The sequence below is a fragment of the Amycolatopsis sp. WQ 127309 genome (assembly GCF_023023025.1).
Classification (GTDB): Bacteria; Actinomycetota; Actinomycetes; order Mycobacteriales; family Pseudonocardiaceae; genus Amycolatopsis.
Genome location: NZ_CP095481.1, coordinates 3664002 through 3776443, shown reverse-complemented (window position 1 = coordinate 3776443; position 112442 = coordinate 3664002). Strand labels below are relative to the sequence as shown.

Below are 112442 nucleotides of genomic sequence, written 5' to 3'. Positions count from 1 at the left end.
GCGCACAGCCAGAGCCCGAGCTTCCGCTCGGCCTTCTTGCCCTCGGACAGGGCGGGTTTGCCCTTCTTGTGGGACGTCGCTCCTTCGGCGACGGTGGCCCCGGCGGTGTCGGCCGGGGTCGAATCTTGCACGGTCACGGGATCACTCCCTTCGACTGGAGCGCGTCACTGAGCTGCTGGCGCAGCTTGTCCGCGGTGGCCTGCGGATCGATTTCGGCCGGTGGCGAAAGGATCTTCGACATCACCGTCGACGCGTTCTGGTAGGCCGGGGTCAGCGGCCGGACCGCGGCGTCCTTCAGTGCGTCGAGGATCGAGTCGCGCATCGGGTACTTGATCGCCATGTTCGGGTTGTCGTCGCCCGCCGGCTTCGACGGGTCGAGCGGCGTGTCGTTGTGGTACACCGATTCGATGGTCGGCGGGACGCCGTCGTTGATCGCCGAGAACTTCTGGTTCTCCGGGCTCCGCAGGCACAACGCGGCTTCGTACGCCTCGGGCTTGTGCTGTGACAGCGAACTGACAGCGAGGTCGTACCCGCCGATCGTGGTCTTGGCCGGCGTGCCGGCCTCGGCCTGCGGGTAGACGGCCCACTTGAAGTGCGAGACGTCCGACGCCTTGTCCTTCGCGTAGGAGGCGTAGACGAACGGCCAGTTCAGCTCGAACGCGGCGTCACCGCGCTGGAACGTCTGCCGGACGTCGTCCTCCTTCGAGTTGGTCAGCGACGCGTCGGTGATCCCCGAATCGGTGATCTTCTTCAGCAGGGCGAGCGCTTTCACGGCGCCGTCGTCCATCACCACGGACTTGCCGTCGTCGGACAGGATGTGCCCGCCCATCGACGCGACCAGGGTGTTGTAGAAGACGACGAGGCCTTCGTACTGCGCGCCGGTGAAGACGATGCTGTACGGCTTGCCCTGCTGCTTGAGCTCCTGCGACTTCTGGATCGCCTCGTCCCACGTCTTGGGCGGGGTCGGGGTGATCCGGTCGTCGTACCAGAGCAGCTGGATGTTCGTGTTCTTCGGGGCCGCGTAGAGCTTCCCGTTGTAGGTCGCGGTGTCGAGCGGTCCCTGCAGGACGCCCTCGGAGGCCGCGGCCTTGTTCTGGTCCTTCCATTCATCGACCCAGCCGGCTTCGGCGAACTCCGAAACCCAGGTCACGTCGAGCCCCAGTACGTCCATCGCGGTGTCGCCCGCCGCCAGCCGCCGCGCCATCTGGAGCCGCTGGTCGTCCGAGCCGCGCTGGAGTTTGTTGTAGACGATCTCGTAGCGGCCGTTCGCCGCCTTGTTGCAGTTGTCCACGACCTTCTGGAAACTGTCCTCGGGTGCGTAGTAGACGTTGATCTTCGTGCCACCGCCCGAGCCGCAGCCGGCCACGAGACCGGTCAGCAATGCCCCTGCCCCCAGCAGGGCGGTGGTGCGGCCGGGCGATCGCCCCCGTTTGCCCGCGCCGATCCTCTTCCCCATCAGGCCTCCTCACCCGCGTGCACGCCGGTTACCGCGGTGCCCGGTGGGCACCGCGACGCGATGAGGCGAAACCGCGCCAGCACCCCGACGTGCTAGTGCTCGGGCCGCCACGCTGGTGGGCGGGGCCGCCCGACTGGTGTCGGACAACTTATGCCGGGCGATCACACCCCGCAAGCAGTATCGGTAACGATTCAGGCCAGTGCATGCCGAACTGTGATTATCGCCTGATATTGGCGGGAAACCGTCACGACGGCGGTTTCAGCGCCAGCTTCGCCAGCAGTTCCCGCGCCCGCTCGGCCGACCGCGGCTGGCACAGGACGTCGTACCGGCCCGCGACGAGCTGGCTCGCCGACGAGAAGTCCCGGCGCCCGCGCGACATGCTGTACCCGATCGCGGCGAACGCCAGCCCGGACAGCACGCCCAGCACCAGGCCGGTGAGCAGCTGCAGCGCGAACCCCTGGTTGACGAACAGCCCGAGCAGCAGGCCGGCGAAGAGGCCGAACCAGGCGCCGGACACCGCGCCGGTGGCGAGGACGCGCCCCCACGAAAGCTTCCCGATGACCCGCTCGACCAGCATCAGGTCGACGCCGACGATGGTGACGTCGCCGACCGCGAACTCGTTCTCCGCGAGGAAGTCGACCGCCTGCTGGGCCTCGCCGTAGGTCGCGTACGACCCGATCGGCCAGCCGGTCGGCGGCGTCGGCAGCCGCGGCAGGTTGCCGGGCGCCCGGCCCCCGCCAAAGGGACTACTCACCATCATCACCTGCGCAGTCGTGGGTCCTGGGCGTCCATCTTGTCAAGAACACCCGGACCGTGCGAGCCGCTTACCCCGAAAGGCCGGACGCGCCACCATGTCGACAAGTCGCTTTGCACTTTCCCCAGGAAAGATACGTCCGAGGGCCCTTCGGACGCATCTTTCCTAGGGAAAGTGACGCCCTCGGGACCTTCGGGCGCACTTTCCTGGAGAAAGTGGCGGGTCAGGAGCGGGACTTGTATTCGCGCAGCAGGCCGCGGCTGATGATGGTCTTCTGGATCTCGCTCGTGCCCTCGCCGATCAGCAGGAACGGGGCCTCGCGCATGAGCCGCTCGATCTCGTACTCCTTCGAGTAGCCGTAACCGCCGTGGATGCGGAACGAGTCCTGCGTGACCTCCGCGCAGTACTCCGACGCGATCAGCTTGGCCATGCCCGCCTCGACGTCGTTGCGCTCGCCCGAGTCCTTCAAGCGGGCCGCGTTCACCATCATCAAGTGAGCCGCCTCGACCTTGGTCGCCATCTCGGCCAGCTTGAACGCCACGGCCTGGTGCTCGGCGATCGCCTTGCCGAACGTCTTGCGCTGCTGGGCGTACTCCACCGCCAATTCGAACGCGCGGATCGCGATGCCGCACGCCCGCGCCGCGACGTTCACGCGGCCGACCTCGACACCGTCCATCATGTACGCGAAGCCCTTACCCGGCGCCTCGCCGAGCACCATGTCCGCGCCGATCTTGTAGCCGTCGAACACCGCTTCGGTGGTGTCGACGCCCTTGTAGCCCATCTTGTCGATCTTGCCGGGGATGGTCAGGCCCGGTGCCACCTCGCCGAAGCCCTCGGGCTTCTCGACGAGGAACGCCGTCAGGTTCTGGTGGGGCTTCTCGGCGCCCTCGTCGGTCTTGACGAGCAGCGCGATCAGGTTGGACGAGCCGCCGTTCGTCAGCCACATCTTGGCGCCGTCGACGACGTAGCCGTCGTCGGTCTTCTTGGCGCGCGTCTTGATCGCGGCGACGTCGGAGCCGAGGTCCGGCTCGGACATCGAGAACGAGCCCCGGACCTCGCCGGTCGCCATCCGCGGCAGGAAGTGCCGCTTCTGCGCCTCGGTGCCGTGGCGGGTGATCATGTGCGCCACGATGAAGTGCGTGTTGATCACGCCGGACACGCTCATCCAGCCCCGCGCGATCTCCTCGACGACGAGCGCGTAGGTCAGCAGCGACTCGCCGAGCCCGCCGTACTCCTCCGGGATGGTGATCCCGAACAGGCCCATCTCCTTCATGCCCTCGACGATGTCGGCCGGGTAGGTGTCGGAGTGCTCGAGCTCCTGCGCGTGCGGGATGACCTCCTTGTCCACGAACTGGCGGACGGTCGCGAGGATCTCCGACTGCACGTCGGACAGGCCGGCGGTCTGGGCGAGACGGGCCATCACGGCTCCCTTTCCGGTTACGACGCCGCTCCCGGCGCTGGGTTACCGGTGAGTATGACCCGAAACGGGCGACCCTGCTATGAGGGCGCTCACGCCCGGGCCCCTCAGCACCGTAAAGTGCGACCGGAAGGGGAGGAACCATGACTTATCCGCAGGATCCGAACGACCCGTACGGGCAGCAGCAGCCGCCGTCGGGTGGTTTCCAGCAGCCCCAGTCGGGCGGTTACCAGCAGCCGGGCTACGGCCAGCAGTACCCGCCGGGCGGCTACCAGCAGCCCGGCTACCCGCAGTACCCCGGCGGCATGGGGATGCAGCCGAAGGAAGGCTCCGGGCTCGCCGTCGGCGCGCTGATCTGCTCGATCGCCGGCATCTTCCTGTGCTTCCTGATCAGCGTCGCGGGCATCATCATGGGCCACATCGCCTACAACAAGGCCAAGGCCGGTCAGGCGGAAGGCCAGGGCCTGGCGATGGCGGCGTTCATCGTCGGCTACGCCGCGATCGCGCTCAACATCCTGGGGTTCCTCCTCTTCTTCGGGGTCGGCGCCGCGAACGGCCTCTTCCGCTGACCGGCTAAGTTGAGGTCCTGCACGCACCGAGGGGGCCCGCGATGACCGACCCGTCCGGCGACAAGGACCACCCGTCCACGTCGTACGACCCGCCGTCGACCACCGAATCGTCGTCGTACGACCCGGGGTCCTACGAACCGCCCGCGACCGCGGACCCGACGTTCGACAGCACGGTCCCGGACAGCACCATCGCCGACAGCACCGTTTCGGACAGCACCGCCACGGATCACACCGTCGCGAGCGGTACGGCCGCCGGCACGACGGTCGCCGGTGCCACGGCGCCGCCGCCGTACCCGGCCGCCGGGAGCCTGCCGCCGGGGGCGTTCGAGACGCCCGCGGCGCACATCCCCGGCACGCCGTACGCGGCCCCGGGCTACCCGCAGCAGACGTACGCGCAGCCGTACCCGCCGGCGTACGGCGCGCCCTACGCGCCGCCGGCGCCGTACGCGCAGCCGTACCCGGGCGCCCCGCGCACCCAGGACAACGCGCTCGCCATCGGCGCGCTGGTCTGCTCGATCCTCGGCTTCTGCTCCGGCATCACCGCGCTGCCCGGGCTGATCATGGGCCACATCGCGCTGAGCCGCACCAACCGCGGCGAAGGCGGCGGCCGCGGGGTCGCCACGGCCGCCGTGATCATCGGCTACGTCGTCGTCGCGCTGTGGGTCGGCTTCTTCACGACGTTCATCATCCTGGGCGTGAACGGCCAGTTCGACAGCTAGTCGGACGTCGGCAGCGCCGCGTCGCCGGGGGTGCGCGGCGCCGGGGCCGCGTGCCCGTTCGCCTCCGGTTTCGCTTCCACCGCATCGGGTTCCGGCGCGGCCTCGGGAATCGCCGGCGCGACGGGCGCCGGCGGGGCCGCGGGTGCCGCGGCCTGCTTCGGGGTGTGCGCGTCGAGGAAGCGCAGCAGCTCCACCGGGAACGGCAGGATCAGCGTCGAGTTCTTCTCCGACGACACCTGGACCACCGTCTCCAGCAGCCGCAGCTGCATCGCCGACGGCGTGTCGGCCATCGTCGCCGCGGCCTGCGCGAGCTTGTGCGACGCCTGCAGCTCACCGTCGGCCGAGATGACGCGCGCCCGGCGTTCCCGCTCCGCCTCGGCCTGCCGGGACATCGAGCGCTTCATCGCCTCCGGCAGCGCGACGTCCTTGATCTCGACCTTGTCGATGTGGATGCCCCAGTCGAGCGCCGGGCTGTCGATCATCAGCTCCAGGCCCTCGTTGAGGTGCTCGCGGTTCGACAGCAGGTCGTCGAGCTCGCTCTTGCCGATGATCGAGCGCAGCGACGTCTGCGCGACCTGCCCGACGGCGGCGCGGTAGTCCTGCACGTTGACCGCGGCGACGACCGGGTCGATCACCTTGAAGTAGACGACGGCGTCGACCCGGACGGTGACGTTGTCGCGGGTGATGCCGTCCTGCGCCGGGACCGGCATCGTGATGATCTGCATGTTGACCTTCTGCATCCGGTCCACGAACGGGACCAGCAGTTTCAGGCCGGGTTCCTGCACCCGGGACCGCACCCGGCCGAACCGGAAGACGAGCCCACGTTCGTACTGCTTGACCACGCGCACGCCGGCCGCGAGCCAAGCTCCGCCCAGTACGACGACGGCGCTGACGATCTCCACCACCATGGCTGCTCCCGGGGTTGCGATTTCCCCTGAAAACCCAGCGTACGCCCGTGGCCACCAGGGCGAAACGCGCTGGACGCGGCGACCAGACTGAGGTCGTGACCGACCTTCGCGTGCCTCCGGTCTTCGCCGCCCGCGCACCCCGCGTGCTCGGTCCCGAAGCCGTCCCCTGGCTGGCCGCCCTGCCTGCTCTCGCCACCGCGTACGCCCGCGAGTGGGGCCTGACGTTCGAGGGCGAGGCGATGCACGGCTACGTCGGCGTCGTCCAGCCCGCCCGCCGGGCCGACGGCACGCCGGTGGTGCTGAAACTGGGCTGGCGCAACGACGAGTCCACCGACGAGCCGGTCGCACTGTCCACATGGGCCGGCCGGGGTGCGGTGCTGCTGCTGGACTCCGCACCGGACGACGGCGTCCTGCTGCTGGAGCGGCTCGACGCCGGGCGCACCCTCGATCACCTCCCGCTGCGCGAAGCCGTCCCGATCCTGGGCGGGCTGGCGCGGCGGCTGGCCGTGCCCGCGCCGCCGGAGCTGACCCGGAGCGTCCGCGCCGAGGCCGCGGGGCTGGTCGAGGAACTCCCCCGGCACTGGGCCGAGCTGGGCGAGCCGTTCGACCGGCGGCTCGTCGACGACGCCGTCGCGATCTGCCGCGAGCTGGGCCCGTCCGCGGGCGACCTGCTGGTGAACGAGGACCTGCACTTCCAGAACGTGCTCGCCGGGCAGCGCGAGCCGTGGCTGGTCATCGACCCCAAGCCGCTGTCCGGCGACCTCGAGTACGGCGTGATCCCGTTGTTCTGGAACCGGTTCACCGAGTCCACACTAGACGAACGGCTGGACCTGATCGTCGCCTCCCAGGAGCTGGACGCCGGGAAGGCACGCGCCTGGACGCTGGTGCGGGCCGTGCAGAACTGGCTCTGGCGGGTCGAGGAGTCCGCCGAACACGGCGTGGACAGCGACGACCCGGCCTTCGTCACAGTGCCGGAAATCGCAGCCTGGGCGACCAGCCGATAGGGTCGGCGGCATGGCGGCGGTCAACAGGGTTTTCGCAGCTCAGCTGTCGGGTTTGCCGGTGTTCGGCCCGGACGGCGAATCCATCGGCCGGGTCCGCGACCTCGTCGCCGGGTTGCGTCTCGACACGCAGCCGCCGCGGATCCTCGGCGTGGTCGTCGAGCTGACCACCCGGCGGCGGGTCTTCGTGCCGATGCTGCGGGTCACCGCGATCGAGCCGACCGCCGTCACGCTCGCCACCGGCTCGGTCAACATGCGCCAGTTCAACCAGCGGCCCAACGAGGTCCTGGTCCTCGGCCAGCTGCTGGACGCGCACGCGTCGCTGGCCGGCTCGGACACCCGCGTCACCGTCGTCGACGCCGGGATGGAGCCGACCCGCACCCGCGACTGGGTGCTGGCCAAGCTCGCCATCCGGGAGCGGCGGGTCGGGCTGGGCCGCCGCCGCTCGGCGATGCAGGTGCTGCCGTGGGCGGAGGTGGCCGGGCTCAGCCTGACCGACATCACCGGCCAGCAGCAGGGCGCCGGGCAGCTGCTCATGCTGTTCGACACCATGCGCTCGGTCGACGTCGCCGCGACGATCCGCGACCTGCCGCTCAAGCGCCGGCACGAGGTCGCCGACGCGATGGACGACGAGCGCCTCGCCGACGTCCTCGAAGAGCTGCCCGACGACGACCAGAAAGAGCTGCTGTCCTACCTCGCCGAGGAGCGCGCGGCCGACATCCTCGAGGCGATGAGCCCGGACGACGCCGCCGACCTGCTGGCCGAGCTGGCCCCGGCCGAGCAGAGCCGGCTGCTGGAGCTGATGGAGCCGGAGGAGTCGGCGCCGGTCAGGCGGCTGCTGGCCTACTCCTCCGACACCGCGGGCGGCCTGATGACCCCCGAGCCGGTGGTCCTCACGCCGGACACGACGATCGCCGAGGCGCTGGCGCACATCCGCAACGCCGAGCTGCCGCCGGCGCTGGCCAGCATGGTGTTCGTCTGCCGGCCGCCGACCGCGACGCCGACCGGGCGCTTCGTCGGCGTCGTCCACTTCCAGCGGCTGCTGCGCGAACCGCCGGCGGAGCTGGTGGCCAGCGCCGTCGACACCGGGCTGGCCGCCCTGCGGCCCAACGCGACGCTGCCCGAGGTCACCCGCTACTTCGCGGCCTACAACCTGACCTGCGGACCGGTCGTCGACTCCGAGGACCACCTCATCGGCGCGGTGACCGTCGACGACGTCCTCGACCACCTGCTGCCCGAGGACTGGCGCGAGACCGGCCTGCACGACACGACCGGCGAGACCGGCGAACAACTGGAGGCCGAACGTGCCTGAGCTGACGTCCGGACGGCGGCTGGACCAGCCCCGCAGCCAGAACCGGTTCAAGCTGAACATCGACCCGGACACCTTCGGCAGGCTCACCGAGCGCGTCGCCCGGTTCCTCGGCACCGGCAAGTACCTGTTCTGGCAGACGCTGCTGGTGATCATCTGGATCGCGATGAACCTCACCGCCGTGTCGCTGCAGTGGGACCCGTACCCGTTCATCCTGCTCAACCTGGCCTTTTCGACCCAGGCGGCGTACGCGGCGCCACTGATCCTGCTCGCGCAGAACCGGCAGGACGACCGCGACCGCGTCTCGCTGGAGGAGGACCGGAACCGGGCCCTGCAGACCAAGGCCGACACCGAGTACCTGGCCCGGGAGCTGGCGGCGCTGCGGCTCGCGGTCGGCGAGGTGGCGACCCGGGACTACCTGCGCGGCGAGCTGGACCGGCTGCGGGAGGACCTCGACGTCCAGCCCAGGAAGGCCAAACCGAACCGCGCTCCTACCGGGTCGTAACATCGACGGGGTGACCAGCACTCAGCAGCTCCCCAGCGTCGATGACGTCCGCAGCGCGCTGAAGAGCGTGCAAGATCCCGAGATCCACAAACCGATCACGGACCTGGGGATGGTGAAGGACGTCGTCGTCGGCGAAGACGGCGTCGTCACCGTCGGGATCTACCTGACGGTGGCTGGCTGCCCGCTGAAAGCGACCCTGACCAAGGACACGCAGGACGCCGTCTCGAAGCTCCCCGGCGTCGCCGACGTCCGGGTCGAGCTGGACGTCATGAACGACGAGCAGCGCACCGAGCTGCGGAAGTCGCTGCGCGGCGAGGCCACCGAGCCGGTGATCCCGTTCGCCCAGCCGGGCTCGATGACGCGGGTGTACTGCATCGCCTCGGGCAAGGGCGGCGTCGGCAAGTCGTCGGTCACCGTGAACCTGGCCGCGGCGATGGCCCAGCGCGGGCTCTCGGTCGGCGTCGTCGACGCGGACATCTACGGCCACTCGATCCCCCGCATGCTGGGCACCCGCGAGAAGCCGACCAAGGTCGACACGATGATCATGCCGCCGCAGGCGCACGGCGTGAAGGTGATCTCGATCGGCATGTTCACCCCGGGCAACACCCCGGTGGTGTGGCGCGGCCCGATGCTGCACCGCGCGCTGCAGCAGTTCCTGGCCGACGTCTTCTGGGGCGACCTCGACATCCTGCTGCTGGACCTGCCGCCGGGCACCGGCGACATCGCGATCTCGGTGGCCCAGCTGATCCCGAACGCGGAGATCCTGGTCGTCACCACCCCGCAGCAGGCGGCGGCCGAGGTGGCCGAGCGCGCGGGCGCGATCGCGCTGCAGACGCGTCAGCGCGTCGCGGGCGTCATCGAGAACATGTCGTGGCTGGAGCAGGCCGACGGGTCCCGCCTGGAGGTCTTCGGCTCGGGCGGCGGCCAGACGGTGGCGGACTCGCTGACGAAGTCGATCGGCTCGGAGGTCCCGCTGCTGGGCCAGGTGCCGCTGGACCCGCGCCTGGTCGAGCAGGGCGACTCGGGCACACCGCTGGTGCTGTCCGCGCCCGACGCGCCGGCGTCCGTGGTGCTGAAGGAAGCGGCGAAGAAGCTGACGGTCCGGGCGCGCGGGCTGGCCGGGATGATGCTGAACGTGACGCCCGCGGGCCGCTGACCCCTTAAGTCCGTGAATGCCACATCGAGGGACCTGAAGTCCCTCGATGTGGCATTCACGGACTTTCGGTGAGCTACGTGGCGTCCGGGTCGATCGGCGGACGCTCGCCGGGCTTCAGCGGCTCCGGCTGGGGCTTCGTCTGCGCGGCGGTGTAGCCGTTCGTGCCGTTGGTCCCGTTGCCGCCGTTGGTGATGCCCTTGAGGCCGAGCGGGTCGCTGTCACCGTCGAACAGGTGCTGCGTCACCACCCGCTTGGGGTCGAAGTTGCGCAGCCCGCGCAGGTCTTCCAGCGGCTTGCGCAGCTGGTCGAACTCCGGGCCCATCTCCTCGCGGAGCTGCTCTTTCGCCCCGGTCGCGAAGTCGCGGACCTTCTTCACGCTCTTCGCCATCCAGGACGCCGCCTCGGGCAGCCGTTCCGGGCCGAGGATGAAAAGACCGGCGATGATGAGGACGAGGATTTCCCCCCATCCGACACTGTCGAACACCGTCAACCTCCGCTCGGAACCTACTGGCTCAGGGTACTCGCCACCGGCCCCGCTCAAGCAGGCCGAACGTCCGAACTCAATCCGAAGCCAGAGTTACGTCCACGACGAAGCTGGCACCGTCACGTGCCAGCGACACCGGGACCACCTCGCCGACGTCGTGCGCGCGCACCGCGACCGTCAGTTCCGCGGAGTCGCGGACCAAGCGGGTGCCGATCTTGGTGATCACGTCGCCCTCCTTGATGCCCGCGTTCGCGGCCGGGCCGCCGGGGGCGACGTTCTTGACCTGCGCGCCCATCGTGGACGAGCCGGCGACCGTCGAGGACGCGTTGATGCCGATGTCGGCGTGCTGGACCTTGCCGTCCTTGATCAGCGCCTTCGCGATCTTGATCGCGTAGTCGCTCGGGATGGCGAAGCCGATGCCGATGCTGCCGCCGTCCGCGCTGGACGAGCGGATCGACGAGTTGATGCCGACCAGCGCGCCGGTGGCGTCGACGAGGGCACCGCCGGAGTTGCCGTGGTTGATCGCGGCGTCGGTCTGGATGGCTTCGTAGGTGACCGGCGCGGCGCCGTTGTCGCCGCCGGCGGTGATCGGCCGGTTCAGCGCGCTGACGATGCCCGCCGTGACCGAGTTCTGCAGCGCCAGCGGCGAGCCGATGGCCATCACGGTGTCGCCGACCTGCAGGTCCGAGGACTTGCCGATCTGCAGCACTGTCGGGTTGGTGACGTTGACCTTCACCACCGCGAGGTCGGTCTTCGGGTCGGTGCCGACGAGCTTGGCGTCGGTGCGGGTGCCGTCGATGAAGATCGCGGTGATCTTGACGCTCGGATCCGCGGCGGCGGAGCTGATCACGTGGTCGTTGGTGAGGATGTAGCCCTGCGGGTCGATCATCACGCCGGAGCCCTGTTCGCCGGACTCGGCGCCGGGCTTGAACACCTCGAGCGAGACGACGGCCGGGGAGACGCGCTTGGCGATCTCGGCGACCGAGCCGGCCGGGCGTTCCTTGGCGGCCTCGGCTTCGGAGATCGTCGCGGAGCCGGTGAGCTCGGTGCCGGTGTCGGCGGCCCACCAGCCGACGAGCCCGCCGACGGCCCCGACGAGCAGCGCGACGACCCCGAGCAGGATCAGCGCCTTCGGCTGCACCCGGCGGCCGAACAGCACCTCGGGCAGGCTGAGCAACGCCCCGGGCGGACGTCGAGCGGGCTTTTCCTCGTCTTCGGCGGGCATCGCGGGCCCGGCGAGCACGGCCCCGGCGCCCGGATCGCGCCACGGATCACCCGTCCCGGTCCACAACGGCGGCTCGGCCTGCGACGCATCCCCGACAGCCTCCCGCGGCCGTTCCAGCAGAACGCCTTCGGCCCCGGGCGGCCGGCTGAACGCCTCGGCCAGCGACTCGGGAGCGGGCGGCGTCAGCTTGACGCCGTTGGCCTGCTGAGGGGTGTAGAGCTTGTCGAACGCCCCGTCGACCCCTTGCGGGCGGCCGAACACCGCGGCCTGCCCCGGATCGACGGCCGGCCGCGCCAGCGGGCGCGGCCCCAGCCGGTCGGCATCACGCGCGCCGGGCTGCTCGGGATTCACGTTCGGCTCGGTCATCATTCCCCGGTGCTGAAGATCAGGTGGCTGGGCGTGACGATACCCAAGCCCGGTGCGCCGAGTCTGCCGGTACGGCGGTGAAATGGCTGTTTCTTGGCCGAGTCGTCGGGTGAAGCGGCCGGTTGACCAGGTGGAGCACGCCGGGTTCTGCGGGCGCGGTTTCCCAGGCGGAGCAAGCCGAGTTGCCCATGCGAGGCAGGTCGGTTCCCAGGCGGAGCCCCCGCGCCAAGCGGGACGGTTCCCCCAGGCCGAGCCAGCCGAGTTCAGTCAGAACCGGGCGATTTCCAGGCAAAAGGCCGGTTGCCCACAGGCAGAACCGCAATGTGGACAAATCGCCGTCGCCCCTCGCGAATGGTCATTTCCGTCGGAGGTCGCCGATAGACTGGACTCGGGGCAGCCCCCCAGGGACGGGCGGGGGGCGCTTTCGATCGGCAGGCCCGGCCCCGAGCAGTTCTGCGGCCGCCGGGACCTGGTCTGATCGGGCCGCGCACTGGGCTACGCCAGGAGTCTGCGTACCGGGCCGCGGATGAGCCAAACGCACGGAAAGGCCACCTCGAGATCGAGGTGGCCTTCAGAACGAAACGTGCGCGGATCCGGTCAGCGAACGCCGACCGGCACCGCGATCGGCGAGCTCACCGGGGTGGACGTCACCGAGGGGGCCGGCTCCAGGCGCGGGGCCTGGGGCACCGCCATCTGGGCCGGGAGCAGGTTCGCGTTCTGCGGGACCTGGCCGCCCGTGTCCGGGGTGCCGTCACCGCTGTCCGCCGTGGTTCCCACCAGGGCCAGCGCGCTCAGCACCAACCCCGACACGACCACGCCCGCGCCCTGCGCCGCGCGGCGCTTGAAGCGGCCGCCGCCCAGGACGTTCGGGGACTGGCCGAGCGGGGCCGACGAGCCGAGCGGTGCCACGCCGCCCAGGACACCCGAGTCGCGCAGGCCGGCGACCCGGTCGGGCCGCTGGACCGCGACGAGCTGGCCGTCGGCGGTGATCGCCAGGTTGTCGGGGCTGCTGGGCAGGTCCGTGTGCTCCGGGATGGACCGGAGGCTCGCCAGGAACCCGGCCGACATCGACGGCGCGCCCGCGCCGCGGATCGCGGCGCAGGCCTGTCGCTGGGCCTGGACGTCACCGGCGCAGGAAGCGCAGCGCGTGATGTGCGACGCCGCGCGGTCACGCGCGCCGTGCGAGAGCTCGCCGTCCACGAACGCGACCACGGCGTCCGGCAGCAGGTGCGACTCGGGGAGTCCCCAGCCTCGCGGTGCGGTCATACCGACACCTTCGCAGACTCCGGGGCGTGACTGCGCCGGCGCTCCAGCGAAGCGCGCAGCGCCTGCCGGCCGCGGTGGATCCGGCTGCGGACGGTCCCCAGCTTGACGTTGAGCGTGGCGCCGATCTCCTCGTACGAGAGGCCTTCGACGTCACACAGCACCACGGCGGCCCGGAACTCCGGCGGCAGCTCGTCGAGCGCGGCCTGCAGGTCCGGGTCCAGGTGGGTGTCGGTGTAGACCTGCTCGGGGCTCGGGTCGTCGCCCACGATGCGGTCGGTGTCCTCCGGCAGGCCTTCCATGCGCACCCGCGAACGGCGGCGGGCCATGTCCAGGAACAGGTTGGTGGTGATCCGGTGCAGCCAGCCCTCGAACGTGCCGGGCTTGTAGGACGCCAGCGACCGGAAGACCCGGATGAAGGTCTCCTGGGTGAGGTCCTCGGCGTCGTGGGTGTTGCCGGTCAGGCGGTAGGCGAGCCGGTAGACCCGGTCACCGTGCTCGCGGACGACCTCGTCCCACGACGGTGGCGTCCAGGCCGCCTCGTCGAGGGACACGGGCTGAGCCGCGTCGACGGCCGTATCGGCGTTCTGCATCGCGGGAGCAGGCACCTCCATCTGTGTTTCTCCTGTCTGCTCCACCCAACGCGGGCCACGGGCACGGTGTTCCCGTGCGTCTGGATTCGAGTCTGTCGGCGTTCCTTATGGTTCTAGTGAGACTGGACTGAGAACAGGCTGAGAAGTTCTTCCGGGGTGCTTACCAGGGAGCCTGCGCGGATTTATCGACAACCAACGCTAACCTCCGTGCGTGAACACGCCCACCCCTGCGGCCGCACCGGCCGACTCCGGGTTCGTCGACGGGTACCTGCCCGACGACGAGGTGCTGTCTTCGGCGCGCGCACGGGCCGAGGACCTGGGCTGCAGCCCGCTGAGCGCGGGCGCGGGCGCGACCCTGCGGTTCCTGGCCGCCACGCTGCGCGCGAAGGCCGTCGTCGAGGTCGGCACGGGCGCCGGCGTGAGCGGGCTGAGCCTGCTGCGCGGGATGGCCCCGGAGGGCATCCTGACGTCGATCGACCTCGAGCCGGAGTACCAGCGGGCCGCACGCGCGACGTTCCGCGAGGCCGGCTACGCACCGGGCCGGACCCGCTTGATCGTCGGGCGCGCACTGGACGTCCTGCAGCGGCTGACGCCGGGCGGCTACGACCTGGTGTTCGTCGACTCGGCGCACATCGAGTACCCGGGGTGCTACGAGCTGGGCGTATCGCTGCTGCGCCGCGGCGGGATCATCGCGTTCCACAACGTCCTGGCGGGCGGCCGGGTGATCGACCCGTCCCGCCGTGACCCGGAGACACTGGCCCTGCGCGAGGTGGCACGGGCGTTTCGCGAGGACGAACGCCTGGTCCCAGCCCTGTTGCCGGTGGGCGGCGGTCTGCTGGTGGCCGCGGCGATCTGAGCTCAGCTCGGGACCAGCTCGCGGTGCGCGGTGCGGACCCGGGTTCCGGCGGCCACCGCGGCCGCCGCCAGCAGGAGCCAGATCGTCACCAGCGCGATCAGCCGGCCCCAGCCCGCGTGGCCGTAGACGTTCGCGCCCGCCGCGCCGCCGATGCTGCTGCCCAGGTAGTACGTCGCCGTGTACATGCCGCCCACCTGGCCTCGCGCGTCCTCGGGGGCGTCGGCCGCCGCCCAGCCGTTGGCGACCGCGTGCGCGGCGAAGAACGCGCAGGTCAGCACCAGGAAACCGGCGATGACCAGCGGCAGCGAGTCCGGCAGGGTCAGCGCCGCCCCGGCGGCCATCAGCAGCAGCGAGCCGATCACCGCGCGACGACGGCCGACGCGCGCCACCAGCCGTCCGGCCGCCGCCGAGGACACCGAACCCGTCGCGTAGGCGAGGAACACCAGCGACGCGATCGCCGGCGAAAGGTTCAGCGGGTCGCCGGTCAGCCGGAACCCGGCCGCGTTGTAGAGCGCGACGAACGAGCCCATCGCGAGCAGCGCCACGGCGTACTGCGCCAGCAGCACCGGGCGGCGCACCGCCGTCAGCAGGCCCGCCGCGACCGCCTTGAGCTGCACCTTCCCGCGAGCCGTGCCGGGCGGCAGCGTCACGACGGTGATCGCGGCGCACACCGCGCCGATGCCCGCGACGACGTAGAGCGCGCCGCGCCAGCCGAGCGGCCCGGCGGAGAAGCCCGCCGACAGCCGGCCGAGCATGCCGCCGACCGTGTTGCCCGCGATCATCGCGCCGACGGCGGCGGCGACGCCCGCGCGGCCGAGCCGTTCGGCCAGGTAGGCGGCCGCGACCCCGGGGAACCCGGCGATCGCGATGCCCTGCAGCGCGCGCAGCACGAGCAGCGCCGGATACGTCGGCATCAGCGGCAGCAGCAGCCCGAACACGACCGACGCGATCACCGAAGTCACGATCACCGGCCGCCGCCCGACCACCTCGGACAGCGCGGCGATCGGCAGGACCGCGATGGCCAGCGCGCCGGTCGCGACGCTCACCGCGAGCGCCGCGCCGCCGGGATCGAGGTGGTACTGCGCGGCGAGCTGCGGGAGCACCGGCTGCGGCGCGTAGAGCAGGGCGAAGGAAGAGATCCCGGCCGCGGCGACGGCGGTCTTGACTCGGCGGGTGGTGGTCACCAGCCGAAAGTAAGCAGGGCTAACCAATACGTCCAATACGCAGTTGGTCCATAATCCATGTGATGACGTATGACTCGCTGTCCGCGCAGGTCGCACCGCACCTGCGGCTCCTCGTCGCGCTGCGGGCTACGGGGAACGTCACACGCGCGGCCGAACTGCTGGGCGTCCCGCAGCCGACGGTGAGCCGCCGGATCGCGGCACTGGCCGACGCGCTGGGCGCGCCCCTGACCGTCCCGGACGGCCGCGGCATCCGGCTCACCCGCGCGGCGGAACTGCTGGCCGAAGCGGCCGAGCGGGCCCTCGCCGCGGTCGACACCGGCGTCCGGCTGGCGCGCGAGGAGGTGGCGCCGGAGTCCGGGCACGTGGTGCTCGGGTTCCTGCACCTGCTGGGGCGGACGCTGGTGCCGACGCTGCTGCGCGGCTACCGGGCGCGGTACCCGGGAGTGCGGTTCACGCTGGTCCAGGGCTCGCGGCAGGACATGCTCGACCGGCTCGCGGGTGGCGAGCTGGACCTCGCGCTGCTCGCGCCGTTGCCGTCGGAGGCGCCTTCGCTGGTCTCGGCGGGGCTGGCCGAGGAGGAGATCCTGCTGTCGGTCCCGACGGGCCACCGGCTCGCGGACCGGCGGCAGGTGCGGGTGGCCGAGCTGGCCGAGGAGGAGTTCGTGCTGCTGGAGCCGGGTTACGGCGTCCGCACGCTGACGGACGAACTCTGCGCGGCGGCGGGCTTCACGCCCCGCATCGCGTTCGAGGGCCAGGAGTCCGACACGGTCCGCGGCCTGGTCGCGGCCGGTCTCGGCGTGGCGCTGCTGCCCCGGTTCGGCCCGGGCACGCCGGCGGGAGTGGCGGAAGTACCGCTGAACCCACCGGCGTCACGCACGATCGGCCTGGTGTGGCGCGCGGGCGAGCCGACAACACCGGCGGTGACGGTCTTCCGCGACCACGTGCTGACGACGGCGGGGCGCAAATAATCCGGCCGCCGCCGAGAAACTCCCCCACCCTTCCCTGGGGGGCGTCCCCGGGTCCAGTCTATCGGCGGCCCCCGACGAAGCCCGGCGAAAACGGTCGTGAGCAGCGAGTTGTCCACAATCCAGCCGGGCTGTGGACAACCTGGGCGGCGCGACGGCGGCGACAGTGCGGCACCAGCGCGGACAGCCCGACAACCGCACGGACAGCACGTGCCGCCGCCACATGGCCGGCGAACTCAGCCCAGTGAAGCGGCCAGCTCCACCAGGGTCCGGGCCGCGAAGCCCGTCGCGCCCGGGACCACCTCGTTGTAGTTCTTCTCCGACCTCGCCGGGCCCGCGATGTCCAGGTGGGCCCACGGCAGGCCCTCGGTGAACTCGCGCAGGAACAGCGCCGCCGTGATGCTGCCCGGGCCGCCCGGGGTCTGGCGGACGTCGCCGAACTCGCCTCGGACGTTCTCCGCGTAGTCCTCCACCAGCGGCATGCGCCACCACGCCTCGCCGACCCGCGCACCCGCCGCGACGACCGATGACGCCAGCGCGTCGTCCGTGGCGAACAGGCCGCCGGTGCGCAGGCCGAGTGACACCTTCATCGCGCCGGTGAGCGTCGCCGCGTCGACGACGACGTCCGGGGCGTACCGCTTGATGCCGTACGCCAGCGCGTCGGCCAGGACCATCCGGCCCTCGGCGTCGGTGTTGCCGACCTCGGTCGTCTTGCCGCCGTAGTGGCGGACGATGTCGCCCGGCCGGTACGCCGACCCCGACACGTGGTTCTCGGCCGCCGGCACCAGCGCGGTGACCCGCACCGGGAGCCCGAGCGCGGCGATCGCGCGGGTCGCGGCGATCACGGCCGCGCCGCCCGCCATGTCCGTGCGCATCAAGTGCATGCCGTCGGCCGGCTTGATCGACAGGCCGCCGGTGTCGAACGTGATGCCCTTGCCCACCAGCAGCAGGTGCTTGACCGCACCGGAAGCACCGGACGGCTTGTAGGACAGCTCGATCAGCCGCGGCGGCCGCGCGGAACCGCCGCCGACGGCCAGCACGCCGCCGAAGCCCTGCTCCGCGAGCCACTGCTCGTCGCGGATCGTCGCCTCGACGCGCGGGCCGGCCACCTTCGCCGCGGTGTCCGCGAGCCAGGCCGGGGACTTGACGTTCGAGGGGGTGTTCGCGAGGTCGCGGGTCAGCGCCGTCGCGGCGGCCAGCGCCGTCGCGCGCTCGACGAGCTCGGTGTGGCTCGCCACCGCGCGGTCGTGCGTCACCAGCCGCACCGTCCGCACGGCCGGCTTCGGGTCCTCTGTGGACACCTTGAAGCGGTAGCCGCCGAGCAGCAGCCCCAGCGCCAGCTCCGTGACGTGCTCGCCGGACGCCTCCTCGGGCAGCACGAGCTGCACCGCGCGGAACGCCTTCCCGCCGTGCTCGACGTCGCCGGCCAGCCCCGCGTTCACCGCGCGGACCAGCGCCGCACCGGTCTTGCGGTACTGCTTCGGCTCGCCGTCGCCGAGCCCCGCGACCCAGCGGGGGCCGTCGCCGGGGACCGTCTGCACGTCGCCCGCTTTGCCGGTGATCCGGACGCCGCCGACCTCGACCGGCTCGGCCTCGACGTCGTCGGCCGGCGCGGTCACGAGCCGGACGGTCGGGGTGCCGCGGCGAAGGTCGCCCGCGACCTCGATGTCGAGGAGACTAGTCGGAACGGGGGGTAGCGGATTACGCACAGTGAGCAACCTTCGGGCGCAGAGGAACCGCGACCCCGGCCTCCGAAGGGAGACCGGGGTGCGACGGAAGGACGGTTCTGGGGGGCCGGTTCAGCCGGTGACCTCCTGCAAAGCGGCGCCGAGGTCTTTCGCTTCCTCCGCGGAGAGTTCGACGACGAGTCGCCCGCCACCCTCGAGCGGTACGCGCATCACGAGGCCCCGCCCCTCCTTAGTCACTTCGAGGGGACCATCTCCGGTCCGGGGCTTCATGGCCGCCATAGCGTGCTCCCTCCGTCTCAACCGGCGCGCCCGGGTCGCGCTCGCGTGAAAGCCAGCCGGGTCTTACCGTCCATTGTCCCCTATCAGCGCCTCGGCGCATCAGCGGACCGATCTTTTGCTGCCGTATCGGTGCTGGTATGCGGCCCGCGAGGGGTGTGAGAGTCTCGGACGACCGATGTTTCAGCGCAAGGAGAAGACGTGACCACATCCGACGTCCTGCTGATCGCCGACGCCGACGGGGTGCGCACCCTCACCCTCAACCGGCCGCAGGCGTACAACTCGCTGACCGTCGAGCTGAAGGAAGCACTGCTCGCGGCCCTGCGCGGGGCGTCCGGCGACGAGAGCGTCCGGGCCGTCGTGCTGACCGGTTCGGGCAAGGCGTTCTGCGCCGGCCAGGATTTGAAGGAGCACGTCGGGTTGCTGCAAGCGGGTGACCCCGCCCCGCTACACACGGTGAAGGAGCACTACAACCCGATCGTCAAGGCGATCGTGGCCATGGCGAAGCCCGTCATCGCGGCGGTCAACGGCACCGCCGCCGGGGCCGGCGCGGCCTTCGCCTACGCCAGTGACCTGCGGATCGCCGCCGAGTCGTCGTCGTTCCTGATGGCCTTCGCGAACGTCGGGCTGGGCCCGGATTCGGGCGCGTCGTGGACGTTGCAGCGGCTGGTCGGCTACGGCCGCGCCGCCGAGCTGATGCTGCTGGCCCGCACCGTCGACGCCGCCGAGGCGCAGCGGCTCGGCCTGGTCGGCGAGGTCGTGCCGGACGACGAGCTGGCGGCGCGCGCCCAGCAGGTCGCGGCGAAGCTCGCGACCGGGCCGACCGTGGCGTACGCGAAGATCAAGAGCGTGCTCAACCTCGCCGCGCAGTCGACGTTCGACGAGGCGCTCGACGCCGAGGACGCCGCCCAGACCGCGCTGGGCGCGACCGCCGACCACGCCGAAGCCGTCGAGGCCTTCGTCGGCAAGCGCAAGCCGGCCTTCCAGGGCAAGTAAGCGCCGGGCTGCTTCCGGGTCAACCGGCCCGGAAGCAGCCTTGGATGTGGTCGTCGACCATGCCGGTGGCCTGCATCAGCGCGTAGCACGTCGTCGGGCCGAGGAACGCGAAGCCGCGCTTCTTCAGCTCTTTCGCCATCGCCTTCGACTCGTCCGTGATGGCCGGGACGTCGGCCATCGTCTTCGGCCGCTGGTGCGAAGAGGGTGCGAACGACCACAGCAGGTCGTCCAGCGGGACGTCCAGGTCGGCGATCGCCCGGGCGTTGTTGATCGCCGCCAGGATCTTCGCGCGGTTCCGCACGATCCCCGCGTCCTGCATCAGCCGCTCGATGTCGGCGTCGCCGAACTTCGCCACCTTCACCGGCTTGAACTGCTTGAACGCCTTGCGGAAGTTCTCGCGCTTGCGCAGGATCGTGATCCACGACAGCCCGGACTGGAACGCCTCGAGGCACAGGCGCTCGTACAGCTCGTCCTGGCCGTGGAGCGGCGTGCCCCACTCCTTGTCGTGGTAGTCGATGTAGTCCGGGGTCGAGTTGCCCCAGCTGCACCGCGGGACGCCGTCGGTGCCGATCAGTTCAGTCATCCGAGCCCCCGAACCCGCCCACCGAATAGTCCTCCGCGAACTTCGCGAACCGCCGCAGCGACTGGCGCACCCCCAGCGCGAACGCCGGCCGCACGACCGGCCAGCCGAGCCGGCCCAGCGGCCCGAACGGCAACCGCAGGTGCTCGGCCCAGACGAACGTCGAGCGCTGCGCGCCCTTCGGCACCACCTGGAACACGCCGGTGCCCTGCACGACGCTGCCGAAGTGCCGCACCGAGCACCGCACCGGCGGCTCCCAGGTGGTGATCTCCATCTTGTCGGTGAAGCCGATCCCGGCGACGCCGGTGAACGCGGCCAGTCGCGAGCCGACGCTGCGGCCGTTGCCTTCGGTCACCTCGACGTCGGTGCCCAGCATCCACTCGCCCTGGCGCGTCCAGTCCGTGAGCGCGAGCCAGGTCGTCCCGGCCGGCGCGCGGACGTCGACGGACAGCACGAGGTCCGTCACTGGGCGCTCTCCGGTGCGGTCTCCCGCTCGGCTTCGCGCTCCGGTTGAAGCTCGGGTTGACGCTGCTCCAGCTCGGCGACCCGGGTGCGCAGCTCGTCGATCTCGACGCCGAGGCGGCGCAGCACCCAGTCCACTTCGGACATCTTGTAGCCGCGCAGCACCAGCTGGAAGCGCACGTCCTCCAGGTCTTCGCCGGTGATGTCCTCGGCGGGCAGCCGCGTGGGCGAGCTGCCCGGCGGCAGCGGGGCCAGCTCCTCACCCCGGCCGAACACGACGGCGGCCAGGAGGAACACCACGGCGGCCACCAGCAGCATGACTACGAGGTAGATCAGCGCGGTCGTCACGCGACGATCGTGGCATACCCGCCCCAGGAACGTCTCGCGAGCACGACGAGCCGCAGGGAAAGAAGCACCCAGGCGACCATCAGCACGGCACACGGGACGCTCAGGAACAACCTCGACGCGTCGACGACGCCGGTCGAGCCGATCAGCAGGCCGACCGAGGCGAGGTTGACGCCGACGGCCACCGCGAGCAGGACACCGCAGAACCGGGCCAGCCGGACGGCGTCGAGGCGGCGGCTGAGCCAGCGGGTGCCGAGCAGCGCGAGCAGGCCGATGACCGGCACGACGAACACCGCGCCGTGGGTGAGGTGCGCGACGACGCGGTACCACTCCGGCGTCGACGTCGGCAGGTTCGTCCAGGCGCCGTAGGTGAGGATCCGGGCGTAGTCCCAGGACGCCTGCATCAGCGGCACGCCGATGACGAGCTTCCACAGCGTGCGGACGCCGCTGAGCATGCCGAGCTCGGCCTGGTAGTCGCGGGCGACGACGGCCGCCGGGCCGAAGTCGGCGACGGCGCGGCGCTCGGCGTCCTCGTCGCCGCGGCCGCCGGCGCGGTAGGCGTCGGCGGCGTCGTGCAGGCCGTCGCGCGCCTCGTCCAGCAGGTCGGCCTTGAACTTGCCGCAGCCGTGCAGCCGCCGGTCGAGGTCGGCCAGGTACTCGTCGATCATGCGCCCAGCACTCCCCCGATGACGGCCGTGAACTGCCGCCATTCCGTGCGTTCGGCGGCCAGGGCCTGCTGGCCGGCGCGGGTGAGCCGGTAGGTGCGGCGCTTGCGGCCGGAGACGACGTCCCACTCGCTGGCCAGCCAGCCGGCCCGCTCGAGCCGGCGCAGCGCCGGGTAGACCGTGCCGGTCGGCAGGTCGAGCGCGCCGTCGCTGCGCAGCTGCAGGGCCTCGATGATCGCGTAGCCGTGCAGCTTCCGGCCGTCGAGGACCGCCAGCAGCAACGCGTCGAGGTGCCCGCGCAGGGAGTCCGCCTTCATGGGTACGCAGTCTACACGTCGACTGGCTACATGTAGGCAGACTATGTGTAGCCTGGCTACATGAACGCACTCCCGGTCGCGAGACTCCAGTTCGCGACGACGACCTCGTTCCACTTCTTGTTCGTGCTGCTCACCCTGGGTTTGGTCACGCTGGTGGCCGTGATGCAGACGCGCTCGGCACTCGGCGGCAAGCCCGAACTCGAGCGGATGACGCGCTTCTGGGGCCGGCTGTACGTGATCAACTACGCGCTGGGGATCGTCACCGGGATCGTGATGGAGTTCCAGTTCGGGCTGACCTGGACCGGTCTTTCCGCCTTCGCCGGCGACGTCTTCGGCGCCCCGCTGGCCATCGAGACGCTCGTCGCGTTCTTCCTCGAGTCCACGTTCCTCGGGTTGTGGATCTTCGGCTTCGGGCGCATGGGCAAGTGGCTGCACCTCACGCTGATCTGGCTGGTCACGCTCACGGCGTACGCGTCGGCGCTGTTCATCATGCTGGCCAACTCGTTCCTGCAGGACCCGGTCGGCAGCCACGTCGAGCACGGCACCCTGCGCCTCGACGACTTCGGCGCGCTGTTCACCAACCCGGCGCTGGCCGCGTCGCTGCCACACGTGGTCGCCGCCGCGATCCTGACCGGCGGGTTCTTCGTGGCCGGCGTCAGCGCGTACCACTTCCTCAAGCGCACCACCGAGATCGAGTTCTTCCGCCGCTCGATGCGGATCGGCGTCGTCGCGGCGCTGATCGGCGCGATCCTGGTGGTCAACCAGGGTTTCGCGCAGTTCGGCGAGCTCGCGATGTACCAGCCCGACAAGCTCAAGTACGGCGGCGTCGGGCTGCCACTGGGCCTGATGATCATGCTCGGGTTCGTCATGCTGCTGTGCGCGCTGCTCGGCACGGCGCTGCTCTTCCGCGACTGGATCACCAAGGCCCGGTTCCTGCACCGCCTGATGGTCGCGGCCATCCCGCTGCCGTTCGCCGCCGCGATCCTCGGCTGGCTGGTGCGCGAGATCGGCCGTCAGCCGTGGCTGGTCTGGGGGAAGCTGCGCACCGCCGACGCGCTCGCGGACGTCCCGGCCGGCCAGATCCTGTTCTCGTTCATCGCTTTCTCACTGCTGTTCGCCGCGCTCGCCGTGGCCGATTGGGTGCTGCTGGCGCGCGTGGCCAAGCGCGGCCCGGAGCCGGTCGAGCGCGACGTCGCCGAACTGCCCGTCCTGAGCGGAGTCTGACCGGTGGTGACCTTCTGGTGGGGTGTACTGGGCCTGCTGACCTGCGGCTACTTCGCGCTCGCGGGGTACGACTACGGCGTCGGGATGCTGCTGCCCGCGTTCGACGCCGGCGAGCGAAGACGGCGGCAGACGCTCGGTGCGCTCGGGCCGTTCTTCCTGGCCAACGAGGTGTGGCTGGTGGCTGCGGTGGGCGTGCTGTTCGGCGCGTTCCCGCACCTGGAGGGCAAGGTGTTCGCCGGGGCGTACGTCCTGGTCGTGACGCTGCTGCTCGGCCTGGTGACGTTCACGGCGTCGATGCAGCTGCGCAGCCGCCGCCCCGGCGCGCCGCGCGGCGCGTGGACCGCGGGCATCGTCGGCGGCGCGCTGGTGACGGCGGTGTCGTGGGGCCTGTTCCTCGGCAACCTGGTGGCCGGGCTGCCGCTGACCGCCGACGGCTCGCCGTCCGGTGACGTCTTCGCGCTCTTCAACCCCTACGCCGTGCTGTGGGGGCTGGGGTTCGTCGCGCTGTTCTGCTTGCAGGGCGCGGTGTTCCTGGCGGTGCGCGCGCCGGCCGAGCTGACCGGGCGCGCGGTGCGGCTGGCGCGCGCGTTCCTTCCGCCGGCCATGGGCTTCCTCGTCGTCGCGACCGGATGGGGTTCGGTTGTCCTGCACGGGGTGACGGCGGCGGGCATCGGCGTGGTCGTGCTGGCGTTCCTCGCGCTGGGCTCGGTGTGGCTGGGTCTCGCGCTCAAGCGCCACCGGGTGGCGCTGCTCGGGGCGATGACGCTCGCGGCGTGTCCCGCGCTGCTGGTCGGCACGCTGCGGTTCCCCGCGATCCTGGTGGCGGACTCGGGTTACGCGCTCACGACGGATCAGGCGGCGACGTCGTCCGGCACGTTCGCGGTGCTGATGTGGTTCGCACCGCCTGCGGTGCTGGTGCTGCTCGTCGTGCAGTGGCTGACCTGGCGCGCGCACCGCGCCCCCGTCGACCAGCGTTCGCTGCTGCACTTCTAGGAGGACGTCGTGCCCGCACTGCCCGGCCTCCGGCGGTACCTGGTTCTGCTGACCTCGCTCGGCGTGCTCTCGGCGTTCGCGGTGTTGCTCCAGGCCGAAGGTCTCGCCACGCTGCTCACAGGCGGCGGTCTCTCGTTCAGCTTGGCTCTGGCGATCGCTTTACGCATAACGCTTTCACTGGTCGGCGATGTCCTCAGTGGACGATTTGCGTCCTCGGTCAAGGCGGGCCTGCGGCGTCGGCTGCTCGGCTCGTCGTCCGACCGGGCGGGTGTCGTCGCGACGCAGGTGACACGCGGTGTCGACGCCACCGACAGCTACCTGACGGGGTATCTGCCGACGCTCGTCGTGTCGGTGGTGGTGCCGGTCGCGGTGATCGTCCGGCTGTTCACGACGGACCTGACGTCGGCGCTGATCGTGACGGCGACCCTGCCGCTGATCCCGGTGTTCGCGATCCTGGTCGGCAAGCACACGTCGGCGCACACGCAGTGGGACCTGCTCAAGAAGCTGGGCGGGCACTTCCTCGACGTCGTCCGCGGGCTCGGGACGCTGAAGGTGTTCGGGCGGGCGGAGGCGCAGGCGCGCACGGTCCGCGCGATGGCGGACGCGCACGCGGACGCGACGCTGAAGACGTTGCGGGTGGCGTTCCTGTCGGCGCTGGTGCTGGAGCTGGTCGCGACGCTGTCGGTGGCGCTGGTCGCGGTCCCGATCGGCTTCCGGCTCCTGGACGGCGGCCTGGACGCGCGAACGGCGCTGTTGATCCTGATCCTGGCCCCGGAGGCGTACCTGCCGCTGCGAGCGGCGGGCGCGAAGTTCCACGCGGCGGCGGAGGGGTTGACGGCGTTGCGGGAAGCGCTTGCGGTGCCGGTGGTTTCGCTTCGTTCCGGGACCGTGGTTCGACGCCGGGGTGCGCCTTCGCTGGTCTTCGAGCGGGTGACCGTCCGTTTTGGCGACGTTGCCGCACTGTCCGATGTGGACCTGTCGGTGCCCGCCGGGTCGCGGCTGGCACTGGTCGGGCCGAGCGGATCCGGGAAGAGCACGTTGCTGGCGGTGCTGCTGGGGTTCGTCGCGCCGACATCGGGCCGGGTCCTGGCGGACGGGGTGGACGTGCGCGCGCTGGATCCTTCCGACTGGCTGGCGGACATCGCGTGGGTCCCGCAGCGGCCGACGTTGTTCCGGGGTTCGCTGGCTTCGAATATCGGACTGGGCCTCGCTGAGCCCGACGTCGCGGGCGCGGCCCGCGCGGCGGCGCTGGACCAGGTGGCGGCGGGGTTGCCGGGTGGGTACTCGGCTCAGGTGGGCGAGGGCCTGTCGGCCGGTCAGCGGCAGCGAGTGGGGCTGGCCCGGGCCCTGGCCCGGACGACGGCGGGGCTGGTACTGCTGGACGAGCCGACGGCCCGCCTGGACTCCCGCACGGAGGCGACGGTGCTGTCGGCGACCCGCCGGCTGCTGCCATCACGGACGGCGGTGCTGGTCGCGCACCGGCCGGCGATGGTCACGCTGGCGGACCGGGTGGTCGAGCTGCGCGACGGCCGGGTGGCCGCGGAGGTGGCGGCGTGAGGTTGTGCCTTGCGGTTGGTCCGCGCTGCGTTGCTGGGGCCGGAGCCAGAGCTGGGGCTGGGGCTGGGGCTGGGGCTGGGGCTGGGGCTGGAGCCGGGGCCGAGGCCGCTGCTCCTGCGCTGATGGCCGCCGCTGCCCTTCCGTTCACGGCGCACGCCGACCGCACCGAGGCCCCGAACGTCGCGGTGATCGGCTCCACCCCGCCGCTGGGGTGGGTCCGCGCCGCCGTCTTGTCAAGTTCGGTATCCACAGGCAAGCAGTTGTCCACAGATTTCCGCGCACCCCGTTTTCGCAGGCCAGGGGCGGTACGCTGGGATCGGGGACGCCCCCCTGGGAGTGGTGGGGGCTGCTCTGGGAGTGGTGGGGGCCGCTTGGGGCCGGGCGGCAGTCGTCGGCGGCGGGTGTGCCGCTGGGCCACGGCGGTCTCGCGGTGATCCGCTGCGACCTTCGCCCACGACCTCACTTCTCACCCCGGGGAATCACTTCATGAACAGCGCGAACGATCCCGCCGGAGCGGGACTGTGGGCCGTGTCCACAAAGGACCTCCTCCGCCTCACCCGCGCCGCGCTGCTCGCCGCTGGAGCCGAGCTGGCCGCGCTCGCTCTCATGGCCACCGCCGCCTGGTTGCTGCTTCGCGCCGCCGAACGGCCGCCTCTTGCCGCGCTCACCTTGGCCGTGACCGCTGTGCGGGCTCTTGCTCTTCTGCGTGGTGGCCTGCGGTACGCCGAACGGCTTGCCGGGCATGACGTCGTCCTGCGGTGGCTCGGCTCGTTGCGCACCCGCGTCTACCAAGCCCTCGTGCCCGGGTCGCGGTATTCCGGTGGGGACCTCCTCACCCGGCTCGTGTCCGATGTGGACGCTCTGCAGGACGCCGTCCTGCGGTGGTTGCTGCCCGCTGTTGTCGCCGGGGTCGTCGGGGTCACCGCTGTCGGGGTGGTGGCGACGGCCTCCGTGGGTGCCGCGGGGGCGTTGGCCACGGGGCTCGTCGTCGCCGGTGGGGTGCTGCCTTGGCTGGTCATCCGGGTCACGGCGGCGCGAGCGGTCGAAAACGCGCCGAAACGGGCGGAACTCGCCGAACGTGCCGTCGAGCTCGTCACCGGGTACCGGGAGCTGGTCGCCGCCGGGGCGCTCGAAGAGAAACGCGCAGCCGCGCACGACGTTGTCGAGCAGCTCAGGGAACCGGTCGTCAAGACCGCTCTGCTCGGCGCCGCGGGGATCCTCGTCCAGCTCGTCACCACCATCGCCGTCTGCCTTCTCTGCGACGCCTCCGTTCCGTGGACCGCCGCTCTCACCCTCGGCGCCATGACGACGTTCGAGGTCGTCCTCCCGCTGATCACCGCCGCTCGCCGGGTTCCGGAGATCCGTGCGTCGGCGGCTCGGGTGACGGCCGTGCTCGCCACGCCGCCGGTCAGCCCGGGCACCCGCACCGTCCACGAAGGACACTTCAGGCTGGAACGCGCCGGCCTCCGTTATCCGGGACGCGCGCCCGCGCTGCTGGACGTCGACCTCGACCTCGCGCCCGGCCGCCGCGTCGGGATCCTCGGGCCCAGCGGGGCCGGGAAGACCACCCTCCTGCGCCTGCTCCTCGGCCTCGAAACCCCGACCTCCGGGCGCGTCACCCTCGACGGCCACCCGCTCGCCGAGTACGCCGACCTGGCGAAAGCCGTCTCCGGGGCGCTCGCCGACGCGCACGTCTTCCACACCACCGTCCGCGAGAACCTCCTGCTCGCTAAGCCGGACGCGACCGACGACGAGCTGCGCGAAGCCTGCGAAACCGCCGGCTTCGACCTGGCCCTCGACCGCGACACCGGCCCGGACGGCGACGCGCTCTCCGGCGGTCAGCGGCAACGGCTGATCCTGGCCCGCGCGGTGCTGGCGGCGCCCCGGGTCCTGGTGCTCGACGAGCCGGTCGACGGCCTCGACCCCGCGCACGGCGACGCCGTCCTCAAGCGCGTCCTCGAGCGCGTCCTCGAGCGCACGCGGGGCAGCGTCGTCCTCGTGACGCACCGGCCCGAGCACCTCGACGGCTTCGACCAGGTCCTCACCCTCGAGGACGGCCGTGACCGAACCGACGGCGAGCGCCGGTAGCACAACGGAAACCGTCCGGTCACCCTTCGCGGTCAAGATGTCCTCACGCGCCGCTCGAACCGACTCACGAGTAGCGACCGTGCCATGCTGGAGGCACCGCATCCGAGGAGGAGGACCACTTGATCGCGCAGCTTGTCCGCTTCGTGCTGGGCCCGCTGGCCAGGGCGCTCTACCGGCCGGAGGTGCGTGGCGTGGAGAACGTGCCCGCCACCGGCCCGGTGCTCCTGGCGGCCAACCACCGGGCCGCGCTCGACACCGGCGTGATCACCTTCGCGACGCCGCGGCAGGTCAAGTTCCTCGGCAAGGCCGAGTACTTCGTCGGCAAGACGATCAAGGGCCGGCTGATGGCCGGGTTCCTCGGCGGCCTCGGGTACGTCCCGGTCGAGCGCGGCAACGCCCAGGCCGGCCTCGCCGCGCTCGAAGCGGCGCGCAAGGTGCTCGACGCGGGTGGCGTCTTCGCGATCTACCCCGAGGGCACGCGCTCGCTCGACGGCCGGCTGCACCGCGGCCACACCGGCGTCGGGGCGCTGGCCCTGGCGACGGGCGCGAAGGTGGTGCCGGTCGCGCTGACCGGCACCGAGAACCTCCAGCCCGAGGGCGCGCGTGTCCCCCGCCTGGCCAAGATCGGCATCACGTTCGGCAAACCCCTCGACTTTTCGCGCTACGAAGGCCAGGACTACGCGCCGGCGATCCGCCGCTCGGTCACCGACGAGGTGATGTACGCGATCCTCGAGCTGTCCGGCCAGGAGTACGTGGACACCTACCACAAGCGGCCCAGCGAAGGCGCCGCCTGAGTCACCAGGGCACCGGGCCCTCGTCGTCGACGAAGGTGCCCGTCGGGCCGTCCTTCGGGATCGTCGCCATCCGGACCGCCGACTCCGCGCCCTGCGCCGCCGTCCGGGGGCCCGAGTGGCGGTTCAGGTCCGTCGCGCAGTGGCCGGGGCAGACGGCGTTGACCAGGATCCCGTCGGCTCGCAGGTCCCTGGCGTACTGCAGCGTCAACGACGTCAGCGCGGTCTTCGACGGCGTGTACCCCGCCGAGATCGGCAGTTCGCTGCCCGGGTCGGCGTTGCGGGCCAGTGACGCGCCGCTGCTGGAGACGTTGACGATGCGCGGTGCGGCCGACCGGCGCAGCAGCGGCAGCAGGGCGTTCGTCACGCTGACGACGCCGAAGAGGTTCGTCTCGAAGATCGCGCGCAGGACGTCGAGGTCGGCGGTGCTGGGGCGCTGGCTCGCCAGGTCGGAGCCCGGCGGCACGGCGACGGCCGCGTTGTTGACCAGGACGTCGAGCCGGCCGTAGCGGGCGTCGATGGCGGACGCGGCCGCGGCGACCGAAGCGGGGTCGGTCACGTCGAGCACGACCGACGAGCCGCCGATCTCCGCGGCCGCCTGCTCACCGGCGGAGGCGCTGCGGGCGCCGACGACGACGGTGTGGCCGAGGGCGGCGAGCCGGCCGGCGATCTCGCGGCCGATGCCCTTGTTCGCGCCGGTGACCAGAGTGATTTCGTTCATGACCCCAGCACACCAGCGCGCGGCCGCTTCGAGCCAACACCGGATCCGCATCGGCCGATACCCTGCGGGTATGCAGCAACCGGAAACGCGGGAGCTCGCCTACTTCGTGGCCGTCGCCGAGGAACGGCACTTCGGCCGTGCGGCCCAGCGGCTGGGCATGGCGCAGCCGCCGCTGTCGCGCGCCATCCAGCAGCTCGAACGGCGGCTGGGCGTGCCGCTGCTGGAACGCACCAGCCGCGGGGTGACGCTGACCGCCGCCGGCGCGGTTTTCCTTGTGGAGAGCCACAAAGCGCTCGACGCCGTCACCGCCGCGGTGCGCCGGGCGCAGCGGGCGGGCGAGGCCGTCCCGAAGCTGCTCGTGGCGACGAAACCCGACGGTGACGCCGGTCTGCTCGAGCGGATCCTGCCCCGGTACCGGCAGGACCCGGACGCCGTCGAGGTCGAGGTGGTCGTCTGCGGGATCGGCGAGCAGACGCCGATGCTGCGCGACGGGCGCGTCGACCTCGCGTTCGTGCACCCGGCGCACGACGACCTCGCCGGGTTCGACACCGAGCTGCTGCTGACCCAGGACCAGGTGGCGGTCCTGCACCGCGACCACCGGCTGGCCGGGCGCAGCGCCCTGGTGCTCGCCGACCTCGACGGCGAGCCGCTGCCCCGCTGGCCGGGGACGGACAAGAAGACGAGCGGCCCCGAGGTGCGGGACTCCGGGCAGCTGATGGCGTTGATCGCGCTGGGTCAGGCCGTCGCCGTGCTCCCGGCGTCGGTCCGGCGGCACGCCTGGGCGGACGTCGTGTGCGTGCCGGTGCTCGACGCGCCGCAGAGCTCGATCATGCTGGCCTGGCCCGACCGGACGCGGTCGCGGGCGGTGGCCGCGTTCGTCCGGGCGAGCACCGAAGCCGTGAGCGCTCAGATCCCGGGCGGTCCCGCGGCCCACTTCGGCGGAGCCGGCGGCTCGTAGGTCGCGAACTTGTCGAGCAGCACGGCCGGGTCCGGGTCGGTCAGCAGCAGCTGCCGGTAGTCCGCCTTGACGAACCCTTCCGTCACCATGTGGTCGGCGAAGGTCAGCAGCGGGGCGTAGTAGCCGTCGACGTCGACCAGGCCGATCGGCTTGCCGTGCAGGCCGAGCTGGGCCCACGTCCAGACCTCGAACAGCTCCTCCAGCGTCCCGGCGCCGCCGGGCAGGGCGAGGAAGCCGTCCGACAGGGCCGCCATCTTGGCCTTGCGCTCGTGCATGTCCTTCACGACGTGCAGCTCGCTCAGCCCGGCGTGCGAGATCTCGACGCTCGAGAGCGCCTCCGGGATCACGCCGATCACCTCGCCGCCCGCGGCGAGCGCGGCGTCGGCGACCACGCCCATGGTGCCGACGCTCGCACCGCCGTAGACCAGGCCGATGCCGCGCTGGGCCAGCAGCTTGCCGAGCGCCGCCGCCTGCTCGGCGTAGCGCGGCGAGAAGCCCATCGACGACCCGCAGAAGACACAGATCCGGCTCATCAGTGGGTGTCCTCCCAGGCCTGGTAGGAGTTCTGCACCACGCTGACGGCGTCGTCGATGTCGTCGGTGACGTGCAGCAGGTTCAGGTCGTGCGCGCTGACCTTGCCCTCGGCCTGCACGGTCTTGGCGATCCAGTCGTAGAGCCCGCCCCAGTACTCGCTGCCGAACAGCACGACCGGGAACTTCGTGACCTTCTTCGTCTGCACCAGCGTCAGCGCCTCGAACAGCTCGTCGAGCGTGCCGAAGCCGCCGGGCAGGCAGATGAAGGCCTGCGAATACTTGATGAACATCGTCTTGCGGGCGAAGAAGTAGCGGAAGTTGACGCCGAGGTCGACCCACGGGTTCAGGCCCTGCTCGAACGGCAGCTCGATGCCGAGCCCCACGGAGAAGCCGCCGGCCTCGGCCGCGCCGCGGTTGACGGCCTCCATCGCGCCCGGGCCGCCGCCGGTCATCACGGCGAACCCGGCGTTGGCCAGCGCCGCGCCGATCTTGCGGCCGAGCTCGTACTCCGGGTGGTCGCGCTTGGTGCGTGCCGAGCCGAACACCGTGACCGCGCGCGGGACCTCGGCGAGCGCGCCGAAACCCTCGACGAACTCGGCCTGGATCCGCAGCACGCGCCACGGGTCGGTGTGCACCCAGTCGCTGGGCCCGCGCGAGTCGAGCAGCCGCTGGTCGGTCGTGCTGCCCTGGTCACGGCGGTCGCCGCGCAGGACCACGGGGCCCTTCTGGCGCTCGACCGGACGCTCGGGGTACTGGCCGTCGGGGAATTCAGACTGTTCGCTCACTACGTCATGCTACGACCTGCCCACCACTTCTTTCGGGGGTCCGGGGGCGGAGCCCGCCGGCGTGGGGGTGTGGGGGTTCGCCCCCACGAGTCACAGCGAGAATGCGAGCAGCGCCGTGGAGGTGAAGTCGATGGCCGGCTCGTTACTGGGCCATGAACTCAAGTCGTCGGCGTAGCGGGATCCCTGACCGTCGAACGATTCATCCGGACGGGTGCATTCCTTCGCGCCCGCCGGGAACGGCAGATCCGCGAAATTGGCCGCGCCGTTGGGTCCATTCACGACCGCGCCGTACAGCACCTTCGAAGGTCCGGCGAGGTTCGCGGCCTGGTGGTGCGGGCACTGCGGGAACGCGCTGCCGACGCCGACCACGAGCGACACGCCCCAGGCGTTGGCCCCGAGGGTGAAGTCCCGCTGACGCGCGCCGAACGCGGCGTAGCGGGGGTCGCCGGTGACGCGCTGGTAGAGCCGGGCGGTCGCGGCGAAGCCGAAGCTCTTGCTGGCGGCGTCGAAGTCGGTGACGTCGACGGCCGTCCGGAATGGACTCTTCGCGGCGCTTGCCACACCGGCGTCGAGCTGACGGCGCAGGTCGGCCGCCAGTTCGCGGACGCCGAGCGCGGCGCCGGGGACGCCGGTGCGCAGCAGCCCGGCGAGGTCGGCGTGGGCGAGCGCGCTGGTGTCGTAGAGGTTCAACGTGCTCTTGTCGGCACTCGCGATGTAGGTCTTGGCCCACTTCGCGGCGTCACGGGCCCAGCCGGTCGCGCGCGGGTCGTGCAACGCTCGCGCCGCCAGTGCGAGCTGCGTCGCGCCCAGCTCCAGGTCGTCCTCCCAGGACGACTCCGGGTAGTAGGCGTGCGGGAAGGCCGTCACCAGCTCGCCGACGTCCGCCGTCTTGGCCTGCGCGAACACCGCGGCGGCCTCGCTCAGGTAGTGCCGGGCCAGGCGCGGGTCGCGGTGGGCCTGGACCTGCGCGCCGAGCGCGAACGCGGCGGCGACGCGGCCGGCGAGGTTCGGGCTGAGCGGGGCGCCGGCGCGCGCGGCGGGGAACACCGGGCGGTACTTGACGAAGTAGGCGGGGTCGCCGGGCTTGACGTCGAGGGCGTCGTCGTCCTGCGGGTTGCGCCAGACGTCGTGGTCGCCGAGGAAGCCGAACTCCTCGCTGCCGGTGCCGATGCCGACCTGGGCGTAGAGCGTCTTGGTCTTGCCGTCCCACATCTTGTCGAGCCAGTCGAGGCCGAAGCGGACCTCCTTCGCCAGCACGGGGTCGGGGTCGTCGCGCAGCACGGAACCCAGCTCGGCCAGCGAGTACGCCGTGTTGGACGTGAACTTCACGAAGTCGCCGGCGTCGACCCAGCCGCCTTCGACGTCGACCCGGCCACCCAGCGGCGTCAGCGGTTCGACGATTTCGTCGCCGCCCTCGCCGGCGAACTTCGGCTCGGCGTAGACGGCGCCCCGGCGGTCGGCCAGGTGCGCGGGCTTGCGGTCGAGGCGTCCCGGGATGACGTCGTGGCCGTCGCGCTGGGCCTGGAAGAACGCGGTGGTGGCGCCGACGAGCGGGCGGAAGAGGCGACGCGCGGTGTCGATCCGGAACGGCGGCGACGTCGCGCCCGCAGCCTTGACCCGGTACGTGCCCGGGCGGTCCACAGTGGACAAGTCAAGGTCGAAAACGGTTTTGTAGCGGTCGTTCCACACACCGAGACTGGACCCGGTGCGACCCTGGCGGACCGTGCGGCCGTGGTCGTCGACGACCGTGAACGTCCCTTGCGCGCCGCCGAGCAGGTACGCGTGCTTCGCCTCGCCGAGCGCGTAACCGACCTGGTCGACACGCACCTCCGCGGGCGTCGCGGCCTCGGCCGGGGTGGCGGCGAGCGGGGCCGCGAGCGCGACCACCGTCGCGAGGGGCAGCAGGCGCATGGTCGGCCTCCACTTAGTTAGGAAAGTTTCCTATCTAGACGCTAGCCTGAGCCGACGGCGGGCGTCAATATGTCCGTTTCCGCGCTATCCACGCCGATGACCTACCGTGGGACGATGACCAGGGCCCCCGCCGAACCGCTCGGCACGCGGATCCGGCGGCTGCGTGCCGACCGCGGCTGGACGCAGCGCGAGCTGGCCGAGCCCGGGTACGACCGGGGTTTCCTGGCGAAGGTCGAGACCGGCAGCCGGCCGCCGTCGGAGGAGATGCTGGCCTACCTCGCGCGGCGGCTCGGCCTGACCGTCGACGAGCTGCGGTTCGGGCGCCCCCCGGGCGTCGCCGCGGACTTGCGGGACGCGCTGGACGAGGGCTACCGGGACCTGGAGCAGGGCCGCGTCGCTGCCGCGGAGACGCGCTTCGCGTCGGTCGGCCGGCAGGCCGCGGGCTACCACCTCGCCGACGTCGAGTGCTACGCGCGGTTCTGCCAGGCCGAGGTGAAGTGGCAGCTGTTCGACGTCGAGGGCGCGCAGGCGGCGCTGGAGCACGCCGAGGAGCTGGCGGCCGCGGCGCCGCCGTGGCTACGGGCGATGATCGTGCACCGCTGGTCCGGCTGCCGCTACCTGACCGGCGACGCCGGCGCGGCGATCGCCCGCGTCGAGGAGGCGCTCGGCGTTCTGGCCGGCGACCCGGACGCCGAGTTGTGCCTGCTCAGCGCGTTGATCCACCCGCTGATGGAGATGGGTGGCCTGCACCGGGCACGCCAGGCCGCGGTGGCGGGCCGCCGGCTGATCCGGTCGGCCACGCGGCCGGACTTCGTGGCGCGGTTCCACCGGCAGGCGTCCCAGGTGTGGCAGGCGATCGGCGAGGCCGACCGGGCGGAGCAGGACCTGATCGAGGCGTCACGCCTGTTCGCGTCGGTCGGCTTCGACCGCGACGCGGCCCGCTGCCGCTGGGCCCGCGGCTACCTGCTGCGCCGCCTGGGCCGGCTGGCGGAGGCACGCGCGGAGCTGACGGCGGCCCGCGACCAGCTCGCGGCGATCGGCTCGGAGGAGGGCGTCGCGGGCGCGACGATCGAGCTGGCCGAGGTCCGGCTGCGCCAGGGCGCGCTCGCCGAGGCGTCGTCGCTGGTCGATGCGGTGCTGCCGCTGCTCACCCAGGACGTCGAGACGCTCGGCGAGGCGACGGGCCTGCTGGGCCAGATCGCCCAGGCCCAGGGCGACCTGCCCGCCGCCACCCGTCTCCTCCGCGAAGCACTGGAAATCCAGACCCGGGCATCCCTGCACGCGGCGGCGGTTTCGACGTCCCTGCGGCTCGGAGACGTCCTACGACAACGTGGTCATCTCGACGAAGCCATCGCGGCCTACCACCGCGGCCTCGACTCCGCCGAAGTCACCGACACCCCGGCCTAACCGACCCTCCAGAAGCAACTTCCGCCCCTGATCACGCGAGTTACGACTCCCGTCACGCGAGTCCCGTGCCCGATCACGCGGATGACGGCCCCGGTCACACAGCCCTCCCGAGTCCGGTCTACCGGCTTGGCGTGCTCCAGCACGGGTCTCACGTGATCAGAGCCGTAACTCGCGTGATCGGGGACGGAACTCGCGTGATTGGGGACGGAACTCGCGTGATCGGGGGTCGATACGGCGAGTGGTGTGGACCAATCGGGGTGGCGGTCCGGGAATCCGGGCGGAAACGCAAGTTCCTACGAAAGTAAGTGAATTGGTTCAGACCAGTCGGTGATACCGGGCGTTGCCTGGGGATATGTCCGGGACGGCGTGATCTTTCCCGGAGAGCGCTGGGCCGTTCGGCCCATTGACCGGCAGGCCCGTGGAACCTTTACTCGGATGCGTCCGGCGCCATAACACCAGTTATTCCGGCGGACACATCGCGACCCGGCCGGGCGCACGGTCTCCCCGAGTCCCACCGGAAAGGTTCCCCATGAGATCCCCACGAGGGCTGGCGGCGATCGCCGGCCTGACCCTGACCTTCGCGCTGCCGGCGATCCCGGCCGCCGCGGCACCCGCTCAAGCTCCGGCCCAGAACCCCGAGGCGCTCGCCGCCGTCGCCGCCGACCAGGCCGCGCTCAACGGCGTCGACCAGCTGGCCAAGAGCCCGAGCGAAGCGTTCGTGCGCACCGGCGTCACCCCCGGTGGCGGCGGTCTCTTCTACGCCTCCTACCAGCGCACCTACCACGGCCTGCCGGTCGTCGGCGGGGACGCGGTCGTCGTCGCCGACGGGGCCGGGCGCGTCCGCGCGACCGACGCCGCCAAGACCGCGCCCATCAGCGTGACCACCAAAGCCACCCTCGGCACCGACAAGGCGAGCGGCATCGCCCGGGCCAAGGTGTCCCGGGTGGACTCCACGAGCACCCCGCAGCTGGTCGTGCTCGCCGGGGACGCCCCGAAGCTCGCCTACGAAGTCGTCGTCAGCGGCCACAACGCGGCCACGCCCACCCGCCTCCACGTCTTCGTCGACGCGGCCACCGGCGCGGTCCTCGACTCCCGTGACGACGTCCGCACCCTCGCCGGGCCGGGCAAGGGCGCGACGACGACCACCGCGGCCGTCGCGGGCACCGGCAACTCCTACTACGCCGGCCAGGTCTCGATCGACACGTCCGGCTCCGGCAGCTCCTACTCGATGACCGACCCGGGCCGCCGCGGCATCGCCTGCGGCCGCGAAGGCGGCGCCATCTTCACGAAGAGCACCAACAGCTGGGGCAACGGCTCCGGCACCGACCTCGAAACCGGCTGCGTCGACACGCTCTACAGCGTGCAGTCCGAGTGGAAGATGCTGGGCGACTGGCTCGGCCGCAACGGCATCGACGGGGCCGGCGGCGGCTTCCGCGCGAGCGTCGGCCTCAACGACGTCAACGCCTACTGGGACGGCTCCTCGACGCACTTCGGCCACTCCCAGGACAACCAGCGCCAGGCCACGCCGATGGACGTCGTGGGCCACGAGTTCGGCCACGCGATCTTCCAGACCACGCCGGGCGGTGCCGGTTCGGGCAACGAGAACGGCGGCATGAACGAGTCCACCGGCGACATCTTCGGCGCGCTCACCGAGGCCTACGCCAACAACCCGAAGGACACGCCGGACTTCGTCGTCGGCGAGGGCGTGAACCTCGTCGGCCAGGGCCCGATCCGCTACATGTACAACCCGTCGCTGGTCGGCGACCCGAACTGCTACTCGGCGTCCATCCCCAGCACCGAGGTGCACGCCGCCGCGGGCCCGCAGAACCACTGGTTCTACCTGCTCTCCCAGGGCAGCAACGCCTCCCCGGCGAGCCCGACGTGCAACGGCTCCAGCGTCACCGGTATCGGCATCCAGAAGGCCGGCAAGATCTTCTACAACGCGCTCCTGAAGAAGACGTCCTCCTGGAACCACAAGGCCGCCCGCAAGGCGACCCTCGAAGCCGCGATCGCGCTGTACCCGGGCAGCTGCACGGAGTTCACCGCCACCAAGGCCGCCTGGGACGCCGTCTCCGTCACGGCCGCCAGCGGTGAGCCGACCTGCACCGGCACCCCGCCGGCCGGCAACGACTACTCGCTGACGCTCTCCCCGACGTCGGCGTCCGTCCAACCCGGACAGTCCGCGTCGACCACGGTGACCACCCGGGTCACCGCGGGCAGCGCGCAGACCGTGCAGCTGCAGGCCACCGGCCTGCCGGACGGCGCCAAGGCGACGTTCAGCCCGGCGAGCGTCCAGTCCGGCGCCGCGGCGACGCTGACCATCACCACCGCGGCCACCACCCCGAACGGCACCAGCCAGGTGACGGTCACCGGTGACGGCACCGACGCCGACCACACCGCGCAGTTCTCGCTCACGGTCGGCACCGGCACCCCGCCGACCGGCTGCTCCGGCCTCGCCGAGTGGGACTCCGCGAAGGCGTACGTGCCCAACGACGTCGTGGGCCACAACAGTCACAAGTGGACGTCCACCTGGTACTCGACCGGGGCCGAGCCGGGCGCGCCCGGGTCGTGGGCCGTCTGGAGCGACGCCGGCGCCTGCTGATACCCGCCGCGCGGCGGCGGGTGACTCCCCCGCCGCCGCGCGGCTTCCGGGCATATCCTGTACCAGTGGAAAGGCGAACCGCGTGAGCGTGAGCGGCGAGACCGTCGGCGAGCGCCTGCGTGAACTGCGCACCGAGCGCGGGCTCACCCAGCGGCAGCTCGCCGGACCGCAGTACTCCGCGGCGTACGTCTCGTCGGTCGAGACGGGCGCGCGGACACCGTCGGGTGACGCACTGCGGTTCTTCGCGCAGCAGCTCGGGATCGAGCCCGACGAGCTCCTCGGCGGCAGCTCCCCGCGTGAGCTGCTCGAGCTGGACATCGAGCTCATCGAGACGGCGGAACGGTTCCTGCTCGGTGACGCCCGCCGCGCGACGCCGCGGATGCAGCGGCTCCGGCGGCGCGCCGAACGCCTCGAACGGCCGCGGCAGGAAGGCATCGCGCTGCTGTGGCTGGCCGGCTACTCCCGCGGCGAGACGCGCACGAAGTACGTCGCGGAGGCCGAGACCGCGCTGGCGAGCGAGCCGCCGCCGGTGCGGGCGATGGTGGCGCCGCTGCGCGCGGCCGTGCTCAGCGACTGGGGCGAGGCGCAGTATTCGCTGCACCTGCTGGAAACCTGCCACGCGGAGCTGCTGCGCGACGGCTACCCGCAGCCGTCGATGCTGCTGACGTTGCGGGCCTGCCTGGCCGAGCGGCACCTGCGTCAAGGCGATCTGGAGCGGGCTTCGGAGTACGCCGACGCGGCGCTGCGCCTCACCCGGGGCGGGCCGGCGGTACTGGCCGAGCTGACCCGCAGTCACGTCGAGGTGTGCCGCAGCCACCTGGCCGCGGACCGGTTCGCCGACGCGGCGGCGTCGATCGCCGCGGCCTACGACCTGATGCAGGAGCGGGCGCTGCACCCGGCGATGGCGCACTGCCTGCTGGCGCGCGCCCGGGTCCGCGGCCGGGCGGGTGACGTCGACGGTGCGCTGGCCGACCTCGGCGCGGCGCGGGAGACGGCGTGGCCGGACGACGTCCCGGCGATCACGGTCGAGCTGGCCGGGGAGTACCTGGCCGCGGGCCGGCTGGAGACGGCGGCCGCGTTGCTGGACCAGATCCGCCCGGCCGTCGTGGCGGGCACGGCGCTGGCGGCGGAGCTGCGGCTGCAGCTGGGTTCCCTCGCGCGAGCGCGGGGTGACGAGCGGCGCGCGGCCGAAGACCTGCGGGCGGCGGTCGAGCTGGCCACCGGGCTCGGGGCGCGCGGGGTCCTCGTGCGCGCGTTGCGTCCGCTCAGCGAACTCCTCGGCGAGACCGGCCGTCAGGAAGAAGCGGCCGACGTGCTGCGCGACGGCCTGATCGCGCTGGGCGCGGAAACCGACTGAGCACGATTCCTGAGCAATACTAACGATTCTCGGTGATCGACACCCATCCGGCGTTCGGATGGTGTCCGGGACAATCCCTACGAAAGTCGTTCCGGGGCACCCGCCGGGAAGAATCCCCAGTTGCAGGCGGGTTTGTACGAATTGACCCATGAATCCGGAACGTGCCGTTGGTCCGTTCGGCCCATTGACGCCCCCGGCCCCTGATCCTTTACTCGGATGCGTCCGGACGCATACCTGCAGTTAGGCCCCCGGACACGTTCCCCGTACCCCCTGATCCGGTCGCCCTGTTTCGCGTGCCCGGGCGAACCGTCGTGCCTGCATGGAAGGAAAACCTCGATGACCCATCGTGGGTTCAGAACGGGCTTGGCGGCCGCCGCCGGGCTCGCCATGACGCTCGCTTTGCCGGTGACCCCGGCGAACGCGGCGCAGCAAGCACAACCCGCCGCTCCCGAAGCGGCCGCCGCCCGGGCCGCCGACCAGGCCGCCGCGAGCGGCCTCGACGCCCTCAAGCGCGGCCCGGCCGAGGCGTTCCGGCGCGTCGGCCTGACCGCCGGTGGCGGCGGCCTCTTCTACGGCGCCTACCAGCGGACCTACCAGGGCCTGCGGGTCGTGGGCGGGGACGCGGTGGTCGTGGCCGACGGCGCCGGGCGCGTCCGCGGCACCAGCGCGGCCGAGACCGCGGCGATCACCGTCGGGACCCAGGCCGGGCTCGACGCCGCCAAGGCCGCCGCCACCGCGCGCGCCCAGCTGGCCACTGTGGACAGTGTGAGCACGCCGGAGAAGGTCGTGCTGGCCGGGGCGACGCCGAAGCTGGCCTACGAGGTCGTCGTCGCCGGGCGCACCGCGAGCGCGCCGAGCAACCTGCACGTGTTCGTCGACGCCGCCACCGGCGCGGTCCTCGACAAGCGGGACGACGTCAAGACGTTCTCCTCCGGCGCGAAGAGCCAGGCTCAGCCGGGCACGGTGAACGTCGCCGGCACCGGCAACAGCTACTACGTCGGCAACGTCTCGATCGACACCACGCAGTCCGGCAGCACCTACACGATGCGCGACCCGGGCCGCACCGGCATCAGCTGCGGCCGCGAGGGCGGTTCGGTCTACAGCGGCCCCGACAACGCGTGGGGCAACGGCACCGGCACGGACCTCGAAACCGGCTGCGTCGACGTCCTCTACAGCGTCCAGACCGAGTGGAAGATGCTCAGCGAGTGGCTGGGCCGCAACGGCATCAACGGCAGCGGCACCGGCTACCCGGCGTCCGTCGGCCTCGCCGACGTCAACGCCTACTGGAACGGCTCCTCGACCCACTTCGGGCACTCGCAGGATAACCAGCGCCAGGCCACCTCGATGGACGTCGTCGGCCACGAGTTCGGCCACGGCATCTTCCAGTTCACCCCGGGCGGTGCCGGTTCCGGCAACGAGAACGGCGGGATGAACGAGTCGACCGGTGACATCTTCGGCGCGCTGACCGAGGCCTACGCCAACAACCCGAAGGACGTCCCGGACTACCAGGTCGGCGAAGGCGTCAACCTGGTCGGTCAGGGCCCGATCCGCTACATGTACCAGCCGTCGCTGGTCGGCGACCCGAACTGCTACTCGTCGTCGATCCCGAGCACCGAGGTGCACGCGGCGGCCGGCCCGCAGAACCACTGGTTCTACCTGCTCGCCGAGGGCTCCGCGCCCGGTGGCGGCAAGCCGAACAGCCCGACCTGCAACAGCTCGTCGGTCACCGGGCTCGGCATCCAGAAGGCCGGCAAGATCTTCTACAACGGCCTGCTGAAGAAGACGTCGTCGTGGAACCACAAGGCCGCCCGCAAGGCGACCCTCGAAGCGGCGATCGCGCTCTACCCGGGCAGCTGCACCGAGTACAACACCACCAAGGCCGCGTGGGACGCCGTCTCCGTCACCGCCGCGACCGGTGAGCCGGCCTCGTGCACCGGCGGCGGGCCGGACTTCTCCGTCGCGCTGAACCCGGCTTCGGGTTCCGTGCAGCCGGGCGGTTCGGCCACCACGACCGTCAGCACCGCGATCACCTCCGGCGCGGCGCAGTCGATCACGCTGTCCGCCTCCGGCCTGCCCGCCGGCGCGACGGCGTCGTTCAGCCCGGCCACCGTCCAGTCGGGCGGTTCCTCGACGCTGACCATCGCGACGACGTCGTCGACGCCGACCGGCAGCTTCCCGATCACCATCACCGCGGACGGGGCCAGCACCGACCACACGGCTTCGTTCTCGCTCACCGTCGGTACCACCGGGTCGTGCGCGCCGGTGACCAACGGGACCCGGCTGAACATCCCGGACTACCCGGGTGCCGCGGTCAGCAGCACCAGCACCGTGGCCGGCTGCGCGCGCAACGCGTCGTCGACCACCAAGGTCGAGGTGCACATCACCCACACCTACAGCGGTGACCTGGTGCTCGACCTCGTCGCGCCGGACGGCTCGTCGTACCGGCTGAAGAACTCCAGCTCCTCCTCGACGCCCAACATCAACACGACCTACACCGTCAACGCCTCCTCGGAGGCCGGGAACGGTGCGTGGAAGCTCCAGATCCGCGACGTCGGCCCGGCCGACACCGGTTACCTGTCCTCCTGGACGTTGACCGTCTAGTCCCAAGTCCGTGAAGGACTCCTTACCGGCCTTAAGAGCCGGTAAGGAGTCCTTCACGGCTGTCCCCCTCCCCCACCCAGAAGGAATTCACCGCCATGAAGTGGAAGACGAAGCTCGGCGCCGGGGTCACCGCCCTGGCCGCTGTGTTAGGGGTCGTGACCGCGCCCGCGGCTACAGCTGCACCGGTCACGTCGCTCGCGGCGCCGGACATCTCGCTGGCCAACATCAAGACCCACCTCAACCAGCTGCAGACCATCGCCAACAACAACGGCGGCACGCGCTCCCCGCGCGGCGCCGGGTACGCGGCTTCCGTGACCTACGTGGAAAACCTGCTCAAGAACGCCGGGTACACGACGACCCGGCAGACCTGCACCAGCTGCCTCGGGCAGTCGCAGAACCTGATCGCGGAGTGGCCGCAGGGTGACGCGAGCCAGGTCATCATGCTCGGCGCGCACCTCGACAGCGTCAGCGCCGGGCCCGGCATCAACGACAACGGCTCCGGCAGCGCGTCGATCCTCGAGACCGCGCTGACGCTGGCCCGCACCAACCCGGCGATGGCCAAGCGCGTCCGCTTCGGCTGGTGGGCCGACGAGGAGTCCGGCCTGGTCGGCTCGAAGTACTACGTCAACAACCTGCCCAGCGCCGAGCGCACGAAGATCAAGACCTACCTCAACTTCGACATGATCGGCTCCAAGAACTGGGGCTACTTCGTCTACGACGACGTCGCTTCGGTCAAGGCGATCTTCGACGAGTACTTCTCCTCGATCGGCATCCAGACCGAGGGCGACAGCGAGGGTGACGGGCGGTCCGACCACGCGTCGTTCAAGAGCGCGGGCATCCCGGTCGGCGGCCTGGCCACCGGCGCCGGCGACATCAAGAGCTCGGCGCAGGCCCAGAAGTGGGGCGGCACCGCGGGTGCGGCGTTCGACAACTGCTACCACCGCGCGTGCGACACGACGTCGAACATCCCGGACGCGCCGCTGGAGAAGAACTCCGACGCCATCGGGTACGCGCTGTGGAAGCTGGCCGTCGCCGCGCCGCAGGGCAACGACTTCTCCGTGAGCCTGAACCCGACGGCCGGGACCGTCCAACCCGGACAGTCGCTCCAGGTCGCCGTGAGCACCACGACGACGTCCGGCTCGGCCCAGTCGATCGCGCTGACGGCGTCCGGCCTGCCCGCGGGCGCGACGGCGTCGTTCAGCCCGGCCACCGTGCAGTCGGGCGGCTCCTCGACGCTGACCATCGCGACTTCCGCGTCGACGCCGACCGGGACGTTCCCGATCACCGTGACGGCCGACGGCGCGAGCGCCGACCACACGGCGGCGTTCTCGCTGGGTGTCGGCAGCACGTCGTCGTGCGCGCCGGTCACCAACGGGACCCGGCTGACCATCCCGGACTACCCGGGTGCCGCGGTGAGCAGCACCGCGACCGTCGGCGGCTGCGCGCGCAACGCGTCCGGCACCACCAAGGTCGAGGTGCACATCACCCACACCTACCGCGGTGACCTGGTCATCGATCTGGTCGCTCCGGACGGTTCGTCGTACCGCCTGAAGAGCTCCAGCAGCGACTCGACGGCGAACCTCGACACCACCTACACCGTCAACGCCTCGTCGGAGGCCGCGAACGGCGCGTGGAAGCTGCAGCTGCGTGACGTCGGCCCGGCCGACACCGGTTACCTGTCCTCCTGGACGCTGACCGTCTGACCCTCGGAACGACCGGGGGTGGCACTTTCACGTGAAGTGCCACCCCCGGTAATTTGTCTAGACCACCCGATCGTAGGTAGTCAGCGGTTCCCGGCGGCACCTATCTTGAGCGGACACGCCGCGTTCGCTTCATCGAAGATGGGAGCCGGTATGTCCGGTCGGAGAACCCGCTTTTTCGGAACCCTTCTGGCGGCAGCGCTGGCTGTCCCGCTGCTCGTATCGGCCCCCGCGCAGGGGGCGGTGCAGGCCGACACGTGCGCGGTGAAGTCGCGTCCCGCGGGCAAGGTCCTGCAAGGCTATTGGGAGAACTGGGACGGCGCCGCGAACGGCGTCCACCCCGGACTGGGCTGGGTGCCCATCACCGACAGCCGCATCGCACAGCACGGTTACAACGTCATCAACGCCGCGTTCCCGGTGATCCGCTCCGACGGCACGGTGCTGTGGGAGAACGGGATGGACGCCGGCGTCAAGGTCTCCACGCCCGCCGAGATGTGCGCCGCCAAGGCCGCCGGCTCGACGCTCCTGATGTCCATCGGCGGCGCGGCCGCCGGGATCGACCTCTCGTCGTCCGCCGTGGCCGACAAGTTCGTCGCCACGATCGTGCCGATCCTGAAGGCGTACAACTTCGACGGCATCGACATCGACATCGAGACCGGCCTCACCGGCAGCGGCAACATCAAGACGCTCTCGGCGTCGCAGTCGAACCTGATCCGCATCATCGACGGCGTGCTCGCGCAGATGCCGTCGAACTTCGGGCTGACGATGGCGCCGGAGACCGCTTACGTGACCGGCGGCAGCATCACGTACGGCTCGATCTGGGGCGCGTACCTGCCGATCGTCAAGAAGTACGCGGACAACGGCCGCCTGTGGTGGCTGAACATGCAGTACTACAACGGCTCGATGTACGGCTGCGCCGGCGACTCGTACCAGGCCGGCACGGTCCAGGGCTTCACCGCGCAGACCAACTGCCTCAACCAGGGCCTGGTCGTCCAGGGCACCACGATCAAGGTGCCCTACGACAAGCAGGTCCCGGGCCTGCCCGCGCAGCCGGGCGCGGGCGGCGGCTACATGTCGACGAGCCTGGTTTCCCAGGCGTGGCGCGCGATCCCTTCTCTGAAGGGCTTGATGACGTGGTCCCTGAACTGGGACGGCTCGAAGGCCTGGACGTTCGGCAACAACGTCAAGTCCCTGCAGGGCCGCTGATCCAATGCCGTGAAGGCCTCCTTACCGGCGCTTATGGCCGGGAAGGAGGCCTTCACGGCTTTCAGGAGTCGCCGGCCGGGATGGGGTCGTTGTACTCGCCCGAGGGGCCGGAGTAGGAGCGGCCGTTCGGAAAGGGCCAGGGGTTCGGGACGCAGCCGTGCAGGCCGAGCGTCTGCTGCTCCATCACCGGCGCCGGCTTTCCCGTGCCGGGGCACAGTTCGTGGCCCTGGCCCAGCCGGTGCCCGGTCTCGTGCGTGACCATGTACTGGCGGTACAACGCGAGCGGGGCACCGTAGTTCGGGACGGCGTTGGCCCAGCGGGCGACGTTGAGCACGACGTTGCTGCCGTTGCGGCACGACGTGTAGCCGTCCGCGGTGCCGCCGCAGAGCCGGTCGCGGCTGGCCGGGGTGGCCAGGTAGATCGTGAAGTCGGCGCTGTCGTCCGGGCCGACCTGCTGCAGCCGCCACTCGCCGCCGGCGGTCCAGCCGCGCGGGTCGCCGAGGATCGTCCGGATGTCCTTGGCGAACTCGGCGGGCCCGACGCCGTCGATGTCGGTCTCCAGCGCGATCCGGTACCGCATCAGCCGGCCTTGCGTCCCGGCCACCTGGTCGCTGCCCGGGGTGAACATCCACTGCCCCGACCCGGTCTGCGGGAAGGTGATCAGGACGGTCTGCGCCTGGGGCTGCGGTGGCGGCTGCCGCGCGGGCTGTTCGGCGGGCGGGGGCGGCACGGACGTCGCGTCCGCGATGGCCATGACCACGGGCCCGGCCGCGGGCGCCGCGACGGGCTGGCCTTCACAGGCGGTCACGGCACCGACGACCGCCAGGGCGAGCACGGCGACGGCCGCGGCCCGTCTCGCGGCGGTTTTCGGCATGGGTCCTCCCCAGCAGGCGGTGTCACCAGTGGATACGGCTCGCACCGGGGAAAGGTTGCAAGCTCGCGCGACTGTAGAGCTTCACCGCAGTTCAGGGCCTTCGGGTGTGACGCCCGACACTCAGCCCAGGAACTTGCGCAGCACGTCGGCGACCTGGCGGATCTCCGCCGTGCGGACGTTCTCCTGCTGGGTGTGCGCCAGCGTCGGGTCGCCCGGGCCGAAGTTCACCGCCGGCATGCCCAGAGCCGCGAAGCGGGCGACGTCGGTCCAGCCCAGCTTCGCCGCCGCCTGACCGCCCGCCGCCGCGACCAGCTCGGCCGCCGCCGGAGCGGACAGGCCCGGCAGCGCGCCCGGCGAAACGTCCACAACGGACAGTTCGAAGCCCGCGAACACCTCGCGCAGGTGCTTCTCCGCCGCCGCCGGGTCGCGGTCCGGGGCGAAGCGATGGTTCACCGTCAGGACGGCTTCGTCCGGCACGACGTTCCCGGCGACGCCGCCGCGGATCGCCGTCGCCTGCAGGCCCTCGCGGTAGGTCAGCCCATCGATGTCGACGATCCGCGGCGCGTACTCGGCCAGCCGGCGCAGCGGCTCGGCGAGCGCGTGGATCGCGTTCTCCCCCATCCACGCCCGCGCCGTGTGCGCGCGGGTGCCGGTGAAGTGCAGTTCGACGCGCATGGTGCCCTGGCAGCCGGCCTCGATGACGCCGTTCGACGGCTCGCCGACGATCGCCAGGTCCCCGGCCAGCCACTCCGGCAGCTCGCGCTCGATCCGGCCGAGGCCGTTCTTGACCGCTTCGATCTCTTCGTTGTCGTAGAAGACGAACGTGATGTCGTGCTTCGGCTCCGGGAGCGTCGCGGCGAGGTGCAGGAAGACCGCGTCACCGCTCTTCATGTCGACCGTGCCGAGGCCGTGCAGGGTCTCGTCGTCGCCGCTGCCCTCGCGCCGTGACGGCCGGTTGCCGTTCTCCGGCACGGTGTCCAGGTGCCCGGCGAGCACGACCCGCGAGCCGCGGCCCAGGTGGGTCCGCGCCAGGACGGCGTCACCGTTGCGGACGACTTCGAGGTGCGGCGCCTGCTTCAGCAGCGCGTCCTGCACCAGCGTCGCGAGCTCGGCCTCGCTGCCGGAGACGCTGAACACGTCCACCAGGGCGGCGGTGAGGTCGACGGGGTCGGCGTGCAGGTCGAGGCTCATGACCGGCACGCTACCGGCAGGGCTACCGTGGGTGCGTGGTTAGGTTCCCGGTCGCCGTGGGCGGCGCGTTGCTGGTCCTGCTCCTGTCCGGCTGTGGCAGCGAGGCCGGCCCGACGCCCAAGCAGGGCGGCGAACCCGGGCCGGACGCGCTCCCGACGAAGCTGGACGCGCTGACCGCCGACCAGTGCTACGCCAGCCCGCGGACCCAGCTGCCGAAGGGCTGCGAGAAGTACGTCACGGAGCTCGGCAGCGTCCCCGGCTCGGCCCGCAAGCGCGCCGGCGACAAGGACCCGCAGCTGGTCACCGAGGCGGCCGGGCTCGAACGGGCCGTCGGGGTGTTCCGGAGCACCGGCTGCACCACGGTCGCGGACCCGGGCGGGCCCTGCACGCAGGCGCTGGTCGACATCGCCGCCGCCCTTTCGGGGCTGAAGAAGCAGGTCGACGCCCGGCCCACAGAGGGTTGACCCAGGTCACTCCACTACGGTTGGGGCCGTGAGCGAGCAGACCCCGAACCCCGAAACGACCGGCGCCACCGGCGTCGGGCTGGCCACCGTCGCGACCGACGGGACGGTCCTCGACACCTGGTACCCGCAGCCCAAGCTGACCGAGACCGGCGCGTCCGCCACGTCCAGCACCTCCGGCACCGACGTCTTGAGCGTCGAAGAGGCCACCGAGGTGCTCGGCGAGGCCGCCGCGGCGCTGCTGGGCCCGGACACCGACCGCGGGGTCGAGGTCGTCGCCGTCCGCACCACGATCGGCAAGCTGGCCGACGTGCCGGCCGGCACCCACGACGTCTACCTGCGGCTGCACCTGCTCTCGCACCGGCTGGTGCGCCCGCACGGTCAGAACCTCGACGGCCTGTTCGGCCTGCTGGCGAACGTCGTGTGGACCAACCACGGCCCGTGCCCGGTCGAGGGCTTCGAGGCGACCCGGCTGCGGCTGCGGGCGCGCGGCGCGGTGACCGTCTACAGCGTCGACAAGTTCCCGCGCATGGTCGACTACGTCATGCCCGCGGGCGTCCGGATCGGCGACGCGGACCGCGTCCGCCTCGGCGCCCACCTGGCGAGCGGCACGACCGTGATGCACGAGGGCTTCGTCAACTTCAACGCCGGCACGCTCGGCGCGTCCATGGTCGAGGGCCGGATCTCGGCCGGCGTGGTGGTCGGCGACGGCTCCGACGTCGGCGGCGGCGCGTCGATCATGGGGACGCTGTCGGGCGGCGGCAAGGAGACGATCTCGCTGGGCGAACGCTGCCTGATCGGCGCGAACGGCGGCATCGGCATCTCCCTGGGCGACGACACGGTCGTCGAAGCCGGGCTATACGTCACGGCGGGTACGAAGGTCCTCGTCGACGGCAAGGTCGTCAAGGCCCGCGAGCTCAACGGCGTCTCGAACGCGGTCTTCCGGCGCAACTCCGGCACCGGCGCGGTCGAGGTCGTGGCGCGGGCGGGCTCCGGCGTCGAGCTGAACGCGATGCTGCACGCAAACTGAGCAAAAGCCGTGAAGGCCTCCTTGCCGGCGCTTACAGCCGGTAAGGGGGCCTTCACAGCTTATTGGGTGACGTCGGGTTGTTCACCTACCATTCATCTGGTGACCACCGAATCGTTGCCCCACACCCCGGCCGAGCTGGGACTGCCCGACGTCCCGGTCGAAGCCCGGCCGGCCGATCCGGCGGTCCACCACGTGCGCGCCAAGCTCGACCGGGAGATCCGCGCGCTGCTCGCGCACGAGCCCGGCACGCGCTCCGGCGCCGACCCCGAGGACCTGCACCAGATGCGCGTCGCCCTGCGGCGGATGCGCAGCGTGCTCAAGCTCTCGGGTGAGCTGGTCGGCGACGGCGCCGAGCCGGTGCGGGCCGAGCTGGGCTGGCTCGGCCAGTCGCTCGGCGAGGTGCGCGACCACGACGTCCTGATCGAGCACCTGCGCGAGGTCATCGCCGACTTCGAGGTCCGCGACCAGCCCGCCGGCCGGCAGCTGGTGTCCCGGTTCGTCTCCGAGCGCGCGACGGCGAAGCAGCGGCTCACCCGGGCCCTGTCCAGCGCCCGGTACTCGACGCTGCTGCGCGAGGTCAGCCTGCTGACCCGGGCGACGCCGTCCACTGTGGATGTTCCGCGGCGCGACCTGATCGCCGGGCTGGCCAAGCCGCACCGCAAGCTCGCCAAGGCCGTGCGCGCGCTGCCGGCCGACCCGCCGGACGACGACCTGCACGCCCTGCGCATCCACGGCAAGAAGCTGCGTTACGCCGCCGAGCTGGCCCAGACGTCGGCGAAGAAGAAGCAGGCCAAGCGGATCAAGGCGCTGTTGACGGCCACGAAGGACTTCCAGACGGTGCTGGGCGACCACCAGGACGCGGTGCTCGCGGCCGAGCGCATGCGCACGGTGCTGGACACCGGCGACAGCGCGATCGGCTTCGTGGCCGGTCGCATCGCGGAGCGCGAGCTGACCCGCCGAGCCGAGGCCCGCGCGACGTGGCGAGCCTCCTGGGAAGCCGTCGACGCCGCCGCACAAGCCCTGCACGCCTGACCCGTCACTTTCGCCGGGAAAGATGCGGCTTCAGGCCCCCGAGACGCATCTTTCCTAGGGAAAGTGACGTCTTCGGGCCGGGCGAGCGGTCGGAAAGGGGCGTTTTCGTCAGGAGACCGACCAGACGTACCCGTCCGGCCGCACCAGCACCGTCCGGCCGCCCTCGGCCTCGTACGCCGCGTACGCGTGGCCGCCGTCGTCGACCAGCTCCGTGCCCGTCGCGACGCTCCCCTGCGGAAGGATCCGCAGGCCGGGGCCGTCGCCGAAGGACAGCTCCGTCGCGTGCGGGCCGCGGAACAGCTCGAACAGCCGGACGCGCTTGCCGTTGGCGTCGGTCAGCGGGGCGTCCGGGGCGCGGTCGCCCGGCTGCAGCGCGCCGGTGCCGGCCGGGGACAGCGGGCCGCCGCGGTAGGTGATGTCCAGCTGCTGGGTGTCCTCGCCGCGCTTGTGGGCGTCCTCGTCGCCGTCCTTGTACTTCTGCAGCAGCCCCGTCGAGACGCCCAGCACCCGCGCCGCGACGGTCCGCCGCTCCACCTCGTAGCTGTCGAGCAGCTCCGGTGAGCCGTCGGCGAGCTTCCAGCCCAGGTTGTAGCCGTCCTGGACGCCGGTGTTGAGGCCCTGGCCGCCGGTCGGCGGGTGGACGTGCGCCGCGTCGCCGGCCAGGAAGACCCGGCCGTCGCGGAAGCGCGCCGCGAGCCGGATGTTCGGCCGCCAGACCGTCGACCAGGCCAGGTCGGACAGCACGACGCCGCCGCCGGTCAGCGCGTCGAGCCGGGCCTGGACCGCGGGCAGCGCCGTCTCGACGTCCACGTCGCCGTCGCCGAGCGGCGAGCCGAACTGGAAGTGCGGAGTGCCCGGCAGCGGGCTGAACATCATGCCGCTCATCGGGTTCTCCGGCGTCGCGAACCAGTGGCCGTAGCCGCGGTCGAGGCCTTCGGCCCGGACGTCGCCGAGCAGCATCCGGATCGACTCGTCCGTGCTGCCCTCGAACGCGATCCCCAGCGCCTTGCGCACGAGGCTCTTGCCGCCGTCCGCCCCCACCAGGTAGGCCGCGCGGACCGTCTCGCCCGTGCTCAGCGTGGCCGTGACGCCGTCGGCGTCCTGCTCGAAGCCGGTCAGCGCGGTGGCCAGCTCGACGCGGACGCCGAACTCGGCGAGCCGGTCGCGCAGGATGCCCTCGGTCTGCGACTGGCCGAGGAACCAGCCGGTCGGGTACGGCTTCGCCGGCGTCGGCTCGACCGGGTCGAACATCATCCGCTCGCCGACGACCTCGCCGCCGAGGTGGATCTTCATCGGCACCGGCGCGGCGCCCTGCGCGAGCACGGCGTCGAGCACGCCGAGGTCCTCGAAGACCTCCAGCGTGCGCGGCTGCAGTCCGTCGCCGCGTGAGCCGACGAAGAACGTCTCGGCCTTGTCGATGATCCGCACGGCGACGTCGCGCCGTGCCAGTTCGATGCCCAGCGTCAGCCCGGTCGGCCCCGCCCCCGCGATCAGCACCGTGGTGTCCATGTCGCCCTCCCAGTGAATTGAAATTCAGTGAATCTGGATTCAGAATGACACTGCTAGCGTCCCGCGTCAAGGAGGTGGCGGTGAACCGCAAGGAGAAGGCCGCGGAGACCGAGGCCGCACTGAAGGCGGCGGCCCGGCGCGTGTTCGCGCACAAGGGCTACCTGAACACCAAGATCACCGACATCACGGCGGAGGCCGGGCGCGCGGCGGGGTCGTTCTACAACCACTTCGCCAGCAAGGAAGAGCTGCTCGAGGCGCTCCTGGCCGACATCGCGACCTCAGGCGACGAGAGCGCGCTGGCCGAGGGCCACCTCTCGGACTTCAGCGACCCGGCGGCCGTGCGCTGGCACGTGGCGCAGTACTGGGAGTTCTACAAGGAACACGCGTCGACGATGCGGGCCCTCGGCCAGGCGGCACTGGTGAACGACGCGTTCGCCCGCACCCTCGCCGGCTTCGGCGCCACGCAAGCGGCGGACCTCAACGGCCACCTCGAGCACATCACGGCCGCGGGCATGCGGCTGCCGGCGCGGCTGGACCTCAGCATCGTGATGATGTACCGGCTGGTCGACAGCTTCGCGCAGATGTGGCTGCTCGACCCGGCCCCCACCGGCTGGACCCCGCCGACCGACGAAGAGGCGGTCGAGGCCCTCACCCGGTTCGTCTACCGCGGCTTCACCGGCCGCGACTACTAGGCGCTGAGACGCTCGACAGCCGCGTCGACGCGCTCGTCGGTCGCCGTCAGCGCGACGCGGACGTGCTTGCCGCCCTTGGGGCCGTAGAACGTGCCCGGCGCGACCAGGATGCCGCGGTCGGCGAGCCACGCCACCGTCGCGTGGGCGTCCTCGTCGCGGGTGGCCCAGAGGTACAGACCGGCCTCGGAGTGGTCGACGCGGAAGCCGTTGTCCTGCAACGCCTTCCGCAGTGCCAGCCGGCGGCGGGCGTAGCGTTCGCGTTGTGCGGCCAGGGCCTCGTCGTCGGTCAGGGCGGCGACCATCGCCTCCTGGACCGGGCGCGGCACGATCATGCCCGCGTGCTTGCGGATCTCCAGCAGTTGCGCGATCAGGCGGGGGTCGCCGGTCAGGAACCCGGCGCGGTAGCTGGCCAGGTTCGCCGACTTCGACAGCGAGTGCACCGCGATCAGGCCCTCGGTGCTGCCGCCGGAGACGTCCGGGTGCAGCACCGACAGCGGTTCGGTCTCCCAGCCGAGCGCCAGGTAGCACTCGTCGGACACCACCACGACGTCACGCTCGCGCGCCCACTCGACGACCTTGCGCAGGTGCTCGACGGGCAGCACCTTGCCGGTCGGGTTGGACGGCGAGTTGAGCCAGATCATCGCCGGGCGCTGCGGGCCCAGCGCCGTCAAGCCGTCGGACCGCAGGATCGACGCGCCCGCGAGCAGCGCCCCGACCTCGTAGGTCGGGTAGGCCAGCTCCGGGATGACGACGACGTCACCCTCGCCGAAGCCGAGCAGCCGTGGCAGCCAGGCGACGGCTTCCTTGGACCCGATCGTCGGCAGCACGGCGCCGGCCTCGATGCCGGTGACCCCGTGGCGGCGGCCGAGCGCGGCGATGGCCGCCGCGCGCAGCGCCGGGATGCCGTGGGTCGTCGGGTACCCGGGGATCTCCGAGACCGACGCCAGGGCGTCACGGATGCCGGCCGGGACCGGGTCGACGGGCGTGCCGATCGAGAGGTCGACGACACCGCCGGGATGCGCCTGCGCCGTGGCCTTGACCTCGGCGAGCGAATCCCAGGGGAAGTCGGGCAGCGCGACGCGGCTCATTCGCCCTGGGGCTGAGGGGGCAGCGCCTTGACGAAGGCGGGGTCGTGGGCGGTCTTGCCGACCTTCGACGCGCCGCCGGGCGAGCCCAGCTCGTCGAAGAAGTCGACGTTGGCCTTGGTGTAGTCCGACCAGCCGTCCGGGACGTCGTCCTCGTAGTAGATCGCCTCGACCGGGCAGACCGGTTCGCAGGCGCCGCAGTCGACGCACTCGTCCGGGTGGATGTACAGCATGCGTTCGCCCTCGTAGATGCAGTCCACGGGGCACTCGTCGATACACGCCTTGTCGAGCAAGTCGACGCAGGGCTCGGCGATCACGTAGGTCACTGCGCACTCCTGCTTTTCTCTGCCAACAGCCAGTCGCCGCCGACATTACGCGGCACGGCCACCGGTCGGGATGGTGAGGCAACCCTTAGCCATACTCGGGGTATGGCGGGGATCAACGGTCGCGGCGGCGCTTGGGCGGGACGGCGCGGGCATCGCCGGTGATCACGAACTTGGGCTTGGCGGGCGCACCCTCTTCGTCCTCCTTCGCGCCGACAGCGCGGTTGAAGCCCTCGGAGATGTCGTCGACCAGCTCTTCCTTGTGCCGTTCGTCCTTGCGCTGGACGCCCATCGCACCCGGCCTCCTTCGGAAATCGGTTCGCCGCCTCAGGGACAATCTAGCCGTGAACGGTCCCGAAATGCTTGAGATCCGCTGCAGCCGGGCCTGGCCCCCGCTGGCCGAGGCGCAGCTCGGCGAGTGGGTGCTGCGCTGGGCCGGCGGCTTCACCGGCCGTGCGAACAGTGTCCTGGCCGTCGGGGACGCCGGACGGCCGGTCCGCGAGGCCCTGGACGCGGTGTGTGACTTCGCCCACGATCGGGGGATCCCGCCGATGGCGCAGGTCGTCCGCGACAGCCCGAACGAGCGCGCGATCGTCGCCGAAGGCTGGGTCGAGGCGAAGCGCCACCGCCGTGGCCACGAGGTCGTCGTGCTCACCACGCCGCTGGCCGCCGGACGCAGCTTTCTCAGGGAAAGTGTCAAATCCGGCCCCTCTGACGCATCTTTCCTAGGGAAAGTGACGGGTGAGCCGACCCCGGCCTGGTGGGAGCTGACACTCGGAGCCGGAGAGGACTCTCCGGCCGCGCGAAGCGTCCTGACCGGCGGCAAGGTCGGCTACGGCGTCGCGACGCTCGACGGCGTTACGGCCGGTGTCGTCCGCGGCGCGCTGGTCGACGGCTGGCTGCACGTCGGCCGGCTCGAGGTCGCCCCGGCCTTCCGGCGCCGCGGGCTCGCGTCCGCGCTGATGGGGGCGGTGGGTGCCTGGGGCGTGGAACACGGGGCCGATCGCGCGGTGTTGCAGGTCGCGGAAGGCAACGAGGGCGCGCTCGCGCTCTACGCGGGGCTCGGGTACGCCCCGCACCACCGATACCGCTACTGGGTGCCCGCACCCGGCTCGCGCATCGAGGGAGAGGAAGATTCGACGTCGTGAAGATCGTGGTGATGGTCGGCGGAGTGGGCGGGGCCCGTTTCCTGCTGGGAGTCAAGGCAGCACTGGGCATGGCGCCGGAGGGCGCGAGCGAGTCGCCGCACGAGGTGACGGCGCTGGTCAACACCGGCGACGACGTCTGGATGCACGGTCTGCGGATCTGCCCTGACCTCGACACTTGCATGTACACCCTGGGCGGCGGGATCGACAAGGAACGCGGCTGGGGGCACTCGGGCGAGACCTGGGTGGTCAAGGAGGAGCTGGCGGCCTACGGCGCCGACCCGGACTGGTTCGGGCTCGGCGACAAGGACATCGCCACCCACCTGATCCGGTCCCGGATGCTGCGCGCGGGCTACCCGCTGTCCGCGGTGACCGAGGCCCTGTGCGACCGCTGGCAACCCGGCGTCCGGCTGCTGCCGATGTCGGACGACCGCGTCGAGACGCACGTCGTGATCGACGACCCGGACCAGGCCGGCCAGCAGAAGGCCATCCACTTCCAGGAGTGGTGGGTGCGCTACCGCGCCGAGCCGGAGGCGCACTCGATCGTCGCCGTCGGCACCGACGAGGCCAAGCCCGCGCCGGGCGTGCTCGAGGCCATCGCGGGCGCCGACGCGGTGCTGTTCGCGCCGTCGAACCCGGTGGTGTCGGTCGGCACCACCCTCGGCGTGCCCGGTATCCGGGACGCGCTGCGCAAGACGTCGGCCGGTGTGGTCGGGGTGTCCCCGATCATCGGCGGCAAGGCGCTGCGCGGGATGGCCGACGCGTGCCTGACCGCGATCGGCGTCGAGACGTCGGCCGAGGCGGTGGGCCGGCACTACGGCTCGCGCAAGGACGACGGCGTGCTCGACGGCTGGCTGATCGCCGAAGGCGAGACGGCCGACGTGCCGGGCGTGACCGTCCGCGACGTGCCGCTGCTGATGTCCGATGTGGACGCGACCGCGGCGATGGCCCGTGCCGCTCTCGAACTCGCTGGAGCCCCTGTTGAGTAACACCGCCGACCACGCTTCCCCGAAGCTGGAGATCCTGCCCGTCACCGGGCTGCCCGAGTTCCGCCCGGGCGACGACCTGACCGGCGCGATCGTCACCGCCGCGCCGTGGCTGCGCTCGGGCGACGTCGTGGTCGTGACCAGCAAGATCGTCTCGAAGGCCGAGGGCAGGCTCGTCCGCGTGCCCACCGAGCCCGAGGCCCGCGACGCCGCCCGCCGCAAGCTCGTCGAGCAGGAAGCCGTGCGGATCGTCGCGCGGATCGCCCGCACGGTGATCACCGAGAACCCGCTGGGCATCGTGCAGGCGGCGTCCGGCATCGACGCGTCCAATGTGGCCGGTGACGAGGTCGCGCTGCTGCCCGCCGACCCGGACGCGTCCGCGCTGGCGCTGCGCAACGGGCTGCGCGAACGGCTCGGCGTCGAGGTCGCCGTCGTCGTCACCGACACCATGGGCCGCGCCTGGCGGGTCGGGCAGACCGACAACGCCATCGGCGCGTCCGGGCTGCGCGTGCTGCACGCCTACCGGGGCACGATCGACGGCCAGGGCAACGAGCTGGCCGTCACCGAGGTGGCGATCGCCGACGAGCTCGCGTCGGCCGCGGACCTGGTCAAGGGCAAGCTGGGCGGGACGCCGGTCGCCGTCGTCCGCGGGCTGGACCTCTTCGACGACGGCTCGACCGCGCGGACGCTCATCCGGCCGCTCGAAGAGGACCTCTTCCGGCTGGGCACCAACGAAGCCATCGCGCAGGGCCGCCGGGAAGCCGTGCCGGTCCGGCGGTCGGTGCGGCAGTTCAGCGACGAACCGGTCTCGCCGACGTCGATCCGGCGAGCCGTCGGCTCCGCGCTGACCGCGCCCGCGCCGCACCACACGCACCCGGTGCGGTTCGTCTGGCTCCGCGACGGCGCGAAGCGCAAGGAACTGCTCGACGCGATGCGTGAATCGTGGCAGGCGGACCTCAACGGCGACGAGTTCACCCCGGAGCAGGTCGAGAAGCGGCTCAGCCGCGGCGACATCCTTTACCGGGCCCCGGAAATCGTCATCCCGTTCCTGGTGCCGGACGGCGCGCACACCTACCCCGACGCCCGCCGCAACGACTGCGAGAAGACGATGTTCACCGTCGCCGGCGGGGCCGCGGTGCAGGGCCTGCTGGTCGCGCTCGCCGCCGAAGGCCTCGGCTCGTGCTGGATCGGGTCGACGATCTTCGCCGCGGACATCGTCCGCGACGTCCTCGGCCTGGACGAGCGCTGGCAGCCGCTGGGCTCGGTCGCGATCGGCATCCCGCTGGCCGAGCCGGCCCCGCGGGGAGCGGCCGCGCCGGGTGACGGGCTGCTGGAGCTGTGAGCCTGCACGCCGAAGCCGTCGCGACGCTGGGTTCGTGGACGCCTCCGGACGCGTCCCAGGAGTCGCTGCGCCAGGCGTTCCTCGGCTTTCTCGCGGCGCGGGACGACACGTGCCGCCGGTCGTGCGAGGCCGGGCACCTGACGGCGTCCGCGGTGCTGCTGGACCACACCGGCACGCGGGTGCTGCTCACGCTGCACCCGCGCGTCGGCCGGTGGCTGCAGCTCGGCGGGCACTGCGAACCGTCCGACGCGACGTTGGCCGACGCGGCGCTGCGGGAGGCGACCGAGGAGTCCGGCGTGTCCGGCCTGCGGATCGGGGACGCGCCGGTGCACCTCGACGTCCACCCGATCACCTGCTCGCTCGGGGTGCCGACGCGGCACTTCGACGTCCGGTACGCCGTGCACGCGCCGCCGGGTGCGGAGCCGGTGCGCAGCGACGAGTCCGACGACCTGCGGTGGTGGCCGGTGGACGCGCTCCCGGCCGGCTCCGAGGATCTCGCCGATCTGGTGAAAGCGGCGGTTTCTGTCGGTGCCGGGCACTAGCCTGGAGCCGGGAGAGGGAGGACCACATGGCTACGCAGTTCCCCGAGCGGGTGCACATCCACTCCGGTGGCGGCAGCGGCAGCGGGGTGTTCGGCTACATCGTCGTCGGCCTGCTGATCCTCGCGATCATCGTGTTCGTGATCGTGGTCGCGGTGCGGGTGTCGAAGATGCGGCGGACCGAGGCCATGCGCGCCGGCGGGCAGTTCCCCGCCGCGAACTTCCCGCCGCAGCAGGGTTTCGCGCCGCCGTCGCAGAGCTTCCCGCAACCGGGCGGGTTCGCGACGGCACCGCAGGGACCGCCGCCGTCGCAAGGGTTCCCGCAGCCCGGCGTTCCGCAACCGTCGCAAGGGTTTCCGCAGCAGCAGGCCGGGTTCCCGTCGCCTTCGCAGGGGTTCCCGCAGCAGCCGGGCGTTCCGCAGCAGCAGGCCGGGTTCCCGCAGCCGGGCGGGTTCGCGCCCGCACCGCAAGGGCCACCGCCGTCGCAAGGATTCCCGCAGCAGCCGGGCTTCGCGCCGGTGCCGCCGGGGCCGCCGCCGGCTCAGCAGGGCTACTACCCGCCGCAGCAACCGCCGCCCGGTCCGGGAACGGGGCCGCAGAGCTGGTGAGCCCGATCGTCCCCTTCGACAGCGCGTCGCCGGTGCCGCCGTTCGAGCAGGTGCGCGCCGGGCTCGCGGCGCGGATCAACGACCGCTCGCTGGCCGTCGGCACGAAGCTGCCCACGGTGCGGCAGCTGGCGGTCGACCTCGGCATCGCGCCGAACACCGTCGCGCGGGCCTACCGGGAGCTGGAAGAGGCCGGGCTGATCGAAACCCGCGGCCGCGCGGGCAGTTTCGTCGGCGCGTCCGGCGACCAGACGCGCCGCCGGGCCCAGCAGGCCGCGGCCGAGTACGCGGCGGTCACCCGTAGGCTCGGCCTGGACGCAACCGAGGCGCTGTCGATCGTCCGCGCCGCGCTCGACGAAGGGAGCGGCTGACCCGTGACCGCGCTGATGCTGTTGATCCTGCTGGTGGTGCTCGGGGGCATCGCGGCGGTCGTGATCGTCGTGATCAACGTCTCGAAGCCGAAGCAGCCGCCGTACCCGCCGCAGCAGTTCCCGGGCTATCCCCCGCAGCAACCGGGCTACCCGCCCCAGCAGGGCTACCCGGGCCAGCAGCCGGGCTACCCGCCGCAGCAACCGGGTTACCCGCCCCAGCAGCAGGAATACCCGCAGCAGCAGGGCTACCCCGGCCAGCAGCCGCCGCCGTACCCGCCCCAGCAGGGCGGCTACCCCCCGCAGCAGTAGGACAAGCCGTGAAGGCCTCCTTACCGGCCGTAAGAGCCGGGAAGGAGGCCTTCACGGCTTTCCGGATGTCCTGAAGGGCACCCTCATGGCTCTTACGTCCCTGAGGGTGCCCTTCAGGACATTCCGGGGGTCCTCACATGGCGCGGTATTCGCGTAGTTCGATGCGTGGGCCGAAGCGCGGGCGGCGGTGGCCCGCCGCTTCCAGGTAGCGGACCGCGCGCTGCCGTTGCGGCGCGTACGGCGCCAGCAGCTCGGCCATCCCGTCGTCGTCGAGCTTCGCGCCCAGCAGCGCGTGGCCCACCATCGACGGGATGTTGTAGTCCCCGAAGCTCACCGCGTCCGGGTCGCCCCACGCGCGCTGCGCGATCTCCGCGGCCGTCCAGACGCCGATGCCCGGTACGTGCCGCAGCAGCAGCCGGCCTTCGCGGCCGCGCAGCTCCACCGCCCGTTCCAGGTGGTGCGCGACGCGGGCGGCGTTGAGCAGCGCCGTCCGGCGCTTGATGTCGACGCCCGCGCGGTGCCAGTGCCAGTCGTGCAGCGACCGCAGCGCCACCGGCGTCGGCGGCACGCGCAGGCGGTCCGGGGCCGGCCCGGGCGCCCGCTCGCCGAACCGGCGGCACAGCTCCGCCCACGACCGGATCGCCTCCTTGCCGGTCACCTTCTGCTCCAGCACGGCGAGCACCAGCCAGTCCCACACGAACCCGGTCGCGCCGAGCTGCAGGCCGGGGTTCTCCCGCCGGGCCCGCGCGACGACGTCGTGGTGCGCGACGAACCCGCTGTCGTCGTCGTCCGCGCCGAGCAGCGCCGGGACGCCGCTGAGCAGCCGGTCCGCGCCGTCGCCCCACGCGGCGGCCTCGATCCGGCCGTCACCCAGCTTGCGCAGAGCGAGCGTGCCGGGGCCGTCCGGCGTGTTCGACGCCAGCCAGGTGACGCCGCGCTCGTCGGTGCAGATGTTGAGCGACCCGCGCCCACGCGTCAGCGGACCCAGGACCCGGCCCAGGTCGACCTCGAACGCGGGACGCCAGAACATCGGCTACGCGTCGCTCGAGAAGCGCACGGATCCGTCGGGGAGCACGACGTCGGGCCAGATCCGGGCGCCGTCGAGCAGCTCGCAGCCGGCACCGACGGACGCGCCGTCGCCCACCACCACGCCGCGCAGCACCGCGCCGGCGCCGACGCGCGCACCGTGCCCGAGCACCGAGTTCTCGACGATCGCGCCTTCGGAGACGGCCGCGCCGTCGAACAGGACCGAGCCGTCGATCCGCGCGCCCGAGCCGACGACGGCGGCGACGCCGATGGTCGAACCACCGGACAGCTCGGCGTCCTCGGCCACCGAAGCGCCGTCGAGGACCAGGAACTCACCGGTCCGGCCGGGCAGCGCCGACGTCGGCGCGATGCCCCGGACCAGGTCGGCCGAGCCGCGGACGAACGCTTCGGGCGTGCCGACGTCCAGCCAGTAGGACGCGTCGACGAACCCGTGGATGTGCGCGCCCTGCTCCAGCAGGCCGGGGAACGTCTCGCGCTCCACCGAGACGCGGCGCCCGGTCGGGATCGACTCGATCACCGGGCGGCGGAAGACGTAGCAGCCGGCGTTGATCTGGTCGGTCAGCGGGTTCGGCGTCTTCTCGAGGAACGCCTGCACACGCCCGGTTTCGTCGGTGGGCACCGAGCCGAACCGGCTCGGGTCCGGGACGCGCTGCAGGTGCAGCGTGACGTCGGCGCCGGTGTCGTGGTGCACGCGCAGCTGCTCGCCGAGGTCCGAGCCGGAGATGATGTCGCCGTTGAAGACGATCACGTGGTCGGCGCGCAGCTTGTCGTAGACGTTGCGGATGGCGCCGGCCGTGTCGAGCGGCTCCTCCTCGACGACGTACTCCAGCTCCAGCCCGATCGCCTCGCCGTCGCCGAAGTACTCCTCGAACACCTCCGCCCGGTAGCTCGTCCCCAGCACGACGTGCCTGATCCCGGCCTCACGGATGCGGGAGAACAGGTGGCTCAGGTAGGGCGTCCCGGCTGTCGGGAGCATCGGCTTCGGCGCCGACAGGGTGAGCGGCCGCAGCCGGGTGCCCTTGCCCCCGACCAGCACGACGGCGTCGACAGCGCCGGTTCGGACCTCGGACGTCACGGAAATCTCCTCCTGTATCACGCACCGCTGAGCGACAAGCCGCGGGAAACCCTGACGGAGGTCGCCCGGAGGGCCTACCCTAGACAGGAAACTAGCGGGCCTTTCCCCAGAGGGCCCCGGGTCAGTCGGGAGGCCGAGGGGATGGACCCCCGCGATCGGGCGGACGCCCTGCTCGCACGAGCCCAGGCGCGTGGTGTGTTCGTGGTGACGCCGGACAGCGCCATTTCGCCCATGGACGCCTCGAACACGCAGCAGATACCGCGTGCCGCCATCGACGGCCTCGACAGAAGCCAGGACCCGGACACGACCACGCAGCTGCCGGCGTCGCTGATCGAGGAGAACGACCACCCGCTGGCCGGCAAGCCGCCGACCCGGCGGCTGGAGGCCTCCGGCGCCACGGGCGTCGCCAGCGTCGCGGGCGCGCGGCGCCAGCAGGTGACCACGCCGCTGAGCACGCCGTCGCCGACGACGCCGTTGAAGACCCCGGTCACGACGCCGCTCGCCCGCCGGCCCCAGGCCGAGCCGATCACGAGCCCGCTGAAGGAGCCCGATCCGGAGGACACCGGCCTGGTGCCGACGGTGACGCAGAACAACGGCCGATCCGACCTGTCCCGCCGGCTCGACGGGATCTAGCGGGTCTCGAGCTTCAAGCGGAGCTTGAGGCCGAGCTTCACGGCGGCCAGGACCGGCTTCCAGGCGAGACCCCGGTGGCGGTCGGCGAGGTAGCGGTAGGCGCTGTCGTGGTGGGCTTTCAGCATCTTCTCCGACGCCTGCGACGTCGAGTGCCCGCCTTCGTGCATCACGCTCGCCGACGGCGCGTAGACGTTCTGCCAGCCCGCCTTGGCCAGCCGGTCGCCGAGGTCGACGTCCTCGAAGTACATGAAGTAGCGCGTGTCGAAGCCGCTGACGGAGTCGAACGCCTCCCGGCGCAGCAGCTGGCACGAGCCGGACAGCCAGCCCGCGACGCGCTCGACCGGCGTGCCGGTCTCCTGCCGGTACTGCCTGGTCCAGGGGTTGGCCGGCCAGACCTTGGCGAACGCGGCGTGCCCGATGCCCCGGCCGAACGAGGGCAGCAGCCGCGCCGACGGGTAGACGGTGCCGTCGAGGTCGTGGATCAGCGGCCCGAACGCACCCCCGCGCGGCCACCGCGCGGCGACGTCGAGCAGCGCGTCGAGCGAGCCGGGCTCCCATTCGAGGTCGGGGTTGACGACGACGACCCAGCCGTACCGGTCGTCGAGCTCGGCGACGCCGCGGTTGGCGGCGGTCCCGTAGCCGACGTTCTCCCCGATGTCGAGCAGCTGCACGTTGGCCCGCGGCCGCGTGACCTCCTCGATGGCCCCCTCGACGGAAGCGTTGTCCGCGACGACCACCTTGACGTCGCGCTCGGTGGCCTTCTCGAGGGTGTCGAGGAACCGCTCGATGGTGTCCTCGGAGAAGTAGGTCACGGTCACGACGCCGACGTCATCGCCATAGCGGGAGTCCTCAGTCACCCGGCCATTGTCCACGCGTCACCGAGCGTGAAGCGGGTGCCCCGGGCCAGGAGCAAGGTGAGAGAAGCTAGCGGGCCGGCTCGCGTGATCAGGAGGTCGACACGCGTGCTTGGAGGGTCGGCTCACGAGCCGACGGTCTGGGTACACGCGGTCAGCGGGTGCGGAGGTGGCGGGACCAGGCCTTGGCGTACGCCTCCCGGTGTCGTTCCGCGGTGGTCGCCCACGAGAACTCCTTGGCTCGCTGCTGGGCCGCCGTCGCGAGTTCCGAGCGGCGGCCCGGGTCCGACAGGAGTTCCGAGATCGCCGCCGCGACGTCGCCCGCGCCCACTCCGCAGTACGCCACCGCGTCGCCGCCTACCTCCGGGAGCGACAGCCTGCGCGTCGTCAGGACGCAGGCGCCGCACGCCATCGCCTCCAGCACCGGCAAGCCGAAGCCCTCGCCCAGTGACGGGTACGCGACCAGCGACGACCCGCCCAGGAAGCCCGCCAGCGTGCCGAACGGCAGGTAGCCCGCGCGGATCACGCGCAGGCGGTGCGGGACGGCGTCCAGTGCGCGCTCGACCTGCGTGTCCCAGCCCGGCTGGCCCGCCAGGACCAGCGCCGGGGCGTCAGCCCGCCCGGCTACCGCGCGGGCGAACCCGCGGATCAGCGCCGGGACGTTCTTGCGTGGCTCCAGCGCCCCGAGGAACGCCACGTACGGCGTCCGGCCCAGGCCGACGGCCGTGCGCGCGGCGAGGACCTCCGCCGGGGACGGCGGGTGGAAACGCTCCGTGTCGACGCCGTGGTGGATGACCTCCACCGACGCGTGCCGCACCGGGCTGACGCGGGCCAGCTCCGCGGCCGTCGCCGCCGACGGGACCACGCACAGCGTCGCGCGGCGCAGCGCCGTCGCCGTCCACGCGCGGAAGAAGCGGGCCTTCACCGACGAGTGCAGGACGGCGTCGGTGAAGAACGTCGCGTCGTGCAGCGTGACGACCGAAGCGGCCGACGTCGCCAGCGGCATCGTGTAGTGGGGCGAGTGGACGACGTCCGCGCCGAGGCGGCGCACCAGCCGGGGCAGGGTCGCCTGCTCCCAGGTCAGCCGCGCGGTGCGGGTGGTCGTCGACGGCGACGCGGGCACGATGCGTGACCTCGGCGCCAGCCGGTCGTAGAGCTGCAGGTCCCGCGGCTGGCAGACGACGGCGATGCGAGCCCCGTCCGCGTCCAGCGCGGCGACGAGCGAATCCACGTACCGGCCCACCCCGCCGCGGTCCGCGGGCACCGCGGTCGCGTCGATCAGGACCCGGGGATCATCGCTCACCCCCGTAGGGTACGGCGGCGACGCTGCGTCATGGTGGGGAACTGGCAAACCCGCTAGCTACGCCCGCGGCGGTGGATGGCCCAGACGGCTTCCGCGGCGCGACGCCACGTGAACGACTTCGCGCGGTCACGCCCCGATCGGGTCAGCTCGGCGGCCCGCTCGGGTGAACCGAGGACCTCGCGCAGGGCTTTCGTCAGGGCCGCCGCGTCGCCGCGCGGGACCGTGACGCCCGCGCCGCCCGCCACCTCGACCAGGGCCGGGACGTCCGTGTGCACCACCGGGACGCCGGCCGCCATCGCCTCCAGCAGGCCCAGCCCGAAGCCCTCGGCGAGGCTCGGCACGGCCAGCACGCTCGCCCCGCGCAGCGCGGTCGCCAGCTCGGCGTCCGGCACCTTCCCCAGCACCCGCAGCCGCTCCGGCGGCAACCCCCGCTCCACGGCCAGCGCGACCGGGTCGACGCCGCCCCAGCCCGGCTGCCCGGCGAGCACGAGCACCGTGTCGTCCAGCGCGGCGACGGCGTCGATCAGCACGTCGATGCCCTTGCGCGGCTCGATCGTGCCGACGGCCAGCACGTACCGCGCGGGCAGGTCCAGCGGCGCGTCCCCCGCCGGGACGCGCACGCCGTGCGGGACCACGTGCACCGGGACGTCGACGTCGACCAGCACCGCCAGCTCGTCGGCGACCGCCCGCGTCGGCACGACCAGCCCGGACGCGCGGCGCGCGGCCCGCGCGATCATCGACCGGTGCCAGCTGACGCCACGCGCGGTGAGCGTCTCGGGGTGGGTCCACGGCACGGTGTCGTGCACGGTCACGCTCAGCGTCCGCCCGGCCGGCGTGCGCGGCGGCGCGAACGGCGTCGGCGCGTGCACCGCGTCGCCACCCGGCCACCAGGGGATCCCCAGCTGCCAGACGCCGATCAGCGCCCGCGGCGGAAGCCCCAGCACCCGCGGGCCCTCGACGCCGTCGAGCTCGGCCGCGCCGACGTCGGCGTGCCGCGCGACGACGCTGGACACCGTCCAGCCCGGCGGCGCGGTCCGCGCGAGCGCGGGGAGCAGCTCGGCCGTGTAGCGCCCGGTGCCACCGGGCACGGGCGCGAGGAGCTGCTCGGCGAGCACGACCAGTTCGGGCACGCGGCTATTGTGCGGGACGTGACGCCGAATCCCGCCACCACGGTGGTAGTCGTGACCTGGCGGGGCGCCGGGCACGTCACCGCCTGCCTCGACGCGCTCGCCGCGCAGACGCGTCCACATCGGACGCTCGTGGTGGACAACGCCTCCGACGACGGGACGGCCGCGCTGCTCGCGGCGCACCCGAGCAAGCCGCGAGTGCTGCGTCTCCCCCGCAACACCGGCTACGCGGGCGCGCTCGCCGTCGCCGTGAAGCAGCTCGAGACGCCGTTGGTGGCGTGGCTCAACGACGACGCCGAACCCGAGCCCGGCTGGCTGGAAACCCTCGAAGACACGCTCGGGAAGTCGCCGCTGGCCGCCGCCGCGACGGCGCTGCTCGTGCTGCCCGGCGGCACCGTGCAGTCCGCCGGGGTGCGGCTGACCGCCGACGGCCACGGCGCCGACCTCACCGAGCCCACGGGCGAGGTCTTCGGCTTCTGCGGCGGCGCGGCGCTGCTGCGCGTCGACGCCCTGCGTGCCGTGGGCGGCGTCCCGGCGGGGTTCTTCTGCTATTACGAGGACACCGACACGGCGTGGCGGCTGCGGCTGGCCGGGTGGGACGTCGTCGCGGCGCCGGCCGCCCGGGTCCGGCACGCCCACGGCGTCAGCAGCAAACTCGGCTCGGTGCCGTTCCACCGCTGGAACGAACGCAACCGGCTGCTCATGCTGCTGCGCTGCGCCCCCCGCGGGGTCGCACTGAACCAGGTGGCCCGGTTCGCCGTGTTGACAGCGGTGCTGCCGCTGCGGGGCCGCCCGGCCGCGGCGAACTTCCGGTTCGGCCTGCGCTGCCGGGTCCTGGCCGAGGTCGGCGCGCGGTTGCCGGCGACGCTGCTGGCCCGGCGCCGGATCGGCCGTCGCGCGGCACTGGGCCGAGGCGCGGTCTGGGAGGCATGGGCTGGCCTTTAAGCTGAGGCCAATCCGACGAAGGAGCTGGCTTTGGCGCAGGGGGAACAGCAACCGCTCGTCTCGGTGGTCGTGGTCAACTACCACGGCGCCGACGACACGATCACCTGCCTGCGTGCGCTCGCCGACCACGACTACGCCGACCTCGAGCTGATCTGCGTCGAGAACACCCCGGGCAGCGCCGACGCCGCGCGCATCCGCGAGGCCGTCCCCGGCGCGCGGGTCATCGAGGCCGGGCGCAACACCGGGTTCGCCGGCGGCTGCAACCTCGGGGCGCGCCACGCCAAGGGCACGGTCGTCGCCTTCCTCAACAACGACGCGCGCCCGGCGCCCGGCTGGGTCGCCGCCGCCGTCGCCGAGCTGCGCGCGCAACCGCGCGTCGCCGCCGTGGCCAGCAAGGTCCTCGACTGGGACGGCACCGGCACCGACTTCGTCGACGGCGGCCTGACCTGGTTCGGCATGGGCTACAAGCGCCACGCGGGCAGCCCGCTGGCCGACGTCCCGGCCGCCGAGCACGAGGTCGCGAAGGACGTCCTGTTCGGCACCGGCTCTGCGCTGTTCGTCCGCGCGAGCGTGTTCGCCGAGGTCGGTGGCTTCGACGAGCGGTTCTTCATGTTCTACGAGGACGTCGACCTCGGCTGGCGGCTCAACCTGCGCGGCTGGCGCGTCCGGTACGTGCCGGAGTCGCTGACCTACCACCGCCACCACGGCACGATGGCCTCGGTCGACGCGCCGGAGACCGGCCGCGAGACCTTCCTGCTGGAGCGCAACGCCCTGGCCGCGCTGTACAAGAACCTCTCCGACGAGACCCTGGTCAAGGCGCTGCCGGCGGCCCTCGCGCTGGCCGTCCGCCGGGCCACCGCGCGCGGCGACCTCGACGCGACCCAGCTCGACCTCGAGCAGGGCGTCGGCCCGATCGAGTCCGGCGACGTCGCGATCCCGCGGACGACGCTGGCCGGGATCCTCGCGATCGACCAGTTCGTCGAGCTGCTGCCGTCGCTGGCGGAGTCCCGCGCCGTCGAGCAGGCCGCCCGCGTGCGCACCGACGCGGACCTGCTTCCCTTGCTGCGCAAGGCGTTGGAGCCCGCGTACCCGCTGCCGCGCTACCTCGCCGCGCACGACATCCTCGTCGAGGCGTTCGGCATCGAGAAGGCGTTCGGGCAGCGCCGCAGGATCCTGGTGATCACCGGCGACGCGCTCACCGAGCGGATGGCCGGCCCGGCGATCCGCGCCTGGAACATCGCGCTCGCGCTGTCGGCCGAGCACGACGTCCACCTCGTCACGACGAACCCGCTGGCCACGCCGCCGCCCGCGCCGTTCCGGGTCAGCGCCGGCAAGCGTCACGAGCTGGAAGCGCCGATCGTCTGGGCCGACGTCGTCGTGCTGCAGGGCCACGTGCTCGAACTCGCGCCGTCGCTGAAGAAGCAGCATTCGGGCAAGATCGTCGTCGCCGACCTCTACGACCCGATGCACCTCGAACTGCTGGAGCAGGGCAAGGGCGTCGCCGACGACAAGCGCGCGGCGGACCTGGTCGGCGTCACGAAGGTCCTCGACGCGCAGCTCGAACGCGGCGACTTCTTCCTGTGCGCGTCCGAGCGGCAGCGCCACTTCTGGCTCGGCCACCTGGCCGCGCTCGGCCGCCTCTCACCGCGCCTCTACGACGCCGACCCGACCACGCAGTCGCTGCTCGCGGTCGTCCCCTTCGGACTGTCGCCGGAACCGCCCGCCCGTACCGGGCCGGGCCTCCGCTCGGCGCTGGGCATCGGCGGCACCGACCACGTCGTGATCTGGGCCGGCGGGGTGTACAGCTGGTTCGACCCGCTGACGCTGGTGCGCGCGGTCGACGAGCTGCGCCGCCGCCGCGGTGACGTCCGGCTGGTGTTCCTCGGGATGAAGCACCCGAACCCCGAGGTCGCCGAGATGGACATCGGCGCGCGGACGATCCGGCTGGCGGATTCGCTGGGGCTGACGGACAAGCACGTCTACTTCAACGAGCAGTGGGTGCCCTACCAGGAGCGCCAGAACTGGCTGCTGGACGCGAACTGCGGCGTCACCACGCACTACGAGCACGTCGAGACGACGTTCGCGTTCCGCACCCGGGTGCTCGACTACCTGTGGGCCGGGCTGCCGATCGTCACCACCGACGGCGACTCGTTCGCCGACCTGGTGCGGGCCGAGAAGCTCGGCGTCGTCGTCCCGGCCGAGGACGCCGGAGCGCTGGCCGACGCGCTGGAAAAGTCGTTGTACGACGAGGAGTTCGCCGCCGGCTGCGTCGAGCGGATCGCCGCGGTGGCGCAGCGGTACGCCTGGCCGGAGGCGCTGAAGCCGCTGGTCGAGTTCTGCCGCGATCCGCGCCCGGCGGCCGATCGCCTGCCCGGGTCGGCCGACCTGGTGACGACGCCGGCGGTGCGCGGCCGGGCGATGCTGCGCCGCGACACCGACCTGATCCGCGAGTACCTCGCCGACGGCGGCCCGTCCGAGCTGGCGCGGCGCGTCGGCGGCCGGGTCGTCAAGGTTGCGCGCCAACGGATGCGTCGTGGCTAAACCGCTTCGCGTCCTCCTCGACGGCACGCCGCTGCTCGGCGCCCGCACCGGCATCGGCCGGTACACCGCGGCGCTGAGCGAGGAACTGGCGTCGAACCCCGAGGTGGACACCCGCGCGGTGGCGTTCACGCTGCGCGGCTGGCGGCGGCTGCGGCACGTGCTGCCGCACGGCGTGCGGGCCCGCGGGATGCCGGTGTCGGCGCGGCTGCTGCGGATGACGTGGCTGCGTTCGGACTTCCCGCCGGTGGAGCTGTTCGCCGGCTCGACCGACGTCGTGCACGGCACGAACTTCGTGCTGCCGGGCCGGTTCCGCGCCGCGGGCGTCGTCACGATCCACGACCTGGCCTTCATGGACAACCCCGCGGAGCTCGCCCCGAGCGACCGCGACCTCCCGGAGCTGGTCCGCCGCGGCGCCCGCCGCGCGGACGTGATCTGCACCCCGACGGCCGCCGTGGCCGACGCGGTGGCGGAGCGGCTGGACGTCGACCGCGCCAAGATCGTCGTGACGCCGCTGGGTGTGAACGCAGCGTGGTTCACCGCGCGCCCGCCGGACGACGAGCGCCGCGCGCGCCTGGGCCTCCCGGCCCGGTACCTGCTGTTCGCCGGGGCGGCCGGGCCGCGCAAGGGCCTCGACTGGCTGGTCCGCGCGCACGAAGCGGCCCCCGACCTGCCGGACCTGGTGTTCGCCGGCCCGGGCCCGTTCCCCCGCACGGCACGCTCGCGCCAGACCGGCTATCTGTCCGATGTGGACCTGCGCACGGTGGTCGCGGGCGCGTCGGCGCTGGTGCTGCCCTCGCGCGACGAGGGTTTCGGGCTGCCGGTACTGGAGGCGATGGCCTCGGACGTCCCGGTGGTGTGCACGGACATCCCGGCCCTGCGCGAGGTCGCGGGCGACTGCGCCAGCCTGGTCCCGTACGGCGACGTCGACGGCCTGGCCGAAGCCCTGCGCACCGCGGTGATCGACCCGCACGCGGTGGCGACGTCCGCGGCCCGCCGCGCCCAGGCGGCGAGCTTCACGTGGCACACGTGCGCGGAACTGACGGTGGGCGCGTACCGCCTCGCCTCAGGCCGCCACTGAGTCAGCTCATTCGGCCGCGAAGTACGCGGCCAGTGCGTCTTCCCACGGCCGCAGCGGCGTCAGCCAGGCTTCCTTCCACGACGCCGGTGACAGCACCGAGTACGCCGGCCGCGGCGCGGGCCGCGGGAACTCCTCCGTCGTGCACGGCTTCACCCGCGACGGGTCCGCGCCCAGCTGCGTGAAGACGGCGCGAGCGAAGCCGCACCAGCTGACCGAACCCGCGTTCGTGCAGTGCAGCACCCGCTGCTCCGGTCCGTCGCCCGTGGCCGCCCGGGACGCCAGCTCCAGCAGGCCCGCCGCGAGGTCCGCCGTCCACGTGGGACCCCCGACCTGATCGTCCACAACGGACAGTTCCGGGTTCGAGGCCTCCAAGCGGGCCATGGTCTTCACGAAGTTCGTGCCCGACTTGCCGTACAGCCAGCCGGTGCGCACCACCCAGGACGACGCGCCCGAACCCAGCACCGCGTCCTCGCCCGCCGCCTTCGTGCGGCCGTACGCGCTGCGCGGGCCCAGCTCGTCCGAAGGCTCGTACGGCGCCGACGCGTCGCCCGGGAAGACGTAGTCCGTGGACACGTGGATCAGCGGCACCCGCCGGGACGCGCACGCCGCGGCGAGCACGCGCGGGCCGTCGGCGTTGACCGCGAACGCGCGCTCCTCGTCCGTCTCCGCCGCGTCGACCGCGGTGTAGGCCGCCGCGTTGATCACGACGGCGGCCGAACCCGCTTCGCGCGCGCGGTCGGCGAGCGCGCCGACCGCGGCCAGCACCTGGCCGGTCTGCGTCAGGTCCAGCTCCGCCGACCCCGGCGCGACGACGTCCACCTCGTCACCCGATGCAGCGGCGAGATCCCGGCCGAGCTGTCCGGAACCGCCGGGCACGAGCACCGTCAGCCGCACGAGCACATCCTCTACTTCTTGAGCGCGGCCCGCTCCGCCAGGGGCTCCCACCACGCGCGATTGTCCGTGTACCAGGCCACTGTCGCGGCCAGACCGTCCTCGAAGGACACGCGCGGAGCGTACCCCAGCTCCTCGCCGATCTTCGTGACGTCCACCGAGTACCGGCGGTCGTGGCCCTTGCGGTCCTCGACCGGCTCGACGCTGTCCCAGCCCGCGCCGAGGGCGTCCAGGAGCCGCTTGGTCAGCTCGCGGTTCGTCAGCTCGAGGCCGCCGCCGATGTTGTAGATCTCGCCCGGCCGGCCCGCCTCGGCGACCAGCTGGATGCCGTGGCAGTGGTCGTCCACGTGCAGCCAGTCACGGACGTTGAGCCCGTCGCCGTAGAGCGGCACCTTCCGGCCGTCGAGCAGGCTCGTCACGAACAGCGGGATGAGCTTCTCGGGGAACTGGTACGGACCGTAGTTGTTGGAACACCGGGTGATGCAGACCGGCAGCCCGTGGGTGCGGAAGTACGACCGCGCCACCAGGTCGGAGGACGCCTTGGACGCCGAGTACGGCGAGTTCGGCTCCAGCAGCTGGTCCTCGGTCCAGGACCCGGTCTCGATCGAGCCGTACACCTCGTCGGTGGACACGTGGACGAACTTGCCGACGCCGGCTTCGACGGCCGCCTGCAGCAGGTTGTGCGTGCCCAGCACGTTCGTCAGCACGAAGTCCGCGCCGCCGAGGATCGAGCGGTCCACATGCGACTCCGCGGCGAAGTGCACCACGAGGTCCACACCACTCATGACCTCCGCGACCAGCGCGGTGTCACAGATGTCGCCGCGGACGAACCGCAGCCGCGGGTCGGCGGCGACGGGGGCCAGGTTGACCTCGTTGCCGGCGTAGGTGAGTTTGTCCAGCACGACCACCTCGGCGTCACGCAGTGCCGGGTACGCGCCGCTCAGCGCCTGCCGGACGTAGTGCGACCCGATGAAGCCCGCACCACCGGTGACCAGGACCCGCATCTTCCCGCCTCTCCTCGGCCCCCGTCGGGGGCAACCGGACCCCAGCCTACGGAGGCCCCACAACACCCTCAGTAGAGTCCGGGTGGAGGCACACGGGTGCCCTGGGGGAAGCACGGGGTTCGCAGGGAGGAAGCGCGTGACCGATTGGCCTGCGCCGCCCGTCCCGGTGCGCCGTCGCCACGGTGTCGCCATCTTCGCCCGCCGCGGCGGCAAGGTGGTCGTCTCGTTGCTGTCCGTCGCGATCCTGGCACTGACCTGGTACGGCTGGCACTTCATCGGCGACCCGAACACCGGCCTGACCACCACGAACGTCTTCGCCGACACCGAGGCGCACGCCAAGCCGCTCGACGGCGCGGTCGACATCCTCCTCGTCGGGCAGGACAGCCGCACCGACGCGCAGGGCAACCCGCTCCCGCGCGAAGTGCTGGACATGCTGCACGCCGGCGTCTCGGACGGCGAGCTCAACACCGACACGATGATCCTGGTGCACATCCCCCAGAACGGGAAGCACGCCGTCGCGATCTCGTTCCCCCGCGACTCCTGGGTCGAGCTGGCCGGCGGCTACGGCAAGCACAAGCTCAACAGCGCGTTCGTCTACGCGTACACGGACACCTACAAAACGTTGCAGCGCCAGGGCATGACCGACCTGAAGCAGGCCGACGCGCAGGCCAAGGTCGCCGGGCGGAAGAACCTGATCGCGACGATCGAGAAGTTCATCGGCAAGCCCGGCATGATCGATCGCTACGCCGAGGTCAACCTGGCGAGCTTCTACGAGATCACGCAGTCGATCGGCGGCGTCGAGGTCTGCCTCAAGGGCCCGGTCAAGGAGAAGAAGTCCGGCGTCGACCTGCCGGGCGGGCGTCAGAGCATCGAAGGCGTGCAAGCGCTCGCTTTCGTCCGCCAGCGCTACGACCTGCCCAACGCCGACCTCGACCGGATCGCGCGCCAGCAGGCGTTCCTGTCCGGGCTGGCCCGCAAGGTCATCTCGACCGACGTGCTGACCAGCCCGACGAAGATCGCCGACCTGGTGGCCGCGGTCAAGAAGTCCGTGGTGCTGTCCCAGGGCTGGGACCTGAGCGAGTTCGCCGAGCAGATGCGCGGGCTGACCGGCGGCAACATCGAGTTCCACACCATCCCGACCCAGGGCAACGCGGTCATCGGCGGCGCCGACGTGCTGCGCGTCGACCCGGCCGCGGTGCAGGCGGAGGTGACGCGCCTGACGTCCGACGGCGACACCCCGGCCGGCCCGGCGCAGGCGCAGCTGCCCGGCGCGAACGCCGTCACGGTGGAGCTGTTCGACGGCTCGGGCTCGCCGACGCTGGCCACCCAGACGCACTCGACGCTGCAGAGCAAGGGCTTCACGCTCCCCGCCGACCAGAAGCTGAGCACCCGCAACACCACCGTCGTCCGGTACAACCCGGCCGACGACACCGCGCTGGGCCTCGTCAAGCAGGTCCTGGGCACGGCGATCCAGGCCGAGCCGGACAAGGACGTCACCGCCGGGCACGTGCGCGTGCTGCTGGGCAAGGACTTCAAGAGCTCGGCCGCCGGGTCGGGCGGGGCGCCGTCGACGACGCCGTCGAAGCCACCGGTCCAGACCTCCACCCCGTCGAGTGCTCCCCCCGCCGCGCCGCCGATCACGGCGGGCGACGTCCCCTGCGTCAACTAGACTGAGTACTCAGTGTGCCCGGGGGAGGGGAACAAGGGGTGGATGACGACCAAGAACCGCAGGAACAGCCGGAACCGGCCGCCGAGGCGGTGACGCAGAGCGACGAGCCCGAGTGGAAGCCCTCGCCGTTCCCACGTCAGCCGATCGCCGAAGCGCCCTCGCCGTCCCGCGCGCGCCGCGCCGGCCGGGTGACGCGCCGGATTGCCGTCGGCCTCGTCTCGCTGATCGCCCTGGGCGCGAGCGGCTACGCCTACGTAACGAAGGACCAGCTGCAGAGCACCGTCCCGACGACCGACGCGCTGACGCCGCGGGCCGGCGAGCCCGCTCCCCCGCCGGCCGACGACGGCGCGGACGACATCCTGCTCGTCGGCAGCGACGCGCGGACGGACGCGCAGGGCAACGCGCTGCCGGCGCGGGTGCTGCGCGAGCTGCGGACCGAGGCGAACAACGGCGCCGTCAACACCGACACCGTGATCCTGCTGCGGGTGCCGAAGGACGGCGGGAAGCCGTCCGCCGTCTCGATCCCGCGCGACACCTGGACCGAGATCCCGGGCCGGGGCAAGGCCAAGATCAACTCGGCGTACGGCATCGCGAAGGCGCACTACGCCCAGACGTTGCGCGGCCAGGGTGAGCGCGACCAGGCGAAGATCGAGCGCGACTCCGACACCGAGGGCCGCCGGGTCCTGGTGCAGGCCGTGCAGGACCTCACGCAGGTGCGGATCGACCACTACGCCGAGGTCAACCTGCTGGGCTTCTACCTGCTCACGGAGGCGCTCGGCGGCGTCAAGGTGTGCCTGAACCACGCGACCGAGGACAAGGACTCCGGAGCGGACTTCCGCCGCGGCGAGCAGACCGTGTCGGGCGGCGAAGCGCTTTCCTTCGTCCGGCAGCGCAAGAACCTGCCGCGCGGCGACCTCGACCGGATCGTGCGGCAGCAGGCGTTCCTGTCCTCGGCGCTGCACCAGGTGCTCTCGGCCGGGACGTTGACGAGCCCGGGGACGCTGAGCAACCTGACCGACGTCGTCCACCGGTCGCTCACCCTCGACCCGGGCCTGGACCTGCTGCAGTTCGCGCAGCAGGCCAAGGGCATCGCGTCCGGCGACCTGGCGTTCGCGACGATCCCGGTGATCACCGCGAACGGCCGCAGCGAAGACGGCCAGAGCATCGTCGAGATCGACCCGCAGGCGGTCCGGCAGTTCGTGGCCGGCCTGGCCGGGCGCAGCGCGGCTCAGCCCGCGGGCGGCGGCTCGGGCAGCGGCGCCGCCCCCGCCGCGGCAACCCCAACCGTCACTTGCGTCAACTGAGCCCCAAAATCCGCCACTTTCCCTAGGAAAGATGCGTCACCGGCCCCCGCGGGCGCATCTTTCACAGGGAAAGTGCGGCCTTGTCACGCGAAGTCGGCGCGGTGGTCTTCGGCCCACTGGCGGAACGTGCGCGGCGCGTTCCCGGTGACCTCGCGGACGACGTCGGTGACCACCGAGGGCTCCCGCGTCGTCCGTTCCACGGCCCGCAGGACCTCCGGCGGCACCTCGGGCGGCCAGCCCAGCGCCGTCATCTGCGCGGCGGCCTGCTCCGGGGTCAGCTCCTCGACCCGCAGCGGCCGGCCGAGCACCTCCGCGAGGACCGCCGCCTGTTCCCGGAAGCTGATCGGCTCCGGCCCGCTCAGCGGCAGGGCGGCGCCGACGTGCGACCCGTCGACGAGGATCCTGGCCGCGACGTCGGCGATGTCCCGCTCGTGGATCGCGCCGGTGCGCGAGTCGGGGTAGGCGGTGCGGACGACGCCGTCGGCGATGCCCGCGCGCCAGCCCAGCGCGTTGGTGGCGAACGCGCCGGGGTTGAGCAGAGTCTCCCCGAACGACGCCGCGATCAGCGCCTCCTCGACCGCGCGGTGCAGCTGGGCGATCCGGCTCTGCGCGGACCGCGGCTCGAGCGTCGCGCCCGACGACAGCAGCACGACGTGCCGCACGCCGGCCGCCTCGGCCGCCTTCACGAAGCCGCCGATCCCCTGGCGTTGCGTGTAGAGGAACACCGAGCCGACGCCGTCGAGCGCGGCTTCGAGGGTTTCCGGGCGTTCGAGGTCGGCGCTCACCGTCGCGACGCCGGCCGGGACGTCGAGCGCGGTCGCGTCGCGGCTCGCCGCGCGGACGTCCTGGCCTGCGAAAACGAGCGCGTCGACGACGGCGTGTCCGACGTTCCCGCGCGCGCCGGTGACAAGGATGGTCATGGCTGTCCCCAGTCCGTCAGATAGCTTTGCTTGCAAAGCAAAGCTACTCAGCGGCGTGATCCGGTGTCAACCGGCGAGGCGGGTGGTCCGCGCTTTAGCCTTGGCGCATGAGCCTCACCGACGAGCTGCTGCGGCCGCTGCAGGCCTCGCCCGCCAAGCCGTTGATCACCCACTACGACGACCAGCTCGGCAGCCGCGTCGAGCTGTCCGTGGCGACGACCGTGAACTGGGCCGCGAAGACGGCCAACTGGCTGACCGAGGAGTTCGACGTCGAGCCGGGCGACGCCGTCGCCGTGCAGCTGCCGGCGCACTGGCAGACCGTCGGCGTGCTGCTCGGCGCGTGGTGGAGCGGTGCCCGCGTGGTGCGCGAAGGCACCGGCGCGCGGGTGGCGTTCGTCGGGCCGGACGACCCGGAACCGACCGGCGCGGCCGCGACCGCCGTCGTGACGCTCGACCCGATGGGCCGCGGCCTCGACGAGCCGCCGGGCGGCGGCGCGTTCGACTACCTCACCGAGGCGCGGATGGCGGGCGACCAGTACCGGCCGCTGTTCCCGGTCTCCGGCGACACGGCGGCGCTGTTCGAGTCCACAGTGGACGAGATCCTCGCGGAAGCCCGCGCCCGCGCGGCGAAGCTCGGCCTGAGCGCGGACGACCGCGTGCTGTCCACACGCGACTGGAGCGGCCCCGAAGGCATCCTCGACGGCCTGCTCGTCCCCCTCGCCGCCGGCGCGCACCTGGTGCACGTCAGCAACGCGGACCCGGCCAAGCTGTCCGCCCGCCGCGAGGCCGAGCGCACCACCGCCGACCTCCCCGCCTGAAAGCCGTGAAGGCCTCCTTCCCGGCTCTTATGGCCGGTAAGGAGGCCTTCACGGCTTTACGGGGTTACGCGTTCTGGAGTTCGCCGACTTCGGTGTCGCGGCGGGCGCGTTTGCGGCCCCACAGCAGGTGGTCCAGCGTCAAGCGGCCGCCGTTGAAGCCGAGGGCGAGGCCGGCGAGCGCGAGCACCAGGACCAGCTCGTAGCCGCCCTGGCCGGTGAGGCCGTTGTCGATGTGCACCGAGAGCAGCGCGCCGACCGAGATCACGACGTAGCCGACGCCGACCAGCGGCATCAGGAACCCGGCGATGAACGCGATCGAGCCGAGGATCTCGACGGTCATGGCGAAGATCGCGGCGACCGTGGGCAGCGGGATGCCCGTCATGGCGAAGAACTTCGCCGTGCCGTCGACGCCGCTGTTCCACTTCTGGATCCCGTGCGCGAGGAAGACGACCGCGACGCCGATCCTCCCCAGCAACAGGGCCACGTCCTTGAATCGTCCGAACATCCGTGCCCACTCCCGATCGGTGAAATTTCAACTGACCCGACCCAAAGTAGGGCACCCGGCACCCGTGATCGAAGCTCCGGAGGGTGATCGACAGGGAACCGACAGGGACCGAATTCGGTTTCGCGCGGGCCCCGGTGGAGCTATCGTCCCCCTGATCCGCGTCCACGACCGCGAGGAGACCCCGATGCGCCGACAGACCGTCCGACCCGGCCTGTCCACCGCATCCCAGAGGACCTCCCGCACCCGTGAAAACCCTGAACATCGGCATTCTCGCGCACGTCGACGCCGGTAAGACCAGCCTGACCGAGCGCCTGCTCTTCGAGGCCGGCGCCATCGCCCGGCTCGGCAGCGTCGACGGCGGCGACACCCAGACCGACTCCCTGGACCTCGAACGCCGTCGCGGCATCACCATCCGCTCCGCGGTGGCCTCCTTCGTGACCGGCGGCACCCGGATCACGCTGATCGACACCCCGGGCCACTCCGACTTCATCGCCGAGGTCGAACGCGCCCTGCGCGTGCTCGACGGCGCCGTCCTCGTGGTGTCCGCCGTCGAAGGCGTCCAGGCCCAGACCCGCGTGCTGATGCGGACCCTGCGCCGCCTCGGCGTCCCGACGCTGATCTTCGTGAACAAGACCGACCGGCCGGGCGCGCGTGACCTGCTCGACGACGTCCGCGCGAAGCTGGCGCCGCGGGCAGTTCCCCTGGGCGCGCCCGAGGACCTGGCCGAGTTCCTCGCCGACGGCGACGACGCCTTCCTGGAGTCCTATGTGGACGACCGCGTCGACGCCACGGCCTGCCGCGCCGAGCTGGCCCGGCAGGTCGCCCACGGCACGCTGCACCCCGTGCTGTCCGGCTCGGCGATCACCGGCGCGGGCGTCACGGACCTCGTCACGGCGATGGCCGAGCTGCTCCCGGCCACCGAACACACCGGCGACGGGCCGCTCTCCGCGACGGTGTTCAAGATCGACCGCGGCCGCGCCGGCGAGAAGATCGCCTACGCCCGGCTGTACTCCGGCGCGCTGGCACCGCGCCAGCGGATCTCGTTCTACCGCGGTGAAACCGAGTTCACCGGACGCGTCTCGGCGGTCGAGGTCGCCGGGGACGAGGTGGCGCTCGCCGGGGACGTCGCCCGGCTGCGCGGCCTGCGGGACGTCCGGATCGGCGACCGGCTCGGCTCCCCCGGCGGCGCGCGCGAAGGCGTGTTCGCGCCGCCGAGCCTGGAGAGCGTGGTGCGGCCGGTCCGGCCCGAGCAGACCGCGGCGCTGTTCACCGCGCTGACGCGACTGTCCGAAGAGGACCCGTTGATCGACGTCCGGCGGCGCGGTCACGACATCTCCGTGCGACTCTACGGCGAAGTGCAGAAGGAGGTGCTGCGCTCGATGCTGGCCGAAGGCGCCGGGATCGACGTCGAGTTCGAGCCGACGAGCACCCTGTACGTCGAGAAACCGGTCGGCCGCGGCGAGGCCGTCAAGGAGCTGGACCCGGAGCAGCGGCTGTACTTCTTCGCGACGGTCGGCCTGCGGGTCGAGCCGGGGCCGGGCGTCACGTTCGGCCGGTCGGTCGAGCTGGGCTCATTGCCGCCGGCGTTCCACAAGGCGATCGAGGAGACCGTCCACAGCACGCTCGAGCAGGGCCTGTACGGCTGGGAGGTGCTCGACTGCGCGGTGACGTTGACGCACACGGCGTTCTTCAGCCCGATCAGCGCCGCGGGCGACTTCCGCAAGATGACCCCGCTCGCGCTGATGGCGGCGCTGCGCGAGGCCGGGACGCGGGTGTACGAACCGGTGCACCGCTTCGAGCTGGAGATCCCGGCGAACGCCGTCAGTGCGGTGCTGGTCAAGCTCGCGGAGCTGCGGGCGGTGCCCGGGGAACCCGTGCTGGGCCCGGCGTCGTGCACGCTGCACGGGACCATCCCGGCGGGCCACGTCGACGAGCTCACCCAGGCGCTGCCCGCGCTCACCCGGGGCGAGAGCGTCTTCCTGAGCGAGTTCGGCGACTACCGGCCGTACCCCGGGAAACCGCCGCGGCGTCAGCGCTTGTGGGCCCAGGCCGCGCCGAAGCAGTAGGCGCCGAACGCGGCGAAGCCGAGGGCCACCACACTCAGCAGCACGGTGCCGAAGGGCTGGCCGGCGAGCGTCTTCAGGGCGGCGTCCAGCCCGCCGGCCTTGTTCGGGTCGGCGTTGAACCCCGCGTAGGCGAGCAGGATCGCGACGATCGCCAGCACGACGCCCTTGGCGAGGTAACCGGCCTGGCCGAGCCAGGTGACCCAGCGCTTGGTCTTGCCCGGCAGGTCGGTCATGTCGAGGTCTTCGAGGAACTTCTTCTTGACGCCCTTGACCCCGGACGCGATCGCGACGCCGAGCACGGCCGCGGCGGCGATGATCACCAGCACCCGCCCGAACGGCAGCTGGAGCAGCTTGGCCGTGAACTCCTGCTGGGTCTGGTTGCTCGAACCCCCGCTGCCGCTGCCGGTGGCGATCTTGAAGGCGGAGAAGCCCAGGGCGATCACGACGACCCCGCGCGCGCCGGCGCCGATCCGCTTGCGCGTCCGCTTGCCACCGCTGACCCACGTGTACCCGACGGCGGCCATCATGAACTGCCAGAGGCCGAAGAGCACCAGCCCGAGGGCGAGCACCCAGAGCAGGACCTGCCCGAACGCCGTCGAGCCGATCTCCTGCAGGGCACCCTTCTGGTCGGCCTGTTCGCTGCTGCCGAACGCGACCTGCAGGGCTAGGTAGGCGAGGACGAGGTGGACCAGGCCGTAACAGGCCATCCCGACCCGGCCGAGCAACTGCGCGGTATCGGTCTTTTCGCCTCGTTGGGCCGTGGCCGCTGTCCGGTTCATGCCTGCTGGGTACCCAGTGCGAAGCCCGTTCGGCTGCGCCATGCGGCCTAATCGCCCACCGTGATGGGACGATTCCCGGATGGACGCGCACCTGGTCGGCTACTGGTCGGAGTCGGCGCTGGATCCCGGCGCGCCCGAGTACACCGAGCTGGGGTTCCGCGCGGACGGCACCGGCTGGCAGTACTGGACGAGCTGGAGCACCGCGTTCGCCGTCCACCGGTTCCACTGGCACACCCCGGGCCCGGGCCGCCTCACCACGCGGCTGCGGATGGCGCTCGACGGCACGTGGTCACTCGACGGCCCGGACGTCGCGCACCGGATCGAGCGCCGGGAGCACGTCGACACCGTCGTCGAGCTCGGGTGGGAGCTGGGGCCGGGCCGGCAGCTGACACTGGACCAGCCCCTGGTCGACGTCCTCGGCGGCACGAAGTTCCTGCCGGTCGAGGGCGGCGGCACCGACCCGACGCTCACCGAGCACTAGGCGGGCCGGCGGCGCTCTTCGTCGAGGCGCGTCCAGCCGCCGTTGACGGCGAGCAGCGTCAGCACCTCTTCCGCCTGCTCGGCGAACCGCGCGAGGTCGTCGTGGAGCAGTGCCGCGCGCTCACTGTCGAGCTGGTCGAAGTCGTCCCACCAGAGGCCGATCGCGGTGCCGGCGGTGAGGACGAGCCCCTGCACGAGGCGCAGGAAGCCGGCCGACGGCTCGTCGGTGGCGTCGCGGTAGGACGTCTCGATCTCGTCGCAGGCCGCGAGGAGGTCCCGCAACTGGCGGACCGCGCCGGCCGGGGTGCCGTCCCAGGCCGCCGTGGGCCAGGCGCGGTCGGACAGCTCGAGCCACAGCCGCCAGCCGGCGACCAGCTCGGCTTCGTCACGGGGTGTCCAGGACGCGGGGACCGGCCAGTACATGCTTCGAGCGTGACACCGCCGGGACGGAAATCCGCCCCGGCGGTGGGTTATATCTCATGTGGCGTAGCTCAGCTGATCACCGGCGGCACCAGCACGCAGGGCGGCGTCTTCGCGTGCGCCGGGTCGAGCGCGTTGAGCACCAGCCCCTGGGCGACCGGGTCGTAGGTGATGCCGAGGTGGTCGGTGAAGTCGAGCCCGCAGACGTTCTGCAGCAGGATGTTCTTCACGTTCGGCGCGGCCTTCAGGTAGGCGCTCGTGTACGGCGTCACGACGTCGTCGTAGCGCGTCTGGATCACGGTGTAGTCGATGCCGGGCACGGTCTCGCCGCCGGCGTTGAGGTCGGTGAGGAAGGCCGACCCGACGGCCTGCTCGTTGCACGACTGGCACACGCTGCCGAGCACGGCCGGCACGCCCGGGATCATTTCGAGCGTGCTCAGCAGCCCGAAGAGGTCGGTCCCGTGGTTGGACGGCGACAGCCCGACGAGCCGGCTGATCTTGGCCGCGCCGCCGAGGTACTTGATCCAGTACCGGATGTTCATCCCGCCCTGCGAGTGCCCGACGACGTCGAGTTTCGCGGCCCCAGTCGCGTTCAGGATCCTGTCCCCGAAGGCGGCAAGCGCTTTCGCGGTGTCGGCGATCGGCCCGACGGTCTGCAGGAACGTCCCGGGCGTCCCGCCGAAGTTCCCGGCGAAGACGCAGTACCCGGCGTTGGCGAGCTTCTGGGACAGGTTGGCCCAGTTCTCGTAGGCGTTGGCGGTGGTCCCGTTCGAGAGGAGCACGGGATTGGGGTGCTCAGCGGACGGTTTGCAGTTCCAGTCGTTCGTCCCGGGCGGCGCGATGGTCGGCGCCCCGAGCGAGTAGACGGCGGCGGTGAGGATGTTGGGCTGCACGGGCCCGGTGGGTTCCTTGACCGCTGCTTGGGCCGTGGTGGCCCCCAGTACGAGCGCGGCCGTCACGGCCATCCCGGCGACCAGCCACCGGCGCGTCCTCAAGCCCATCCAATTCACCTCTCTGTGAACCGACGGTGACCTGCATCACCACACTCATTAACGCGCGGGTAACTTGTCCGGACACTCCCCCTGGTGAGTGATTTTCTTTCGCTCGCTGACCTGCTATGTGTGACACAAGCCGGGTCGAGTGACACTCACGAACATGACAAAACGCTTTGCCGACCCGGGCGCGGCGCAGTTGGATCCCGGCATGGCCAAGCGACGTTATGTGGCGAGAGGCGTGCCGGGCGGCTACCGGATCTGGGACAACAAGGGCCGCCGCTGGTGGGGCGACCACTACGAGCTGTGCCCCGACGACCTCCTGGCCGAGCTCAACGGCGCGAAGGACCCGGCGACGATGACGGCGCTCCTCAAGCGGCACCGAGCCCAGCGCCGATGAAGCCGGACCCAGGGTTCGCAGGCGACGGGCTCGAACCTCCGGCGCTAGCGGCCGCCGATCTTGATCGCCCGCGGCGCGGGTCTCTTGACGACACGAAAACGCCCCCGGCACCAGCAGGCACCGGGGGCGTTCGAGGTCTGTCGTGGGTCAGCCCTTGAGCAGGGCCCGGGCCATCACGACCTTCTGGATCTGGTTCGTGCCTTCGTAGATCTGCGTGATCTTGGCGTCGCGCATCATGCGCTCCACCGGGAAGTCGCGGGTGTAGCCGGCGCCGCCGAAGAGCTGGACGGCGTCCGTCGTCACCTCCATCGCGATGTCCGACGCGTACATCTTCGCCGCCGAGGCCATGAAGCCCGCGCGCTTGTCGCCGCGCTCGGAGGCTGCCGCGGAGGCGTAGACCAGGTGGCGGGCCGCCTCGATCTTGGTGCCCATGTCGGCCAGCATGAACTGGACGCCCTGGAACTCCGCGATCGCCTTGCCGAACTGCTTGCGCTCCTTGACGTACGCGATCGCCGCGTCGAGCGCGCCCTGGGCGATGCCCAGTGCCTGCGCGCCGATCGTCGGGCGGGTGTGGTCCAGCGTGCGCAGTGCCGTCTTCAGGCCGGTGCCGGGCTCGCCGATGATGCGGTCCGCCGGGATCGTGCAGTTCTCGAAGTAGATCTCGCGCGTCGGGGAGCCCTTGATGCCGAGCTTCTTCTCCTTCGGGCCGACCGAGAAGCCCGGGTCATCCTTGTGGACGACGAACGCCGAGATGCCGTTGGCCTTCTTCTCCGCGTCCGGGTCGGTCACGACCATCACGGTGTACCAGGTCGATTCACCCGCGTTGGTGATCCAGCACTTGGTGCCGTTGAGGACCCAGTGGTCGCCGTCGAGCCGCGCGCGGGCGCGCATCGACGCGGTGTCCGAGCCCGCTTCGCGCTCCGACAGCGCGTACGAAGCCGACGCCTCGCCCGACGCGATCGAGGGCAGGACCTGCTTCTTCAGCTCTTCCGAGGCCGACAGGATGATCGGCTGGGTGCCCAGCTTGTTCACCGCCGGGATCAGCGACGCCGACGCATCGACGCGGGCGACCTCTTCGATGACGATGCAGGCGCCGACGGCGTCCGCGCCCTGGCCGTCGTACTCCTCGCCGATGTGGACGGCGTTGAAGCCCGACTTCACCAGCGCGTTGTACGCCTCGATCGGGTAGCGCTCGTTCTCGTCGACCTCGGCCGCGTACGGCGCGATCTCCTTCTCGGCCAGGGCCCGGACCGCGGCCCGCAGCTCCTCGTGCTCCTCGGCAAGCTGGTACAGGCCGTCGGTCACTTCCGGTCACCTTCTCTACGACGTCGGGAGAGTTCCACCGATGTTAGCGCTCGTTCACTGACTGCGTCGGCCGTCGTCCTTGTGTCCTTGACCGCAGAATTCGTATGGTCGAGTGATGCCGCTCACCGCGCCGACGACGCCGCCCGGTTTGCCCGCCTCCCTCGACTACCCCGAAGTCCCGGTCGGTTCGATCCTCGCCGCGGGCGCCACCCGCTGGGGCGACCGGACCGCCTTCGCCCAAGACGGCCGCAGCCTCACCTTCACCGAGACGTACCGGGCCGCCTGCCGGTTCGCGAACGCCCTGATCGAGCGCGGCATCGGCCGTGGCGACGTCGTGGCGCTGCACCTGCCGAACTGCCTCGCGTTCCCGATCGCCTACTACGGCACGCTCATGGCCGGGGCCACCTTCAGCCCGACGAACCCGCTGCTCCCGCCGGACGACCTCGCGTTCCAGCTCGCCGACTGCGAGGCCGCGGCCGTCGTGACGTTCGGGCCGGTCGCGGGCGCGCTGGCGAGCGTCGCCGGCCGGATCCCGGCGAAGTTCGCCGTCGTCGTCAACCCGGCGGGCGACCTGCTCGACGACCAGGTCGAGTTCGAGGCGTTCCACGCCGGGCAGCCGGAGACGCGGCCCGAGGTCGCCATCGCCGTCCACGACGACCTCGCGCACCTCGCCTACACCGGCGGCACCACCGGCCGGTCGAAGGGCGTGCGGCTGACGCACCGCAACGTCGTGGTCAACACCCTCCAGCACTCGTGCTGGGGCTCCGGCTCGGTGCCGGCGCTCGACGCGGACGGCGAGATCACGATCGACCAGATCGGCAGCGAGGACGAGTGGCCCTCGCGGCTCGGCACCGGCGTCGCGATCAACCTGACGCCGTGGTTCCACGCGATGGGCATCATCGGCGGGATGAACGCGGCGATCATCGGCGGCACGACGACGGTGCTCCACGCGCGCTTCGACCCGGCCGCCTACATCGCCGACGCCGAACGCCTGCGCGTCACCGGTCTCGGCGGCGCGCCCGCGCTGTTCGCGGCGCTGCTCGCGACGCCGTTGTTCCACACCGCGGACCTCTCGTCGGTGCGCTCGATCGGTTCCGGCGCGGCGCCGATGAACCACGCGATGATCAACGCGCTGCGCGAGCGCTTCCCGGGCGTGGTCGTCGCCGAGGGCTACGGCCTCACCGAGGCGACGATGGGCGCGGTCATCTCGCCGACGTACCGCTCGGGCACCCGCAAGGTCGGCTCGGTGGGCGTCCCGATCTTCGACACGCAGGTCAAGGTCGTCCCGGCCGAAGGCGGCGAGGACCCGGTCCCGGCGGGCGAGCGGGGCGAGGTCTGCCTGCGCGGCCCGCAGATCATGCAGGGCTACCGCAACCGCCCGGAGGAGACGGCGGCCGCGCTGGTCGACGGCTGGCTCCACACGGGCGACATCGGCATCCTCGACGAGGACGGCTACCTGTCCATCGTGGACCGCAAGAAGGACATGCTGCTGTACAAGGGGTACAACGTCTTCCCGCGCGAGCTGGAGGAGCTGCTGATCACGATGCCGGGCGTCGCGGCGGCCGCGGTCGTCGGCCGCCCGGACACCGAGGTCGGCGAGCTGCCGGTGGCGTTCGTGGTGCCGCGCGGAGACCTGGACGCGGCCGAGCTGATGGCCGCGATCAACGAGAAGGTCGTGCCGTACAAGCGGTTGCGGGAGATCCACGTCGTCGAGCAGATCCCGGTGTCCGCCGCCGGGAAGGTGCTCAAGCGGCAGCTGCGGGACCAGCTGCCGGCCAAGCTCGACTGAGGCCGGCTGTCAGGCCAGGCGGTCGCCGGAGAGGTGGGTGGCCGCCTGCTTCACGTGCCTGAGCAGCGGGGAGACCTCCATGCTCTGCAGGCCCGGCAGGGAGCCGATCTGGTCGGAGGTGAACTCGAACAGTTCGTCCAGGTCCCGGCAGTGCGCGACCGCGTGGAGGTTGTGCGGGCCGGTCACCGCCGCGGCGAAGGCGATCTCCGGCAGCCGGGCCAGGGCGCGGCCCAGGGTCTTGACCGCCGACGGGTGCACGCGCAGCCAGAGGTTCGCTCCCGCGTGGTAGCCCAGCGCCGTCGCGGCGAGCTCGACGTCGATGTGGACGGCCCGGCGCTCCAGCAGCATCTGTAAGCGGCGTGACGCGCGCCCGGGCGTGAGGTCCGCCGCCGCGGCCAGGTCGACCAGGCTCGCGCGGCCGTCCTCGGCCAGCACGGCGAGCAACCGCTCGTCCCCGGGCGTGAGGCGCACCGGCTCGCGGGCCACGACCGGGGCCTCCGTGAACGGCTCGCCGACGGCCCCCAGCGCGGCCTCCTGCTCCGGCGTCAGCGTGCCGCGCAAGGCGGCCCAGTAGTGGCCGCGGCCGCCCATGAACTGGCGCAGCATCGCGGCCGCCTGGATGTCCAGGACGGCCGCCGTGCGCGGGAGCTGCCTGCCGAGCAGGTCGTCACGCTGTTCCCGGGTGCGGGACCGGACCGCGCAGGTGATCTCGGCCCCCGCGGCGCACAGCGCCACCCAGCTGACGTCCTCGCGCTTCGCGAGCGCGTCGGCGATGGCCGCGACGCTGCCCGGACGGCAGCGCAACCGCACCAGCCACTTGCTCTGCCCCAGCGCGCCCGGGTCGACGATGCCCGCCACCCGGACGATGCCGTCGGCCCGCAGCCGCCGGTAACGCCGGCCGACCGCGGCTTCGGTGAGCCCGAGCGCCTCGGCGATCGCGGCGAACGACGCCCGCGGAGCTATCTGCAGCGCCCGCAGGAGACGCACATCTTCCGGCAACGCGGCGACGGATTCGGCCATCAACGCTCCTCCTGTCGAGGCAATCCTACAAATCACCCCGATGAACGCGCTGTGAAGACGTCATCGCGGTGAGACTGGAAGCCGAACCGAAGGAGACGGAATGACCGAACCCACTGAACCCACCGCCCTCGTCGTCGGCGCGTCCCGCGGCCTCGGCCACGCGATCGCCACCGAGCTCTTCGACCGCGGGTGGCACGTCATCGGCACCGTCCGGGACACGACCGCCCGCACGCCCCTGCACGACCTGGCGGACCGCTCCGGCGGGCGCGTCGAGGTCGAGCACCTCGACATCACCGAACCCGGCCAGCTGCCGCCGCTGCACGAGCGGCTCGCGCACCGGCGGCTCGACGTGCTCTTCGTCAACGCCGGGACGACCAACAACCCGCAGACGCCGGTCGGCGAGGTCTCCACCGCCGACTTCGTCGACGTGATGGTCACCAACGCGCTCAGCCCGATGCGCGTCGTCGAGGCGCTCCGGGACCTCGTGCCGCCGGACGGGCTCATCGGCGCGATGTCGTCCGGCCAGGGCAGCATCGCGAACAACACCGCCGGCTCGCGCGAGGTCTACCGCAGCAGCAAGGCCGCGCTGAACATGTTCATGCGCAGCTTCGCGGCCCGCCCGGCCGAGGCCGAGCGCGCGCTCGTCGTCATCGCCCCCGGCTGGATCCGCACGGCCCTCGGCGGGCCGGACGCGCCGTTCACCATGGAGGAGACCGTCCCGCTGGTCGTCGACGTGCTCCTGGCGAAGCGCGGCAAGCCGGGCCTCGAGTTCCTGGACCGCAACGGCGAGACCGTGCCCTGGTGACCGGCGAGTGACCGGCTAGTGGCCGGCCTTCGCGCGCAGGGCCGCGTCCTTGTCCAGGACCAGCTTCTCCAGGTCCAGCTGGAACTGCGTCATCTTCGACCGCAGGCCCTCGTCGGACGCGGCCAGGATGCGGACCGCCAGCAGGCCCGCGTTGCGCGCGCCGCCGACCGAGACCGTGGCCACCGGGACGCCCGCCGGCATCTGGACGATCGACAGCAGCGAGTCCAGGCCGTCCAGGTACTTCAGCGGCACGGGGACGCCGATCACCGGGAGGACGGTCGCCGAGGCGACCATGCCCGGGAGGTGGGCCGCGCCGCCCGCGCCCGCGATGATCACCCGGATACCGCGCGCCACCGCCGACGTCGCGTAGTCCAGCATGCGCTGCGGGGTGCGGTGCGCCGAGTAGACGCCGACCTCGTAGCCGACGCCGAACTCGTCGAGCGCCGCGCCGGCCGCTTCCAGCACCGGCCAGTCCGAGTCGCTGCCCATGATCACGCCCACCTGCGGCGCCATAGCTGTTCTCCTAGTGGATCTCGTGGCCGTCGAGCCAGACGGCGTGGGACAGCCAGTGCGCCGAGAGCAGCGCGCGGTTGCGCAGGTCGTCCAGGCGCTCGCCGGTGAAGTTGACGTGCCCGAGCTTGCGGCCCGGCCGCTCCTGCTTGCCGTAGAGGTGCACCCGCGCCTCCGGGTACCGCGCGAAGAGGTGGTGCAGCCGCTCGTCCGGCCCCATCTCGGGCAGCACCGACGCGCCCAGCACGTTCGCCATCACGCACGCGGGCGCGACCATGTCGGTGCGGCCCAGCGGGTAGTCGAGCACCGCCCGCAGGTGCTGCTCGAACTGCGAGGTGCGCGAGCCGTCCATCGTCCAGTGCCCGGAGTTGTGCGGGCGCATCGCGAGCTCGTTGACCAGCAGCCCGGTGTCGGTCTCGAACAGCTCGACCGCCAGCAGGCCGGTGACGTCCAGCGTCGACGCGACACGCAGCGCGAGGTCCTGCGCCTCGTGGACCCGGGCGTCCGAAAGCCCCGGCGCCGGCGCGAGGACCTCGGTGTTGATGCCGCCGGTCTGCACCGTCTCGACCACGGGGTACGCCGCGCCCTGGCCGAAGGGCGAGCGGGCGACGAGCGCGGCCAGCTCCCGCCGCATCGCCACCTTCTCCTCGACCAGCAGCGGCGTGCCCGCCGCCAGGAGTTCCGGCACGGTCTCGCGCGCCTGCTGCGCGGTGTCGAGCATCCAGACGCCGCGGCCGTCGTAACCGCCGGTGGACGCCTTGAGCACCACGGGCCAGCCGTGCTCGCCGCCGAACGCCAGCACGTCGTCCACAGTGGACACTTCGGCGAAGGCGGGGCCCGGCACGCCCATGCCGGCCATCATCTCGCGCATCACCAGCTTGTTCTGCGCGAAGCCCAGCGCGGCCGGCGCCGGCCGGACGACGTAACCCTCCATCGCCAGCGTCAGCAGGTGCTCACCCGGCACGTGCTCGTGGTCGAACGTCAGCACGTCGACCGAGGCCGCGAACGCCCGCAGCGCCTCGAGATCGGTGTGGTGGCCCTGCACGACGTCGCCGGCGACGAGCCCGGCGGACTCGTTCTCGCCCGCGGCGAGGACGCGCAGTGACTGACCGAGGGAGATCGCCGCCTGGTGGGTCATCCGGGCGAGCTGCCCGCCGCCCACCATGCCCACGACGGGCAGACCGGTGTGTTTATCCATAGCGACACCAGACTACTGTGTCGACATTTGCCAATCCGGCTGGCAGTCACGGCGGAAAGGGCGCCGGTGAGCAGGCCGGTTCCGGACCGTGTCCGCCTGCTTTCAGCCGGCTTGGCAAGCGGTGACCACCTGCGGTGACCGCCGGACCAGCCGTAGCTCACGCGCCGCGAGCCCGAGGATCCCCGCCGCCGCCGCGAGGACGTAGGCGTTGCCGAGGACCGAAAGGCCCAGGCCCCAGCCGAACTCCGTGTCACCGCCGTTGGGCACGAGCATCACGATCTGCGAGGCGAACAGCACCGCGACGGCCGCCGCGGCCCAGCGGCGGCCCTTCACCAGCAGCAGCGTGATCAAGGGCACGCACCAGACCCAGTGGTGCGACCACGACACCGGCGACAGCAGCAGCCCGTAGAACGCCGTCACCAGCAGGGCCGCCGCGCTCTCACCGCGCCGGTGCAGCCGCACCACCAGCCACACCGCGGGCACGGCCAGCACCGCCGCCACCCCGACCGCCACCGCCAGCGACCAGGGCGCGAGCTCCGAAGCCCGGCTGACCAGCCCGTTGAGCGACTGGTTGAAGATCCAGTGCACCGACCCGACCCGGCTCGGGTCGGTCGCCGAATCCCGCCAGAACCGCAGCGCGTCGACCGGGATGACCGCGAACATCACCGCTTCCAGCGCGACGAACGTGCCCAGCGCGCGCAGCCCGTCCTTCCACCGGCCGGTGAAGAACAGGTGCGGCACGAAGATCAGCGGGGTGAGCTTGATCGCCGCCGCCACGCCGATCAGCACGCCCGCCCAGCGCGACCGCCGCGCCGCGAGCACCAGGACGTCCAGCACCACGAACGCCATCAGTATCAAGTTGATCTGGCCCAGGAACAGCGTCTTCCACACCGGTTCCAGCGCCAGAGCGGCGGCCGTTCCCGCCGGCAGCGCCCACCACGCGGGTGAGCGCCCCGGCGACGACGAAACCACCGTGATCACGACCATAAGGGCGACCACCGACAAAAACGCGATCACGCCCCAGACCAGGCCGGACGGCACGAGCGCGAACGGCAGGAAGAGCGGCGCGGCGGCCGGGGTGTAGGTGAACGGCAACCGCACCCAGTCGGGCAGCGCCGTCAGCACATCGCGGGTGTAGAGCGGGTCGCCGTGGACCAGCGTCAGCGCGCCGGCGCGGTACACGGCGCTGTCCGCGCCCAGGTGCCACCCGGCCAGCCAGGCGAGGACCCCGAAAGCGAGGACGACGAGTGCGAGGACCCCGGCGAGGACGCGGCCGGTGCGGGCCTCAGACGCCGGTGGGGACGTCGACATGCTCGCCGGCCGCCGCCTTCTTCTTCCGGGCCCGCCGCTGCAGGCCCCAGCGCAGCGCCAGCGCCAGCGCGAGCACCACCGGCATCAGGATGTACGCGTCGCCCAGCACGTTCTGCCAGACCGTCCAGTGCAGCTCGACGTTGCGCCCGTTGGGCAGGATCAGCAGCACGCAGCTGACGAACACGAACGCCGCGAGGAACGTCCCCACCCAGCGCTTCCACGCCGTCGCCGGGGTCGTCTTCGGCAGCCGCGACACCAGCAGCACGATCAGCGGGACCACCCACACCCAGTGGTGGGTCCACGAGATCGGCGAGATCAGCAGGGTCCAGAACGCCGTGACGAGCAGCGCGGCCAGCGCCTGGCCCTTGCGGTGGAACCGGATGAGCAGCCACAGGGCCGGGATGGCGAGCAGGAAGCCGATGCCCATGGCCGCCTTGGACGCCCACGGCGCGAGGTCGGTGGCCCGGTTCATCAGCGCGTTCAGCGACTGGTTGCCGGCCCAGTGCACCGGCCCGATCCGGCCGGTGTCGGGCAGCGTGATGGTCCAGTACTTGGCCGCGTCGTGCGCGTTGATCAGGAACATCAGGCCCTGGAGCAGCACGAACGTCGCCAGGCCGCGCAGCGCGTCCTTGCGGCGGCCGGTGATGAACAGATGGCCGAGGAACACCAGCGGCGTGAGCTTGATCGCCGCCGCGACGCCGACCAGGACGCCGCCCCAGCGACTGCCGCGCGCGCCGATGACCAGCATGTCCAGCAGGATCATGGCCATCAGGATCAGGTTGATCTGGCCGAGGAAGATCGTCCGCCACACCGGCTCGAGGCCGAGGAAGACCAGGAAGAACACGATGGTCGAGCGGGCGGGCGAGGCCCACCAGCGCGGGCCGTCGGCGGCCGGGCGGGGCAGGGCGCCGATCGCGATCCGGATCGAGAGGGCCATCGCGCCCAGCGAGATCGCGGTGATCAGGCCCCAGGAGATCTGCGTCGGGAACGCCGCGAGCGGGACGAAGATCAACGCCGCCGTCGGCGGGTAGGTGAACGGCAGCAGCGCCCACCACGGCTCGTTGGCGAGGGTGTTCGAGTCGTAGAGGGAGTCGCCGTGCAACAGGGTCAGCGCGCCCGCGCGGTAGACCGCGCTGTCCACGCCGAGCACCCAGTCGTGCTGCCAGCCCCAGATGCCGTACCCGATCGCGACCAGCGGGATCACCGACAGGATCAAGATCGACCGCGGGCGCACGGACAGCCGGGCGAGTGACCTCCGCAGGGCCAATCGGTGCGCGGATCTGGCCGCGACTTCGCCGTCGACGTCGGTGGATACGGTCCTGGTCACCGCACCAGGAAATCATGGCGGCCCGGGTCCAGGTCAGAAGGGTCCGGGCAGAACCGGACTTTCCGGGTGTTCTACACCCTGGCGAGGCGCGCCAGCAGGTCGCAGGCCGATTCGTGGGTGGCCGGCAACCGCACCGCCGAGACGCGCGCCTGACCGGCGTCCGCCAGCTGCGCGTCGACCGACAGCCGTTCGTGCAACGCCCTCCTCAGCGCGACGCCGTGGGACGCGACCTTGTCGTCGCGCTGGACGAGCGCGGCGACGACCGACGGCCCGAGCGAGGCGACGCTCTGCCCGCTGGCGAACACCGCCCGCAGGGCGTCCGCGACCAGGATCATCCCGGTCAGCCGCGGGAAGCCGGCGACGGTGCTGAGGTCCAGCGAGACGACCAGCAGCATGTGCTCCTCGGCCGCGGGCCGCTCGCGCGCCGCGGCGGCCTGGTAGAGCTCGGCCAGCCGCGTCCGCAGGTAGGCGGCCGAGGGCAGGCCGGTCAGCGGGTCGGTGACCTCGGTGTGCACGAGCTGGTCGGTGGCGACGTCCGCCCAGGCCAGCGCCGTCACCCGGAGCAGCCGGGACGGCGTGGCGTCGACGTCCGGTGAGACGAAGCCGTCACCGACGTGGTCGAGCACCGCGTGCAGCGCGGCCAGGTCGGCGAGGGTTTCGGCGAGTCCCGCGCCGGCCGCCGCACGGGCCCGGGCCAGCCCGGCCAGCGCGGTTTCGGCGGCTTCGACGCGGCCCTTGGTCAGCACGGCCGCGCAGACGGCGTCGACCTCGGGCAACGCCCAGTCGCTCGGGAAACGCCAGCCCGCGGCGAGGCTCGCCGTGCGCCAGCGGCCGCGCAGGGCGCGGAGGGTGCGGTCGCGCTCGGCGGTGGACGGAACGTCACCGGGGCCGGAACGCGTACCGGTTGCCGGAACTTCCACAGGCCACCGCCCCTTTCGTCCGGTCCGTGTCGATCTTGCTCGGTGCTTCACGATGAGGACGGTCGACGGAGTACCCCGTGACGGCGTACTCACCAGTTTTGTTAAGAAGCTTTTCCCCGAAGCTCGCGAAGGCCGGGTGATTTTCTTGCGCCGTCGGTGTCTTCACCCCCACCACGACGTGACCGCTCAGGGTGGGTCAGTCACACTTGCCTCGTGCCCCGGGCCCGCCTGTAATGGCAGGTCCAGGCCTTAGCCGACCGAGGAGTGCCGTGTCCACCATTCCCGCCGATCTCAGCGGAAAGAGTGACGCCGAGCTGATCGCGGAGGTCCGCGCCGGGAAGATCGCGTCGTACGGCGGTCTGTACGAACGCCACACCGGCGCGGCGCACAACCTCGCTCGTCAGCTGGCCCGCTCGAGCTCCGAGGCCGACGACCTGGTGTCCGAGGCCTTCGCGAAAGTGCTGGACACGCTCCGTGGTGGCAAGGGACCGGATACCGCCTTCCGGGCGTACCTGCTGACCGCCCTTCGCCACACTGCGTACGACCGAACGCGCAAGGAGCGCCGGGTCGACCTCAACGAGGACATGAGCGAGGTCGGCGGGGCCGCGGCCGAGGCGCTGACCGTCCCGTTCTCCGACACCGCCGTCGCCGGGCTCGAGCGGACGATGGCCGCGAAGGCGTTCGCGCGGCTGCCCGAACGCTGGCAGGCCGTGCTCTGGCACACCGAGATCGAGCAGCAGAGCCCGGCCGAGGTCGCGCCGCTGCTGGGACTGACCGCGAACGGCGTCTCCGCGCTCGCCTACCGCGCCCGTGAGGGCCTGCGGCAGGCGTACCTCCAGGTCCACCTGCAGGAGAACGCCGAGGAACGCTGCCGCGCCTGCGCCGAGCGGCTCGGCGCGTGGACGCGCGACGGGCTGTCCAAGCGGGAACGCGCCCAGGTGGAGTGCCACCTCGACGAGTGCGACAACTGCCGGGCGCTGGCCGCGGAGCTGGCCGACGTCAACGGCGGCCTGCGCGCGATCATCGCCCCGATCGTCCTGGGCGGTGCCGCGCTGGGTTACCTCGCGACCATCGGCGCGGCCAAGGCGAGCGCGGCCACCGCGGCCGCCGCCGGTGCGGCCGCCGCCGGTGCGGCCGCCGGTGGCAAAGCCGGCGCGGCCGCCGGCGCCGCCGCCGCGGGCCCCCGCCAGTTCGCCGGGGTCGCCGCGTCCGGGACGGCGGTCGTCGCGGCCGTCGTCATCGCGCTGACGGCCGGGGGCGGGGCGCAGGACATCCCCGCCGCGGCCCAGGTGCCGCCGCCGATCGTCCAGCCCGTCGTGCCGCCCGCACCGCCGAAACCGGCCCCGCCCGCGCCACCCGCTCCCCGGCCCCGCCAGCTGCCGCCCGCCGCGCCGCCGGTGGAGCCCCCGCCCGCACCCGTCGTGCCGCCGCCGGCGCCCACCCCCGCTCCGGAACCGGCGCCCACACCGGCGCCGCCCGCGCCGGCCCCGCCGAAGGTGTCCGCGACGACCCCGCCGGACGGCGTCGAGCTGCAGCCCGGCGCCGGGCCCGTCAGCCTGCCGATCACCGTGCGCAACGACGGCGGCAGCGTGTCCGAGCCGGTGGTCGCCGCCCTGAAGCTGCCACCGGGCGTGCACGCGGTCGAGTCGGGCGGTGGCGGCGCGCCGTTGGCGTTCGCGCAGGACGCGGCGGCCCCGATCTCGGTCAACTGCCCGGGTGGTGAGGGCACGGTGACGTGCAAGACGGGCGCCGGCCTGCAACCCGGCCAGAGCGCCACGCTCAACTTCCGGCTCGAAGCCGACGAGGACGCCGCGGGCGGCACGGTGACCGGCTCGGTCACCGCCGGCGTGCAGATCAACGTCGCCGTCAGCGTCAAGGTCACCGTGAAGCAGCCGCCGGACGCCGTGGTCCTGGAAGCCCAGGGCGACGGGCTTTCGGCGTTCCCGTGGACCCGCAACCCGCTGGTCTACGTGCGCGTCCGCAACACCGGCGAGACGACCCGGCCGGTCACAGTCACCTTCGACCACGCGCTCTGGCAGTGGTGGAGCCTGCGCGGTTTCCCGTGCACGCCGACCGCCGACGGCGCGAGCTGCACGACGACCGGCTCGGTGGCGCCCGGCCAGCACGTCAACCTGTGGGTGCGGCTCAAGGGCCGGCCCGACGACGGGCAGGTCACGATCGGCGCGCAGCTCGGCAAGGCGTCGGCCGGACCGGTGACCGTCGACTTCGGCTGCTGGCACCACTGGTGCGGGAAGGACCCGCGGCCGCCGACGACGCCGACGACCACTGTGCCTGCTACGTCGGGCACGACGACGCCGTCGAAGCCCAAGCCGTCGCACACCCCGTCCAGCACACCGCCGGCGACGAGCGAGCCCGAACCGACAAAAACCCCACCGCCGTCGTCGACGACCTCAAGCGCCCCACCGGTTCCCGGCAAACCGGGCGACAAGCAGCCGACGGTCACCCCCGAAAGGGCTTTCGGCTGGTTGACCGGGTAGCGTCCGCGCGGTGCGCGAGCTGCTGAAAAAGCATCGCGAGCTCCTCCGCTTCGCCGTTGTCGGCGGGATCAGCTTCGTGATCACGATGTCCGTCAACTACGGCTTGAAGTTCACCGTGCTGCGGACCCACCCGGTCACGGCGCTGATGATCGGCGTCCTGGTCGCGACGATCTTTTCCTACGTCGCCAACCGCGAGTGGTCGTTCCGCACCCGCGGCGGCCGCGAGCGCCACCACGAGGCCGCACTGTTCTTCCTGATCAGCGGGATCGCGCTGGGCCTGAACGCGCTGCCGCAGTGGTTCTCGCGGTACGTCCTGCACCTGCAGGCGCCGCAGCTGTCGCCGCTCGGCGTCGAGGTGGCCGACTTCGTCAGCGGCATCATCATCGGCACCCTGCTCGGCACGGTGTTCCGCTGGTGGGCGTTCAAGAAGTGGGTCTTCCCGGACGAGGACGCCCGCACCGTCGCCACGGCCGCCGAAGCCGCGGATGATCCGGACATTCACGGCAGCAAGGCCGCCTGAACCACAGGTCACGGCGGTGTGCTCCTAGACTGGGTCGTGTGACCGTTGTGGAGACCGTGCTCAAGCGCACGCCGGAGCCACTGCGTTCGGTGCTGATCAAGCACCGGGAGCTGCTGAAGTTCGCGATCGTGGGCGGCACGACGTTCGTGGTCGACAACGGCGTCTGGTACTTCCTCAAGCTGAGCGTGCTGGAGTCGAAACCGACCACGGCGAAGGCGATCGCGATCATCGTCGCGACGATCGTGTCGTACATCCTCAACCGCGAGTGGTCGTTCCGCACCCGCGGCGGCCGGGAACGCACCCACGAGGCCGCGCTGTTCTTCGTGATCAGCGGCGTCGCCGTCGTGGTGAACCTGATCCCGCTGTACGTCTCGCGGTACGTGCTGGACCTCGAAGTCCCGCACGTCACGCGGCTGGTGATGGAGGTCGCGGACTTCGCGAGCGGGTCGATCATCGGCATGCTGCTGGCGATGTTCTTCCGCTTCTGGGGCTTCAAGAAGTGGGTCTTCCCGGACGAGCTGGGCGAGCGCCGGCGCGACAACGGTGACGTGACCCGCCTGCGCTGAGCGCTCTCCGAAAAGTACTTGTCTCCTGACATGTAGTTGTCTACAGTCAACTCTGTCAGTGTTCCTTCATGAGGACGCCGTCCGGGTTCGGCCGGGCGAGCGGGACGATTCGAGGTGGTTTCCGAGCGCGAAGAGGTCGCACCCGTCCGCGGGTGACGATGGAGCCTTTTCCCGACTCGACGGGACGCGTTTTTCGACGCGTCCGGACATCTCTCGTCCCTTCTTCACGAGGACATCCCTTGATCACAACCGCGCCTTCGCGCGCCCAGAAACATGTCAAAAAGCCGGCCCTCGTCGGGCTGTTCCTGTCCGTTTTCCTCGCGATGCTCGACGCCCAGGTCGTCGCCACCGCCCTGCCGCGGATCGCCGCCGAGTTCGGCGGGACCGGGGCGTACGCCTGGGTCACCACCGCCTACCTGCTCGCCGGGAGCGTCACCGCGCCGCTCTACGGCAAGCTCGGTGACGTCTTCGGGCGCAAACGTGTGCTCCTGGGCGCGCTCGCCCTCTTCCTGCTCGGTTCGCTCGCCTGCGGCCTGGCGCCGTCGGCCGGCCTGCTGGTCGCCGGCCGCGTCCTGCAGGGCGCCGGCTCCGGCGGTCTCTTCGTCTCCGTCGGCGCTTCGCTCGGCGAGATGTTCACGCCCCGCGAAGGCGCGAAGTACTTCGGGTGGTTCTCGATCTGCTTCGCCGTCGCCTCGCTCGCGGGTCCGGTCGTCGGTGGGCTGCTCACCGGCCTGACCGGGTGGCGGTCGATCTTCCTGGTCAACCTGCCGCTCGGCCTGGTCGCCGTCGCGCTGCTCAAGAACCTCGACCTGCCGCGGCGGCGCAGGGACGCGCCGTTCGACTTCGCCGGTGTCGTCCTGCTCGGGGTGACGATCACCGGGTTCACGCTGCTGACGCCGTGGTCGATCCCCCTCGGTGCCGCGGCCGCCGTCACCTTCGTGCTCGTCAAACGACGGGTGAAAGCGCCAGTCCTCCCGCTGCGGCTGTTCCGGGACCGCACGTTCTCGGTGTCCGTCGTGCTCAGCGTGCTCGCCGGGTTCGCCTTCCTCGGCTCGATTAACTACGTCGCGGTCTTCCTGCAGGCCGACGCCGGCCCGGCGGAAGGCGGCCTGCGGCTCGTGCCGATGACGATCGCCGTGGCGGTCTCGTCGGCCGTCGCGAGCCGGGTCATCGCCCGCACCGGCCACTATCGCTGGGCGCCGCGGCTCAGCATGGCGCTCGGGCTCCTGGCGATGCTCGGCCTCACCACGGTGCACGGGCTGCCGCTCGTCCTGTCCTGCCTCGTCGTCTTCGGTCTCGCGGCCGGGCTGAACCTGCAGGTTCTCGCGATGGCCACGCAGAACACGGCGCCGGCCGCGGACCGGGGCGCGGTCGCCGCCGGCATCAACCTCGCCCGCGCGCTCGGCTCGGCCCTCGGCCCGGTCGCGCTCGGCTTCGCTTACGGCGCCGGGACCCACGGCGTCTTCCTCGCCCTGCTGCCCGTGCTCGCGCTCGCCCTCGTCACGGCGTTCGCGCTCCCGCACGTGCCGCTCCGCGACCACCACTAGGAGAACCCTGATGATCTTCGTCCTCGGCGCCACCGGCAAGGTCGGCCGCGCCCTCGTCCCCGCCCTGCTCGACGCCGGTGCCGCGGTCCGCGCGCTGACGCGTGACCCGGCCAAGGCCCGGATCGACCCGCGCGCCGACGTCGTCCAGGCCGACCTCCACACCGCCGACCTGCCCGCGCTGCTCGCCGGCGCGGACCGCGTTTTCGTGCTCACGCAAGGGTTCCAGCACGAAGGAGCCATCGCGAAGGCCGCCGCGAACGCTGGTGTCACCCACCTCGTCAAGCTGTCCACCACCGGTGTCCACTTCGGACAGACGGATCCGATCACGCTGGCCCACGCCGAAGCCGAGCAGGCCGTGCGCGAAGCCGGTCCGGCGTGGACGATCCTGCGGCCCGGCGCGTTCATGGACAACCGCTTCGCCTGGCTGCGCACCATTCGCGAGGAGAACGCCGTGTACGTGCCCGAAGGCGACCCGGCGTCCGCGCTGGTGCACGTCCGGGACATCGCCGCGGTCGCGACGCTCGCGCTCACGACGTCCGGCCACGAAGGCGCGACCTACGAACTCACCGGCGGCGAGGCGCTCACCACCGAACGGCAGGTCGCGATCCTGTCGGACGCACTCGGCCGCGAGATCGAGTACGTCGAAGAGTCGGAAAGCGCGGCCCGCCAACGCATGACGCGCATGTACGGCTGGCCCGCCGAAGCCGTCGACGGCTTCTTCGCGCTGAAGCAGGCGTCCGCCGATCACGAGCACGTCGTCTTCGGCACCGTCGAGCGGCTGCTCGGCCGGCCGCCGCTGACCTTCACCGATTGGGCGCGTGAGAACGCGGCCGCGTTCACCTACCATTACCGGGGGTGACGGCGGGGAGGTGAGGCGGGTGGCCGGCGGCTTGCGCGTCCTCGTCGTGGACGACCACCCGCTGTTCCGCTTCGGCGTGTGCACGCTGCTGGCCGCCGAGCCCGGCATCGAGGTCGCGGGCGAGGCGGCGAGCGGCGCGAACGCGATCAGCGCGGCCGCGGCGCTGCGCCCGGACGTCGTGGTGATGGACCTGCACCTGCCGGACCTGTCCGGGATCCAGGCGACCCGGCACATCGTGGCCGAGTGCCCGGACGCCAGCGTGCTGATGCTGACGATGGCCGACGAAAGCGAGTCGGTCTTCGCGGCGATGCGCGCCGGCGCCCGCGGTTACCTGCTCAAGGACGCCGAGCCGGACGAGATCGTGCGGGCCGTGCGCGCGGTGGCGCGCGGCGAGGCGATCTTCGGGCCCGACGTCGCCAACCGCGTCCTCGGTTTCTTCAGCCGGCCGCCGCCGGTCAGCGACCCGGTGTTCCCGGAGCTGACCGGGCGCGAGCGCGAAGTGCTTTCGCTGATCGCGGCCGGGCACAACAACGGCGTCATCGCGAACATGCTGTGCCTGAGCCCGAAAACGGTGCGCAACCACATCTCGAACGTCTTCGCCAAGCTGCACGTCGCGGACCGGGCCGAGGCGATCGTCCGGGCCCGCGAAGCCGGCCTCGGGCTCCCCTGACCCGGGCGACATCGGGACACCGGTCCCATGCGCCCGGGACACCCCGGCGGGCAGGCTGGAGGGCCTGCACCGGGCGAGGGGAATGGGGGGCGATGTTCGAATCCGACCGGACGCCGGTGGTGGTGCGTGCCACCGATCCGATCCTGCACAACGGCGTCTGCGTGGCGCTGCGTTCGCGTGCCGACGTCCGGGTGGTGGACGGGGACCCGGCGGCGTCGGCGGGGGTCGCGCTGCTGGTCGCCGACCGGCTCGACGAGCCGATGACCCGGCTGCTGTCCGCGCTGCACCACCAGGGCTTCACCCGGATCGTGCTGGTCGCGGGCGAGGTCGACGACAACGATGTCCTGGGCGCCGTCGAGCACGGCGTCTGCGTGGTCGCCCGCCGCGCCGACGCCGGCCCGGAGGTGCTCGTCCGGCTGATCAAGGCCGCCGCGGCCGGCGAGGGTGCTCTGCCTCCCGACCTGCTCGGCCGGCTGCTGAACCGGGTGTCCCGCCTGCAGCGCCAGGTGCTCGAGCCGCGCGGCCTGTCCGCGGGCGGCATGAGCAACCGCGAGACGGAGGTGCTGCGCCTGGTCGCGGCCGGGTGTTCGACGCAGGAGATCGCCGACCGGCTGAGCTACTCGCAGCGCACGGTGAAGAGCATCCTGCACGACGTGACCAACCGGTTCCAGCTGCGCAACCGGTCGCACGCGGTCGCCTACGCCCTCCGCGAAGGGCTGATGTGACCCATGATCGCCCAGGTCGACGACGCCTTGTGCCGGCTGCTGCGCCCCTGCCTGCCCGCGGGGACGCAGATCCGGCTCGATCCGCCGAAACCGGCCTGGCAGACGGAGTCGCAGGTGCGGAGCGTGGAGCTGTTCCTCTTCGCGCTGCGCGACGCCGTCGGGGCGGAAGAAGAGAGGGAGGGGAAGCGCGCGGCCCGGCGCTGCGCGCTTTCCTACCTCGTCACCGCGCGGGCCGGGGCGGTCCGGGAGGAGCACGACCTGCTCGACGCCGCGCTGAACGCCGTCCTCAGCGCCGAATCGCCGCTGCGGGTGGAGCTGGGCGCGACCGATCCGGCCCAGCTGTGGACGAGCCTCGGCATGCCCGCGCGAGCCGGGTTCGTCCTGCTCGTGACGGCCGACATCGGTTAACGCGGGACGCGCTCGGCGGGCCAGCGCACCTCGGGGACGTCGCTCGGCTTGGGGACCTTGAGGAACAGGCTGAACACGGCCGGACGGCGGTTCGACAGCTCCAGCCGGCCGCCGTCGGCCTCGACCAGGGCCCGGGCCAGCGCCAGCCCGACGCCGGTGGAGCCGCCGCCGGAGAAACCGCGTTCGAAGATGTGCGGGGCGAGCTCGTCGGGGACGCCGGAGCCGGTGTCGCTGACCTCGACGACCACCGTGCCCTCGGCGTCGCCGCGGCGGGCGACCACGCTGACCGTGCCCGAGCCGTGGCGCAGCGCGTTGTCCAGCAGGACGCCGATGACCTCGCGCAGGCGCCCGGGCGTGGCCCGCGCCATCAGGCCGTCGGCGACGCGCATCCGCAGGTTGCGGCCCTCCGAGCGGAGCAGCTCGCGCCACTCCTGCGCCATCTTGGGCAGCTGGTTCGGCAGGTCGACGGGTTCGGCGCCGACCTCACGCGCGGCGCGCGCGGCCGCCAGCAGCCCTTCGAGCGCCTCGGCGAGCCTGTCCGCCTGCTCCTGGGCCGCCTTCGACTCGTCGGCCACTTCGCCGTCCGGGTGGACGGTGAGCGGTTCGAGCCGCAGCTGCAACGCCGTCAGCCGGCTGCGCAGCTGGTGCGAGACGTCCCCGACCAGCTGCCGTTCCCGCTGGACGAGCTGGGCGAGCGCGGTGCCGGACGCGTCCAGCGCCTCGGCGACCATGTCGAGCTCGCCGACGCCGTAGCGGCTGGGGTCGGGCCGGAAGTCGCCGCCGCCGAGCCGGGACGCGCGTTCGGCGACGTGCCGCAGCGGTTTGGCCAGCCGCCGGGCCGTCACCAGCGCCACCACCGCGCCGGTGGTGATCGACAGCAGCACCAGCAGGATGACGACGAGCGTCACCGTCGTCTGCCGCTCGTGCATCGGGCCGGCCGGGACGGCGATCTCGACCTTGCCGTCGCGGGCCAGGTCGGCCGTCTCGGTGACGGTGTCGGGGCCCGGGTCGCTGCCGTAGCGCTTCTCGATCTGGTTGCTGGCGCGGACGGTCAGCAGGCCGTTGACCGGGACCGCGGCCCGCACCTGGTCGAGGTCGATCTCCTCGCCGTTCGCGATCTCGGTGTCGAGGATCGCCGCCGCCGCGCGCGCGTTTTCCGCGAGCGTCTCCCGGTAGCTCGATTCGATCTGCCAGCTCGCGACGATGCCCAGCGGGGTACCGAGCACCGCCGCGGTGACCGCGACGGCGAGGAGGATGGCCAGCAGGATGCGGCGGCGCACGGCTTATTCGGCGTTGAAGCGGAAGCCGACGCCGCGGACCGTGGCGATCCGCCGTTCGCCGTCGTGGGTCTTGCTGGTGCGCCCGGCGGCCTCGTCGGCGGCGATGGCGAGCTTCCGCCGCAGCCACGACATGTGCATGTCGAGCGTCTTGGACGTCTTCGACTCGAGGTCGTTCCACACCTCGGCGAGGATCTCGTCGCGGCTGACGACCTGCCCGGCGCGGGTCATCAGGACGCGCAGCAGCTCGAACTCCTTGTTCGCCAGCTGCACCTCGTGCAGGTCGACGGTCACGAGCCGGGCGCCGAGGTCCATCCGGACCCCGCCGGCCTCGAGCACCTCGGGCACCCGGCGGCGCAGCAGCGCGCGGATCCGGGCGAGGAGCTCGGCCAGCCGGAACGGCTTGGCGACGTAGTCGTCGGCCCCGGCGTCGAGGCCGACGACGAAGTCGACCTCGTCGGTCCGGGCCGTGAGCATCAGGACGGGCAGCTCGGTGCCGTTGGCCCGGAGGCGCCGGCAGACCTCCAGCCCGTCCATCCCGGGCAGCCCCAGGTCCAGGACGAGCAGGTCGACGCGCTGGGCGGCGGTGGCGTCGAGCACCGAAGGGCCGTCGGTGACGACGTGGATCTCGTATCCCTCACGTTCGAGGGCGCGGGAGAGCGGTTCGGCGATAGCCGGATCGTCTTCGGCGAGTAGGACCATGCTCACCTGGCCAACTCTACGGCGGGGAGGCGTGAAACCATCGTGACCGTGCCTGGCTACGGAGATGATCTGGCCCTCGCCACCCGGCTGGCTGACGCCGCCGACGCGATCACGACGGCGCGCTTCCGCGCCCTGGACCTGAGGGTGGAGCGCAAGCCCGACCGCACCCCGGTGACCGACGCGGACACCGCCGTCGAAGACGCGATCCGCGCGGTGCTGGCGGCGGAGCGGCCGGAAGACGCCGTGCTCGGCGAGGAGCGCGGCGGCTCGGCCGCGACCGGCCGGGCCTGGGTGCTCGACCCGATCGACGGCACCAAGAACTTCCTGCGGGGTGTACCCGTTTGGGCGACCCTGATCGCCTTGGTGGTCGACGGCGACCCGGTCGTCGGCATGATCAGCGCGCCCCTGCTGGGCCGCCGTTGGTGGGCGGCTACGGGCGCCGGGGCGTTCTCGTCCGACTCCGCCGGGACCCGGCAGCTGTCGGTTTCCGGCGTTTCCTCCCTTTCGGACGCCTACGTGTCCACCACGGACGTGAACTCGTGGCGCGAGTACCACTCGCGCGAGAAGTACCTGGACCTGCTCGACGCGTGCTGGGAGTCCCGCGCGTTCGGCGACTTCTGGCAGCACGTCCTGGTCGCGGAGGGCGCGATGGACGTCGCGGCCGAGTGCATCGTGAACCCCTGGGACGTCGCGGCGGCGCAGGTGATCGTCACGGAAGCGGGCGGCCGCTTCTCGGACCTGGACGGCGCGGGCCGCTACGACAACGGAAGCGCCCTGTCGTCGAACGGCCTCCTGCACGACGACGTGCTGGGGATCCTCAAGCGTTGACGGGATAGGCCGCTTGGCGGGCACTTCTTGACCGGTCCGAACCGCCGGTGATTCACTCCCAGTGCTCGCCGGGTCACCCCTGCTCTCTGACAACGTTGTCAGCCCCCGCGGTGACCCGCTCACCCCGGGAGGAAGAGCATGCGCAGAGTCGTCACCGCGGCTTTGATCGTTCCCCTCATCACAGCCGTGGCCACCCCCGCCCACGCCGAGCCCGACCACGCCAAGGACCTCGCCGCCTACGTCAACCCCTTCGTCGGCGCCAAGGCCGGCGACACCCCCGAGACCAACACCTACGCCGGCGACACCTTCCCCGGCGCCGACGTCCCCTTCGGCATGGTCCAGTGGAGCCCCGACACGCCCCTGCAGCCCAAGCCACCCGCCGGGCAGGGCCGGTACTACGCCCGCGACCGCGACGGCGGTTACGCCTGGGAAGAGAACAAGCTCCGCGGCTTCAGCCTCACCCACTTCAACGGCGCCGGCTGCGGCGGCGCGGCCGGTGACATCCCGTTCCTGCCGTTCGCGGGCACCATCACGACGTCGCCCGCGGTCGACGCCACCCAGTACTTCCCCACCTTCAGCCACCCCGACGAGTCCGCGTCCCCCGGCTACTACAAGGTGACCACCGGCTCCGGCATCACCACCGAGCTGACCGCGACGCAGCGCTCCGGCCTCGGCCGGTTCACCTTCCCGAAGAACTCCCCCGCGACGCTCCTGATCGACGTCGCCCAGTCCGCGATGGGCAGCGACGACGCGTCCGTGACGGTCGACCCGGCCACGCGGACCGTCGAAGGCTGGGTGTCGAGCGGGCACTTCTGCCGTGGCCCCAACACCTACAAGGTTTACTTCACCGCCTCCTTCGACCAGCCGTTCTCGACGTCCGGCACCTGGCAGAACGCCGCCGTGACGCCCGGCGCAACCACCGCCCGCGGCGGCGACCTGAGCAAGGACACCTGGGACAAGCAGGTCGTCACGCCCGACGGCGGCGCGGGCGCCTACCTGAGCTTCGACCCGGCCAAGCCGGTCCAGGTCCGCGTCGGACTGTCCTATGTAGACGCCAACGGCGCGCGGCTCAACGCGAAGACCGAGCAGCGGCAGGACTCCTTCGACACCGTCAAGGCCAAGGCCCGCCAGAGCTGGAACGCGCGCCTGAACCAGATCGCCGTCGAAGGTGGCACGGACGCGGCCACGCGCACCTTCTACACCGCGCTCTACCACACCCTCCTGCAGCCGAACGTCTTCTCCGATGTGGACGGTCGCTACCCCGGTTTCGACAAGGCGATCCACCGCGCGAAACCGGGCCACGCGCAGTACGCGAACTTCTCCGGCTGGGACACCTACCGCGACGAGGTCCAGCTGCTGTCGATGCTCGCGCCGCACGAGGCCGCCGACATGGCGCAGTCCATGCTCAACCAGGCGAACCAGGCCGGCGGCGTCTGGGACCGCTGGTCGCAGAACAACGACTTCATGGGCGTGATGGGCGGCGACCCGTACCACTCGATCATCGCCAGCACGTACGCCTTCGGCGCCACGGACTTCGACGCCGCGCAGGCGCTGAAGTCGATGGTCACCGGCGCCACCCGCGTCCAGCAGGCGGGTGAACGCGCCCTCGAACGCCCGGGCCTGTCCGACTACCAGACACTGGGCTACCACCCCAACAACGTCTCGGACATGCTCGAAGACACCACCGCCGACTTCGGCATCGCACAGCTGGCGCAACGGCTCGGTCAGAAGAGCACCTACCGGCAGTTCATGACCCGCGCGCAGTACTGGGAGAACGTCTACAACCCGGCCACCGGCTACCTGCAGACCCGGATGCGCGACGGCCAGTTCCTCTCGCCGTTCGATCCCGCGGAGTACCAGGAAATGCGCTACCAGGAAGGGAACGCGGCGCAGTACACGTGGATGGTGCCGTACAACGTCCGCGGTCTCTTCGACGCGATGGGCGGCGACGACGCCGTCAAGAAGCGTCTCGACTTCTTCTTCACGAAGCTGAACAGCGACGCCAGTTCGCCGTACGCGTTCATGTCGAACGAACCGTCGTTCGAGGTGCCGTGGGAGTACGCGTACGCGGGCGCGCCGTCGAAGACGCAGGACATCGTGCGCCGCTCGGCGGAGCTGCTGTTCAAGCCGTCCGAAGACGGCCTGCCCGGCAACGACGACCTCGGCGCGACGTCGGCGTGGTACGTCTTCGCCGCGCTCGGCATGTACCCGGAGGCGCCCGGGCGCGCCGAGATGGTGCTGGCCAGCCCGATGTTCCCGAAGATCACGCTCACCCGGGCGACCGGGCAGCGGCTCACGATCACCGCGCCCGGCGCGTCCAGCTCGGTGAAGTACGTGAAGAGCCTGAAGGTGAACGGGAAGGCGAGCACGAAGCCGTGGCTGCCGGAGTCGTTCGCGGTGAACGGCGGCCGGCTGGACTTCACGCTCGGCACGTCGCCGACGTCGTGGGGTTCCGGCGCTTCGGACGCTCCGCCGTCCTTCCGCGACGGCGAGGTGCCGGTGCGCGGCCGCGTCGGCCCGGGCCGGATCGTCGTCGCGCCCGGCGGCTCGACCACCGCGTCCGTGACGGCCGAAGGCATCACCGGCCAGGGCAGGGTGACCTGGCACGCCAAGCCGCCGGCCGGGATCACCGTGACGCCGTCGAGCGGGACGCTCACGGTGGGCGCCCACGGCACGGCGTCGCAGCAGGTGAAGGTCACCGCTGCCGCCGGGACGCCGGACGCCTACACGAGCGTGCCGGTGGAGTTCGGCGGGCAGCTGCCGTCGTACCTGCCGGTGACCGTCGGGAAGCCGGGGACGCTGCAGGCGGCGAGCACGAACGTCGGTGTCACGGACGACCGGTTCGTCCAGTACGGCGACTTCGGCGGGACCGACCTCTACCCCGGCCAGTTCGCCTACTCCGCGCAGGGCCTGGCCAAGAGCGGCGTCAAGCCGGGCGGGAAGGTGCGGGAGTTCACCTGGCCGTCGAGCCCGGCCGGATCACCGGACAACGTGATCGCCTCAGGGCAAACGCTTGCGGTCGACGCCCCGGCGGGTGCGACGAAGCTGTCGTTCCTCGGCTCGGCGACCGGCGGTGACGCGCAGGGCAGCGTCACCGTCACCTACACCGACGGCTCGACGCAGCAGGGCGCGCTGGGCCTGTCGGAGTGGCTGCTCCAGGGCGGCACGGAGACCCCGCAGTTCGGGAACACCGTCGTCGCGCAGGTGCCGTACGTGAACTCGGCGTTCCCGCGGTACATGTTCCGGCTGTCGCGGCCGTACACGTCGTACCTGTTCGCGACGGCGCCGATCGCCCTGGACCCGGCCAAGCAGGTCTGCGGCATCACCCTGCCGACGTCCACCGGCGCCGGCGCCGCGCACGTCTTCACCTACGCCGTGAGCTGAGCCCCAAAGCCGTGAAGGCCTCCTTACCGGCTCTTATGGCCGGGAAGGAGGCCTTCACGGCTTTTACTTGCCCGGCAGCAGGCCGACGGCGCCGCGGGCGACCTGCGCCCAGGCCAGCCGGCCGAAGAGGTAGTGGCACGCGACCTGTTCGCTGGTGAACCGGGCCCAGTCGTAGCGGTTGCCCTGTTCGCGCCAGAACACCTCCCACGCCCCGTCTTCGCCCTGCATCAGGCACCAGGCGTTGTCGACCTCGGCGCCGAGCGAGACGACCTCGGTCGGCACCCCCAGCACGCCGAGCCAGCGCTGGATCGACTGCGTGTTCATGCGTCCTCCCCCTTGGCCTCGGCCAGGTAGCCGAGGGTGACGAGTTCGTCCGCTCCCAGCAGGGCCCGGTACCGGGTGCCACCGCCGACCTGACCGAACCAGTGCGCCGATTCCGAGCGCCACATGGGCACCTTGCGCACGACGACGTACCGCCGGTACTCGGCGTCGCGCGTGCCCGGCGGCAGCGAGCGTTCCCCGAACGGTGTGCCGTCGGCGGCGAAAACGCGCCCGTACGCCGGTCCGAAGCGGTCGAGCACGGTGTCGACCGGGACCATCACCGGCACCGCGCGGTACAGGCTGCCGTCGGGGTACTGCTCACCCGGCGGCCAGGCGTACTCGGGCCCGAGCGGGCCGTCACCGAGGACGAACCGGCGGATCCACACGGCCTGCGTCGCGTGCGCGTACGGCACGTAGTCCGCGGTGACGTACCGCGGGACCGGCAGCGGCGCCGCGGTCGGCGACCGGCGGAACCCCGCGGTGACGTTGGTGAGGGCCTGGTCGTCGAAGATCAGCCGGGCGTCCGGGTGGTCGTTGGGCGGGAAGCCGTCCGGGTCGTCGGGCAGCGGCAGCTGCAACGCGGGCTTGTCCATCGCGATCGGCAGGTGCCCGATCGGGAACATGTGGACCAGGAACAGCGCGACAACGCTTTCCCGTTCCGTGCGCGGCGAGCCGAGCGGCGGCAGCGGCGTGGGCGAGCCCGGGCTCATCGGCGGGCCCGCGACCGGCGGTGGCGGGCCGGCGGGTGCCGGCGGGGCCGGGGGCAGCGGGTACGGCGGCAGCAGCGGCGACACCGCGTGCGGCCACGGCGCGGGGCTGCCCGAAGGCGGCGTCGGCGCCTCTTCGAACGCGCCCGAGTCCGTCAAGCCGTAGCCGGGCAGCCGGATCGGCCCGGTATCCAGATCCGGGTCGAGGTCGACCTCGACCGGCTCGGAGCCCGCCTCGGAAGGCTCGGTCACACCCATCCTCCGGCTCGGTCGGTGCCCACGGGCACAGAACTCTTCGACGCGGCCGCGGCGCTGCCGGTCCCCCTTGATACCGCACCCCGCCACAGCCGGGTCAACCGAGGTCAGCTCAGCGCGGCGACCACCCGGGACGGGCTCGGGCGGCCGAGCTGTCCCGCCATCCACGTACTGGTCGCCACCAGGGCGGCCAGGTCGACGCCGTGGGCGACGCCGAGCCCGTCCAGCATCCACACGAGGTCCTCGGTGGCGAGGTTGCCGGTGGCCGACTCGGCGTATGGGCAGCCCCCGAGGCCGCCCGCCGACGAATCCACAGTAGACACTCCACATCGGAGCGCCGCGAGGGTGTTGGCCAGAGCCTGACCGTAGGTGTCGTGGAAGTGCACGGCCAAAGTACCGACATCGCCGAACAGCCCGATCAGCGTCTCGACCTGCCCCGCCGTCGCGACGCCGATGGTGTCGCCGAGCGAGAGCTGCGTGCAGCCCAGCTCCAGCAGCCGGCGGCCCGCGCCGGCGACCTGCTTCGCCGGCACGACGCCTTCCCACGGGTCGCCGAAGCACATCGACAGGTAGCCACGGACGTCCAGCCCGGCCTCGCGGGCCCGCGTGACCACCGGCTCGAACATCGCGAACTGCTCGTCGAGTGAGGAGTTGAGGTTCTTGCGCGCGAACGTCTCCGTCGCGCTCGCGAAGATCGCGATGTGCTCGACGCCGGCTTCGAGGGCGCGGTCCAGGCCGCGCTCGTTCGGCACCAGCACCGGGTAGCGGACGCCGTCGCGGCGGTCCAGCCCGGCCAGCAGCCGCTCGGCGTCGGCCAGCTGCGGCACCCACTTCGGGTGCACGAAGCTGGTCGCCTCCAGCGTCGTCAGGCCCGCGGCGGCGAGCCGGTCGAGGAACTCCAGCTTGACCTCGACCGGGACGATCGTCTTCTCGTTCTGGAGGCCGTCCCGCGGGCCGACCTCCCAGATCGTGACCCGCTCCGGTAATTCACCCGCGGCGGGGACCCGTTCCGGCAGGCCCAGTTCACGCGTGCCCATCAGCGTCGTCGGTCGCCGCGCGGTTGCGGCGGCAACGGCTCGGTCTGCTGGGGCGCCGGCGCGTGGTAGTCGTCGTTCGGGTTGTCGTTGACCTCGCGGTAGATCACCGTGTGCACCCGCTCGACGTGCGGGATGTCCTCGAACCGCAGCGGCTCGTGCGACGCCGACTCGATGATCAGCGTGCCGCAGCCGAAGACCCGGTCGAGCAGGCCGTGCTCGAACTGGACGCTGTTGATGCGGCTCATCGGGATGTCGATGCCGGTGCGCTTCAGCACACCCTCGCGGGCGATGAGGCGGTCGGTCGTCACGATGAAGTGGGTGGTGCGCCAGCGCACGAACGGCGTGAGGAACAGCCACACGACCAGCACGAGAGCGACCACCCCGATGGCGATCAGCCCGACCGTGTTCCACGGCGAGCCGGCGTCCCTCGCGAGGATCGCGAGCCAGGTGCCCGCGCCCAGGGTGACCAGCAGCGCGAGCGTCGGGAAGATCAGCATCTTGAAGTGCGGGTGACTGTGCACCACGACGTGCTCTTGCTCGCTGAGCAAATCGTCCGGATAAGCCACGGCGGACGCTCCCAAGGTCGGTGCGGCGGTGTCGTCCCACCGTACCGGCGAGACGCCTGGCCGGTACGTGCAACGCCCCAAACTTTCAGGCCGGGCGGACGTGCACCACGTCACCCGCGAACACGGTGTGCCGCTGACCGCCCGCCATGTCGACCTGGAGCTGCCCCGCGGCGTCGATGTCGGCCGCTCGGCCGACGAGGGACGTCCCGTCCGGCAGCTGCACCTCGACGTCCTGGCCGAGGGTCGCGCAGTGGGCGCGGTAGTCCCCGAGCAGGCCGGCTTCGGTGAGGTCGCCGGCCGCGTAGCGCCAGCGCCGTTCGAGGTCGTCGAACTCCGTGAGCAGCGCGATGGCGACGTCGGTGCGGTCGGTGGTCGTGGCGCCGTGCTCGGCGAGCGACGTCGCGGGCAGCCCGCCGGGCCCCGGCCGGACGTCGCCGAGCGGCAGGACGTTGAGCCCGATCCCGAGCACGATCGAGGGATCGGTGCCGCCGACGGCCTCCGCGAGGATGCCGGCGCACTTCGCGCCGCCGACGAGGACGTCGTTCGGCCACTTCAGCACGGCGTCGACGCCGAGACCGGCGGCGGCCGCGCGGACGGCGAGCCCGGCGACGACGGACAGTGACCCGAGCGCCGCGAACGACACGCCGGAGGGCCGCAGCGCGACGCTCAGGTACAGCCCCGCGCCCTTCGGCGAACTCCAGCTCCGGGCGCGCCTGCCGACCCCCGCGGTCTGCGTCTCGGCCAGCAGCACGGTCCGGTCCGCGGCGCCGTCGTCGACGGCTTTGCGCAGGTCGGCGTTGGTGGACCCGGTCGTGTCGACGACGTCGATCTTCGCGTAGCGGTCCTTGAGCGCCGCGCTCAGGCGGGCGGCGTCGATCTCAGGCATGTGCCCACCATATGGGAGTCCCCCTAACGTGCAAGCCGCTCGCTCGTTCACACAGAGGTGCGCTCTTCTAAGTTGGACCCCGTGACGACCAAGCCGACTTCCTGGGCTCGTGGTGCGGCCCTGCGCGGCCTCGTCGCGCTCCCGCTCGTCGCCGGGCTGGTCACGGCGGGCTGGCTGCTGGCGGACCGCACCCCGGAGCCCGCACCGGCCGCCGCGCCGCCGCTGCCGACGGCCGCCGGCGCGGCGTCGGGCCCGTCGGTCCTCGAGGTGAGCGCACCGGTGAAGGCCCAGGAGCCGGGTCAGGGCGCGTCCGGCGCGGGCGGCAAGACCCCGCTGCAGCAGTGGGCCGACCAGCTGGCCGGGCCCCTCGACATCCCCGCGAACGCGCTCATCGGCTACGCCAACGGCGAGCTGGCGCTGCGCGGCGAAGACCCGTCGTGCCACCTGTCGTGGGTCACGCTCGCCGGCGTCGGCTCGGCCGCGTCGAACCACGGCCGCGGCGGCGGGAGCCTGCTCGGGCTGTCGGCGGCGCAGTTCAAGAAGTACGGCGCGAGCATCCCGGGCGTCGCGAAGCCCGCCGCGGACGACCCCAGCTCGGCGTCGGTCGCGGCCGGCCGGTCGCTCTGCGCGGGCGGCACCGACCTCGGCGCCGGCGCGGGCTGGTGGAAGGCGATCGCGAGCTACCACCCGGGCGGCGAGGCGGAGCTGTTCCGCCAGCGCGTGCTCGGCACGGCCCAGCTGTACGCGACGCTCTCGCTCGACCCGGCCCGCGCGGGCACCCCGTCGGTCCAGGCGGCCCGGTTCGCCCTCGGCCAGCTCGGCCTCCCGTACGTCTGGGGCGGCAACGGCCCGGACGCGGGCGCGGCCGGCTTCGACTGCTCGGGCCTGACGAAGGCGTCGTACGACAGCGCGGGCGTCGCGCTGCCGCGCACGGCCGACAGCCAGTTCCGCGCGATCCCGGCGGTCCCGCCGTCGCAGGAGCCGCGCCTGGGCGACCTGGTGTTCTACGGCAGCCCGGCGACCCGCATCCACCACGTCGGCCTGTACCTGGGCAACGGCCTGATGATCAACGCGCCGACCGAGGGCCAGGCCATCCAGATCCACACGTACCACTCGAAGGGCGACGACTACGCGGGCGCGGGCCGCCCCGCCTGAGTCACAGCTTCTGCTCGATCGTCTCCGGCTTGTAGGCGAACACCGCGCCGTCGGCGGCGAAGACGTGCCAGTCCTCGCAGATCCGGTCGGTCCGGGTCTCCGCGCCGTGCGGCCACCAGTCGGCGGTCAGCGTGGCCGCCGTCTTCGTGGGCGCGCCCAGCACGCAGGTCGGCGGCAGGGCCGCGGTCGTGAACTTCAGGAGCCGCTCGGATCCCGTGGTCCGGATGACCTCGGTGACCCCCTTCGCCTGGTCCGGCACCCAGCCCGGCAGCCGCGCGTCCTGGTTCTTCTTGCCGTCCGCGCCGCTGTCGTAGCCGACGGTCTTGACGTGCCCGTTCGCGTTCTCGTCGATGCCTTCCTTGAGACCGCACCCGGTCAGGGTGACCACCAGTGCCGCGCCGACGCCGATCATCTTCGTGCTCGTGTTCATGGGGACGAGCTTCGCGGCTCGGCGCGGTCACCCACATCGGTCGTCCGGTCGTGGCCGACTGGCCATCCGGCCGATTTTGTCGGTGGCCGCCGCTAGCGTCGGCGGCATGTACGAAGTCGACTTCGTCGAGTTCCCGTCCACGTCGTCCGCGGCGTCGGGCCGGTTCTTCGAGCACGCGTTCGGGTGGGCGGTCACGCCGTACGGCCCGGAGTACGCGGACGTCCGCGCGGCCGGGATCACCTTCGGGTTCCAGGCGGACGCGGCCGCGCAAGCCCCCGCGCCCCTCGTCACGATCCGCACGGACGACCTCGCGGCCGCCCGCACCGCCGTCGAGGCCGCCGGTGGGGTGGTCACGGTCGAGCCGTTCGGTTTCCCCGGCGGGCGGCGGTTCCACTTCCGCGAGCCGGGCGGGAGCGAGCTGGCCCTCTGGTGTCCGGAGGAGTGATCAGCCGTGGCACAGGTATCCGTCGACCCCGCCGCAGTAGTACGTCGCCGGGTCGCCGGCGGCGAGGTCGCGGCCGAGCGCGAACCGCGTCACCAGGTCCGGGTTCGCGACGAAGTGCCGGGCGTAGGAGACGGCGTCGGCGATCCCGGCCTCGACCACGGCGTTTCCCGAGTCCCGGTCGAAGCCGTTGTTGACGATCAGCGGTCCGTCGAACAGCCGCCGATAACGCGCGAAGGCGGCGAAGTCCGGGCCCGTGTCCGGTCCGCGCAGGTGCAGGTAGGCGAGCGAGCCCAGTTCGCGGACCAGCTCGTCGAGGTCGGCCCGGACACCATCGTCCACAGTGAACAGTCCCCCGGTCCAGTACGGCGCGAGCCGCACGCCCACGGCGATCCCGGCACCGGCCACGGCGTCGACGACGTCCAGCACCAGCTTCCGCCGGGCCTGCGCCGAACCGCCGTACGCGTCGCGGCGCCGGTTCAGCCGCGGGTGCAGGAACTGCGCGAGCAGGTAGACGCCGTGCGCGGCGACCTCGACGCCGTCGAACCCGGCGCGCCGGGCGTTCCCGGCCGCCGTCCGGTAGTCCTCGACGGTCCGCTCGATCTCGCCGGCGCTCATCTCCCGCGGCGTCACCGTGGGCCGCCGGCCGCTGGGCGTGTGCACGGACTCCGCCGGATCGACCGCGGACGGCCCCGCCGGCCGCGCGCCGAGGAACTCCGCGTGCGACACCGCGCCGGTGTGCCACAGCTGCAGCACGATCCGGCCGCCGAGCGCGTGCACGACGTCCGTGACCCGCCGCCACCCGGCGACCTGCTCCTCGGTGTGCACCCCGGGCACGTCCGGGAAGCCGACGGCCCGGTCGCTCACCCAGGTCCCCTCGGTGATGACGAGCCCGGCGCTCGCACGCTGCGCGTAGTACTCGGCGTGCAGGTCCGTGGGCACGCGGCCGCGGGCGCGGGTCGTCGGCGCCAGCACCACGCGGTTCGGCAGGCGCCAGTCGCCCAGGTCGGCCGGGGTCAGCAAGCTCATCGGTCACCTCGGGTCGCGGGGATTCGTCAGGAGAGCGACGGCTGAGGCGAGCGGAAGGTGACCGATGGACGAGCTGGCGGAACGGTTCGAGGCCGAGCGCGGCAGGCTGCGCGGGCTGGCGCACCGGATGCTGGGCTCCGCGGCCGAGGCGGACGACGCGGTCCAGGAGGCTTGGCTGCGGCTGAGCCGGGCAGACGGCGTCGACAACGTCGCGGCCTGGCTGACCACGGTCGTCGCCCGCGTGTGTCTCGACGCGCTGCGCTCGCGCAAGGCGCGCCGGGAGGACCCGGTCGAGCTGCTGCCCGAGCCGGCCGCCGACGCCGACCCGGCGGGCGAGGTGGAGCTGGCCGACTCGGTGGGCCGCGCGCTGCTCGTGGTGCTCGACGCGCTGGGCCCCGCCGAACGGGTCGCGTTCGTGCTGCACGACCTGTTCGCGGTGCCGTTCGACCGGATCGCGCCGGTGCTGGACCGCACGCCGGTGGCGGCGAAGAAGCTCGCCAGCCGCGCGCGGCACCGCGTCCGGGGCACGTCTCCCCTGCCCGCCACCGACCTCGCCCGGCACCGCCGGGTCGTCGACGCGTTCCTGACCGCGGCCCGCGGCGGCGAC

112 protein-coding genes (2 of these 112 cut by a window edge) are annotated in these 112442 nt (G+C 72.0%); 57 read left to right on the top strand and 55 right to left on the bottom strand.

Features of this window, described 5'->3' with window-relative positions; all coding sequences use genetic code 11:
* The 4 genes from MUY22_RS17810 to MUY22_RS17795 all read right to left on the bottom strand — a co-directional run.
* Positions 1-137: the beginning of a carbohydrate ABC transporter permease gene (locus MUY22_RS17810; protein WP_305879371.1), read on the bottom strand. It extends 835 nt beyond the left edge of the window; only the first 137 of its 972 coding nucleotides appear in the window; it begins with the start codon at positions 135-137; the stop codon falls past the left edge of the window.
* On the bottom strand, positions 134-1456 hold the full coding sequence (locus tag MUY22_RS17805) for an ABC transporter substrate-binding protein (protein WP_247061046.1): 1323 nt from the start codon (positions 1454-1456) through the stop codon (positions 134-136). The genes MUY22_RS17810 and MUY22_RS17805 overlap by 4 nt, the downstream gene beginning before the upstream one ends.
* Before the next feature lie 244 nt (positions 1457-1700).
* Positions 1701-2216 (bottom strand): general stress protein, encoded by a 516-nt coding sequence (locus MUY22_RS17800; protein ID WP_247063953.1) that lies wholly within the window; start codon positions 2214-2216, stop codon positions 1701-1703.
* 217 nt (positions 2217-2433) lie between these two features.
* On the bottom strand, positions 2434-3630 hold the full coding sequence (locus MUY22_RS17795) for an acyl-CoA dehydrogenase family protein (RefSeq protein ID WP_247061045.1): 1197 nt from the start codon (positions 3628-3630) through the stop codon (positions 2434-2436).
* Between the two features lie 140 nt (positions 3631-3770).
* Between MUY22_RS17795 and MUY22_RS17790 the strand changes: the two genes are divergently transcribed.
* The gene (locus MUY22_RS17790; protein WP_247061043.1) at positions 3771-4196 is read left to right on the top strand and encodes a DUF4190 domain-containing protein; all 426 of its coding nucleotides are present in this window, start codon (positions 3771-3773) and stop codon (positions 4194-4196) included.
* A gap of 41 nt (positions 4197-4237) precedes the next feature.
* Positions 4238-4915 carry a DUF4190 domain-containing protein gene (locus MUY22_RS17785; RefSeq protein ID WP_247061042.1) on the top strand — a complete coding sequence of 226 codons (678 nt, stop codon included), beginning with the start codon at positions 4238-4240 and terminating at the stop codon, positions 4913-4915.
* Here the strand turns inward: MUY22_RS17785 and MUY22_RS17780 are convergent.
* Positions 4912-5823: a slipin family protein gene (locus MUY22_RS17780; protein ID WP_247061041.1), complete on the bottom strand. Its 912-nt coding sequence runs from the start codon at positions 5821-5823 to the stop codon at positions 4912-4914. The genes MUY22_RS17785 and MUY22_RS17780 overlap by 4 nt on opposite strands.
* Before the next feature lie 95 nt (positions 5824-5918).
* On the opposite strand from MUY22_RS17780, the gene MUY22_RS17775 reads away from it, so the two are divergent.
* Genes MUY22_RS17775 through MUY22_RS17760 form a run of 4 tightly spaced genes read left to right on the top strand, consistent with a single transcriptional unit; the run spans position 5919 to position 9794 of the window.
* Positions 5919-6827, top strand: a complete 909-nt coding sequence (locus tag MUY22_RS17775; protein WP_247061040.1) for an aminoglycoside phosphotransferase family protein — start codon at positions 5919-5921, stop codon at positions 6825-6827.
* Between the two features lie 10 nt (positions 6828-6837).
* A complete protein-coding gene (locus MUY22_RS17770; protein ID WP_247061039.1) occupies positions 6838-8136 on the top strand; it encodes a magnesium transporter MgtE N-terminal domain-containing protein in 1299 nt (432 codons plus the stop codon).
* Positions 8129-8638 carry a DUF1003 domain-containing protein gene (locus MUY22_RS17765; RefSeq protein WP_247061038.1) on the top strand — a complete coding sequence of 170 codons (510 nt, stop codon included), beginning with the start codon at positions 8129-8131 and terminating at the stop codon, positions 8636-8638. Before MUY22_RS17770 ends, MUY22_RS17765 begins: the two co-directional genes overlap by 8 nt.
* Positions 8639-8648: 10 nt before the next feature.
* Complete coding sequence (locus MUY22_RS17760; RefSeq protein WP_247061037.1) at positions 8649-9794, top strand: Mrp/NBP35 family ATP-binding protein; 1146 nt, start codon at positions 8649-8651, stop codon at positions 9792-9794.
* Between the two features lie 73 nt (positions 9795-9867).
* Here the strand turns inward: MUY22_RS17760 and tatB are convergent, their stop codons facing one another.
* The 4 genes from tatB to sigE form a co-directional block, all read right to left on the bottom strand.
* Entirely contained in the window at positions 9868-10278 is a 411-nt protein-coding gene (gene tatB, locus MUY22_RS17755; RefSeq protein ID WP_247061036.1) for a Sec-independent protein translocase protein TatB, read from the bottom strand.
* A gap of 76 nt (positions 10279-10354) precedes the next feature.
* Positions 10355-11872 (bottom strand): S1C family serine protease, encoded by a 1518-nt coding sequence (locus MUY22_RS17750; protein ID WP_247061035.1) that lies wholly within the window; start codon positions 11870-11872, stop codon positions 10355-10357.
* A 594-nt stretch (positions 11873-12466) separates the two neighbouring features.
* A complete protein-coding gene (locus tag MUY22_RS17745; protein ID WP_247061034.1) occupies positions 12467-13135 on the bottom strand; it encodes an anti-sigma factor in 669 nt (222 codons plus the stop codon).
* A complete protein-coding gene (gene sigE / locus MUY22_RS17740; RefSeq protein WP_371827626.1) occupies positions 13132-13746 on the bottom strand; it encodes an RNA polymerase sigma factor SigE in 615 nt (204 codons plus the stop codon). Before sigE ends, MUY22_RS17745 begins: the two co-directional genes overlap by 4 nt.
* Before the next feature lie 190 nt (positions 13747-13936).
* Between sigE and MUY22_RS17735 the strand changes: the two genes are divergently transcribed.
* Positions 13937-14581, top strand: a complete 645-nt coding sequence (locus MUY22_RS17735; RefSeq protein WP_247061033.1) for an O-methyltransferase — start codon at positions 13937-13939, stop codon at positions 14579-14581.
* Positions 14582-14583: 2 nt separating this feature from the next.
* Here the strand turns inward: MUY22_RS17735 and MUY22_RS17730 are convergent, their stop codons facing one another.
* Positions 14584-15765, bottom strand: a complete 1182-nt coding sequence (locus MUY22_RS17730; protein ID WP_247061032.1) for an MFS transporter — start codon at positions 15763-15765, stop codon at positions 14584-14586.
* A 62-nt stretch (positions 15766-15827) separates the two neighbouring features.
* Between MUY22_RS17730 and MUY22_RS17725 the strand changes: the two genes are divergently transcribed.
* Entirely contained in the window at positions 15828-16733 is a 906-nt protein-coding gene (locus MUY22_RS17725; protein ID WP_247061031.1) for a LysR family transcriptional regulator, read from the top strand.
* A gap of 233 nt (positions 16734-16966) precedes the next feature.
* Here MUY22_RS17725 and MUY22_RS17720 read toward each other — a convergent pair whose 3' ends face one another.
* Together MUY22_RS17720 and MUY22_RS17715 are read right to left on the bottom strand one after the other, a co-directional pair.
* Positions 16967-18439 (bottom strand): M17 family metallopeptidase, encoded by a 1473-nt coding sequence (locus MUY22_RS17720; protein ID WP_247061030.1) that lies wholly within the window; start codon positions 18437-18439, stop codon positions 16967-16969.
* Between the two features lie 90 nt (positions 18440-18529).
* Positions 18530-18697, bottom strand: coding sequence for a DUF3117 domain-containing protein (locus MUY22_RS17715; protein ID WP_005155393.1), 168 nt, complete (start codon positions 18695-18697; stop codon positions 18530-18532).
* A gap of 198 nt (positions 18698-18895) precedes the next feature.
* Here MUY22_RS17715 and MUY22_RS17710 point away from each other — a divergent pair, with 198 nt between their 5' ends.
* Positions 18896-19690: an enoyl-CoA hydratase-related protein gene (locus MUY22_RS17710; protein WP_247061029.1), complete on the top strand. Its 795-nt coding sequence runs from the start codon at positions 18896-18898 to the stop codon at positions 19688-19690.
* 19 nt (positions 19691-19709) lie between these two features.
* Here the strand turns inward: MUY22_RS17710 and MUY22_RS17705 are convergent, their stop codons facing one another.
* From MUY22_RS17705 to MUY22_RS17685, 5 genes are read right to left on the bottom strand one after another with little or no spacing between them, the layout of a single operon-like run.
* On the bottom strand, positions 19710-20273 hold the full coding sequence (locus MUY22_RS17705; protein ID WP_247061028.1) for a DNA-3-methyladenine glycosylase I: 564 nt from the start codon (positions 20271-20273) through the stop codon (positions 19710-19712).
* Positions 20266-20736: an SRPBCC family protein gene (locus tag MUY22_RS17700; protein ID WP_247061026.1), complete on the bottom strand. Its 471-nt coding sequence runs from the start codon at positions 20734-20736 to the stop codon at positions 20266-20268. Before MUY22_RS17700 ends, MUY22_RS17705 begins: the two co-directional genes overlap by 8 nt.
* Positions 20733-21080 carry a DivIVA domain-containing protein gene (locus MUY22_RS17695; protein ID WP_247061024.1) on the bottom strand — a complete coding sequence of 116 codons (348 nt, stop codon included), beginning with the start codon at positions 21078-21080 and terminating at the stop codon, positions 20733-20735. Before MUY22_RS17695 ends, MUY22_RS17700 begins: the two co-directional genes overlap by 4 nt.
* Positions 21077-21745: a permease prefix domain 1-containing protein gene (locus MUY22_RS17690; protein ID WP_247061022.1), complete on the bottom strand. Its 669-nt coding sequence runs from the start codon at positions 21743-21745 to the stop codon at positions 21077-21079. The genes MUY22_RS17695 and MUY22_RS17690 overlap by 4 nt, the downstream gene beginning before the upstream one ends.
* Positions 21742-22059, bottom strand: a complete 318-nt coding sequence (locus MUY22_RS17685) for a helix-turn-helix transcriptional regulator (RefSeq protein WP_247061020.1) — start codon at positions 22057-22059, stop codon at positions 21742-21744. Before MUY22_RS17685 ends, MUY22_RS17690 begins: the two co-directional genes overlap by 4 nt.
* Positions 22060-22119: 60 nt before the next feature.
* Here MUY22_RS17685 and MUY22_RS17680 point away from each other — a divergent pair, with 60 nt between their 5' ends.
* The 5 genes from MUY22_RS17680 (at position 22120) to MUY22_RS17660 (ending at position 28715) form a co-directional block, all read left to right on the top strand.
* A complete protein-coding gene (locus MUY22_RS17680; protein WP_247061018.1) occupies positions 22120-23283 on the top strand; it encodes a cytochrome ubiquinol oxidase subunit I in 1164 nt (387 codons plus the stop codon).
* A 3-nt stretch (positions 23284-23286) separates the two neighbouring features.
* Complete coding sequence (locus MUY22_RS17675) at positions 23287-24276, top strand: cytochrome d ubiquinol oxidase subunit II (RefSeq protein ID WP_247061016.1); 990 nt, start codon at positions 23287-23289, stop codon at positions 24274-24276.
* 9 nt (positions 24277-24285) lie between these two features.
* Entirely contained in the window at positions 24286-25833 is a 1548-nt protein-coding gene (gene cydD, locus MUY22_RS17670) for a thiol reductant ABC exporter subunit CydD (RefSeq protein ID WP_247061014.1), read from the top strand.
* Positions 25834-26319: 486 nt separating this feature from the next.
* On the top strand, positions 26320-27921 hold the full coding sequence (gene cydC, locus MUY22_RS17665) for a thiol reductant ABC exporter subunit CydC (protein WP_247061012.1): 1602 nt from the start codon (positions 26320-26322) through the stop codon (positions 27919-27921).
* Positions 27922-28040: 119 nt separating this feature from the next.
* Positions 28041-28715 carry a 1-acyl-sn-glycerol-3-phosphate acyltransferase gene (locus MUY22_RS17660; protein WP_247061010.1) on the top strand — a complete coding sequence of 225 codons (675 nt, stop codon included), beginning with the start codon at positions 28041-28043 and terminating at the stop codon, positions 28713-28715.
* A gap of 1 nt (position 28716) precedes the next feature.
* On the opposite strand, the gene MUY22_RS17655 is transcribed toward MUY22_RS17660, so the two are convergent.
* Positions 28717-29433 carry an SDR family NAD(P)-dependent oxidoreductase gene (locus MUY22_RS17655; protein ID WP_247061008.1) on the bottom strand — a complete coding sequence of 239 codons (717 nt, stop codon included), beginning with the start codon at positions 29431-29433 and terminating at the stop codon, positions 28717-28719.
* Positions 29434-29503: 70 nt separating this feature from the next.
* On the opposite strand from MUY22_RS17655, the gene MUY22_RS17650 reads away from it, so the two are divergent.
* Complete coding sequence (locus MUY22_RS17650) at positions 29504-30391, top strand: LysR family transcriptional regulator (protein WP_247061006.1); 888 nt, start codon at positions 29504-29506, stop codon at positions 30389-30391.
* Here the strand turns inward: MUY22_RS17650 and MUY22_RS17645 are convergent.
* From MUY22_RS17645 to MUY22_RS17635, 3 genes are all read right to left on the bottom strand, one after another.
* Positions 30340-30924, bottom strand: a complete 585-nt coding sequence (locus tag MUY22_RS17645; protein ID WP_247061004.1) for a TIGR00730 family Rossman fold protein — start codon at positions 30922-30924, stop codon at positions 30340-30342. The genes MUY22_RS17650 and MUY22_RS17645 overlap by 52 nt on opposite strands.
* On the bottom strand, positions 30924-31709 hold the full coding sequence (locus MUY22_RS17640; RefSeq protein WP_247061002.1) for a TIGR00730 family Rossman fold protein: 786 nt from the start codon (positions 31707-31709) through the stop codon (positions 30924-30926). Before MUY22_RS17640 ends, MUY22_RS17645 begins: the two co-directional genes overlap by 1 nt.
* A gap of 90 nt (positions 31710-31799) precedes the next feature.
* Positions 31800-33620, bottom strand: coding sequence for a glycoside hydrolase family 9 protein (locus MUY22_RS17635; RefSeq protein ID WP_247061000.1), 1821 nt, complete (start codon positions 33618-33620; stop codon positions 31800-31802).
* 114 nt (positions 33621-33734) lie between these two features.
* On the opposite strand from MUY22_RS17635, the gene MUY22_RS17630 reads away from it, so the two are divergent.
* The 6 genes from MUY22_RS17630 to MUY22_RS17605 all read left to right on the top strand — a co-directional run bounded on the left by MUY22_RS17630 (position 33735) and on the right by MUY22_RS17605 (position 44493).
* Positions 33735-35027 carry a tetratricopeptide repeat protein gene (locus MUY22_RS17630; RefSeq protein WP_247060998.1) on the top strand — a complete coding sequence of 431 codons (1293 nt, stop codon included), beginning with the start codon at positions 33735-33737 and terminating at the stop codon, positions 35025-35027.
* Between the two features lie 529 nt (positions 35028-35556).
* Positions 35557-37629: a M4 family metallopeptidase gene (locus tag MUY22_RS17625; RefSeq protein WP_247060996.1), complete on the top strand. Its 2073-nt coding sequence runs from the start codon at positions 35557-35559 to the stop codon at positions 37627-37629.
* An 82-nt stretch (positions 37630-37711) separates the two neighbouring features.
* The gene (locus tag MUY22_RS17620) at positions 37712-38986 is read left to right on the top strand and encodes a helix-turn-helix domain-containing protein (protein ID WP_247060994.1); all 1275 of its coding nucleotides are present in this window, start codon (positions 37712-37714) and stop codon (positions 38984-38986) included.
* Between the two features lie 336 nt (positions 38987-39322).
* Positions 39323-41587 (top strand): M4 family metallopeptidase, encoded by a 2265-nt coding sequence (locus tag MUY22_RS17615; RefSeq protein WP_247060991.1) that lies wholly within the window; start codon positions 39323-39325, stop codon positions 41585-41587.
* Between the two features lie 95 nt (positions 41588-41682).
* Positions 41683-43290, top strand: coding sequence for a M28 family peptidase (locus MUY22_RS17610; protein WP_247060989.1), 1608 nt, complete (start codon positions 41683-41685; stop codon positions 43288-43290).
* 150 nt (positions 43291-43440) lie between these two features.
* Positions 43441-44493 carry a chitinase gene (locus MUY22_RS17605; RefSeq protein ID WP_247060987.1) on the top strand — a complete coding sequence of 351 codons (1053 nt, stop codon included), beginning with the start codon at positions 43441-43443 and terminating at the stop codon, positions 44491-44493.
* A 61-nt stretch (positions 44494-44554) separates the two neighbouring features.
* On the opposite strand, the gene MUY22_RS17600 is transcribed toward MUY22_RS17605, so the two are convergent.
* Both MUY22_RS17600 and dapE read right to left on the bottom strand, forming a co-directional pair.
* On the bottom strand, positions 44555-45367 hold the full coding sequence (locus MUY22_RS17600) for a DUF3152 domain-containing protein (protein ID WP_247060985.1): 813 nt from the start codon (positions 45365-45367) through the stop codon (positions 44555-44557).
* 120 nt (positions 45368-45487) lie between these two features.
* Positions 45488-46558: a succinyl-diaminopimelate desuccinylase gene (gene dapE / locus MUY22_RS17595; RefSeq protein ID WP_247060983.1), complete on the bottom strand. Its 1071-nt coding sequence runs from the start codon at positions 46556-46558 to the stop codon at positions 45488-45490.
* Between the two features lie 56 nt (positions 46559-46614).
* Here dapE and MUY22_RS17590 point away from each other — a divergent pair, with 56 nt between their 5' ends.
* From MUY22_RS17590 to MUY22_RS17580, 3 genes are all read left to right on the top strand, one after another.
* The gene (locus tag MUY22_RS17590; RefSeq protein WP_247063949.1) at positions 46615-47022 is read left to right on the top strand and encodes a hypothetical protein; all 408 of its coding nucleotides are present in this window, start codon (positions 46615-46617) and stop codon (positions 47020-47022) included.
* A gap of 28 nt (positions 47023-47050) precedes the next feature.
* Positions 47051-48049 carry a 2,3,4,5-tetrahydropyridine-2,6-dicarboxylate N-succinyltransferase gene (gene dapD / locus MUY22_RS17585; RefSeq protein WP_247060981.1) on the top strand — a complete coding sequence of 333 codons (999 nt, stop codon included), beginning with the start codon at positions 47051-47053 and terminating at the stop codon, positions 48047-48049.
* A 99-nt stretch (positions 48050-48148) separates the two neighbouring features.
* Positions 48149-49081, top strand: a complete 933-nt coding sequence (locus MUY22_RS17580; RefSeq protein ID WP_247060978.1) for a CHAD domain-containing protein — start codon at positions 48149-48151, stop codon at positions 49079-49081.
* A 108-nt stretch (positions 49082-49189) separates the two neighbouring features.
* Here the strand turns inward: MUY22_RS17580 and MUY22_RS17575 are convergent, their stop codons facing one another.
* Complete coding sequence (locus tag MUY22_RS17575) at positions 49190-50590, bottom strand: FAD-dependent monooxygenase (RefSeq protein ID WP_247060977.1); 1401 nt, start codon at positions 50588-50590, stop codon at positions 49190-49192.
* Positions 50591-50634: 44 nt separating this feature from the next.
* On the opposite strand from MUY22_RS17575, the gene MUY22_RS17570 reads away from it, so the two are divergent.
* Positions 50635-51282: a TetR/AcrR family transcriptional regulator gene (locus MUY22_RS17570; protein WP_247060976.1), complete on the top strand. Its 648-nt coding sequence runs from the start codon at positions 50635-50637 to the stop codon at positions 51280-51282.
* Here the strand turns inward: MUY22_RS17570 and dapC are convergent.
* From dapC to MUY22_RS17555, 3 genes are all read right to left on the bottom strand, one after another.
* Positions 51279-52370 (bottom strand): succinyldiaminopimelate transaminase, encoded by a 1092-nt coding sequence (gene dapC, locus MUY22_RS17565; protein WP_247060975.1) that lies wholly within the window; start codon positions 52368-52370, stop codon positions 51279-51281. The genes MUY22_RS17570 and dapC overlap by 4 nt on opposite strands.
* Positions 52367-52693, bottom strand: a complete 327-nt coding sequence (fdxA, locus tag MUY22_RS17560; protein WP_247060974.1) for a ferredoxin — start codon at positions 52691-52693, stop codon at positions 52367-52369. Before fdxA ends, dapC begins: the two co-directional genes overlap by 4 nt.
* A gap of 112 nt (positions 52694-52805) precedes the next feature.
* Entirely contained in the window at positions 52806-52982 is a 177-nt protein-coding gene (locus MUY22_RS17555) for a hypothetical protein (protein WP_247060972.1), read from the bottom strand.
* 67 nt (positions 52983-53049) lie between these two features.
* Here MUY22_RS17555 and MUY22_RS17550 point away from each other — a divergent pair, with 67 nt between their 5' ends.
* The 7 genes from MUY22_RS17550 to MUY22_RS49615 are packed head-to-tail and all read left to right on the top strand — an operon-like array spanning position 53050 to position 57987.
* A complete protein-coding gene (locus MUY22_RS17550; protein ID WP_247060971.1) occupies positions 53050-53838 on the top strand; it encodes an N-acetyltransferase in 789 nt (262 codons plus the stop codon).
* Positions 53835-54824 carry a 2-phospho-L-lactate transferase gene (cofD, locus tag MUY22_RS17545; RefSeq protein WP_247060970.1) on the top strand — a complete coding sequence of 330 codons (990 nt, stop codon included), beginning with the start codon at positions 53835-53837 and terminating at the stop codon, positions 54822-54824. Before MUY22_RS17550 ends, cofD begins: the two co-directional genes overlap by 4 nt.
* The gene (locus MUY22_RS17540) at positions 54817-56163 is read left to right on the top strand and encodes a coenzyme F420-0:L-glutamate ligase (protein ID WP_247060969.1); all 1347 of its coding nucleotides are present in this window, start codon (positions 54817-54819) and stop codon (positions 56161-56163) included. Before cofD ends, MUY22_RS17540 begins: the two co-directional genes overlap by 8 nt.
* Positions 56160-56705, top strand: coding sequence for an NUDIX hydrolase (locus tag MUY22_RS17535; protein ID WP_247060968.1), 546 nt, complete (start codon positions 56160-56162; stop codon positions 56703-56705). Before MUY22_RS17540 ends, MUY22_RS17535 begins: the two co-directional genes overlap by 4 nt.
* Before the next feature lie 26 nt (positions 56706-56731).
* Complete coding sequence (locus tag MUY22_RS17530) at positions 56732-57310, top strand: hypothetical protein (RefSeq protein ID WP_247064527.1); 579 nt, start codon at positions 56732-56734, stop codon at positions 57308-57310.
* The gene (locus tag MUY22_RS17525) at positions 57307-57678 is read left to right on the top strand and encodes a GntR family transcriptional regulator (protein WP_247060967.1); all 372 of its coding nucleotides are present in this window, start codon (positions 57307-57309) and stop codon (positions 57676-57678) included. Before MUY22_RS17530 ends, MUY22_RS17525 begins: the two co-directional genes overlap by 4 nt.
* A 3-nt stretch (positions 57679-57681) precedes the next feature.
* Positions 57682-57987 carry a hypothetical protein gene (locus tag MUY22_RS49615; protein ID WP_305879370.1) on the top strand — a complete coding sequence of 102 codons (306 nt, stop codon included), beginning with the start codon at positions 57682-57684 and terminating at the stop codon, positions 57985-57987.
* Positions 57988-58120: 133 nt separating this feature from the next.
* On the opposite strand, the gene MUY22_RS17515 is transcribed toward MUY22_RS49615, so the two are convergent.
* Positions 58121-59017, bottom strand: a complete 897-nt coding sequence (locus MUY22_RS17515; RefSeq protein ID WP_247060966.1) for a DNA-3-methyladenine glycosylase — start codon at positions 59015-59017, stop codon at positions 58121-58123.
* 3 nt (positions 59018-59020) lie between these two features.
* Complete coding sequence (locus tag MUY22_RS17510) at positions 59021-60109, bottom strand: sugar phosphate nucleotidyltransferase (RefSeq protein WP_247060965.1); 1089 nt, start codon at positions 60107-60109, stop codon at positions 59021-59023.
* 141 nt (positions 60110-60250) lie between these two features.
* On the opposite strand from MUY22_RS17510, the gene MUY22_RS17505 reads away from it, so the two are divergent.
* Positions 60251-60742, top strand: a complete 492-nt coding sequence (locus tag MUY22_RS17505; protein ID WP_247060963.1) for a hypothetical protein — start codon at positions 60251-60253, stop codon at positions 60740-60742.
* Here MUY22_RS17505 and MUY22_RS17500 read toward each other — a convergent pair.
* The 3 genes from MUY22_RS17500 to MUY22_RS17490 all read right to left on the bottom strand — a co-directional run bounded on the left by MUY22_RS17500 (position 60739) and on the right by MUY22_RS17490 (position 64029).
* Positions 60739-61599, bottom strand: a complete 861-nt coding sequence (locus MUY22_RS17500; RefSeq protein ID WP_247060962.1) for a glycosyltransferase family 2 protein — start codon at positions 61597-61599, stop codon at positions 60739-60741. The genes MUY22_RS17505 and MUY22_RS17500 overlap by 4 nt on opposite strands.
* A 151-nt stretch (positions 61600-61750) precedes the next feature.
* Positions 61751-62899 (bottom strand): glycosyltransferase family 1 protein, encoded by a 1149-nt coding sequence (locus MUY22_RS17495; RefSeq protein ID WP_247060961.1) that lies wholly within the window; start codon positions 62897-62899, stop codon positions 61751-61753.
* A 53-nt stretch (positions 62900-62952) separates the two neighbouring features.
* The gene (locus MUY22_RS17490; protein ID WP_247060960.1) at positions 62953-64029 is read right to left on the bottom strand and encodes a glycosyltransferase family 1 protein; all 1077 of its coding nucleotides are present in this window, start codon (positions 64027-64029) and stop codon (positions 62953-62955) included.
* A gap of 9 nt (positions 64030-64038) precedes the next feature.
* On the opposite strand from MUY22_RS17490, the gene MUY22_RS17485 reads away from it, so the two are divergent.
* The 3 genes from MUY22_RS17485 to MUY22_RS17475 are packed head-to-tail and all read left to right on the top strand — an operon-like array spanning position 64039 to position 68590.
* A complete protein-coding gene (locus MUY22_RS17485) occupies positions 64039-64971 on the top strand; it encodes a glycosyltransferase family 2 protein (protein ID WP_256475965.1) in 933 nt (310 codons plus the stop codon).
* A gap of 30 nt (positions 64972-65001) precedes the next feature.
* Positions 65002-67512: a glycosyltransferase gene (locus MUY22_RS17480; protein WP_247060958.1), complete on the top strand. Its 2511-nt coding sequence runs from the start codon at positions 65002-65004 to the stop codon at positions 67510-67512.
* Positions 67505-68590: a glycosyltransferase family 1 protein gene (locus MUY22_RS17475; protein ID WP_247060957.1), complete on the top strand. Its 1086-nt coding sequence runs from the start codon at positions 67505-67507 to the stop codon at positions 68588-68590. The genes MUY22_RS17480 and MUY22_RS17475 overlap by 8 nt, the downstream gene beginning before the upstream one ends.
* A 6-nt stretch (positions 68591-68596) precedes the next feature.
* Here MUY22_RS17475 and rfbD read toward each other — a convergent pair whose 3' ends face one another.
* Both rfbD and rfbB read right to left on the bottom strand, forming a co-directional pair.
* Positions 68597-69490 carry a dTDP-4-dehydrorhamnose reductase gene (gene rfbD, locus MUY22_RS17470; protein ID WP_247060956.1) on the bottom strand — a complete coding sequence of 298 codons (894 nt, stop codon included), beginning with the start codon at positions 69488-69490 and terminating at the stop codon, positions 68597-68599.
* A gap of 5 nt (positions 69491-69495) precedes the next feature.
* A complete protein-coding gene (gene rfbB, locus MUY22_RS17465; RefSeq protein ID WP_247060954.1) occupies positions 69496-70485 on the bottom strand; it encodes a dTDP-glucose 4,6-dehydratase in 990 nt (329 codons plus the stop codon).
* A 136-nt stretch (positions 70486-70621) separates the two neighbouring features.
* Here rfbB and MUY22_RS17460 point away from each other — a divergent pair, with 136 nt between their 5' ends.
* Positions 70622-72154 carry an LCP family protein gene (locus tag MUY22_RS17460; protein ID WP_247060952.1) on the top strand — a complete coding sequence of 511 codons (1533 nt, stop codon included), beginning with the start codon at positions 70622-70624 and terminating at the stop codon, positions 72152-72154.
* 38 nt (positions 72155-72192) lie between these two features.
* Positions 72193-73458, top strand: coding sequence for an LCP family protein (locus tag MUY22_RS17455; RefSeq protein ID WP_247060950.1), 1266 nt, complete (start codon positions 72193-72195; stop codon positions 73456-73458).
* Positions 73459-73541: 83 nt separating this feature from the next.
* On the opposite strand, the gene MUY22_RS17450 is transcribed toward MUY22_RS17455, so the two are convergent.
* A complete protein-coding gene (locus MUY22_RS17450; RefSeq protein ID WP_247060948.1) occupies positions 73542-74378 on the bottom strand; it encodes an NAD(P)H-binding protein in 837 nt (278 codons plus the stop codon).
* A gap of 107 nt (positions 74379-74485) precedes the next feature.
* Between MUY22_RS17450 and MUY22_RS17445 the strand changes: the two genes are divergently transcribed.
* Positions 74486-75196, top strand: coding sequence for a TIGR03089 family protein (locus MUY22_RS17445; RefSeq protein ID WP_247060947.1), 711 nt, complete (start codon positions 74486-74488; stop codon positions 75194-75196).
* A 64-nt stretch (positions 75197-75260) separates the two neighbouring features.
* Here MUY22_RS17445 and MUY22_RS17440 read toward each other — a convergent pair whose 3' ends face one another.
* Complete coding sequence (locus MUY22_RS17440; RefSeq protein ID WP_247060946.1) at positions 75261-75701, bottom strand: DoxX family protein; 441 nt, start codon at positions 75699-75701, stop codon at positions 75261-75263.
* Between the two features lie 245 nt (positions 75702-75946).
* Here MUY22_RS17440 and MUY22_RS17435 point away from each other — a divergent pair, with 245 nt between their 5' ends.
* Positions 75947-77767 carry a translation factor GTPase family protein gene (locus tag MUY22_RS17435; protein WP_247060945.1) on the top strand — a complete coding sequence of 607 codons (1821 nt, stop codon included), beginning with the start codon at positions 75947-75949 and terminating at the stop codon, positions 77765-77767.
* Here the strand turns inward: MUY22_RS17435 and MUY22_RS17430 are convergent.
* On the bottom strand, positions 77731-78546 hold the full coding sequence (locus MUY22_RS17430; RefSeq protein ID WP_247060944.1) for a DUF1206 domain-containing protein: 816 nt from the start codon (positions 78544-78546) through the stop codon (positions 77731-77733). The two genes, MUY22_RS17435 and MUY22_RS17430, sit on opposite strands and share 37 nt — an antisense overlap.
* Before the next feature lie 79 nt (positions 78547-78625).
* Here MUY22_RS17430 and MUY22_RS17425 point away from each other — a divergent pair, with 79 nt between their 5' ends.
* Positions 78626-79027, top strand: coding sequence for a hypothetical protein (locus MUY22_RS17425; protein WP_247060943.1), 402 nt, complete (start codon positions 78626-78628; stop codon positions 79025-79027).
* Here MUY22_RS17425 and MUY22_RS17420 read toward each other — a convergent pair.
* Together MUY22_RS17420 and MUY22_RS17415 are read right to left on the bottom strand one after the other, a co-directional pair.
* Positions 79024-79449, bottom strand: coding sequence for a hypothetical protein (locus tag MUY22_RS17420; protein WP_247060942.1), 426 nt, complete (start codon positions 79447-79449; stop codon positions 79024-79026). The genes MUY22_RS17425 and MUY22_RS17420 overlap by 4 nt on opposite strands.
* Positions 79450-79517: 68 nt before the next feature.
* Positions 79518-80447, bottom strand: coding sequence for a triacylglycerol lipase (locus tag MUY22_RS17415; protein WP_247060941.1), 930 nt, complete (start codon positions 80445-80447; stop codon positions 79518-79520).
* A gap of 154 nt (positions 80448-80601) precedes the next feature.
* Here MUY22_RS17415 and MUY22_RS17410 point away from each other — a divergent pair, with 154 nt between their 5' ends.
* Positions 80602-80838, top strand: coding sequence for a hypothetical protein (locus MUY22_RS17410; protein WP_247060939.1), 237 nt, complete (start codon positions 80602-80604; stop codon positions 80836-80838).
* 147 nt (positions 80839-80985) lie between these two features.
* On the opposite strand, the gene MUY22_RS17405 is transcribed toward MUY22_RS17410, so the two are convergent.
* Positions 80986-82143: an acyl-CoA dehydrogenase family protein gene (locus tag MUY22_RS17405; RefSeq protein ID WP_247060937.1), complete on the bottom strand. Its 1158-nt coding sequence runs from the start codon at positions 82141-82143 to the stop codon at positions 80986-80988.
* Positions 82144-82258: 115 nt separating this feature from the next.
* Here MUY22_RS17405 and MUY22_RS17400 point away from each other — a divergent pair, with 115 nt between their 5' ends.
* Positions 82259-83932, top strand: a complete 1674-nt coding sequence (locus MUY22_RS17400; protein WP_247060936.1) for a class I adenylate-forming enzyme family protein — start codon at positions 82259-82261, stop codon at positions 83930-83932.
* Positions 83933-83941: 9 nt separating this feature from the next.
* On the opposite strand, the gene MUY22_RS17395 is transcribed toward MUY22_RS17400, so the two are convergent.
* A complete protein-coding gene (locus MUY22_RS17395; protein WP_247060935.1) occupies positions 83942-84952 on the bottom strand; it encodes an Lrp/AsnC family transcriptional regulator in 1011 nt (336 codons plus the stop codon).
* A 100-nt stretch (positions 84953-85052) separates the two neighbouring features.
* Here MUY22_RS17395 and MUY22_RS17390 point away from each other — a divergent pair, with 100 nt between their 5' ends.
* Positions 85053-85757 carry an SDR family NAD(P)-dependent oxidoreductase gene (locus MUY22_RS17390; RefSeq protein ID WP_247060934.1) on the top strand — a complete coding sequence of 235 codons (705 nt, stop codon included), beginning with the start codon at positions 85053-85055 and terminating at the stop codon, positions 85755-85757.
* Between the two features lie 15 nt (positions 85758-85772).
* On the opposite strand, the gene purE is transcribed toward MUY22_RS17390, so the two are convergent.
* The 5 genes from purE to MUY22_RS17365 form a co-directional block, all read right to left on the bottom strand.
* Entirely contained in the window at positions 85773-86270 is a 498-nt protein-coding gene (gene purE / locus MUY22_RS17385) for a 5-(carboxyamino)imidazole ribonucleotide mutase (protein ID WP_247060933.1), read from the bottom strand.
* 10 nt (positions 86271-86280) lie between these two features.
* The gene (locus MUY22_RS17380; protein WP_247060932.1) at positions 86281-87465 is read right to left on the bottom strand and encodes a 5-(carboxyamino)imidazole ribonucleotide synthase; all 1185 of its coding nucleotides are present in this window, start codon (positions 87463-87465) and stop codon (positions 86281-86283) included.
* Positions 87466-87567: 102 nt separating this feature from the next.
* A complete protein-coding gene (locus MUY22_RS17375; RefSeq protein ID WP_247060931.1) occupies positions 87568-88776 on the bottom strand; it encodes a glycosyltransferase 87 family protein in 1209 nt (402 codons plus the stop codon).
* Positions 88751-90103: a glycosyltransferase 87 family protein gene (locus MUY22_RS17370; RefSeq protein ID WP_247060930.1), complete on the bottom strand. Its 1353-nt coding sequence runs from the start codon at positions 90101-90103 to the stop codon at positions 88751-88753. The genes MUY22_RS17375 and MUY22_RS17370 overlap by 26 nt, the downstream gene beginning before the upstream one ends.
* A gap of 71 nt (positions 90104-90174) precedes the next feature.
* Positions 90175-91023, bottom strand: a complete 849-nt coding sequence (locus tag MUY22_RS17365) for a GGDEF domain-containing protein (RefSeq protein ID WP_247060929.1) — start codon at positions 91021-91023, stop codon at positions 90175-90177.
* A 269-nt stretch (positions 91024-91292) separates the two neighbouring features.
* Between MUY22_RS17365 and MUY22_RS17360 the strand changes: the two genes are divergently transcribed.
* The 8 genes from MUY22_RS17360 (at position 91293) to MUY22_RS17325 (ending at position 98816) form a co-directional block, all read left to right on the top strand.
* Positions 91293-93521: a sigma-70 family RNA polymerase sigma factor gene (locus MUY22_RS17360; RefSeq protein WP_247060927.1), complete on the top strand. Its 2229-nt coding sequence runs from the start codon at positions 91293-91295 to the stop codon at positions 93519-93521.
* 10 nt (positions 93522-93531) lie between these two features.
* Positions 93532-94041 (top strand): GtrA family protein, encoded by a 510-nt coding sequence (locus tag MUY22_RS17355; RefSeq protein WP_247060925.1) that lies wholly within the window; start codon positions 93532-93534, stop codon positions 94039-94041.
* A 38-nt stretch (positions 94042-94079) separates the two neighbouring features.
* On the top strand, positions 94080-94607 hold the full coding sequence (locus tag MUY22_RS17350) for a GtrA family protein (protein WP_247060924.1): 528 nt from the start codon (positions 94080-94082) through the stop codon (positions 94605-94607).
* Positions 94608-94846: 239 nt separating this feature from the next.
* Positions 94847-96154: an MFS transporter gene (locus MUY22_RS17345; protein WP_247060922.1), complete on the top strand. Its 1308-nt coding sequence runs from the start codon at positions 94847-94849 to the stop codon at positions 96152-96154.
* A gap of 10 nt (positions 96155-96164) precedes the next feature.
* The gene (locus MUY22_RS17340) at positions 96165-97013 is read left to right on the top strand and encodes an NAD(P)H-binding protein (RefSeq protein WP_247060921.1); all 849 of its coding nucleotides are present in this window, start codon (positions 96165-96167) and stop codon (positions 97011-97013) included.
* A gap of 19 nt (positions 97014-97032) precedes the next feature.
* Positions 97033-97683 (top strand): response regulator transcription factor, encoded by a 651-nt coding sequence (locus tag MUY22_RS17335; protein WP_247060920.1) that lies wholly within the window; start codon positions 97033-97035, stop codon positions 97681-97683.
* 92 nt (positions 97684-97775) lie between these two features.
* Entirely contained in the window at positions 97776-98408 is a 633-nt protein-coding gene (locus MUY22_RS17330; RefSeq protein ID WP_247060919.1) for a response regulator transcription factor, read from the top strand.
* A gap of 3 nt (positions 98409-98411) precedes the next feature.
* On the top strand, positions 98412-98816 hold the full coding sequence (locus MUY22_RS17325) for a Pvc16 family protein (RefSeq protein WP_247060917.1): 405 nt from the start codon (positions 98412-98414) through the stop codon (positions 98814-98816).
* Here the strand turns inward: MUY22_RS17325 and MUY22_RS17320 are convergent.
* Both MUY22_RS17320 and MUY22_RS17315 read right to left on the bottom strand, forming a co-directional pair.
* Positions 98813-100096: an ATP-binding protein gene (locus MUY22_RS17320; RefSeq protein WP_247060914.1), complete on the bottom strand. Its 1284-nt coding sequence runs from the start codon at positions 100094-100096 to the stop codon at positions 98813-98815. The two genes, MUY22_RS17325 and MUY22_RS17320, sit on opposite strands and share 4 nt — an antisense overlap.
* A 3-nt stretch (positions 100097-100099) precedes the next feature.
* Positions 100100-100795: a response regulator transcription factor gene (locus MUY22_RS17315; protein WP_247063947.1), complete on the bottom strand. Its 696-nt coding sequence runs from the start codon at positions 100793-100795 to the stop codon at positions 100100-100102.
* A gap of 42 nt (positions 100796-100837) precedes the next feature.
* On the opposite strand from MUY22_RS17315, the gene hisN reads away from it, so the two are divergent.
* Positions 100838-101623: a histidinol-phosphatase gene (gene hisN, locus MUY22_RS17310; protein ID WP_247060912.1), complete on the top strand. Its 786-nt coding sequence runs from the start codon at positions 100838-100840 to the stop codon at positions 101621-101623.
* 138 nt (positions 101624-101761) lie between these two features.
* Positions 101762-105007 (top strand): GH92 family glycosyl hydrolase, encoded by a 3246-nt coding sequence (locus tag MUY22_RS17305; RefSeq protein WP_247060910.1) that lies wholly within the window; start codon positions 101762-101764, stop codon positions 105005-105007.
* A gap of 63 nt (positions 105008-105070) precedes the next feature.
* Here MUY22_RS17305 and MUY22_RS17300 read toward each other — a convergent pair whose 3' ends face one another.
* The 5 genes from MUY22_RS17300 to MUY22_RS17280 form a co-directional block, all read right to left on the bottom strand.
* Positions 105071-105331, bottom strand: coding sequence for a hypothetical protein (locus MUY22_RS17300; RefSeq protein WP_247060908.1), 261 nt, complete (start codon positions 105329-105331; stop codon positions 105071-105073).
* On the bottom strand, positions 105328-106287 hold the full coding sequence (locus tag MUY22_RS17295; RefSeq protein WP_247060906.1) for a TNT domain-containing protein: 960 nt from the start codon (positions 106285-106287) through the stop codon (positions 105328-105330). The genes MUY22_RS17300 and MUY22_RS17295 overlap by 4 nt, the downstream gene beginning before the upstream one ends.
* A gap of 110 nt (positions 106288-106397) precedes the next feature.
* Positions 106398-107327 carry a hydroxymethylglutaryl-CoA lyase gene (locus tag MUY22_RS17290; protein ID WP_247060904.1) on the bottom strand — a complete coding sequence of 310 codons (930 nt, stop codon included), beginning with the start codon at positions 107325-107327 and terminating at the stop codon, positions 106398-106400.
* Positions 107327-107893: a PH domain-containing protein gene (locus MUY22_RS17285; RefSeq protein ID WP_247060903.1), complete on the bottom strand. Its 567-nt coding sequence runs from the start codon at positions 107891-107893 to the stop codon at positions 107327-107329. Before MUY22_RS17285 ends, MUY22_RS17290 begins: the two co-directional genes overlap by 1 nt.
* Before the next feature lie 85 nt (positions 107894-107978).
* Positions 107979-108779 (bottom strand): biotin--[acetyl-CoA-carboxylase] ligase, encoded by an 801-nt coding sequence (locus MUY22_RS17280; RefSeq protein WP_247060901.1) that lies wholly within the window; start codon positions 108777-108779, stop codon positions 107979-107981.
* Between the two features lie 81 nt (positions 108780-108860).
* On the opposite strand from MUY22_RS17280, the gene MUY22_RS17275 reads away from it, so the two are divergent.
* On the top strand, positions 108861-109934 hold the full coding sequence (locus MUY22_RS17275; RefSeq protein ID WP_247060899.1) for a C40 family peptidase: 1074 nt from the start codon (positions 108861-108863) through the stop codon (positions 109932-109934).
* A gap of 1 nt (position 109935) precedes the next feature.
* Here MUY22_RS17275 and MUY22_RS17270 read toward each other — a convergent pair whose 3' ends face one another.
* Positions 109936-110364, bottom strand: coding sequence for a hypothetical protein (locus MUY22_RS17270; RefSeq protein WP_247060897.1), 429 nt, complete (start codon positions 110362-110364; stop codon positions 109936-109938).
* A gap of 106 nt (positions 110365-110470) precedes the next feature.
* Here MUY22_RS17270 and MUY22_RS17265 point away from each other — a divergent pair, with 106 nt between their 5' ends.
* Complete coding sequence (locus MUY22_RS17265; RefSeq protein WP_247060896.1) at positions 110471-110809, top strand: VOC family protein; 339 nt, start codon at positions 110471-110473, stop codon at positions 110807-110809.
* Here MUY22_RS17265 and MUY22_RS17260 read toward each other — a convergent pair whose 3' ends face one another.
* Positions 110810-111835 (bottom strand): alkene reductase, encoded by a 1026-nt coding sequence (locus MUY22_RS17260; RefSeq protein WP_247060895.1) that lies wholly within the window; start codon positions 111833-111835, stop codon positions 110810-110812.
* 64 nt (positions 111836-111899) lie between these two features.
* Between MUY22_RS17260 and MUY22_RS17255 the strand changes: the two genes are divergently transcribed.
* Positions 111900-112442: the 5' portion of a sigma-70 family RNA polymerase sigma factor gene (locus tag MUY22_RS17255; protein ID WP_247060894.1), read on the top strand. It continues 345 nt past the right edge of the window; the window shows 543 of its 888 coding nt (coding positions 1-543); the start codon lies at positions 111900-111902; the stop codon falls past the right edge of the window.

Bases quoted from the DNA above. Each gene is read 5' to 3' on its own strand.
- MUY22_RS17430 (WP_247060944.1), bottom strand. From the start codon at position 78,546: ATGAACCGGACAGCGGCCACGGCCCAACGAGGCGAAAAGACCGATACC.
- MUY22_RS17325 (WP_247060917.1), top strand. From the start codon at position 98,412: ATGATCGCCCAGGTCGACGACGCCTTGTGCCGGCTGCTGCGCCCCTGC.
- MUY22_RS17265 (WP_247060896.1), top strand. From the start codon at position 110,471: ATGTACGAAGTCGACTTCGTCGAGTTCCCGTCCACGTCGTCCGCGGCG.
- MUY22_RS17790 (WP_247061043.1), top strand. From the start codon at position 3,771: ATGACTTATCCGCAGGATCCGAACGACCCGTACGGGCAGCAGCAGCCG.
- rfbB (WP_247060954.1), bottom strand. From the start codon at position 70,485: ATGCGGGTCCTGGTCACCGGTGGTGCGGGCTTCATCGGGTCGCACTAC.
- MUY22_RS17575 (WP_247060977.1), bottom strand. From the start codon at position 50,590: ATGGACACCACGGTGCTGATCGCGGGGGCGGGGCCGACCGGGCTGACG.
- MUY22_RS17750 (WP_247061035.1), bottom strand. From the start codon at position 11,872: ATGATGACCGAGCCGAACGTGAATCCCGAGCAGCCCGGCGCGCGTGAT.
- MUY22_RS17515 (WP_247060966.1), bottom strand. From the start codon at position 59,017: ATGTTCTGGCGTCCCGCGTTCGAGGTCGACCTGGGCCGGGTCCTGGGT.
- MUY22_RS17420 (WP_247060942.1), bottom strand. From the start codon at position 79,449: ATGTACTGGCCGGTCCCCGCGTCCTGGACACCCCGTGACGAAGCCGAG.
- MUY22_RS17690 (WP_247061022.1), bottom strand. From the start codon at position 21,745: ATGATCGACGAGTACCTGGCCGACCTCGACCGGCGGCTGCACGGCTGC.
- MUY22_RS17260 (WP_247060895.1), bottom strand. From the start codon at position 111,835: ATGAGCTTGCTGACCCCGGCCGACCTGGGCGACTGGCGCCTGCCGAAC.
- MUY22_RS17715 (WP_005155393.1), bottom strand. From the start codon at position 18,697: ATGGCGGCCATGAAGCCCCGGACCGGAGATGGTCCCCTCGAAGTGACT.
- MUY22_RS17440 (WP_247060946.1), bottom strand. From the start codon at position 75,701: ATGTTCGGACGATTCAAGGACGTGGCCCTGTTGCTGGGGAGGATCGGC.
- MUY22_RS17290 (WP_247060904.1), bottom strand. From the start codon at position 107,327: ATGGGCACGCGTGAACTGGGCCTGCCGGAACGGGTCCCCGCCGCGGGT.
- MUY22_RS17770 (WP_247061039.1), top strand. From the start codon at position 6,838: ATGGCGGCGGTCAACAGGGTTTTCGCAGCTCAGCTGTCGGGTTTGCCG.
- MUY22_RS17410 (WP_247060939.1), top strand. From the start codon at position 80,602: ATGACAAAACGCTTTGCCGACCCGGGCGCGGCGCAGTTGGATCCCGGC.
- MUY22_RS17800 (WP_247063953.1), bottom strand. From the start codon at position 2,216: ATGATGGTGAGTAGTCCCTTTGGCGGGGGCCGGGCGCCCGGCAACCTG.
- MUY22_RS17650 (WP_247061006.1), top strand. From the start codon at position 29,504: ATGCAGCAACCGGAAACGCGGGAGCTCGCCTACTTCGTGGCCGTCGCC.
- MUY22_RS17780 (WP_247061041.1), bottom strand. From the start codon at position 5,823: ATGGTGGTGGAGATCGTCAGCGCCGTCGTCGTACTGGGCGGAGCTTGG.
- MUY22_RS17685 (WP_247061020.1), bottom strand. From the start codon at position 22,059: ATGAAGGCGGACTCCCTGCGCGGGCACCTCGACGCGTTGCTGCTGGCG.
- MUY22_RS17600 (WP_247060985.1), bottom strand. From the start codon at position 45,367: ATGCCGAAAACCGCCGCGAGACGGGCCGCGGCCGTCGCCGTGCTCGCC.
- MUY22_RS17450 (WP_247060948.1), bottom strand. From the start codon at position 74,378: ATGACCATCCTTGTCACCGGCGCGCGCGGGAACGTCGGACACGCCGTC.
- MUY22_RS17315 (WP_247063947.1), bottom strand. From the start codon at position 100,795: ATGGTCCTACTCGCCGAAGACGATCCGGCTATCGCCGAACCGCTCTCC.
- purE (WP_247060933.1), bottom strand. From the start codon at position 86,270: ATGGCGCCGCAGGTGGGCGTGATCATGGGCAGCGACTCGGACTGGCCG.
- dapE (WP_247060983.1), bottom strand. From the start codon at position 46,558: ATGAGCCTCGACCTGCACGCCGACCCCGTCGACCTCACCGCCGCCCTG.
- MUY22_RS17615 (WP_247060991.1), top strand. From the start codon at position 39,323: ATGACCCATCGTGGGTTCAGAACGGGCTTGGCGGCCGCCGCCGGGCTC.
- MUY22_RS17395 (WP_247060935.1), bottom strand. From the start codon at position 84,952: ATGGCCGAATCCGTCGCCGCGTTGCCGGAAGATGTGCGTCTCCTGCGG.
- MUY22_RS17530 (WP_247064527.1), top strand. From the start codon at position 56,732: ATGGCTACGCAGTTCCCCGAGCGGGTGCACATCCACTCCGGTGGCGGC.
- MUY22_RS17725 (WP_247061031.1), top strand. From the start codon at position 15,828: ATGACGTATGACTCGCTGTCCGCGCAGGTCGCACCGCACCTGCGGCTC.
- MUY22_RS17270 (WP_247060897.1), bottom strand. From the start codon at position 110,364: ATGAACACGAGCACGAAGATGATCGGCGTCGGCGCGGCACTGGTGGTC.
- MUY22_RS17400 (WP_247060936.1), top strand. From the start codon at position 82,259: ATGCCGCTCACCGCGCCGACGACGCCGCCCGGTTTGCCCGCCTCCCTC.
- MUY22_RS17425 (WP_247060943.1), top strand. From the start codon at position 78,626: ATGGACGCGCACCTGGTCGGCTACTGGTCGGAGTCGGCGCTGGATCCC.
- MUY22_RS17305 (WP_247060910.1), top strand. From the start codon at position 101,762: ATGCGCAGAGTCGTCACCGCGGCTTTGATCGTTCCCCTCATCACAGCC.
- MUY22_RS17280 (WP_247060901.1), bottom strand. From the start codon at position 108,779: ATGCCTGAGATCGACGCCGCCCGCCTGAGCGCGGCGCTCAAGGACCGC.
- MUY22_RS17630 (WP_247060998.1), top strand. From the start codon at position 33,735: ATGACCAGGGCCCCCGCCGAACCGCTCGGCACGCGGATCCGGCGGCTG.
- cydC (WP_247061012.1), top strand. From the start codon at position 26,320: ATGAACAGCGCGAACGATCCCGCCGGAGCGGGACTGTGGGCCGTGTCC.
- MUY22_RS17390 (WP_247060934.1), top strand. From the start codon at position 85,053: ATGACCGAACCCACTGAACCCACCGCCCTCGTCGTCGGCGCGTCCCGC.
- MUY22_RS17555 (WP_247060972.1), bottom strand. From the start codon at position 52,982: ATGGGCGTCCAGCGCAAGGACGAACGGCACAAGGAAGAGCTGGTCGAC.
- MUY22_RS17445 (WP_247060947.1), top strand. From the start codon at position 74,486: ATGAGCCTCACCGACGAGCTGCTGCGGCCGCTGCAGGCCTCGCCCGCC.
- MUY22_RS17745 (WP_247061034.1), bottom strand. From the start codon at position 13,135: ATGACCGCACCGCGAGGCTGGGGACTCCCCGAGTCGCACCTGCTGCCG.
- MUY22_RS17300 (WP_247060908.1), bottom strand. From the start codon at position 105,331: ATGAACACGCAGTCGATCCAGCGCTGGCTCGGCGTGCTGGGGGTGCCG.
- MUY22_RS17375 (WP_247060931.1), bottom strand. From the start codon at position 88,776: ATGTCGACGTCCCCACCGGCGTCTGAGGCCCGCACCGGCCGCGTCCTC.
- MUY22_RS17610 (WP_247060989.1), top strand. From the start codon at position 41,683: ATGAAGTGGAAGACGAAGCTCGGCGCCGGGGTCACCGCCCTGGCCGCT.
- MUY22_RS17550 (WP_247060971.1), top strand. From the start codon at position 53,050: ATGCTTGAGATCCGCTGCAGCCGGGCCTGGCCCCCGCTGGCCGAGGCG.
- MUY22_RS17705 (WP_247061028.1), bottom strand. From the start codon at position 20,273: ATGACTGAACTGATCGGCACCGACGGCGTCCCGCGGTGCAGCTGGGGC.
- MUY22_RS17795 (WP_247061045.1), bottom strand. From the start codon at position 3,630: ATGGCCCGTCTCGCCCAGACCGCCGGCCTGTCCGACGTGCAGTCGGAG.
- MUY22_RS17635 (WP_247061000.1), bottom strand. From the start codon at position 33,620: ATGCGCCTGCTGCCCCTCGCGACGGTGGTCGCGCTCGCGGCCCCGCTC.
- MUY22_RS17415 (WP_247060941.1), bottom strand. From the start codon at position 80,447: ATGGGCTTGAGGACGCGCCGGTGGCTGGTCGCCGGGATGGCCGTGACG.
- sigE (WP_371827626.1), bottom strand. From the start codon at position 13,746: ATGGAGGTGCCTGCTCCCGCGATGCAGAACGCCGATACGGCCGTCGAC.
- MUY22_RS17380 (WP_247060932.1), bottom strand. From the start codon at position 87,465: ATGGATAAACACACCGGTCTGCCCGTCGTGGGCATGGTGGGCGGCGGG.
- MUY22_RS17625 (WP_247060996.1), top strand. From the start codon at position 35,557: ATGAGATCCCCACGAGGGCTGGCGGCGATCGCCGGCCTGACCCTGACC.
- MUY22_RS17330 (WP_247060919.1), top strand. From the start codon at position 97,776: ATGTTCGAATCCGACCGGACGCCGGTGGTGGTGCGTGCCACCGATCCG.
- MUY22_RS17340 (WP_247060921.1), top strand. From the start codon at position 96,165: ATGATCTTCGTCCTCGGCGCCACCGGCAAGGTCGGCCGCGCCCTCGTC.
- dapC (WP_247060975.1), bottom strand. From the start codon at position 52,370: ATGAGCCGCGTCGCGCTGCCCGACTTCCCCTGGGATTCGCTCGCCGAG.
- MUY22_RS17805 (WP_247061046.1), bottom strand. From the start codon at position 1,456: ATGGGGAAGAGGATCGGCGCGGGCAAACGGGGGCGATCGCCCGGCCGC.
- MUY22_RS17505 (WP_247060963.1), top strand. From the start codon at position 60,251: ATGGACCCCCGCGATCGGGCGGACGCCCTGCTCGCACGAGCCCAGGCG.
- MUY22_RS17655 (WP_247061008.1), bottom strand. From the start codon at position 29,433: ATGAACGAAATCACTCTGGTCACCGGCGCGAACAAGGGCATCGGCCGC.
- MUY22_RS17680 (WP_247061018.1), top strand. From the start codon at position 22,120: ATGAACGCACTCCCGGTCGCGAGACTCCAGTTCGCGACGACGACCTCG.
- MUY22_RS17785 (WP_247061042.1), top strand. From the start codon at position 4,238: ATGACCGACCCGTCCGGCGACAAGGACCACCCGTCCACGTCGTACGAC.
- MUY22_RS17645 (WP_247061004.1), bottom strand. From the start codon at position 30,924: ATGAGCCGGATCTGTGTCTTCTGCGGGTCGTCGATGGGCTTCTCGCCG.
- MUY22_RS17605 (WP_247060987.1), top strand. From the start codon at position 43,441: ATGTCCGGTCGGAGAACCCGCTTTTTCGGAACCCTTCTGGCGGCAGCG.
- MUY22_RS17570 (WP_247060976.1), top strand. From the start codon at position 50,635: ATGACACTGCTAGCGTCCCGCGTCAAGGAGGTGGCGGTGAACCGCAAG.